The following is a 115,343-nucleotide window of genomic DNA, read 5'->3' on the forward strand; positions in this document are numbered from 1 at the left end:
CGTATGCAGCCTCAAGGTGATATTTTACTGGTGTGGCTTGATAATGTTCCGTTTGCTCAACTACTGCTTTGGTTAGAGAGCTTAGCGAATAATGAAGGGTTACAAGTGCAAGCCATTGACTTATCTCAGGGAGATAGCTCTGGTGAAGTACGAGTGCGTCGTTTGCAGCTAGGTAAACAGTAAAAGATTAGCTTTAAGACCGTTACTGATAAACCAAGCGTAGCAATCCAAAAAAATAAGCAACCAAAAATAAGCAACCAAAAATAAGCAACCAAGAATGAGAAACCAAGAATGAGAAACCAAGAATGAGAAATAAGATTGCCATGGGGATTATTTTTTTAATCGCTTATATTGGCTTTTTAATCGCAACATTACCGACCAGCGTTGTGCTGAAATACGTGACCTTACCTAAAAATGTTACGAATAGCGTTTACCTGTCAGGAGTGAGCGGCAGTGTGTGGCACACCCGTATTAACCAAGTAAAGATTAATGGTGCGCCCATTGATAAGGTTGAAGCACAGGTCAGTTTCTGGTCATTATTAAGCTTAACGCCTAAACTCGCCATTACTTTTGGTGACCCATTTAAAGCAGGTCCTGAAGGCAAGTTTGACTTAGCGCTTTCCTCAGAAAAAGCCGCTCTAACAAATCTTAACTTGCTAGTAAGTGCTAACGAAGTAGCACAGCAGTTACCACTGCCTTTACCTATGCTAGCGCAAGGTGATGTTGAATTAACCGTATCTGCAGCAGAAATTGACCTCACTAAAAACAACCAATGTATTAGTGCAACAGGTAATGGTGCATGGTCGAAAGCAGGCATAACCGCTTTAGATAAAACAGTGCCATTAGGTCAACTCAACGCAGACATTAGCTGCGCGAACGGCGTATTAACTTTGGTTATGTCGCCAAAAAATGATTTAGGCTTAACCTTTACCGCATCTGTTGGTCAAAATGGTAAAGCCTCTGGCAAAGGTTATTTAAAGCCGGGCCCTAAGTTTCCAAGCGCCCTTAATGACGCCTTACCTTTTTTAGGCACACCTGATAGCCGTGGTCGTTATCGTTTAGTTTTTTAGTTGGCTAATCACCCTACATACGCCTTAAAAAAGAACATTGCTAGACGAAGGTGAACGACATCATCGTAGGGCGAATTTATTCGCCTAATAAGAACAGGCGACTGAAGTCGCCCCTACATACGCCCTACATTCACCCTGCATACGACCTAACAAAAAACATTGTTAGACGAAGGTGACCAACATCACCGTAGAGGCGAATTTATTCGCCTAATAATAACAGGCGACTGAAGTCGCCCCTACATAGCCCCTACATACGCCCTACATTCACCCTACATATGCCTTAACAAAGAATATTATTAGGCGAAGGTGCTCGACATCACCGTAGGGGCGAATTTATTCGCCTAATAATAAGAACAGGCGACTGAAGTCGCCCCTACATACGCCCTACATTCACCCTGCATACGACCTAACAAAACATTGTTAGACGAAGGTGAACGACATCACCGTAGGGACGAATTTATTCGCCTAATAATTAGAACAGGCGACTGAAGTCGCCCCTACATTCACCTGCATACGACCTAACAAAAAACATTGTTAGGCGAAGGTGCTCGACATCATCGTAGGGGCGAATTTATTCGCCTAATAATTAGAACAGGCGACTGAAGTCGCCCCTACATACGCCCTAACAAAAAACATTGTTAGGCGAAGGTGATCGACATCACCGTAGAGGCGAATTTATTCGCCTAATAATAAGAGCAGGCGACTGAAGTCGCCCCTACATACGCCCTACATACGCCCTTCCTTCGTCATTCCGTAGGTCACTTAATACGGAATCTTGTGCGTGTGATTGTATGCCCCCTAGGCGCATTACTACGCTAAATGTAACAAAATATTCTTGTGTTATTTTCAAATATGCGTATATTTTGTTGCTTGAAATTTTAAGTAGCATTTATACCAATTAAACTTAAGTTTACATTCCTTTATAAATAAAGTTGATAAGTAAAGTTACATGTAAATTAAGTGCTATATAAGCATAAATTGGTAATTAAGCGACTTTAAAATTAATAATGAATTAATTTAAATAAAATGGCGAAAAAATAACATGTCCCGAAATCTATCACGGAAGATTGAAATGAGTAATCTTTCACTAAACAATTCACACTTTATCAGCTCAGCTTTATCGAACTCGCCAAAAAAGGACTTTAAAACAATACTAAGAAATAGTTCAATCATGTTGGCCTTGTCACTATTTTTAGCTGGTTGTAACGACAATAATTCAAATACAGATGATAATACTCCAGTAGATCCTGTTATCACCTTAGACACTGAACTTAGAGAAATCATTACTGCGCAAAAATTAACGGGTGATCCAAGTACTGACCGAGAACTACCTAGCATTGACGACCCACAAGCTCAATTAGGTATGAAATTATTTTATACTAAAAGCTTAGGTGGCGATTTAGATTCTGCTTGTGTTAGCTGCCATCATCCTATGTTAGGTGGTGGTGATGATCTTGCTTTACCTGTTGGTGTAGATGCCGAACAACCTGATTTATTAGGCCCAGGTCGTGTTCACAGTGTTACAGGTGAACATTATTACAGTGGTGCTGCAACTGTACCGAGAAACTCACCAACAACGTTCAACATTGCCCTTTGGGATAACTACATGTTTCATGATGGTCGTGTCGAAAGTTTAGGCAAAACGCCAAAAAAGAACGGTAACGATGGCTTAGGTATTCGCACCCCTGATGTTGCTTTTGGTACCAGTGATAGCTCAGCGGGTATCAATTTAGTTGCCGCACAAGCAAGGTTTCCTGTCACTTCAGACGAAGAAATGAAAAACTACACTAACTTTGAAGGTACAACTAACGCAGAAGTTCGCGATAATTTAGCTCAACGTATTGGTAATTACGGTAACCCATTAGGGGGCATGTTAGCAGTAAATGACTGGTTAGTAGAATTTCAACAAGGCTTTGATGCGCCTGATGGCACGGCAGAAGAATTAATTACCTACAATAACATTGCTCAAGCCATTGCTGAATATGAAAGATCACAAGTGTTTGTAGAAACACCTTGGAAGCAATATGTGCAAGGTGATAACGACGCAATTAGTGAGACAGCCAAACGTGGTGCAAAACTCTTTTTTAATAGCCAAGAAAATGGTGGTGCAAACTGTAGTTCATGTCACAGCGGCGACTTTTTCACTGACGAAGACTTTCATGTTATTGGTATGATCCAACTGGGTCGCGGTAAAGGCGATGGCGAGTCTGGTACTGAAGATTTTGGTCGCTATAGAGAAAGCCTTAACGAAGATGAAATGTTCGCATTTAGAACGCCTTCATTACTCAATGTTACTGCTACAGGTCCGTGGGGGCATTCTGGTGCATCAAAAACTCTTAGCCATGCTATTCGTACCCATTTAAATCCGCAACAAGCATTAGATGAATACGACTGGTCACAGTTAAATCCTGCAATTCATGCCACAGATAGTGTTATTTTCACTCAACGAGCTATTGATAAACTCGTTCAAAATCGCGCTGCAGGTATACCAAGTATTGAAGATATCTCACTCACGGATACTGAGGTTGCTGAATTAGTCGCCTTTATTGAAACATTAACGGATCCTTGTGTTGAAGACAGAGAATGTATGAGCCAATGGATTCTTGATGAGAATGATAATAACCCTGATGGTTTACGCTTAGATGCAATTGATCAAGATGGTAATTATTTATAAGTCATACAAAACACCCAATGCAAGAATTGATTATCATCACCGTAGGGGCGAATTTATTCGCCTAATAATAAGAGCAGGCGACTGAAGTCGCCCCTACATACGCTTTAACAAAGAACATTGTTAGGTCGTATGTAGGTGATCGACATCACCGTAGAGGCGAATTTATTCGCCTAATGATAGGAACAGGCGACTGAAGTCGCCCCTACGTACGCCCTACATTCACCCTACATACGACCTAACAAAAAACATTGTGAGCCGAAGGTGAACGACATCACCGTAGGGGCGAATTTATTCGCCTAATAATAGGAACAGGCGACTGAAGTCGCCCCTACATACGCCCTACATACGACCTAACAAAACATTGTTAGGCGAAGGTGATCGATATCACCGTAGGGGCGAATTTATTCGCCTAATAATGAGAACAGGCGACTGAAGTCGCCCCTACATACACCCTACATACGACCTAACAAAACATTGTGAGGCGAAGGTGATCAACATCACCGTAGGGGCGAATTTATTCGCCTAATAATAATAACAGGCGACTGAAGTCGCCCCTACATTCACCTGCATACGCCCTACATACGCCTCTAGCTTCGTCATTTTGTAGGTGGCTTAATACGGAGTCTTGTGCGTGTGGTTGCATAGTAGTTAATCAACTATTGAGCATAACGAATGGGATTCTGAATCAAGTTCAGGATGACGACGGTTGTTCAGGGTAACAATGGTTGTTTAGCGGGGATTCATGAGTATGGTCAATCCATACTCATGATAATTACAATATTATTAAATCAACACTTAAAGCTACTTACTTGAGTCAGGTTGCGATTTTTTAATATTTTGTGTTTTAAACGCTTTCAAATAATGCCCTGCTTTTTTATTACCTTTTTGATATGCCAGCGTCAATAGTTTTAAACTTTTATCTGAACTTTGTTCAGTTGCTATTCCTTGTTCAAACATCATCGCTAACATAATCATTGCATCGGTATTTCCACCGGTAACTGCTTCATCAAAATATTCAAACGCCTTTTCATAATTTTTATTGAGCAGTTCATATTTACCTAATTCATATTTTGCTAAAACACTGCCATGAGATGCGGCTTCATTAAACCAATGAAGCGCTTTTTCTTTATTATGTAAACTTTTATCTTTAGAGCTGTATAACAACGCTAAGTTAATTTGGGCATTAACAAAACCTTTATTTGCCGCTTTTTCGGCCCATTTAATCCCTTCTTCAATATTTTTCTCTACGCCTTTACCTTCAATATACATTACTGATAAATTAGTCAACCCGTAAGGATCGCCACCTTGACCTGAAAGCAAATAATACTCAAACGCTTTATTTAGATCTTTATTAAATATTTGACCAGTTTCATATAATCGGCCAATTTTATAATGCACGGCTGCACTATTACCTTCTGCTGCTTTGTTTAACCAGAACAAGCCTTTTTCTGTATTCTGTGGTACTCCGCCTTGTCCATAAAAGTAACTAAACCCTAAATTGTATTGCTGTGTTGGAATACCTTTCTCAGCTAACCTTGTCATTGTATCGAATGCTGTACTTTGTGAAAAAGCATTGAATGAGAACGAAAAAACCATAAGAAACGTAATAATACTTAATTGACGCATTGTATTTGTACCACGAGTAAGAAGTATAAAATTATTTGACGAGTACTTTAGCTAAAATACTCACATTTGTAAATTGGGATTCTGAATCAAGTTCAGAATGACGACGATTGTTTAGAATGACGACGGTTATCCACAATGACAGCGAATGTTCAGGGTGGCGGTAGTTGTTCAGAATGACGGATAGAGTCCGTCATTCTGTAAATGGGTTAATAGCAACGCTCGATATTAATCCATTCTAAAATCTAGTTAATTTTTTTAACCCAGGTCGTGAAGTCAAAAATAGGGGTTGTACAATTGACATTTTCTAACTGCCATTGCTGATGTTGATCATCAATTTGATCGATAATATTCCATCTAACTTGGCATTTAGGAAAATTAACTTCATCGTTACTGTCAGTAATGTCAATAATTACCGCATAGTCTTCTTTAGTATAGCTGCCAGTCGCTAAATTTTTGACTTGTAGCTCAGCTAAGGCTGCGTCGTAACATTGCGTTGTACAATTTTCAGTGACTAACGGTTTTGCTACTTTGCCTACCGTGATTTCACCGTCATCAAATTGCCATAAATAGCTGTCGTATAAATTACAACTTTCAACAACGTCTTCTTTTGCTAATTTCTTATCATGACAAAAAGACCAAGCGCCTTGTATGCCTGTACCTGACTTTTGTAATGCAGCTACTGTTTCACTATTGCCTTGTTGCGTAGCAGAGTCCATAGACGCGGTGTCGTTATTTTCACTACAGGCGCTAAGTAATACTGTGCTGACAACAGCCGAAAGTAATAATTTTTTCATCGTGTACCTCTTTGAAATTTTATAAATTAATATAATGAGAAAGTTAGCTAGTTTTATAAGAAAACTGAGTAGATAGATTATAAATAAAAAAGGAGCCCTAGGGCTCCTTTTTATTCACAATATTTGTAACTAATTAATATTTGGTATTTACCAAAATTATTGAGAGTTAACTACTGTGTAAGTTTCATTGTTTAAAAACTCATCAGTAATTTCACTATCAACCTGTGTTTGGAAAACAACTTGTGATGTACCAGCAATAATATTAGCTAGACCAGTACCTTCACCACCTTCAGCAGTTTCAATTAGAATAGTTTTGTAATCTGAGCTAAATGTAGCCGAGAATGTTAAACCAACATTTAAGAAATCAGCTTGACCAAGAGTTGCGTTAGCAGGGCCATCTAAATCTAATTGTAAAATAGCATTAGCTTCATCAAGTGTCATAGTTGGACCAGAGAAAGTACCACCAATAGCAACAGCGTCTAATGCGTTACCCATAGCTGTACCATCTAAGTCAATTGGGTGACTAAATGTAAAGCGTAAAGTTACAATACCATCATCATCACCAGCAGGTGTAGCATTAGCATCAGAGTAACCGATTGTTTGCTTAGTGATAGTAAAGATACCAACATCGTTGTATACCATGAAACGAGGCGCATCAACTAAGTAACGACCGAAACGATCATTAGTTGAATCAGCATCTGAATCTACTGTAAGAGCAGAATTTTCATCACGGTCAAATGTTGCCCAGCTGTTACCTTGTACATCTTCAATATCATCAAAGTTTAATGCTACGTGATTTTCTGCATCGTTATCACCGTTTGAATCAAACAAGAAGATATCATTACTACCGTTTTGGAATAAACCAGAGATAGAAGTTGCATCAACTGCTAACGTTAACTCATTACCAGCAGTATTTAAGCTATAAGCACCTGCCGCAGGGAAAGTAGCTGTAGAGCTTAGTGTTACAGAGTAATCAGTACCAACTGCTGTTAAATCTTTAAAGATTAATGTATCAGCATTAGCACCTGAACCTACAGGTACGATTGTTTCGTTGAAAGTCATAACAACGTTTGAACCATCCCAGTAAGCAGCTGTTACGAACGGAGGCATTGCATCTTGAATAACAACACGTGCTGCTGAGTTAGCATTAGCTAAGTTACCACGAGTATCAACAATTGAACCGTTAGTAAAGTCAATCGCTTCACCGTGATCGTTGTTAGCAAAGTCAACCATATCAGCAACAGTGAAGCGTGCTAAATCTTGACCTGATTTAGGAATAACAGTGTTACCAGCAGTATCAACAGTACCTACGATTAAGTTACCATCGATATCTGTAGTTAAACCATTTAATACACCCGTAAGTGTAAGGTCAACTGACGCTGATTCTAATGGAGAAGTAGTACCTACAGCGATAGTTTCTGAGAAAGCTACACCTAAGCTGTTACCACGTTCAGTCCAAGCAGAATAGCCTGGAGCAGAATATAATGGGTTATCATTAAGGCCATCTGCAATTTTTTCAGAGAATTCAAGTGCAGAGAATTCTTCATAACGTTCAGAAAGGTTAGAACTTGAAGTTGGCGATAAGTGACGTGGTTGGATGTAGATGATTGGGTCACCCTCATCACCAGTAATGCTACCTTCAGTTACTTCACCACCTGAACCAGCAGCACCAGTTCCTGCGCTAGCTGTTGTAGCTGAGTAATCAGCTTCAAGAGCCCATAATTCATAGTTTTCTTGTAAGATAGTTGTAGGAGCAACTTTATCTTCAACAGTTACAGTAAGTGTATCACCAGTCACACCAAATGAACCTGTTGGCGTAAGTAAGAATTCTGCACCGTGAACAGTTTGCGTAATTGGGAATTCAAAATCATTACCAGAGAACGTTGCTGTACCTGGAGTACCAGAACCAGAAACTACAGTAGCTGTAATACCACTTGCATTTTCTACTGAGCCAACGATTACCGCTGTATCATTAACGATAGAAGTAATAGAAGTAGAAGCGAAACGATTTAATAAACGCTCACCTGTATCTAAACCTGCAACAGCATTTTCTTGACCGTTTAAGTTAGAGATTACAGTAGAACCAGCATCACCGTCGTTATCCCAAAGAGGGCTAACAGCTAATAATGAAGAATCTAAAGTTTTAACTAGTTGTTCACCAGTAAGACCTTCTGGCGTTTCAGATGGTGGAACATAAGTACATAGACGTGTACGGATGTAACCAATTTTACCAGTTTGTTGAGAGAATACATCACTTGCGATACCAAATTCAGTACTACCACCGAAGTCAGCGCCTTCATCAATAATAAGGTTATCTGCAAGTGGATCAGCAGAAGTAGCCGAACCATCACCAGTAACAATTACGTTACCGCTAGTATCAGTGTATTGCCATTGTGGGAACCAAACTGAGAAACGTTGACCATCGTCTAATGCATCAGCAAGAACAACTGTTAACGACATACCGTCAGCAGCTAAAGTTACATTTGGTGTACCATCAGTATTAAGAGCAACATCTAATTCAATTTGTGCAGAAGCTGTACCGCTTGCTTTTGTAACAACAACGTCTGATGCGTCGAAGTTTGCAGCTGACATAGCTTCGTTAAAGTTAAGTGTGATACCTGTAGTACCATCAATACCTTTGCTTAATACAACATATTGATAATTATCAGCAGCTTCAATTGTATCAATTGAACCAGCTACACTTGCAATGTATGGTTCAACATCGTCGTTAGACGTGATCATACAAACATTCATATCGCCAAGGTTGTTTACGATACCTTCAGAAACAGTGCTAACGCCACCTAATTCAAATTCAGTAGGAGTACCAGTATTTGTTACTGAAGTATAACCTTCAACTGCTAGAGTTAAATCAGAGTCAGTAGGTAATGCATCAAAAGAGAAAGTACCATTTTCGCCAGTTACTGTAGTAAATGTTGGAACACCTAGGTCTACACTAGAATTACCGTTTGTACCTGTAGTAGTTACTGCAGTAAAGTCTAAAGCAACTTTAACGCCAGCTGGTAAAGCAGCACCTGTGTTACAGTCACGTAAAACACCAGTTACTTGAGCTGAGAACATTGGTAAGTTAGCTGTTTCTGCTTGTGCTAAGAAACCGTCAAACCAAGTGATTTGCTCACCGTTATTGGTAGAATCTTCAGTATTAGAACCGTTGTTACCAGAATCAATCTGGATATTATTAGTAGTTACACTTACTGTACCGCTAGCATAGCCGTCTGGGCCTGTAATTGTAACTGTGTAAGCTGAACCATTGCTTGTAGTATTATTAGAACCATCTACACCAGATAATGGAACACTAGTAAAGTGGTAGTAACCACTCGCATCAGTTGTTACTGTGCTACCAGCTAATGACACTGTAGCGCCCATTACTGGTAAACCGTTAGTATCTAGAACAGTACCTTGTACAGTACCTGTACCTTGTGCTTGCTCACTTGTGTTACCACCATTGTCTTCAACTACAGTTTCTGAAGTTGATGTATTTGCATCGCCGTCTGAATCGCCACATGCTGCTAAGCCTAAACTTAGTACAACAGCGAGTGCTACTTTTGTTTTATAAAATTGAGTTTTATTAACCATTATAGTGTTCCTATCACTTAAATATTACTTTAATACTTCATATGCCAACATATGAGTACATTTAAATCGTGTTTTCGGTTTACAACATTATCATGCTTTACGCACAAAAAGTATCTGCCATCATGTTTTTATTGGCAAATATTTTTTGTTGTAGAAACATGTTGTTCATAGTTTTAAACCTGAAACAATATCATGTTGGAATTCTGCTTCAAACTGAACTTTACGCAACAAATCACAAAATACGTAAAACAAAATATCACCTACAACCTACATGTTTCAAAAAGATAGTAACTTTATATTTTTTAATAATCAACACATAAAGTTAATTATTTCTTATATATAAGCGACAAATTTATTATAAATTGTAATTTGTTGTAATCTGGTGATCAGATCTGGCTATTGCTTGTTGTGCAAGCTTGCTATTTCAGCATTTGTCAACCGTCTATATTGACTAGAGCAACTACTGTACAAGCCTTTAGTATCAATAGCTGCACGTAATCCCCCCAAAAAACCTTAAGATGAAATCGATTGCACTCGTTGTAAACTAACGAGCTAATCACACGGTAATAGTGTGCTAAACAGTGTACGAGAAAAAAGTTCCACCTAAGATGTTACCTGTTGTTTCGTATGTTATTTTTTTGTTAAATTTTTGTTGGTTCCCACATAGTTTTCTATGACTTTATTCTTCAACTTTAACTTTGTTCTTTTATTACCTTACTGTTTATTGTGTGTAACATTATCGCTGTTTATTTGAACTTATGTACCTTATTCATTGGTTGATTGCACTCAGCAGCACTGGTTATTCTGGGCTGAGCTATACCTACTACACCTACTACTCCTACTATTCTCACTATAGCTACTATACCTAGCGACAGGGCGGCACTGATTTTTTTGGTGGGGTTGATGAGGAATGCTGAACTCTGCTTATTAATAGCAATGTAGTTGATAAAAAATTTTAAAATACCCCAGCTGATGAATTAACTATGATAAAAAAGAGTTGGTAAAACGGTTATATTCATATTAATGGTGATTTTAACGAATAAATTATGAAATTATAGCGTGTTACCTTACGCTATTTTAGCGTTACTTCATTAGTAGTGTGCTGAGTTTTTTTGTTTTGTCGCTTATTTTTGTAGTTTGTTTTTATCGCTTTAATTGTGCTTTTTATTGCCGCATTATATTGGTGCTTATATTGACGGCTTAACATTACTTTTTTTATTTACTCTTAATCATTAATGCTAAATCTAAAGACTTATATAAGTGCGATAAAAAGTGCGATAAAAAGTGCGATAAAAAATAATATAACAGTGCTTAGCTATAATTCTGCTAATACTCTTTAGCACTTATTAATTAAGTTTGCTTTAGCAGCCGAGCACTATGTTGGTAATTAGCCCGTTGGAATTTCTATTTTGGCACTTGGTAATAATTGTTGATACTTTTGTGCTAACGCTTGTTTCGCGTTTACGTCACCATGCACTATTTTTATATGCTGCGGTTTATGATGCATACGCTTAACAAAATTAACGAGGCCATTTTGATCGGCATGGGCGGAGTATCCACTAATAGTATGCACCATGGCATTAATTGTTACCCGGTTACCATCAATATAAACATAACCTTGTTTATTGGGCTGTGCGAGTGTTGGCCCGTATTGTTGAATACTGCGCCCCAAGGTTCCTTGTGCTTGATAGCCAACAAAAAGCACATCGGTAGTGCTGTCAGTTAAGAACTGCTTAAGGTAATTGACTATTCTGCCACCACTACACATACCACTCGCGGCTATAACAATAGCGGGTTTGGGGTTAGTGAAATTTCGCCCTTTGGCTAGATAAGCGATAGTGTCAAGGTGCTCTTGATGACTATTAACGGTATAAAGCTGTTCAAAGTTTAAAGGATGACGACCAGCCTTAAGTTTACGTTTCGCTTCCTTGTCCCATAAGGTTTTAAAGTTTCGATACTGTTCAGTAAATTTTGCCGCCATAGGTGAGTCGACAATAATATCGATGTTTTGCCACATTGTTGCCAGCTGATAGGCTTGAGCTGCTGGCTTTGTTTTTTGTTGAGATTTTTGTTGCTGGGAGCGTTGTTGCTCAAAGATGATTCCTTCAAGTTCGTACAATAACTCTTGTGTTCTACCAATGCTAAAGGCTGGAATAAGTACCACACCATTGTCGGCCACGGCTTTTTCTATAATATGTTGCAATTGTTGGCTACGCGCTTTTCTACCTTGATGGTTTTTATCACCGTAGGTTGATTCTATAATTAAGGTGTCTGCGCGGTAAGGACTTTTAGGTGCTGGTAATAAAGGTGCATATGGCGCACCTAAATCACCAGAGAATACAATGCGATGTTTATGGTTAGTCGCGGTTATTGTTGGTGTTGCTATTTCTACTTCTATATAAGCAGAGCCTAAAATGTGTCCTGCCATTTGAAATTTAACTTTAGCGGTTGTGCCTAATTTACTCGCGACAGCTTTATTAGTTAAGTCTATCGTTTGCCATTGTTTATAACCTACGGGGATAAGTTGTGTTTTTAACAACCTTAAGCAGGCATCAATAATTGATTTATTGCGAGTAACACCAACTTTTAAAGCATCTTCAATGACCATAGGTAATAATTGAGCAGTCGCTTTAGTGGCATATATTGGCCCACGAAAACCTGCCGCGAGTAAATAAGGTATTCGACCAACGTGATCAATATGGCAATGGGTAACAATGAGTGCCCGTACTGTGCTTATGTCAAAGTCGATAGCAAGTTGTGCGGCATTGTTCACCTCGCTATTGGATTCAAGGCTAAAGTCCGCATCTTTTTCTGTACCTTGAAATAAGCCACAGTCAATAAGGAGTGAGTTTTGTTTGTTGATATGCAGTTGGTGACATGAGCCAGTTACACCATTTACCGCACCGTGATGTTGAATGTTCATAAATAATCCTTTGCTTATGTTTTTCGAGTATAGCTGATCTTTAGCATATTTACCGTCTTGGACGGTTGTCATTCTGAATAACGGTCGCCTGTTTTTATTATTAGGCGAATAAATTCGCCCCTACGATGATGTTGTTCACCTTCGCCTTAACAATGTTTTTTGTTAAGGCTTATGTAGGGCGTATGTAGGGGCGACTTCAGTCGCCTGCTCTTATTATTAGGCGAATAAATTCGCCCCTACGGTGATGTTGATCACCTTCGTCTAACAATGTTTTTGGTTAAGGTGAATGTAGAGGCTTATGTAGGGGCGACTTCAGTCGCCTGCTCTTATTATTAGGCGAATAAATTCGCCCCTACAGTGATGTTGTTCACCTTCACCTAACAATGTTCTTTGTTAAGGCATATGTAGGGTGAATGTAGGGGCGACTTCAGTCGCCTGTTCTTATTAGGCGAATAAATTCGCCCCTACGATGATGTCGTTCACCTTCACCTTAACAATGTTTTTTGTTAAGACCTATGTAGGGTGAATGTAGCGGCTTATGTAGGGGCGACTTCAGTCGCCTGCTCTTATTATTAGGCGAATAAATTCGCCCCTACGGTGATGTCGATCACCTTCACCTTAACAATGTTTTTTGTTAAGGCGAATGTAGGGTGAATGTAGGGTGAATGTAGGGGCGACTTCAGTCGCCTACTCTTATTATTAGGCGAATAAATCCGCCTCTACGATGATGTCGTTCACCTTCACCTTAACAATGTTTTTTGTTAAGACGTATGTAGGGTGAATGTAGCGGCTTATGTAGGGCGTATGTAGGGGCGACTTCAGTCGCCTGCTCTTATTATTAGGCGAATAAATTATTCAATAAACTTATGCCATAGCGCGCTCACTTGTTCTTTTTCTGGTAATAAGGATTTATCAATAAGTAAGTTTTCATTGCGTAGCGTGGCGACATGACCTAGGTGTCTGAGCTGTTGATAATTACTGGTTAAGATATCTTGCTCACCACTGGTTAATATATCCAGTTTTGCTAGTAACTTAAAAATACCTAAATTGTCGCAACGCTCTGTTAGACTTTTATGTTCACAGCTGTGTGCTAAAACTAGATATTGTGCGATAAATTCAATGTCGACTAAACCGCCTGCACCTTGTTTAATATCAAGGTGAGTATCGGTCGATTTATCAAGGTGATTACGCATTTTTTCGCGCATCATTTTGACCTCTTCTTTTAACTTAACCTTATCTCTGCTTTTATTTAGTACCTCTTCACGTATTGTTTTAAAGGTATCAATAATCGCTTTATTACCATAAACAATACGAGCTCGCACCAGTGCTTGGTGCTCCCAGGTCCATGCTTCTTCTTGCTGATATTGACCAAAATTATTGATATGAATGACTAATATGCCCGCATTACCCGACGGACGTAAGCGCATATCTAATTCATATAGGATACCGCTGTTCATGCGGGTGTTAAAAATATGCATAATACGCTGAGCAAATTTGACATAAAACTGACTTGATGAAACGACTTTACTACCGCCTGCAAGCCCTGTGGTTTCTTCACCTTGAGGGCTGTTATGCACAAAGACTAAATCTAGATCTGATCCATAACTTAACTCTTTACCACCTGTTTTGCCGTAAGCGATAACACCAAAGCCTTTATTTTCACTATCAATGGTTGAGGTTGGTACACCAAAACGGTTCGCCACTTGCTGCCAAGCAATGTTTATAACTTCATTAATAATGGCTTCAGCTAAAGCGGTTAGATGATCGCTGACAGTGATCACATCTAAAACACCGGCAATATCAGCGGCGGCAATACGTAATTGTTGTGCTTGCTTGAAAAGACGTAGGCCGTCCATTTGCGCTTCAAGATCTTCTTCAGGAATACGCAACATACTTTCTCTTAACTCAACGCCGTAAGTCGATAACTGCGGCGGATTATGTAGTAACGTTGGGTCAATCAACTCATCTAATAAAATAGGGTATTTGGCAATATAGTCAGTTACCCAACTACTTGCTTGGCATAAGTGTATTAATTGTTTTAGAGCGCCTTCATTTTCAAATAACAATTCTAAATAGGCAGTGCGAGTTACTATTCTTTTAAATACGTGCAACACTCGTTCAAGTACAAATTCAGCTTGCTTGGCTTGTTTAATATGACATATCAATAAAGGAATAAGTTTGTCTAATACTTGTCGGCCTCGGCTGCCAATGCTGCGCTTACTGACATCATCTCTAAAGTCTGATAATAAACGCCAAATTGCTTCACTATTCCATATTACGCTATCTTGTGTGGTTTGCTCTTGTTCAACCCAAGCGATAGATTCTTCATCACTCCAACGACTATTCCAAAGTACACTCCAATGTTGATCTTCTGCTTGATGATTCGGACTTTCAACACCAATTAATTGCTCGAAGGTTTCGTGTACATCATTCATATGCCCTTGCAGCACATGCATAAAGTCTTCCCAAGTGTCGATTTTAAGAACAGTAAGTAGTCGTTGTTTGTCTACGTCATTCTCAGGTAGCGTTTGTGTTTGTTTGTCGGCTAAAGCTTGTAAAATATTTTCTACGCGACGTAAAAAGCAATAGGCATTTTGTAATATTCTTTTATTGTCTTCTTCTAGCTCACCAGCAATAACCAGTTGAGGTAAAACGGTGAGTAAATTGCGTTGCTGTAATTCTTCAACTCTGCCCCCTCGGATTAATTGAAATACTTGAACGATAAATTCAATTTCTCGAATACCGCCCGCACCGAGTTTAATATTATTTACTAATTGCTTGCGACGTACCTCTTGCGAGATCATACTTTTCATTTTGCGCAAACTGTCAATAACACTAAAATCGATATAACGACGATAAACAAAAGGCTTTAACATAGCCGTTAATTGCTGATGATAATCTTCTTCTGGCATTGTTGAGCTTGCTAAATTAGGAATAACCCTTGCCTTTAACATGGCATAACGTTCCCAGTCTCGGCCTTGCTCTTGATAGTAATCTTCCATGGCATTGAATGTTAATACCAGTGGACCACTATCGCCAAAAGGTCTTAATCGCATATCAACTCGATAGACGAAACCGTCTGCCGTTTGTTGATGAAGTGAAGTGATAAGTTTTTGCGCTAAACGAGTAAAAAACTGTTGATTGTCTAAGCTACGGCGGCAGCCTTTGGTTTCACCGCTATAAGGGTAAACAAATATTAAGTCGATGTCAGACGAGAAGTTCAGCTCTTTCCCACCCAGTTTACCCATACCATAAACAAGTAGCGGTTGTGGCTGACCGTCATTACTGGTTGGTACACCCCACTTTTCCTGACAAAACTCAGTTAACCAATGCAAACTTGTTTGAATAAGGGCATCTGCCAGTAACGACAATCTTTCTAACGATTTTTCAAGATCAATGTTCAATACCAAGTCTGCAATGGCAATATTAACCATGTGCTGCAAACGAAAGTTTCTTAAAATTTTATGTAGTTGCTCTTCACTTTTACAGTCAATTAGTAAATCTTGTAATAAAGTTTCGTACGCTGGAGTGGAAGTAAGATAAACACTTTTACTTACAAATAAGTCTAATACTAATTCAGGTGCTTGTAATGCACTTGCTAATACAAAATCACTTAAAGTAATTGCGATTTTAAAGTGTTCAAGCTGCTGCTGTGTTAGTATTTGATAACTTTCAGCGTGCTGCTGGCTAAACTGCTGCCAACTTTTATGTTGCTGCTGTTCAAGTAACTTATTATCATTAAGTTGAGACAATGTGAGAAGTGACAAAAGCGTTCCTTTTTATTTTGCTAATACCAAGTTGATACAAGATAAACATTAAGACAATAGACATAATATGTCGTTAGTGCTATTAATACGACATTAACTTAAGAATAACATAGCACTTTATGGAGATGATGGCAGTAATGCAAAAGCTAAAATACTCTTTTCCTCAGCAGTTTTTTAAAAATATGTGTACTAAAACTATATTTATAGTCACTATTTTATTCTTGTCTGCTTGTGGAGATCCAATTAAAGAACAAGCTTTACAACAATTGCCGATTACCGAGCAACGTGTGGCGCAATTGGGTGATGCCCTAAAAAATGGCCAGGTACGTAATGCTGTTTTAATTCAACAATATGCAGAAAAAGTATTGGCGATAAAACCAAACTTATCGGCATTAATTAATGAATTTAAAAAAGATGCCACGGTACAAGGGCCAATGTACTTATCCTTGCTTGATCGGATAAATACAGCAAAAAACACCCCACAAATGTTTGCGTCAAGCCAAGCACTTTATGATGAATTACTTAATATTTATCAAGCGGCCGACCCAACATTATTTTCTGAAGCATTAAGTGATCCGCTCAATGTGTTAGCTGATATGTCTGATGGACAATTACCACGTGTTAATTCGTTATCAAAAGCACAAAGTCAAAGCGCCAATAATGCACAAGATTTTGGTACCGGTGAGCAACTTATTGGTAACCCAAGTTATGGTAGCTGGCAAACGGGCAGTAATGGTATGTCGTTTTGGGCATGGTATGGTATGTACTCGATGATGGGCGACTTACTTGGCCGTCGTACTTATTATAATGATTGGGGTAGAAGCCGTAATTACAGCTATTACAATGATTATGGAAGAACGCGTTATAGCTCACCTAGCCAGTTAAATAATCAAACTAAACTTGATGAGCGTACTAAAAAATCATTTGCGAGTAGAGGACAAAAATTTACGAGTCCGTATAGTAAAAACCGTACCGGCTCTTCGAGCTTATCAAGTAAAAGTAAAACCGCACAAACTAGCGCTAATCGCTTTCGCAGTAATACTGCTAAAAAAAGCAGCTTTGCCAGTAAAAGTAGCTATTCAAATAAAAGCAAAAGCTCAAGTTTTAGAAATTCAAAGACCAACACTTCACGCAGTTTTCGACGTGGTAAGTAACCAGTAATAGGAACGAAATATATTATGAATACATTAATTGAGCTTGTTGGTGTAAATCAAGAACTCCTCATTTATTTAGCTATCGATATTACCATTGCCATTGCGCTTTTAGGTGCTATGCGCTTTTTATTAGGATTAACCAGCCAGGTTAATACAACTGAAGAATTAGCCCATAAAGATAACTTTGCTTTTGGTGTGAGTGTCGCTGGTAGTATTTTAGCCCTAGGTATTGTGTTAACTGGCGCAATTACTGGCGAAAATGCTCCTAGTTATTTAATGGAAATAGTCGGTATGCTCGCCTACGGTACATACGGTTTGGTATTAATTAAAGTGGGCCGTATTGTGCAAGACAAAATTGCCTTACAGCATTTAAATAAAACTGAGTTGATAAAAGAGCAAAACCTTAGCATAGGTATTATTGATGCGGCAGGTGCTATTGCTACCGCAATTATTATTCGCTCGGTGTTGTTGTGGGTTGACGGTTTAAGCCTAGCCACTTTTATTGCTATTACTAGTGGTTTTATTGTTGCACAAGCGGTGCTGGTATTAGTAACGCGTATTCGTGAAGGTAAGTATGCTAAAAACAATCAAGAAGATTGCTTACAAGAAGCGTTAAGTGAAGGTCAATTAGCACTTGCGATACGCTACAGTGGCCAAGTAATTAGTACGGCACTTGCGGTAACAGCTGCAAGCCATTTTCTTATTTATAGCCCAGATACCTTAGTGGTAAACCTACTTGGCTGGTTAGTATTCGGGCTTATTATGACGGTACTAGTATCTTTGTTAACTTCGCTCGCAAAACGCATTGTCTTGTGGGGTATTAATTTAGTAGAAGAAGTGGATCAACAACATAATATTGGTGTTGCTAGTATTGAAATGGCGACCAGTATTTCTATTGCGTTAATATTAACGGCGTTAATGGCTTAATGCGTTATATCTACTAACTTATGAATGCTAAAAAACGTTTAACAATTAGTTAGTTAACACGTTAAGTAGCGAGTATTTAAATCACAAATACTCGCTACTTTTTCGTTGTGAACCACCTTTTCTATTTTTACTGAATTTGATTATATGCTTTCAAAAGACTCACGCCTGCTTGACGATATACTATTAATTTTAACCATGGCTATTCTTGCTGGTTGTGGCTTAATTTATGAGTACCTTCTTTCTCACTACGCTGGCAGAGTGCTTGGTGTTATGGAAAGTACTATTTATACCATGATTGGCTTAATGATAGTGTCGATGGGGTTAGGCGCCTTTGCTGCTCGTAAAGTGCGTTGCGCCTTTAATGGTTTTGTATATTTAGAATTAATTATTGCCTTACTTGGCTCAAGCGCTATTTTATTTATTGGCGGATTAATCGCTATTACCCAAACATTACCGCATATTATTGCTGATATGTTCGCCCTGCCACCAGATATGTTGCCCCAAGGTGGGCTTTTTAACACATTAAGCTTTCTTGCTATTAAGAGCCCTTATTTTTTTGGGGTTGTTGTTGGTTTTTTTATTGGCATGGAAATTCCATTAATTGCCCGCATACGCGAACAAATTCATGGTCAACACCTTGCTAATAATCTAGGTACTATTTATGGCGCTGATTATATAGGTGCTGGTTTAGGTGCTGCTATTTGGGTTCTATTTCTCTTGAGTATTGATATAAGTAAAGCTGCTGCTTTAACTGCTAGCTTAAACTTAATTGCAGGTGCATTCTTTATTATGCGCTATTGGCGACACTTACATTGGCCAAAAATGTTTGTTGTAGGCCATATTTGTTTAGCTGTGCTTATTGTTGTTATGTTTAATTATGGCAATCAATGGCTCAACCAAATGAATAGTTTGCTCTATTTAGATAAAGTAGTGCATGTTCAAAAAACCAATTACCAACAGCTTACTTTTACTGAACGAGAAATGGGGTTAAACACTACCGATTCAGCGTTAGGTAATACACAAAGTAGTATTATTAATTTTTATATTAATGGTCGTTTGCAGTTTTCTTCTATTGATGAGCATATATACCACGACTATTTAGTTGCGCCTGTTTTAGCGGGATCAGCACGTCATGATAATATTTTAATTATTGGTGGTGGTGATGGTTTGGCGCTACGCGATGTGCTGAAGTATTCACCTAAAAATGTCACCTTGATTGATTTAGATAGTGAACTAATTGATATTTTTCAGAATCCCAAAGATCACTTAAATGCAAACTTAGCACGGAAAATAGCTCATTTGAATGAAAATAGTTTGCAAGATGAGCGCGTGACTGTTTTACGCAGTGATGCCTTTCTGACTATTAATACCTTACTTAAATCTGGCCAAATATTTGATGCGATTATTGTGGATTTACCTGATCCTAGCCACCCAGATTTAAATAAGCTGTATACAGTTAATTTTTATGCTCGATTAAAACAATTACTTTCCGGAGATGGAATAATCGCCATCCAGTCGACAAGTCCCTACCATGCTAAAGAGTCTTTTATTTCTATAGGTAAAACCTTAAAAGCCGCCGATTATAATCATGTACAACAATACCATGATAATGTGCCAAGTTTTGGCGAATGGGGCTGGACTATTGCAACTAAAATGGGGGCAAGTCCTTTAGCACGACTAAATAAGTTAGATAAGCTACCAGTTGAACATACTTGGCTTAATTTAGATATATTAAAAGCCGCCTTTGTTTTTCCTAATGACTTCTATAAAAACGAAGAAAATATTGCTATAAACACTTTAGGTAGCCACACCTTATATCAACTTCATCAAAAAGCTTGGACAAATCAACAAGGTATTCAATGATAGGCGGTGTTTATAGTGTTATGAACAATCGCTAGGTAAGTGCTTAGTTCAATGCTGTGTTAAGTTTTTGTACAGCCTTTACCAAATAATAATGGTAAAAAGATATAAATAGTAAACAAAACAACTTGACATAATATGTCAAAGTGATAAATTAAACCTCGTTGACATAATATGTCAGCCGCAAGAAAATAAATTGAGGATAGGAAATACATGAATATTCATACTATAGCCGATCATTTAAATGGTTTAGGCGACAACTCAGAAACTGGAATGAACTTTGATTGTCAGCCAATTTCAGGTGAAGTCGATGTACTACAAATTACTATTTTAGGTAGAGAAGAGTTACCTATTTTTGTTTCTGTAACTGATGATCAAGTATTATGCATTAGCTACCTTTGGGGCGTTGATGAAGTAAAACCTGATAGCATTCCAGCAATGCATGAGAGTATGTTAGAAATGAACATTCCTATGCCATTGTCATCTTTTTCAAAAATTGGTGATAAATATGTGGTTTTTGGCGCGCTTTCTATCGGCTCAAGTTTTAACGATATAGAACACGAATTGGCGGTATTAAGTAATAACGCTGTTGAAGTTATTGATGATATGAGTGACTACTTACTTTAATCAACTAATGACGTTGATATTAACATTGTAGAGTTACCTTATTTAGGAGAGAAAAAATGAGTATATTTAAAAAAATTATGACCGCAATTCGTGGTGGCGCTTCTGAAGCTGGTGAAGCAATTATTGATGCGAATGCAACCCGTATTTTTGAACAAGAAATTCGTGATGCTGAAAATCATTTAACCAAAGCAAAACGTGATTTAACTGGCGTTATGGCTGAACAAATGGCAGCACAACGTGAAGTAACGCGTTTAGAAAAAGAAATTACCGAGCATGAAGGTTATGTTGCTCAAGCACTAGAAAAAGGTGATGAAACATTAGCATTAGCCGTTGCTGAAAAAATATCAACCTTAGAAAGTGATTTAACAGCACAACAACAAGCACATGATAGCTTTGCGGGTAATGCTGAAAGATTAAAAGAATTGGTGAAGAAAAGTGAGCGTCAAGTAAGTGAGCACAAACGTCAATTGTCTATGGTAAAAACCACAGAAAGCGTGCAAAAAGCAACGTCTGCCATTACTGATAACTTTTCGTCAAGTAATTCTAAACTGTTAAGTGCTAAAGATTCTTTAGAGCGTATTAAAGCTAAACAGCAGAAATTTGATGATAAAATGAAAGCTGCTGAAGTACTTGAATCAGAAGATTCTGACACATCATTAGCTGCACAACTTAAAGCTGCAGGTATTGGTTCACAAAATAGCAGTGCTAATTCAGTATTAGATCGTATTAAAGCGAAGCAAAAATAGTAATAAACAATACGTTTATAACAGCGAGTAACGATTGAATGCGTTACTCGCTGTTTTGTTATTGTGGCTATAAATACTAAAAACAATTTGAGTAAATTGTTAAGGTCATTATTTAACAAGTAATGACTTAACTGGTAATGATTTAAAAAGTAGTTCTTTAAAAGTAATAATTGAGAAGGTAATATTTGATGAGTTTTTTAAAAAAAATATTCAATAAAGACAAACCCGTACAACGTAAACTGACTCACGTAGATCAATTATTAGTTGGTGATATTATTGTTTTAACGGATAGTTTTGCGTTACCCGAAACCTTACGTAATCAACAACTACAAGTAACAGCCGTAAACAGTTACGAATATGAAAATAATATTCAAACAGAATGGACCTTACAAGGCAACGATGAGCTACTATTGTTTCTATCTTTAGATGTTGATGATGCGACTGAATTAAAGTTCGCCCTTAAGATTTTACCTGAAGATGTTGAAACATTATTTGATTTAGACGAATTTTCTGAAATTTTTGATGAGCCAGGTGAAGCTTTTTTAACGAAAAAAGCAGATAATAGTTTAACAAGCAACTGGAGCAGCGAGCAGTACCAACAAAGTACCTTCGCCAAAGTTGGTTATTTTCATCGTAAAGATCATCGCAGCGAAAACATTAGTGAATATGAAGGTAAAGATAGCGGTGAGCAATTTGAGTTTTATGCGCTTTACAATGAAGACCAAAGTAAAGGTGTTGATGTTGAAGTTTGGCAAGATGGTGATACTGATGTTTTTCTCACTATTTATCGCCCTTTAACTGACATTATAGATATGTACCCTGCCAGTTAATACGATAGTAATTGATGTAAGTAGAGACTCTTATGACAAATAAAATGCCGGAAAAGTGGCAATCATCAATAAAGGCAATAAAAGCAGTTCAAGTCGCTTTTGACATGGATGAGAAAATACAATTGTCCATTAGGAAGCAAGCGCTTGATGCTGGTTTAAGCCCGTCTGATCAAATTCGTGATATTTTAGGACTTTCTATTAATAAACGCCCTAAGCGCCCTCGCCTTACGGTTAGTTTAGCGCCTGAAGATTATCAAGTATTAGCTGAGAAATACAACCTAAAAGCTGAGCAACAACTAGAGATAAAAAGAAAGTTGATGGATGAGCTGATTCAGCATGTAAAGTTAAGTGAAAATCAATAAGTTCACCCTACATACGCCCTAAAAAAACATTGTTAGGCGAAGGTGATCAACATTACCGTAGGGGCGAATTTATTCGCCTAATAAGAACAGGCGACTGAAGTCGCCCCTACATGCGCCCTACATACGCCTCTACATTCACCCTACATACGTCCTAACAAAAAACATTGTTAGACGAAGGTGATCGACATCACCGTAGGGGCGAATTTATTCGCCTAATAAAAATAGGCGACTGAAGTCGCCTCTACATGCGCCCTGCATACGCCTCTACATTCACCCTACATATGCCTTAACAAAGAACATTGTTAGATGAAGGTGATCAACATTACCGTAGGGGCGAATTTATTCGCCTAATAATAAGAGCAGACGACACTCGGGGTCATGACCGGTGTTCAAAAGGACGATCTATGCTTTGACTGACATCAATTATTTTTGATAGAGATAGTGTTTATGAAGGTAAAACCTAATATTACTTAGGTTTCTTTATTTTATCATAGTATAAAGCGTAACCACGTGCAGCCTTGCTTACATCAGAAGGGTGCATTGACACAATATTTAACAATTGTTTTGCTAAGGTAAATAACGCTTCTTTATCACCTTTCACTAATTCAATTTCAATCTCGTTAATTACGACACTTGGCTGTGCCGGCGTGGTAGAAATATCGCCACTGTCTAACGCTAATTCAATAATATTATCACCTTGATAAATAAGCCAAGTATGTCGTGAGAAATTAGTGGAAAATAATACCTGTAAACTCTGTTGTAATGCCATTACATCGACATTTTCAGGCCAAATATGAGATGGAAACAATGCTAAATTTACTATTCTACTTTCTATATCAACGTTATACTCTGGTCGTTGATGCAGGCCATCTTTAACTATGCCTGCCGTTTTAATAGTTTGTTCATGTTTGTCGCCTCTAGTTCGAATTCTCAAACCAAAGTCCATTTTTCTCAAGTCTAAATTATCATTATCAAAGTAGTCATTGATAAGTTGGTTTTGATTTTTTTCAAAAGTAATGTTTTTAGTATTTAGCATAGTGGTTATAGCAGTAACAATTTCGCTATTATCGTTATACTTACTTGATAGTTGATATTTTAATTCTATTTCTGTTGTCATTTTCTCAAACTTTTATTTTGCCCATTCCATTATAGAGTACACTTTGTTTATCAAGAGGCCAAAGGATTCTTAATCTTAACTTGATATAAATACGCCAAACACATAATATCTCCTTTTCAATGATTTACTTTTACTAATTGGCTGATCCATGAATTCTCCTATATTACATTTAAAAAAACTAATTAAGCACAACACCCTTGGTTTTATCGTGCTTTTTTTTGCTGCTTTCTCTGCTCATGCAGAAAATCAGCAAGGTTATATTATTGATGACTTAAGCATTTTTATGCATGCAGGCCCTGGTACTAATTATCGTATTTTAGGTTCAATAAATGCAGGGGCTGAACTAAAAACAACCGGTAATACTTCGAACGATTATAGTGAAATAATTGATAACAAAGATAGAGTGACTTGGGTTGAAACTAAGTATATTACTCGCCAACCAGGGTTAAGCTTTGTTGTTGCAGATATAAAAGAAAAGCTAGCAAATGGTAATGACTATACTGCTCAACTTGACGGTGAAGTTAATGAATTAAAGAGTAATATTAATTTAATTAACGAAGAGAAAAACCAGTTACAAACAGAGCTTAAGCAGGTAAAGCAAGCACTAGAACAAACGCAAAATAAATTAAAAGGTCAAGACACAGCCATTAAAAAAGAATGGTTTTTTAATGGGGCTATTGTTTTAGGCTTAGGCTTAATTTTAGGACTTATTTTACCTAAACTATTTACGCGTCGCAGAGCTTCAATGGATAACTGGGGTTAACACCTTATTTATATAGATCTAGCCGCTAAAATTTATGCGATAAAGGCTAGATCTGTATAAAAGTAACCATTACTCATAATATTACTGATAACAGAGACTGCTCTGTTACTGGATAATGATCACCTATTAAGAATCGAACTCGTTAATGAAAACAACCAAGACTTTCGCACCGAACTGGTATAACACTTATGCCATACATTTTTTCCGCTTAATACTGAAGCATATATTACCCGCTTCTTGGTTTCGCTCGGCTTTACCTAAAGTCAATGAGCGTAACGCCGTTGATGGTTTTTTCAAATTAGAAATAGTGAGCCATTGTTGGGGCTATTCTAATATGCTTGCTTATCAGCTAAGTTCTTTTATTAACTATCCGCCCAAAAAATGTGCGCTAACCGTAACTGTTTTTTATGCTAAAGAAGATACTAAATGCCAAGCGGTGTTAGACTTTTTTAGCCAAAAAAAGGTGGAAAACGTCACATGGAATTTTCAAGCGCTGCCCAAAGAGAAGTTGTTTAGACGTGCCATCGGCCGAAACATGGTCGCGCGCTCTACTGATGCTGATTGGTTATGGTTCACTGACTGCGATATTATTTTTCATGAAAATTGTTTAGATTCGTTAGCTGAACAACTACAAGGTAAGCAAGAAGCCTTGTACTACCCAAGACAAGAATGTACTACTGAAATGCTTGCACAGGATGATCCTATGTTACGCAAAGACAGTGAGCCGCAGCTAGTAAATATTGATACCGCAGGTTTTAGCTTACACTCACGTGATAAAGCAAAAGGCGCTTTCCAAATAGTACATGGCGATGTAGCGCGTGCTATTGGTTATTGTGACGGTTTATCAATTTATCAAACCCTTTCTGAGCATTGGTGTAAATGTTATGAAGATAGAGAGTTTCGCTGGTTACTTGGCTCAGAAGGTGTTCCGCTTGAGGTAGATGGCGTTTATCAAATAAGACATGTTTATAAAGGTAGATACAAAGAAAATACTTTTCGCTCAAAACTGAGAAGTAAAATTAGACGTATACAAGAGTAAACCTACGTAACTTTGCTTACGATAGACATACACCTAAGCTAAGAGATAGTTAAGCTTAGACAAAGAGCAATTGAGAGTTTCAATAATCGTTATGACTAATTATTTTTTTATATCATCACCTTTACATTTTTTCATTGCGACTAATTTAGCGATTTCGCATCAAGGTGATAACAATATTGCTATCTTCATTAGTAAAAATGAAGAAACCGCACAGCAGTATTCAAAAGCGACTCGACATTGCACTGACATTTTCCAACAAACCTATGAACTATCTGTTGACGATGAGCAAGCTAAGTTTTCTAAAAGAAAAGTACGCTTTGCTCAGTTAAAAGCGTTAATCTCGTCAACAATACCTGATCGGATATTTACTGGTAGCGATAGAAGAATGGAGTTTCAATTTGCTATGCATCAAGCAAGCAAGGTAAATGCTGAGGTGGAAGGCATTTATATTGATGATGGTACGGTAAGCTACCTTGGGCATAAATCTATCAATAGCATAGTACATCAATATATAGATCCAACACTAAAAAAACTCATTTATGGTTTATGGTGGAAAAACCCCTTAACCACAGGTAGTTCAAGTTGGATTTCAAAAGCTTATTTGGCCGTACCTGAAGAAGCTCACCCGTTATTAAAAACGAAAGAACTTATTGCACTTGATCAAGAGATTTTTTCAAGCCAGGCTTTCCTTGATGTTAATGCGTTTTTAATTCAAAAATACGACACCTTAAATACTATCAATTTTAGTAATGTAAAAGCGGTTTTATGTTTACCCAACGAATCTTTTTATTTAAAAAATCCGCAATTTTTACAGCAAATCAAAAACACTATTCTTAAACATTTTCAGCCTCAGAATATTGCTATAAAAGCACATCCTAAAAGTAAAGATATGGCGTTATTAACACAAATGTTTCCAGAGAGCATTGCGCTACCAAATACCTTAGGAATGGAACTTCTTTTACCTAAGCTGTCTAACGACACATCGATTATTGGTGATGTATCAACAGCACTGTTAACCGCAAAATGGCTTAAGCCCAAGGTAACGGTACAAGCATTTGAAGTAAATAGTGATATGTCAAAACAACTGAAAAATCTATTTCATAGTTTGGGTATAACGTTTCTGTCGCTTGAGCCTGTTTAACGCTTTTTTATTAAAGAAGCTTTTACTAAAAAGTTTTCACTAAAAATTCCAAAGGAATTAGTAAATGTTTAAAATTTTAGATTGTACCTTACGTGATGGCGGATACTATAATCATTGGGATTTTTCACCTGATGTTGTACAAGCTTATATTCTTGCGATGGTCGCAGCCAAAATCGATTATGTTGAGTTAGGTTTAAGAAACTTTGCCCAACCGGGTTTCCTTGGCGCTTTTGCTTATACCTCTGAGGATTTCCTTAATCGTTTAGATTTACCTGAAGGCCCAACTTATGGCGTAATGATAGACGCTAAAACTATTTTAAATGCTAACCTATCAGTTGAAGATGCTGTTGATGCCTTATTTGTTGATCGTGCTAAAAGTAAAGTGGACTTAGTTCGTATTGCTGCACATTTTCATGAAGTAGAACACTCAGAGCCTATTGTTAAAGCGCTTAAAGATAAAGGCTATATTGTTGGCTATAACTTAATGCAAGCGGGTGGTAAGCCTTCTTCATTGATCGCTGAAAAAGCAAAAATAGCACAAAGCTGGGCGGGTTTAGATGTTTTATATTTTGCCGACTCTCTAGGTAATATGGATGGCAACGAAGTTAAACGTATCGTATCAGCCTTAAGAGAACATTGGCAAGGTGAGCTAGGTATTCATACCCATAATAATATGGCAAAAGCGCTTGATAACTGCTTAACTGCACGTAGTGTTGGTGTTAAGTGGTTAGACAGTACCATTACAGGTATGGGTCGTGGTGCTGGTAATGCACAAACAGAAAACTTATTAGCCGTAGTTTCTCAAGAAGAAAATAATTATGTTGCAGCCCCCGTTTATGAGTTAGCCATTCGTCATTTTGAAAAAATGCAAAAAAAATGTGGCTGGGGCAGTAATTTATTGTACTTTTTAGGTGCTCAAAATAACTTACACCCAACTTATATTCAAAACCTATTGTCTGATAGCCACTTTGGTACTGATGAAGTTATTGGCGCGATTGAGTATTTAAGCCAACAAGAAAATAAATCTTCTTATGTGAGTGATGTCTATCGCTCTGCTCTATCTTTCTCTGGCGAGAAAAAGCCAGTCAGTGGTACATCCGTTTTATGTAATATAGCGGCCAACAGAGAAGTATTAATTATTGCCAATGGCCCTGGTTTACATAAATATTTACCTGATGTCATTGCTTATATTCAGAAGAAAAATCCTATTGTAATCGCGATTAACGTCATTACTGAATTAAGTGATTTTGTTGATTATTATTGTTTATCTCACAACAACAAATTTCTTTCTGAGTCAGCAAGCTATAATACGCTAGTAAAGCCGGTAATTTTACCAAAACATAGATTTAGTAATGAAGAGCTAGCACTGTTTTCACCAAGTTGCCCATTAATGGATTATGGCCTAGCAGTACAAACAGGTGAGTTTTATACAGAAGAAACAAGCTGTGTGATTCCTTTTGATATAACCGTTGCTTATGCCTTCTCGGTTGCTGAAAACATGAAAGCCAATAACGTAACACTCGTTGGTTTTAATGGTTATGATAGTAATGATACACGTCAATTAGAAATGCTTGAAACGCTCAATTTAATGCAAAACTTCCAAATTAGTCATCATTTATTAGCACTAACACCAACAACTTACCCTATTACTCAAGGATCAATTTATGCGTCTGTTTAGTGATTACGATCTACTTATCTTTGATTGTGATGGGGTAATACTTGATTCGAATACTTTAAAAATTGACGCGATGAGAAGTGCGTTAACTGAATTTGATATCACTACAGATGAAGTAAACCGCTGCGCGCTATTTTTTGCCGAAAACTTTGGTAAGTCTAGGTTCTATCATGTTGATTATTTTGTAAAAGAACTACTCAATATCAGTGCTTCAATGGCTGAGCAATTTAAAGCTGATTTATTAGCCTCTTATTCAAGAAAGTGTAAAAGCTTATATTTACTGGCTGACAGCACCCCATTCATCAATGACATCTTTGTTAAAAGCAGCGCAATAAGATATGTTGCAAGTGGCTCAGAGCAACAAGAGCTAAGAGATGTTTTTCAACAACGGGCATTAGATCATCATTTTATAGAAATACTCGGTTCACCTGAAAAAAAGGTTAATCATGTTACTCAGGTTTTAGCTAATCACCCAACATCAACAGCAGTAATGATAGGCGATGCAGTATCTGATCTTGAAGCAGCAAAAGATAATAATATCGATTTTATATTTTACAGCCCATTATCAAACGTTGAAGAGAAAATGCGCGCTTTATGCTTAAAATATAATTATCGAATAATTAACTCCTTTGAAGAGGTTTTAAAAGAACTATGAATACACAAAACTTTGCCGTTGTTATTCCTGCAAGATTTCAATCTTCTCGCTTTCCAGGAAAACCATTAATCGATCTTTGTGGAAAACCTATGATTCAGCATGTTTGGGAGCGTTGTTGTGAAGCAGTAGGCACCGAAAAAGTCTATGTTGCAACCGATAGTGATGATATTGAACAAGTAGTAACACGCTTTGGTGGCGCGGTAATAAGAACAAGCAGTGACTGTTTAACTGGCACGGACAGACTTGCCGAAGCAAACCAAACCCTTGATTGTGATTTTATTATCAATGTACAAGGAGATGAGCCGTTAATAAGTCCTGACGATATTAATACCGTAGTTAGTGCTTATTTAGCCGGTGATGGTGCTGTTGTTAATGCTATGTGCGAAATTACTGATGAACGTGAATTTAATTCTACCACTGTGCCTAAAGTAGTTTGCGATCAATCAGGCAAACTTTTGTATATGAGCCGTGCAGGTATTCCATTAACAAAAAATGGTGAATTCAAATTTGCGCATAAACAAGTGTGCATTTACGCTTTCTCTAAGGCGCATCTTAAATTCTTTTTAGCCAATCAGAAAAAAACACCATTAGAGTTAGTTGAAGATATTGAAATATTAAGGTTTCTAGAATCTAACTACAGCGTACAAATGATAAAAGTTGATAGTGGCTCTATGGCTATTGATGTTCCTGAAGATGTTGAACGTGTTGTTCAAGCCTTACAACGCTTGGGCTAACTGCATAAATTTAAGCAAACTCGTTTTATGGTGCTAATCGTAAACAAGCCAATAATACAGTAAATTCATCTGTACTAAAGTGTCATTAAAGCTCACTTATATCCTTTGTTATAGCGCTTTGTTATAGCGCTATACAATTAAATCATTGACACTAATTAGGTAAATGCGTTATTAATAGCATATTGAATAGTTTTTACTTAAAAGAGAATACTTATTAGCTTTTTTTACATTTTTAAACAAATACCAATAATGAATGCTAATAACGAAAAAGAAATGATTAAATTAATTAAGCACAATACAATTAACCTCCTCCTCCTCGCACTCAAAGTGCGCGGCTAGGTTTTATTGCTTATTAATTAACATTTTCAGAGATTACTCAATAAGAGGTTACTCTAAAAATAAAAACAGATAATAAATAATTAAAACCCGCGCTAACTAACGCGGGTTTTTTTACGTCTATGCGTTGGTTAGTTTTTTAATAATATTAGCAAACAGTATTAGTAACAATATTAGGCATACAAGGATACAAACATGAGCAATATCACATCAACCTCACCAGGTTCAGCTACAAATAATTCGTCCTCAACAGATAATGTGATTATTTTTGACACCACGTTACGTGATGGTGAACAAGCACTAAATGCCAGTTTGTCTGTGCATGAAAAATTACAAATTGCATTATCGCTTGAACGTTTAGGAGTAGATATTATGGAAGTAGGTTTTCCTGTTTCTTCTCCTGGCGACTTTGAATCAGTTCAACAAATAGCACGTACAATTAAAAATGCCCGTGTTTGTGGATTAGCCCGTGCAGTAGAAGCCGATATCGACGCGTGCGCACAATCATTAAAAGTAGCAGAACAATTCCGTATCCATACATTTATTTCTACATCAGATGTTCATGTACAACAAAAATTGAAGAAAGAGTTTGCTGACGTTCAAGCTATGGCAGTACATGCAGTGAAATATGCACGTAAATTTACTGATGATGTTGAGTTTTCTTGTGAGGATGCTGGCCGTACACCTATTGATAATTTATGCCGTATGGTCGAAGCCGCAATTACCGCAGGTGCGACAACAGTAAATATTCCTGATACTGTCGGCTACACGCTACCTTTTGAGTTTCAAGGGATTATTACCAACCTATTTAACCGCGTACCAAATATTGATAAAGCAATTATTTCAGTGCATTGCCATAACGATTTAGGTTTAGCGGTGGCTAATTCAATGGCAGCAGTGCAAGCAGGAGCTCGTCAAATTGAATGTACTATTAATGGTATTGGGGAACGTGCAGGTAACTGTTCTTTAGAAGAAGTGGCGATGATCATGCAAACACGCCAAGCCTTGTTAGGCGTACATACTAATATTAACCATCAAGAAATTGCTCGTACTTCAAAATTAGTAAGCACTGTTTGTAATATGCCAGTGCAATTAAACAAAGCAATTGTTGGCGGCAACGCCTTCAGTCATTCGTCAGGTATTCACCAAGATGGAATGTTAAAAGCCAGCAATACCTATGAAATAATGACGCCTGAAAGTGTCGGTATTGCAAAAACAAAATTAAACTTAACCTCGCGTAGCGGTCGTCATGTTATTAAGCACCGCATGGAAAGTTTAGGTTATAAAGAGTCGGACTATGAAATTGAAGAGCTTTATGCAGATTTCTTAGCGTTAGCGGATAAAAAAGGCCAAGTTTTCGATGACGATTTAGAAGCGTTAGTATTTAAATTACAACAAAAAGATTTGAAAGACTTTTTCAGGCTAGAACGAATCAATGTACAATGTGGCGATGGTGATTTTGCGACCGCCAGCATTAAACTAATCTCAGGTGAAGCGTCTGTTGAAGGTGAAGCAAATAACAGTAAAGTACACGCCGCTACAGGTAACGGGCCGGTAGATGCGCTTTATCAAGCAATTAAACAAAGTGTTGATATTGAATTTGAAGTGAGTGATTACACAATTTCAAATAAAGGCTCAGGTGAAGATGGCTTAGGACAAGCAGATTTAGTGATTACTTGGCAAGGGCGAAACTTTCATGGCTATGGTTTAGAAACTGATGTTATTGAAGCCTCAGGCCAAGCATTGATTCATGCACTAAATAGTATTCACCGTGCTATAACAATTGCTGATTTAAAGTCAGCTAAAAAGTAAACACAAAAACACTGTCGCAGGCGTTAAAGTAATTTAGCGTCTGCCAGATGCATAAAATTTCAGAATACATTTACTATTTAAGCTGTTTTTATTAAATATGCATCATCTAAGCGCAATTTTAAACCGTAATTCAAAAATTTAAAGAGAAATACAAATGTCTAATATAGCAATTTTAGCCGGTGACGGTATCGGCCCAGAAGTCATGGTTGAAGCTAAGAAAGTATTAACGACCATCGCAAAGAAATTTGATTTAGAAATAAATACTAAAGATTATGATATTGGCGGCGCAGCCATTGATAATCACGGTAATGCCCTCCCCGATTCAACAATGAAAGGTTGTGAAGCTAGTGATGCTATATTATTTGGTAGTGTTGGTGGCCCTAAATGGGCAAACTTGCCGCCAACTGAACAACCAGAGCGTTGTGCTCTATTAGGGCTTCGTGGTCATTTCGATTTATTTTGTAATATGCGCCCAGCAACTCTACAGCCAGCTTTATCGGCACTATCTACTTTACGTAGCGATATTTCTTCTCAAGGTTTTGATGTATTAATTATTCGTGAATTAACGGGTGATATTTATTTTGGTGAGCCAAAAGGACGCAAAGGTGAAGGAGAAGATGAAACAGGTTTTGATTCGATGTTTTATTCGCGTCGTGAAATAAAACGTATTGCTCATCTTGCTTTTCAGGCTGCAAAAAAACGCAATAATAAAGTAACGTCAGTAGATAAAGCCAATGTACTTGCCACGAGCCAATTATGGCGTCAAGTCGTTGAAGAAGTTGCTGTAGAATACCCAGAAGTTGAATTAGAGCATCTTTATGTCGATAACGCCGCAATGCAGTTAGTACGTGATCCAAACCAATTTGACGTAATGCTTTGTCCTAATTTATTTGGTGATATTTTATCTGATATATGCGCGATGATTACTGGCTCTATGGGCTTATTACCTTCTGCAAGCTTAAATGAAAAAAGCTTTGGTATGTATGAGCCAGCTGGCGGCAGCGCACCCGATATTGCAGGTATGGGTATCGCTAACCCTATTGCACAAATTTTATCAGCAGCCTTAATGCTACGTTATAGCTTAAATGAAGAAAAAGCAGCAAAAGCCATTGAAGATGCTGTAGGCAGTGCGTTAGATAACGGCATACTTACTGCCGACTTATTACCTGCAGAGAAACGAGAAAAAGCAAAATCGACCAGTGAAGTGGGTGATTATATTTGCCAACAAATTATTGCCCAAAAATCTATTTAAGAAGAAGAGAGCGCTTAAAATGACTACGTCTACCCCGAAAACTATGTATGAAAAATTATGGCAAAGCCACTTAGTTCAAGAAACTAAGGGTGAGACACCATTACTTTATGTTGATCGTCATTTAATTCATGAAGTAACGTCTCCACAAGCCTTTGCAAATTTGCGTTTTCATAACCGCCCAGTACGTCATCCTGAACGTACTATTGCGACCATGGATCACAATATTTCAACACGTTCTATTAAAATTGATGCGGCGGGTGAAGGCGCGGCGAATCAATTACGTGCATTAGAAAAAAACTGTAAAGAATTTGGTATCGAATTGTTCGGTATGGGCCATAAAAATCAAGGTATCGCCCATGTTATGGGACCGGAATTAGGATTAACCTTACCTGGTACTATCATTGTTTGTGGTGACTCTCATACGGCAACACATGGTGCTTTTGGTGCACTTGCTTTTGGTATTGGTACTTCTGAAGTAGAGCACGTTTTTGCGACTCAAACATTGCGTCAAAATAAAGCAAAAACCATGAAAGTTGAAGTTAAAGGTAATGTTGGTGCTGGTATCAGTGCAAAAGATATTATCTTAGCCATTATTGGTAAAACAGGTAGTGCTGGAGCAACTGGTTATGTTGTTGAATACTGTGGTGAAGCAATTGAAGCGCTTAGTATGGAAGAGCGTATGACAGTGTGTAACATGAGTATAGAATTTGGCGCAAAAGCAGGTTTAATTGCTCCCGATCAAACAACATTTGATTATGTGAAGGGTAAGGAATACGCCCCTAAAGGTGAAGTATTTGAGCAAGCGGTTATTGATTGGACCAATTTGAAGTCTGATGAAGGTGCTGAGTTTGACGCGGTAGTAACATTAGATGCAAAAGATATTAAAGCACAAGTAACTTGGGGCACAAACCCAGGACAAGTGGTTAGTGTTGATGGTGCAGTGCCTTCACCTGATGATTTCAGTGATCCTGTTGAAAAAGAGTCTTGCATCAATGCCCTTAAGTACATGAACTTAACTGCTGGCACTAAGATGGTAGATATTCAAGTAAATAAAGTATTTATTGGCTCTTGTACGAATTCACGTATTGAAGATTTACGTGCAGCAGCAGACATTGTACAGCGCTATGAAGGACAACAAGTGGTTGATAGTGTTGATGCGATTATTGTGCCTGGCTCATACCGCGTAAAAGAGCTTGCTGAGCAAGAAGGTTTAGACAAAATATTTATCGACGCTGGTTTTGAGTGGCGTTTACCTGGTTGTTCAATGTGTTTAGGCATGAATGACGATGTATTAGAAGCGGGTGATCGTTGTGCGTCAACAAGTAACCGTAATTTTGAAGGTCGTCAAGGCCGTGGTAGCCGTACTCACTTAGTGAGCCCTGAAATGGCAGCTGCTGCAGCCATCACTGGTCACTTTGTTGATTTAAATGCGTAACTGCCAACAAGCTTATTGAGGATTAGAAAATGGAAAAATTTAACACACACACAGGCTTGGTTGCACCACTAGATGTTGCCAATGTAGATACAGACCAAATTATACCAAAGCAATTTTTACAAAAAACTGAACGTATCGGTTTTGGTGTGCACTTATTTCACGATAGCCGCTATCTTGATCATGCTGGTACACAAGAGAATCCTGACTTTGTAATTAACAAACCAGAATATAAAGGCGCTAGCATTTTATTAGCCGGTGAAAACTTTGGTTGTGGTTCAAGTCGTGAACACGCGCCTTGGGCTCTACAAGAGTTTGGATTTAAAGTGCTTATTTCATCAAGTTTTGCTGATATTTTTTATGGTAATTGTATTAATATTGGGATTTTACCGATACAACTAACAGAAGAAGAGGTGGAGCAGCTATTTAAGCTATCTACAGAGTCAGTATTAACGATTACAGTAGACTTACCGAACAACACGGTTACTTGCGGTGATTTAGTCTTTAAATTCAGCTTAAGTGAATTTCAACAATACAGTTTAGAAAATGGTGTTGATAGCGTTGGTTGGACATTAAATAAATTAGATGCCATTAAAGCGTTTGAAGATAAAATGCCGGCTTGGCAGTAAGCTTCAAATTAGTAGGCAGTAATTTAGATGCTGCTTAGTTACTGCCTACATCAATAACTAATACCAGTTTCATTAATTAAGTGAACAAATTTATACGTAGAAAAAATTGCCAAATACAAGGCATTTATTTCAATAACTAGTTGTTCTAATTATTAAATAAATAACGATGTAGTTGGTGATTTTAGCAAGTAAAAATGATCACATAGTTAGTGAGATTGGTATAATTAGCATCGACAACTTTCTTTTCAATAACGGTAAATAAACTTCATAGGATTCCGTATTAAGCCATTTACGGAATGACGCATTATTTGTCATATTGAGCTTCAAAGTTGTTATCCTGAACTTGATTGATGATCTTAATAACGATGGATAAAACTTAATTTTACCAATTAGTCAGCGCGGGTAAACTAAACTTTTCACCACGATAAGTTAGAATAACTTGTTGAGGTAAAATTTTATCAATAATAACGCCATTAGCAATGTTGTCACCTTCATAGCGATCTCGACCATTAACGTTAACCCAACCTTCCCCATCAGACGCATAAATATGTTGTTCAAAACGTAAGCTTGGCACGCCTTCTTGTACCCATGCAGGCATTTCTGTTAATGACTTTATTTCACTGTTAGTAGGTTGCTCTTGTTTTTTCGCTAATGCGGTTGCCGGGTCTTCATCAGTATTACTTTCCGTTTCCTCTATCGCCGCTTGAAAACGAGCTAATAGATCATCTGACACACCATCAACCGCTTCTATTTGATAGTTATTTTCTTCTGCTTCAGCTTTTGTTGTAGGCTTTAATGCTGGTGGCTTTGATGCAGGTTTTAGAGCGCTTTTTGCAACTGGCTCATTAATTGACTGACTAGCTGTTTTTGTTGTAATAACCGCTTCTTTTTCTGTTGTTTTTTGTGGCTCTATAACGTGCTCAACTTGATTTTGTTGTACCGTTTTTTGTGCGGACGCTTTTCTAGGAACATCGCCACTAACAATAATCTGTTCAACTTCATTATCTTGAGCTGGCTCGGCCTTTTCAGTGACAGTTTTGGTTGTCCCTTCTACGGCTTCTTCCAAAGACTCCACTGCTTTAGGTAAAGCGTTATTACTTAATTGTTGTGAAGACTCTTCTTGAAGTAATACCGGTACATCAGTCGATGTAGTGATAGTATTTTGTGATTGCCCTAACCAAAAGCCAGCAACTAATACTAAAATTAATGCACTAGCCGCTGATGCTATTTGAATGTTTTTATTCTGCCACCACGGTGTTTGTTCAAAGTCATCACCTAGTGCATGACTAGCCGCTTTTAAAACAATTTTTTTATTAACAACAGCATTATTACTGTTATAAGCTTCCATTAATGAACTATGGCAAAGCAAGTTAATAAGTCTTGGTATTCCTTGAGATAATTTATGAATTGTTGCAATAGCTCCTTTATCAAAAAGTGCTCTATGACAATCAGCTACCGATAATCTATGCTTAATATAAGCCGCTAATTCTTGAGTGTTTAGGGGTAATAAATGATATCTAGCGGTAATACGCTGCGCTAATTGACGTAAGTCTCGGCGCTTTAATAACTGCTGTAATTCAGGCTGACCAATTAAGATAACCTGTAATAACTTTTTAGTATTTGTTTCTAAGTTGGTTAACAGACGAAGTTGTTCTAATACTTGCGCCTCAAGATGCTGAGCTTCATCAATAATCAATATAGTATTAATATTAGCATCGTGGTTTTTTACTAACTTTTCAGAAATTTTATCTGTTAACGTTTTTAAAGTAGCGCCCGTTTTACGGTAACGAATTTTCAGCTGGTCACAAATCGTTGCTAATAGTTCTTGGCTTGATAAGGTCGGATTTAAAATAAAAGCTAACTGCGTATCTTTAGGTAAATCATCCATCAAACAACGACTTACTGTAGTTTTTCCAGTACCAACCTCTCCTGTAAGTAACACAAAACCGCCGTTATCGCTTGCTCCTACGCCACCTAAACCATGACTTAAATGTGTCAGCGCCTCACGATGCCTATCACTCATAAATAAGTATTTAGGGTTTGGTGCAATAGAAAAAGGTAATTCACTTAATGAAAAGAAGTTTCTGTACATAAAACGTTGCTGCTACTTAAGAAGGTAATGATTAAAGGTGATAGCGAAAGTTTAATAACCTAAGCTCAGGTTAAGTATACTACTAAAGCTTATTATACTACTAAAACAGAATCTACTGATAAAGCCCGAATATAATGACAAAGCTTAATATACTAGCAAAATTACTCTTTTAACGGGGTGATGTCTACGAATATTATGGTAAACTTTATTTATCATCTATAGGAGGTATTCTTTGACCACGCATAACAACACTATTCCAAATATACCAGAGCTTGATATTTATCTTGTGGGTGGTGCAGTTCGCGATCAATTGTTAAACAGGCCCATTAAAGATTACGACTATTTAGTCGTTGGTGCTACGGTAGAACAAATGTTATCACTTGGTTTTCATCAAGTGGGTAAAGACTTCCCGGTATTTTTACACCCAAAAACTAAAGAAGAATACGCTCTGGCACGTACCGAACGTAAACAAGGGCAAGGTTATACCGGCTTTGCTTGTTATGCTGAGCCTGACGTCACAATAGAACAAGATTTATTACGCCGAGATTTAACCGTCAATGCCATGGCGAGAAATGCTTGTGGTGATATTGTTGATCCTTATAACGGACAACATGATCTGAAAAATAGAATATTACGCCATGTTAGCGAAGCCTTTATTGAAGATCCTTTAAGAGTACTTCGTGTCGCTCGTTTTGCTGCTCGATATCATGAGTTTGGTTTTACCGTTGCAGACGAAACAATGCGTTTGATGCAGAAAATCAGCGAAAGTGGTGAGCTAACAAGCTTACCTGCTGAACGCGTTTGGCAAGAGATGCAGCGTAGCTTGGCCGAAGATCACCCCGAAGTATTTTTTAATGTTTTACGTGACTGTAAAGCACTCAGCGTATTATGGCCTGATCTTGATAAACTATGGGGAATACCTAATCCTGCTAAATGGCACCCTGAAATTTGCAGTGGTATTCATACCATGATGGTATTACAGCAAGCGGTTTTACTAACAAAAAACAATGAGAATAAAACGGCTATTCGTTTTGCTGCTTTATGCCATGATTTAGGTAAAGGGGTCACCGTTAGCGAGCTGTGGCCAAGTCATAAAGGCCATGAAAAGTCAGGACTTCCTTTAGTAGAAGATATCGCCAATAAACTTAGAGTCCCCACCTATTACAAACAACTAGCTTTGAAAGTATGTGAGCATCATTTGCATTGCCATAAAGCTTTTCAGTTGAAAGCCAGCACCTTATTAAAAATATTTGATCAACTAGATGTTTGGCGAAAACCCAAAGAGTTTGATGATTTTATAATTGCTTGTAAAAGCGACTTTTTAGGACGCCTTAACTTTGAAGATCGCTCCTACCCGCAAGCAGAATATTTAAAAGAGACTATGTTATCGGCACTACAGGTCAATGCGAAAACCTTTGTTGAGCAAGGATTAAAGGGGATTGCAATAAAAGAAGCAATGGCAAACGCTCGCTTAACCGCAATAAAAGCAGTAAAAAATAAATATTCACTAGATTAATTACTCAATCATGGGTTCGAAAATACTTTCTAAGCCATTTAGCTTTATTTCATAAATAAAAGCTAATTGTTCGCCAATTTTGCCTTCAGGAAAACCTTTTGAGTGAAACCAAACTAAGTAGGGTTCAGGTAAATGTAATAATTTTCTACCGGCATATTTACCAAAAGGCATTTTCATATTCACCGTGGCAATAATTTGTTCGTTAGTTAAACTCATCGTTTTTCGCTAAATTGGTCTTTTAAAATAATAATGGGCACGTTTTTAATAAGATAAACTAAATAACTGCTGAAATTTATTTAGCCTTTTAATGCTCTTAAAATATTTAGTTTTTCGGTATTACTTTGAATACTATCCATTTCTACACTTTGATTTTCTACTAAATTTACCCCTTTAGTCGCTTCAAGCATTGAGCTTTCTGAAGAAGAAACAAGTTGAGACATAATAGCCGACATATTGCTGGTTTTTTCTTGTTGTATATTCGTTTGATGATTAAAGAAATCAATACTTTCTGAAATAGCATCAACCGCTTCTTCTACCGATTTTACCGCTCCAGAGGTCTGCTTTACATTAGTAGTTGTATGGGTTGCAAGTTTACGTACCTCATCGGCAACAACAGAAAAACCTCTACCTGACTCACCAGCTCTAGCCGCTTCAATAGCCGCGTTAAGCGCAAGTAAATTTGTTTGATCTGCAATACCGCTAATGGCACTAATCACATTAACAATTTCAACGGTTGAAGCATTTAATGTTGCGACTTTAGCAACTAATTCATCACGCTTTCCTTGCTGACTATTCGTTTCCTCAATAAGCTCATTAAGTGCTTTAGCAATGCGCTCTTGTTCTGCATGACTCTGTTGTGATTTTTCAGCTAATGAAGTAAGACTATTCATTGATGATTCTACGATAGGTTGATACTTTTCTAATGAAACGATTAGCTCAGCCTGAATACTATTAAAAAATCGTTCTTGTTGTAACTGTGTTTCAAGATAATATGCTCGGTAATTTGCCATTCTAAGTGGAAATGAGCTTATAGAACCATGTAAAGGCGCATCTTTATCGCTTTTATATATAAGTAATATTACTGCTGTGTTATTTTGGTGTTGTCCTAACGTTTCTCCGAAACTACTGTAACCAGCAACATTGTTGACAGCTGAATAATCAATCATATTTAATTGTTCTGATGAGTTTTGTATTCTCCGAAGAATACAGTCTGTGATGATCATCGTTTCCGCTTTACCACCAATTTCATCAAGTAATTGTTTGAATTGAGTGTTTGTATGGCGAGAAATGTCTTTAACTTTAACTAAGTGTATCGTTTCACCAAAACTCATATCTGAGAAAAAACTAATCGTGTTTGACCTTAAATCAATGCCACTTACAGAACGAATAATTAACTCATCATTCATTTGCACGGCAAAAGCATTTTCAACTAAACGTTGCTCTAAATTAGCTGGTGAAACATTTAACCTTCGACAGAGAAATTCAACAACAGTTTCAATATCGCCTCGCTCATTAATAACAGTACTTAGTGTACGAGTTGCATTGTTTGATTCAGCAACAGAAAAAGAAACATCAGTTAAATCAAAATTATGGGATTTAAAAATTGCATGACGATATTGTGGTTTCAATTTAACAAAAGCGATAACAGCTTGTTTTTCACTCATTTTTCCATTGTAGCCAATGGCGGCACTTTTAAAATCTAACTTGCCACCGCTCGATCCACCGATAAAGTCACATGCAAGCTGATTACTGGATGAATATAAAGCTTCCAAAAATTGATTTTCCATTGCAGCTAAACCTGCAAACCACGTTAATGCAAAGGTATTACTGTGTTCTATTTGAAAACTAGGTTTCATTGCATTAATACTCTTTGTCATCGTATTAGTGTGTTGTATAAGGCTTTTATGGTCAGTATGTGCTGGTATATCAATAGTTTGAACCGAAATTTCGTCGATAATTTGATCACTAAAAATATGAAAAACGATATCTGGATCTTCCGCAGTATGATAAACACCTTTTTCTTGCTTTTTATTACTTAAACAACCCGCTGTCATTACCGTAATAATATTACTGGAATACCTAGAAAGAACATTTTGTATTTGTGATGCTATATTTTGTGAGCTAGAGATGTTTGGAGGTAAATATGCAATAACTAAAGGGTACAATTGGCCAGAAACCATATATTCAGGTAACGTGTTTAATTGATTCTCTTTTAATAGAAAAACATTATTACTATGTAGTTCTATAATTTTATTAGATTTTTTAAATGAAAACATCTACAACTTATTCCTTTTAGTTAATACAACTATTTATAACCTAGCGATTTCATTATACATTAGCATTTAAGTCATAATATAAAGGTTATTATTTTTAACATATAAAAACCACTTATAAATGAATTGTTGTGACTTGATAGGTGTTAATAATATATTAAGCTTCACTTACATTTTATGCTGATAAGTTTAACCGAATAACTTTCTAGCAGCATACTTATCAAAAGACATGTTATTTTAACCGTGACAACAATTGGTTCGTTAGTTAAACGCATCGTTTTTCACTAAATTGGCAACGTCCAAATAATACTAATAGAAGTATTTCTAAAAAAGTGTACTATAAATCACCAAAATAATATAAAGATCATATAAAGAAAGGGGTTCAAATATGCACATCAATAGAGATTTGATTAATAACCTGATTATATGTGTAATGATCTTTAGTGCCAATATCCAAGCAAAAGAATTAACGATTCTTACTGAACATTTAGCTCCTTTTCAAATAGTTGATAAAAACGAAATCAGCGGAATATCAACAGAAATAGTAGAAGCGACATTAAAAAATTCATCCTTTGATTACAATATTGAAGCTTATCCTTGGTCGCTTTCTTACAATAGAGCGCTGCATGAAGAGGATACTTGTATTTATTCAATAGGCCGTATTCCTGAACGTGAGCTTTTATTTAACTGGGTAGGACAAATAATTAGCAGTACAGTGTCGATGTATTCACTTGCCTCAAGTACGATCAAAATATCGACCTTAAATGATGCCAAAAAATATAAAACAGCCGTGATACGAGATGATGTAACGCACCACTTTCTTTTATCAAAAGGCTTTATTGAAAATAAAAACCTGTATGTGATGGATAACTATGATTCTTTATTACAGTTACTTGAGAAGCCTAGCCGTAATATTGATTTAGTTGTCCTTAATGATGATCTTATCTTACATCGGGTAAAAAGCACGGAAGCCGCATCAAAATATAAAAGCGTTTATAGTGTGCAAGATTTTACTTTAGATTTTCATTTTGCCTGTAGTATAACGACAGAGCAACATGTTGTAGCTGAGCTAAAAAAAATAATGAAAAAGTTAGAGCAAGAAGGAATATTGCCTGCTATTAGAAAAAAATGGACGCCAATTATGTTTAATACTCTGGATTAAGTACGAAAGATAAAATTAATTCAACTAATCTCCTAATCGTTTATACCATTACTCCCTCTTCTATCAAAATAGTTATGTTCACATTGTCTTCAATTTGCCATCTAGGTGACATAAAAATGTCATTAAATAAATCTACACTTAGCGCAATAACTTAACTATCTAAATAACCTGAGCGCAGGTTAAAGAAGGAAATTCGATGTCTATTATGAGAAAACGAAATGCTGATCATAAAAGCTATATTCCTAATAATGCACGTGATAACCAATACATATTAGCTGAATTCACAATCACAGATGAACTAATTCAACAATTTTCAAAATCGCCTTATCAAGCTAGTGTTCAGCAAGAAAACTTTTATGCCTTTTACCAAGCATTAGCGAAAATATTATTTGATTTGTCTGATTTGTTTGAAGTAGAAAACTGTCAATTTATTGCTAATGATAAAATAGCACGCGTTAGGTTTGGCCAAGAAATGCATCAATGGCAAACAAATCAACAAATTCTATTTTACTATAATCCTGAAAATCATCATTTACAAAAAACTTTTTTTGATGCGAATAAGCGTGCTAAAAAAATATCATTACTGTTTCTCACTTCAGGTACAAAAATTAGAGAGAATTCAGCACTTTTCCATACAAAAATATCTCAATTAGTTCGCGCGTATGCCAACGAAATTTCTTTAGATGAAAGTGAGATTCGCTTACGTGATCATCAACATATAACTTATGACTTATTTGCACAAAGTAAGCCAAATAATATAGATAATTCATTAACAACACGAGCACACAAACTGCGCCCTATTAGTCAGCGTTATGCAGGTCAAGATGTTGAATTACCTAAATATCACTCAGCAATGACATATGCTATTGTTAACATTCCAATTTCTAATAGATTACTCAATATGGTTGACATTGATCCGACATCAAGTGACCCATACAACCCTTTATATACTTATTTAACAGATACCTTTACACAAGCTTCAATGCAATTTAATTTAAATAATGGCGCTTTAATTGCCAATGGCTTAGTACCTATTGTACGTTACAGTATTCATGATATTGTCTCTCGCATTGGGGAGTTACAGATGTTAGGTTACAATCCTGAGCAAAATCCTTGTGGAATAGTAAGTAAGTGGGATGCGAGTGAACTGGTTGACAATGTGCAACTGATCTTTGTTGCCACAGATAAAAACAAAACTGAACATGGTTTTGCCCGCTTTTTAAATCAAATAGAAAAAGCGTTAAAACTGATGGCTACAGGATTAAAGATGGAGCCAAATAAAGATGAAGTTGTTATCAGGTTTCATCAACATATCGCTTATAATTTTTAATTTTACACTAAAATTTAACCTTACCTTATTAACTTTTTACAATATCACCCTGAGGTTTTTTTTGAAGTTTACGCTGTAAAGTACGTCTATGCATAGATAGCTGACGAGCGGTGGCTGAAATATTACCGTTATTTGCTTTTAATACTTGTTGAATATATTGCCACTGTGCTTGCTCTGCTGATAGTGTTTCACCTTCTAATTCAATATCTGTTGAAATACTTGGTGCTTTACTTTCATTTAGAGCCGCTAATAAAGTTTGTGTGTCTAAAGGCTTAGATAAATAGTCATCTGCCCCTAACTTGATCGCATCAACAGCAGTAGCAATGCTGGCAAAACCGGTAAGTAAGATAATACGGCTTTGAGGCCTAACCTTTCTTAATGGCGCAATAATGCCTAATGTGGTTTCTTGCGCTAATTTCATATCAAGTAATATATAATCTGGCGCATGTCGGCGGCATGCGAGTAGGGCCTCAGAGTTACTGTCTACATGTGAGCAATTAAAACCATGTTTGGTTAATCGCCGCATAACCGTGTTAGCAAATATAGTATCATCTTCTACCAGTAGCAATTCTTTAGTCATGTTAATCCATTTCTCTGTCTAGTCTGTATTAGTTTGTATGATGCCCAATAAATAACACTTATTTTAAGTTCCGTAAAAGCTTTAGCTAATTATTGCACCGGTAAAGTCAAGGTAACTAAAGCGCCTCCTTGATGGTGATTGGTTAATAACAACTTACCACCAAGTCGCTCAAGCGTAGCATGACTTAAAAAAACGGCCATCCCCAAACCTTGTTCACTACTTACCGGCTTCATACCTAATTCTTCTAATTTTTCCAATGTAAATCCAGGCCCATTATCCCTAATAATAAATTGCCAACAGCCCTTTTTTACTTGACTCGTTAAGGTTATTTCTTGGTTAGAATTTGCTTTAGTTGCTTGTATTGCATTATTAATTAAATTAAGTATTGCTGGTAATAGTGTTGCATCAGCCATAATAGTAACATCGACTTGATGTTCTTTTAGTAGCCTAACATCAATATCAGGGTAATTTACGCGTAAATTTTCTAATATCTCATTGAGTAAATTATCGACGGTACTCACCGTCCTCGTTTGCTCTTTAATAGAAAGTACCATCGAACGGAATGCATCTAAACTAACACTACAACGTTTTAACTGACTTTGCATATCGACAATAATACTATTATCAGTAAAGTCTTCCTCAAGTTCATCTACCAATAATTGTATGGTTGCAATAGGCGTTGCTAATTGGTGAGTTACTTGGGCTGAAGCAACCCCAAGAGAAGTTACTTGCTCTTGCTTTAATAAGTCTTCTCGATAAGCGGCAATCGCTAATTCTCGTTGGTTAATGCTACGTGCCATTTTTCCGACCACAAGTGCAACAACTAATGTAGAAAACAAAAAGTTTATCCCCATCGCAATAAAGTGCCCTTCCATATTGCCATGCATAACACTCATCGGTAAAAACCATAATAAAATGCTATAAGAGCCAATCGCCAAAAAGGCAACTAAAGTGAGTAAGGTGGGTGGTAGTGTTACAGCAGCAATGGCAATGGGTATTAATAATAACGACACAAAAGCATTCGTTGCACCACCGCTAAAAAATAATAACAGCGACATAAATACGATGTCAGAGCAAATTTGTATTAATAAAGCCAGTTGACTAACTTGCAATTTTTTTTGATAAAACACAAAACTAATAAAAGTATAAATTAACTCTAGTGCAATAACGCCAAATAAAGGAGCCCATGGCAGTTGATAATTTAAAACTAGGTTAACAAAAAGTATTAACAATAATTGAATAACAATGGCGACACTACGTAAAGCAAGTACCATTTGCATAGGGTTGCCTGACTTTAAGGTTGTTGAAAAACTAGCGATTTTAAAAAATGGAAACATAAATGACTAACAATATTAGGTTAGCAAAGCGGTACTTAGCTTAATAAGCCTTCGCTAAGCTCACTCTGTAAATAAATATGTATATCATATTATCTTTATTTTTGAGTTATGTAATGAGCAAAATCAAAAAACAGTACAATAATTTGGTAATAAGTTATCTGTTTTAAAATCATTTAAAATAGCAGAGGAGCCCACCGCCACTTAAATTTAAATTCAATTTAAGTGGCAGTTAACAGAGAGTGAGGACAGTGATAGACAACACTATATAACCTGATTAATCAGCCTAACTGATATTAACTAGCTCTTGAGGGAAATTATTGTCAGTTCCCTTAAACTCGTCTAGTTTTTGCCTTCTGCAAATAAATAAACTATTACCGGTTTGCTTTTTAGCTTCTGATTTAGCTTTAGAAGCTAAATCAGCTATTTGGTGGTAAGAGTTGTAACAAGTAGGATCAGGTTGGATTACGCCAATAGCTAAGCTCACTAAAGGATGAAAGATGTTATTCCCTCGACGATCTAAAGCATTATACCCCTGTTGATCTTGATGTTCTTTGGTAATAAATGACAAACTTTGTTTAGCAAAATCACCTAATATTTTTTGACAAACCAATTCAACATCATTACTTTTAAACATAATAATAAAATCATCGCCACCGATATGACCAACAAAACAATGTTTATTATTTGTGTTAATCATTATGCAATTCGCCAATGTTTTCAGTAATAAATCCCCTTTAGCATAGCCATAAATATCATTAAACGGCTTAAAATGATTTAAATCCAAATAGGCTAAATTAAACGGTTTTTTCTTATTTAGCATGTAATCTATTTCTTTTTCTATTACCACATTACCAGGTAAACCGGTTAATGGATTCGCGTATCTCGCTTGTTCTAACTTTGATTCAGTGATACTTCTTAATAAATCTCGCGGTGAAACAACACCAATATACTTTCCATGTTCAGTAATAATAGAGGGTTGGGTAAATTCTGAGTTTGCTCTGGCGGTTAATAACGCACTAACTTGCTCTAAAGGCATAGAATGCTCAATAATCATTGGCGTATTAGACATAATGTCACGAGCAGACTTTTTAGAAAACAGCGCTCTGCCATAAATATCAGAGTATGACTCCATCAATTGATTACGAAAAATCATTCCTAGCGGTTTATCATCATGTAAAACAGGGATAGCATGAACATTAAGGTTTTGAGTGAACAGCTCATAAACATAATTAACATTTTGGTTATAATCAACCGTTGTGGTTGCTGTAACAAGCGAAGCAATAGTTTCAACATTCGATTGCAACTCGATAGAAGAGCTAATATCAAGGACTGGAAAACACCTTATTGGGTTTTCGCTCGGTTTAGCTAAGAAAAAGCCTTGACTATAAACCATACCAAGCTCACGCAGTAACTCAAACTCTTCTTTAGTTTCAATACCTTCAGCAATTATATGAGCGTTAGATATTCGCCCTAATTCAAATAACGTTTTTAAAAACTCTCGCTTCATCACGTCTTGATCACAACGATCAATAAAGTATCGATCTATTTTAACAATGTCAGGGCGTAAGTAACTCCACTGCTTTAAACCTGAATACCCGACACCGACATCATCTATGGCAATATCAAAACCGAATTTTCTATATTTATTCAGTGCCTTAAGCAAAATATCATTATTGGGAAACGGTGACTTTTCACTGATTTCGATAACCACTTGCTGTGGTGATAATCCAGCCTGCTCAACCAATTTGATCGTTTCACCGTGAGGGTGATCTTTATTAAGCATGACATTCAAACAAATATTAATAAACAACTTACCTGCTAACTTCAGCTCAACAAAACGTGTAATTGCACTTGCTCGACATAGCAGTTCAAGTTCAGACAATAAGTTATCTTCTTGTGCCTGTAAGAATAATGCCTCAGGTGAATAAAAATCAGTATTTTTAGGTCCACGCGATAACGCCTCATAACCAACAATTATTTCATTTTCAACATCAAATATTGGCTGAAAAACAGTCGTAATAAGCTTATTAGATACAATGGATTGAATGGTTGCTTGCATGGATTTATCTCATAATTGGTGACAAAAGCCTATCCTTAGACATCAGTATTAATAATATTAAAAAGGTTAAGGTTATTGATTAATAATGAAATTGGGTTAATGCTTGTTTTAATTCTAAACTTAAATTTTCAGCTAACTTGGCATTATCTAAGACATTATTAGTATTTGAACGGCTCTTATCTGATAAAGAAAAAACGCGATCCATTCTATTTTTCACCTCTGCAACCGCTTGTAATTGTTCACTTTGGTTTTGAGCAATAATTTCATTTTTACTAATTATTTCACTAAATGAATGTGTAATAATTTGTAGATTAGATTCTGTGTTTTTGATCGTTTGCGCACCTTGATTAGCAAAATCTTCATTTTTTCTCATTTGCTCAGCTGCATCATCCGTGGCTTTTCTGATATTCGCAATAACGCTTTCTATTTCCCCTGTTGATTCTTGAGTACGTAATGCAAGCGAGCGAACTTCATCAGCAACAACGGCAAAACCTCGCCCTTGCTCTCCAGCACGAGCAGCTTCAATAGCCGCATTTAGCGCTAATAAGTTAGTTTGATCAGCAACAGCTTTTATCACCGTTAATACAGAGTTTATTTGCTGCCCATGCTCCCTTAAATCATTCATCTGTTGAGTAGAGTGTCCAATAGCTTCTGCAAGTTGTTTGATTTGCTGTGACGATTGCACAACAACTTTAAAATTATCTGCAGCATGTTTATCGGCATCTTTACTAACAGTAATTGTATTCTCGGTATGCCCCTGAGTAATTTCAACAGCTTTGGTCATTTGGGTAATAGCAGCGTTAGCATTAGATAACTCATTCTGTGTACTTGTCACTTGCCCTTGTGCTGCCTGACAAGCAATAATAGTTTTTTCAGTTGCTGCATCTAATGTTGTACCTATATTCGCTAAAGTACCGACAAAACCAACAATTCTATCCATCATAAGGTTAAAGCTCTGCCCTATTTCACCTAACTCATCTTGGTTATTTAAATCGACCCTTAAGGATAAATTAGACTCTTTTTCAACATTAATTATCGTGCGGTGTAAGTGTTTGAGAGGAGTTCTAATCGAGTGGAAAATTGACCAGCCCATTAATAAAATTAAAACAGAAACGATACTTACGGTGAGCAAAATTATCTGGTTCGTTTGTGTGGTTAACTTACTACTCACTAAACTGTCTTCATGAGCTAATTGTTTTTGTAATAAAACTAATTGATCTAATTTTGTTAAGAAGGGCTCTAAGGAACTATAGAGTTTTAAATCGACATAATTCCCCATGCCATACGAAGAGCCCTCCTCAATTAACTCAGCTATAATGGCTATTGCATTCAGGCTTTTATCATAAAGTGGCTGAATCTCTGGAATTAGTTCACTTTCTTTACTCGATAAATTACCATTTTTATACGCTTGCCACTGCTGAACAATAATAGCTTTCCCTGCGGCGACTTTTGTTTTGGCATCTTGCCATAACTCCATCCCGCTTCGAGACTTATGAGTAGTATCAATAATATTAGAAGTAAAGGTTCTAATAATTAAATTAAGTCGTTGAGTTTGGCTTAATCGTTCTTCAAGTATTTGTTGAGCTTGTAGATGACGATCTGTTGATACCTTAATACAAGCAAATATAATAATGCTAAATATAAGTAAAGGCACCAAAGATAAAATAATAAGTTTACTGCTAACGCGACTTAGTTTTTTCATTTAAGAGTTTGACATTAAAAGAGTAGACTATAATTAATTGCAGAATAACAAGACAGTATGACGGTAATGTTACTTAAGTATTACAGATATATTTCATCGGGGATGTTGTTATACCTTAAAAGGTCTTACGCTAATGACAGTTTAACTACACAATTTATTGTTGTAATATGTGCGACTAAATGAATATATTAATATTTCAATTAACCTCTAATTTAAACGGTAAATTAATTGAAAGATTAATTCGCAAATAATAGTGAATAGAAACCCTATGACAAAAATGACAACAACTGATGTTAATAACACTCAAAGTGATAACACCAACCAACTTGCTACCCTAGCAGGAGGATGCTTTTGGTGTATTGAAGGGGCTTTCACGCAAGTTAAAGGTATATTTTCAGCCACATCAGGGTACATGGGTGGGCAAACAGTTTCACCAACCTATGAAGAAATATGTACAGGTGAAACTGGGCATGCTGAAGTAGTACAACTTAGTTTTGATCCTGCTGTAATTACTTACCAAGAAATACTGGAAATATTTTTTACCTTACATGATCCGACACAATTAAATCGACAAGGTAACGATATAGGGACTCAATACCGTTCGGCGATTTTTTATCATGATGACTCTCAGAAAAAAATAGCTGAAACAATCATTAAAGAAATGACAGAAGCAACAATGTTTGAGCAAGACATTGTCACACAAGTGTGTGCTACAGAAGTATTTTATTCTGGTGAAGAGTATCATCAAGATTACGTTAACAATAATCCTGAGAATCAATATTGCCAAGCAGTAGTATCACCTAAATTAGCAAAATTTAGGCAAACATTTGTTAGTAAATTAAAATAGCTAAAAATATAAAGTTTATAAACACTTTGGCTTAAAGAAGTATTTAGCCGCTCTAAATCCCCATAACGAGCATAAAATACTTCTTTTGGCTCTGCTGATAAAGCCCAGTAGGTAGCCGCTCCTATTTAGCTGCTTTTGACAAGTAAGCTTCTAGTTGCCATATCAAATAATGAACTATTCAAACACCTTTGAATATCACTCGTTCCATTATTTTACCAACCCGCTCTCTTAATCTCTTAAAGCGAAAAACACTTGCGCTGTTACGCTAGTTAGCTTTATTTAAATACTGTCCTTAAGCCCAAAAACTAAAATAGTTACTGTAAAGTGCGACTGAATAATTACTGAAAGCGCATTGATAAATCGACAGCTTGTACGTGCTTAGTTAGTGCGCCACTAGAAATAAAATCAACACCAGCTTTAGTGTATTCTTGTAAAATTTCTATCGTCATATTACCCGATACTTCTAATTTAGCTTTACCACGTGTCGCACTAACCGCTTCTTCAATCATGGTAGGGGTAAAATTATCTAACATAATAATATCAGCCCCTGCCCTTAGTGCTTGTTGAAGTTCATCCATTGACTCTACTTCCACTTCAACGGTTTTATCACTGTGATTTTGTTTTGCTGTAGCAACAGCTTGTGCAATACCACCGCAAGCAGCAATGTGATTTTCTTTAATTAGAAAAGCATCGAACAAGCCTATTCGGTGATTTACACCGCCACCAGATAGTACAGCGTATTTTTGTGCGCTGCGTAAACCAGGTAATGTTTTACGAGTATCTAAAAGTTTAGTATTTGAGCCTGCTAATTCTTGCACATATTGGCTTGTTAAGGTTGCTGTACCTGATAAGGTTTGCAGAAAGTTAAGTGCTGTACGCTCTCCCGTTAACAAAGTACGAGCATTACCTTCAAGTTGAAATAAGGTTGTGTTTGCTTTAACTTTTTCTCCGTCACTAACAAACCAAGTAATTTTAGTTTTTGCTAACTCGGGCTGTGACTTATCTAATTGTGAAAATACTTCATTAACCCAAGAAATACCACAAACAATACAGTCTTCACGAGTAATAACAGTTGCTACTGCTTGTTCATTTGCAGGAATTAACATCGCGGTAATATCTTGTTCTACTTTAGGGTGTTGTCCATCAACAACACCTAAATCTTCTTTCAGTGCCCAACTAACAGTTGCGGTGATATCTTGTTTTAATTTGCTTATCTCGGCAGAAAGGGCTGTAGTAAGTTGTTCAGAAGTATGCATTTTTTATTCCTGTTAGCGGTATTCACGTAAAGTGAGTTGTTTGCCTTTTTGGCTAAACTCTACTTCTTTTAAAGCACTCATGCCCAGCAAAATGGCATCACTTTTCATTGCAGGGTTGATATGCGCGGCAACATTATATAGGAAAATATTACCAATGCTAAGTTGATCTATTTGGGTTTTATAAACAGTTACCGTACCATTTGCGGTTCTAACAGGGTAACTACCAAAGCTTTCTAGCTGTAATTCATCAGCGATATGGGCAGGAATTGACACTTGCGTTGCTCCAGTATCAAGTAAAAAAGTTACCGGGGATTCATTAATACTCCCCAATGTAACATAGTGTCCTTGCTTATTTTGCTGTAAAACAACTTCTGCCTGCCCTGAACTATTTAAGCTAACTTGTGGCTGACTATTTGGATTATATTGTTTATCAAGCACACCTTGAAAAAAATACATTAATAATGCAATCGCAATAATCCATGCAAGCCAAACAAATAACTTAGCAATTTTGTTTGTTGAGTCATCTTCAGTCATAATAAAGAAATTCTCACATAAGCGTTAAAATAAAAGTTATTGTATGTCGTTAAGCAAGCAGAAAAAAGTGATAAAGCGTAATAATTTGCAACCGAACTACACCATAGAAAATGGTTGGTTATCAGAGCAGTCTCAACAAAGATCGCCTTTTTTCACGCCTAGATGCCAAAGTGTGCCTGTTTCTTTATTAGTTGTTCACAATATCTCATTACCTGCGGGTGAATTTGGTAATAATTATATAACAGATCTCTTTCTTGGAAGAATAGATGCCAATGCCCATCCGAGCTTTGCTGACATAGCTGAATTACAAGTATCTGCCCATTGCTTAATTAAGCGTGATGGCAGTATTATTCAGTATGTATCTTTTAATGATAAAGCATGGCATGCGGGCGTATCTAATTTTAATGGCATAGAAAAGTGTAATGACTTTTCTATCGGTATTGAACTTGAAGGTACAGATGATATTCCTTATGAAGAAGCACAATACCAAGCATTAGCGGCACTAACAGCAATGATACAAAAAAATTATCCGCTTGTTAGTAATGAAAATATTACTGGACATTGTGATATTGCTAAAGGTAGAAAAACAGATCCTGGGCCAGCATTTAATTGGCCCTATTTTCATCAGTGTTTACAAAGCAACAAAGTTAACGAATAATTCTTTTAATTTATCGCGACAAAAAATACAACTATGCTTTAAATTATAGAGTTTTATTAAAAGGAAAAGTACCGTATTGGCATTAATCAATACATACAATTAATTGATCCTTATGACAAATGGATTCTATTTATTAATAAATAAGGTTACACATGAGTTTACTAAGTTTACTAATCGCCTTAATGGCTGAAAAAACCCTTTCTTCATCCATATGGCGCTTCGATTTTTACTATCAAAAATATATCAGTTTTTTCCAAACTAACGGTGTTTTATCAAACATCAAAGCAACAAATATTCGTTACACTCTATTTTTGCTAGTGCCTGTCGCTATAATTTATGGCATTTTAGCCATAGTAGATAATGGGTTATTACATTTAATTATTTCAACCCTAGTGCTTATTGTCACCTTAGGTTGCTCTAAGACAAGAAACAGTTACAAACAATATTTACTTGCTGCCTTTAAAGGTGACGATACCACTTCGAGTTTACACCATCAGCAGTTACTGGAAGATAAAAACCTACCTGCCGTTGGCTTTGGACAAGCACTTATTTGGTTAAATTACCGTTACTATATTGCCATTATGCTTTTTTTCATTGTTTTTGGGGCGGCAGGAGCGGTGTTTTATCGTTTATTAACGACAGTAATAGAGCAAGAAAATGGTTGTACCTTAAATAAAACCAGTGAAAATGAAACAGCTGAAGTTAAGGATAGCGAACAAACACTTGTTGAAGAAACTATAGATTCATCACTTGAAAGTTCTCACGATGAGAGCATTAACGATAAAACGACATTAAGCTGTAATAATTATCACAAAATTTTGTTCTACATTGATTGGTTACCGGTACGCATTACCTCATTCGGTTATATGTTCGTTGGACATTTTTCTAAAGCGTTTCCAATGTGGTTAGAAAGTTTATTTGATACAAAAAAACTTACTCATGAAGTTCTTATTGATGTAGCACAAAAATCGGAAGATATTATGCTTGAAGATGGAGACTGCACAGCAGAGCCTTGCTTACTAGTTCGCCTAGCAAAAAGAAACCTTTTGTTAATGTTAGCACTTATTGCCGTACTCACATTAATAGGAATTGTTAATTAGTTACTACTGTAATAACAATAATTTAAGCAAACTCAGTTTCAGAGAAAATATTTTTTTAAAATGTTATTCTCTGAAACTACTTTACTGCACCTCTTGTTAATCGCTACTTTTTTACGCCTTCAAATTGGTATTACCAATAATTTCAGAACTAAAATAAAACAATTGTTTTAAGTTTTTACTCTATTTTTTATTCTTCATTTCATCGTGATCTTTCTTGCTTTACAAGCAAAACTCAACTAAATTACATTGCTAACTACGAGCATCTTTGTTATTTTACTAACATAAAAACAAATGGTAATACCAATTTACCAAGGGATATTTATTAGGATTTAACACTTAATGCAACAGCCATTAAAACAAAAAAAGCTATCTGACATTATTTTAGTGCAATTAGAGAACATGATTTTAGAAGGTGGTTTACTGCCAGGCGAGAAACTATTACCTGAACGTGAGCTAGCTAAAAAATTTGATGTTTCTCGCCCCTCACTTCGTGAGGCAGTACAAAAGTTAGAAGCTAAAGGATTAGTTACACGTAAACAAGGCGGCGGCACTTTCGTATCGAAAGCGATTATGAAGTCTTTTTCTGACCCATTATTTGATTTGATGGCAGAAAACAATGAATCACAATTTGATTTATTAGAATTTCGCCATGGTATCGAAGGCATGGCTTCTTATTATGCTGCAATGCGTGGAACAAGTGCCGATTTTGAGAATATACAAGCCAAACATGACAATATAGGCAATTGTCAATTAGAGAACGACTATAGTATAGAAGCTAATGCCGTTTATGAATTTTATGTTGCTATATGTACTGCGTCACATAATGCTGTGATATTACATACTGCTAGAAGTATGTCAGCACTATTGATAGATAACATAGAACGAAATTTAACAATGTTAGCAAAACGTCCTGATATCTTTAGCAAGATAACAGATTATAGAAGAAATTTGCTTGACGCTATTACGAGTGGACAGCCCAAAAAAGCTTGGGGTGCAAGTCATCGTCACCTTGCTTTTATTGAAGAAGTACTGTTAAAGCTAACGCACGAACACAGCCGTATGGAACGTTCCATGAGACGAATGTAAAAACTGATTTAAAAGCTAATGTATATAAATGCGTAGATAACCTATGCCAAATATGTAAAAAATTATTAAATAAACCAATAATATTGGAGACAATACAATATGTCAGATCTACCAAACATTGATATCGATTCATTAGAAACCCAAGAGTGGTTAGAATCGATGGAATCAGTATTAGAAAATGAAGGGCCAGAGCGCGCACACTTTTTACTTGAAGCCTTAATTGAGCGCGCCCGTCGCGGTGGTACACATTTACCTTTTGAAGCAACAACTGCTTATGTAAATACTATCCCGCCAGGACAAGAGCCTCATATGCCTGCGGATCAAACGATAGAGTCGCGTATTCGTGCTGCCATTCGTTGGAATGCGTTAGTATTAGTATTACGTGCCTCTAAAAAAGATTTAGAGCTTGGTGGCCATATTGGTAGTTTTGCTTCTTCTTCTACACTTTATGATGTTGGTTTTAACCACTTCTTCAAAGCTGCTTCAGAAAAAGATGGTGGCGACTTTATTTTTGCTCAAGGTCATATTTCTCCAGGTATCTACTCTCGTGCTTTTATGGAAGGCCGTTTAACTGAAGAGCAAATGAACAACTTCCGTCAAGAATGTGATGGCAAAGGTTTATCTTCATACCCTCATCCTCATTTAATGAAAGATTTTTGGCAGTTCCCAACAGTTTCTATGGGTTTAGGTCCATTACAAGCGATTTACACTGCACGCTTCTTAAAATATCTAACCGATCGTGGTATTAAAGATTGTTCTGGTCAACGTGTATACTGTTTCTTAGGTGATGGTGAAACAGATGAGCCAGAATCATTAGGTGCTATTGGTTTAGCTTCTCGTGAAGGTTTAGATAACTTAACATTTGTTATTAACTGTAACTTACAGCGCTTAGATGGTCCTGTACGTGGTAATGGAAAAATCATTCAAGAACTTGAAGGTACATTCCGTGGCGCTGGCTGGGAAGTAGTTAAAGTTATTTGGGGTAGCTACTGGGATCCGTTACTTGCACGTGATACATCAGGTAAGTTATTACAATTAATGAATGAAACTGTTGATGGTGAATATCAGAACTGTAAAGCGAAAGGCGGTAAATATACGCGCGAAAAATTCTTTAACAAATACCCAGAAACAGAAGCGATGGTTGCTAACATGTCTGATAAAGACATTTGGCGTTTAAACCGTGGTGGTCATGATCCAGTTAAAGTTTATGCCGCTTATGAAAAAGCAATGAACACTAAAGGCCGTCCAACCGTTATCTTAGCGAAAACAGTTAAAGGTTTTGGTTTAGGTGCTTCAGGCGAAGCGTTAAACATTGCCCATAACGTTAAGAAAATGGATGTTGAATCAATTAAGCATTACCGTGATCGTTTTAACATTCCGGTAAGTGATGACGAAATCGCTGATTTACCTTTCTACCGATTCCCTGAAGACAGCGAAGAATATAAGTACATGAAAGCGCGCCGTGAAGCACTAGGTGGTTCATTACCAGCACGTCGTGAACAAGCGGAAGAGCAACTTGAAATCCCGGCACTTAAAATATTTGAACCAATATTAAAAGGCTCAGGCGATCGTCAAGTGTCATCAACAATGACATTTGTACGTGTACTTAACAGCTTATTAAAAGATAAGAAGATAGGTAAACGTGTTGTACCAATTATTCCTGATGAAGCACGTACTTTCGGTATGGAAGGTTTATTCCGTCAAGTAGGTATTTATGCAAGTGAAGGTCAAAAATATGTCCCTCAAGATGCTGATCAAGTAGCTTACTACCGTGAAGATAAAAAAGGTCAAGTACTACAAGAAGGTATTAACGAATTAGGTGCTATGGCTTCTTGGGTTGCTTCAGGTACATCTTACTCAACATGTAATGCGACCACTATTCCATTCTACATTTACTATTCGATGTTTGGTTTCCAACGTGTTGGTGATTTAGCATGGGCCGCTGGTGATAGCCAAGCACGTGGTTTCTTATTAGGTGCAACGGCTGGTAGAACAACACTTAACGGTGAAGGTCTTCAACATCAAGATGGTCATTCACACGTGCAAGCAGGTTTAATTCCTAACTGTGTAACTTACGATCCAACATACGGTTATGAAATTGCAGTTATCGTGCGTGAAGGTTTACGTCGTATGTATGAAGAAAATGAAAATATCTTCTTCTACTTAACATTAATGAATGAAAACTATCAACACCCAGCAATGCCTGAAAGTAAAACTGTTGAAGAAGAAATCATTAAAGGTATTTATCAACTAGAACAAGTTGCTCCTGCTAAAGGTAAAGCCATTGCTAATGTTCAATTATTAGGTTCAGGTACTATTTTAGAAAAAGTACGTGAAGCTGCGCAAATTCTTGCTAATGATTACAACATATCAAGCGATGTTTACTCAGTAACTTCATTTAATGAATTAGGCCGAGATGGTCAAGACGTAACACGCTGGAATATGCTTCACCCTGAAAGCAAGCCACGTGTGCCATACATTACCCAAGTAATTACCAAAGAAGCTGGTCCAGCAATTTCTGCAACTGATTATATTAAAAACTATTCAGACCAAGTACGTGCATACATTGATACAGAATACCGTTGTTTAGGTACTGATGGTTTTGGTCGTAGTGATAGTCGTGCAAATTTACGTACGCATTTTGAAGTAAGTGCTGCATATGTTGTTGTTGCTTCATTATTTGAATTAGCAAACCGTGGTGATATTGAAAGCTCAGTTGTTTCAGAGGCGATTAAACGCTTTGATATAAACACTGAAAAACTTAACCCACTTTACGCATAATTAGTGACTAGAGAGGAAAATATAATGTCTATTGAAAAAATTCTAGTCCCTGATGTAGGTGGCGATGAAGTTGAAATTATCGAAATTTGTTTTGCTGTTGGCGACAAAATTGAAGCTGATGAAGGTATTATTACCGTTGAAACTGATAAAGCTTCTATGGATATCCCAGCTCCATTTGCAGGTAAGCTTGTTAGCTTAACTGTAAACGTTGGTGACAAAATTAAAGAAGGCGATATCATTGCCGAAATGGAAAGTGCTGAATCAGAAGGCACTGAAGCTGAAAGTGAGCCTGCTCCTGCTGCTGAAGAAGCATCAGCTCCTGAAGCGCCGGCTCAAGAGCCAGCTGCTGAAGAAGCCCCTGTAGCAGCTGCCACTTCATCAGCTGCATCAGAAATTATTGATATCGCTGTACCTGATATAGGTGAAGATGGCGAAGTTGATGTCATTGATGTACTAGTTAGTGTAGGTGATGTTGTTGAAGCGGAAGACGGCTTAATCACTGTTGAAACTGACAAAGCAACGATGGATGTACCTTCTACTCATGCAGGTACAGTTAAAGAAGTTTACATTTCAAATGGTGATAAAGTTAAACAAGGTTCACTTGTTATTAAACTTGAAACTGCTGGTGGCTCATCAGTTGAAGCACCTGTAGCTGAAGCACCTGTTGCTGAAGTTAGTGCTCCTAAAGAAGCACCAGCGAAAGTTTCGCCAACAACGGCTCCAGCTAGCTCACCTGTACCGCATCACCCACAGTCAGGCGTAGTAAATAAAGGAACGATTTATACCTCACCTTCTATTCGACGTATTGCCCGTGAATTTGGTGTCGATTTAACCTTGGTTAAAGGCACAGGTAATAAAGGCCGTATATTAAAAGAAGATGTTCAGTCTTATGTAAAATATGAACTTTCTCGTCCAAAAGCAAATGCAGGTAGTTCTGTAGCAGCGGGTGAAGGTGGACTACAAGTTGTTAGTGCTAAGGCTATTGATTTCTCAAAATTTGGTGAGATTGAAACGAAAGCATTAACACGTATTCAAAAAATATCTGGACCATTCTTACATCGTAACTGGGTTACTATTCCTCATGTTACTCAGTTTGATGAAGCTGATATTACCAATGTTGAAGCTTTCCGTAAGGAGCAAAACGTTGTTTGTGAAAAACAAAAGCTTGGCTTTAAAATTACACCTCTTGTGTTTATTTTAAAAGCGGCAGCAGACGCTTTACGTGCCTATCCAACATTTAACTCAAGCTTAAGTGAAGATGGCGAAAGCTTAATCCTTAAGAAGTACATCCACATTGGTGTCGCTGTAGATACACCAAACGGACTAGTAGTTCCCGTTGTACGAGATGTTGATAAGAAAGGTATTTACGAATTGTCTCGTGAGCTTTTAGAAATTAGTGTTAAAGCACGCGAAGGCAAACTCAAAGCGGCTGATATGCAAGGTGGTTGTTTTACTATTTCTAGTCTCGGTGGTATTGGTGGTACTGCATTTACACCAATCGTTAATGCGCCTGAAGTTGCTATTTTAGGTGTATCAAAATCAGAAATGAAACCGAAATGGAATGGTAAAGAGTTTGAACCTAAGCTGATGTTACCATTATCGATGTCTTATGATCATCGTGTAATTGATGGTGCACTTGCCGCTCGATTTACCGTACATTTAGCTAGTGTGATGTCTGACATTCGTAAATTAATACTTTAGTCAGAATTTTCTTAATTAATATTGGCGAAATTCACCAGATAAGCGTAGAATTTCGCTATTAATGCCAATATTATTAACTTGGTATAATATATTTACACAAATTAAAACTTTCATAGTTTATTGAGGATTGTATGAGTAACGAGATAAAAACTCAGGTTGTTATTTTAGGTGGTGGCCCCGGTGGTTATTCTGCTGCTTTTCGCGCTGCAGATTTAGGTTTAGATGTTGTATTAGTTGAGAGCCGCTCAACGTTAGGTGGCGTATGTTTGAATGTAGGCTGTATTCCTTCTAAAGCATTATTACATGTTGCTAAAGTTATTGATGATGCTGCTGCAATGGCTTCTCATGGTGTAACATTTGGTAAGCCAGAAATTAACTTAGACAAAATTCGTAGCTGGAAAGAAGATGTTATCGGCCAACTTACGGGTGGTTTAGGCGGAATGTCAAAAGCGCGTAAAGTTAATACTGTTACAGGTTTTGGTAAATTCACATCAGATAAAACAATTGAAGTTGAAGGTGCTGACGGTAAAACGACCATTACTTTCGATAATGCTATTATCGCTTGTGGCTCTTCAGTTATCGATTTACCGTTTATTCCTAATGATGACCCACGTGTTATTGACTCTACTGGTGCTCTTGAACTTGAAGATGTTCCTGGTGAGATGTTAGTACTAGGTGGTGGTATTATTGGCTTAGAAATGGGCACTGTGTATTCAGCACTTGGCTCTAATGTAAGTGTGGTTGAGTTTGCTGATCAATTAGTACCTGCCGCTGATAAAGACATTGTTAAAATTTACACAAACTACAACAAAAACAAGTTCAACATCATGTTGTCTACTAAAGTTGTTGCAGTTGAAGCTAAAGACGATGGCTTATACGTAACTTTTGAAGGTAAGAATGCTCCTGAAGGCCAAGTTCGTTACGATAAGATCTTAGTTGCTGTAGGTCGTAAACCAAATGGTCAACTAGTTGGCGCAGATAAAGCAGGTGTAAATGTTGATGAGCGTGGTTTTATCAATGTTTCTAAAGAACTTCGTACAAATGTTCCACATATCTTTGCTATTGGTGATGTTGTAGGACAACCTATGCTTGCTCATAAAGCCGTACATGAAGCGCATTGTGCTGCTGAAGTAATATCAGGTAAAAAACATGAGTTTGATCCTCGTTGTATTCCTTCAATTGCTTATACTGATCCTGAAATGGCATGGGTTGGTGTTACTGAACGTGAAGCAAAAGAGCAAGGTTTAAATATTGAAGTTGCCAACTTCCCATGGGCCGCTTCTGGTCGTGCTATCGCTTCAGCACGTACTGAAGGTAAAACTAAGATGATTTTCGAAAAAGAAACTGGTCGTGTTTTAGGTGGTGCTATCGTTGGTATCAATGCAGGCGAAATGCTTGGTGAAATTTGTTTAGCCGTAGAAATGGGCGCTGATGCAGAAGATGTTGGTTTAACAATTCATGCTCACCCAACGTTAAATGAATCTATTGGCTTAGCTGCTGAAATCTTTGAAGGTTCAATCACTGATTTACCAAATGCTAAAGCTGTTAAAAAGAAAAAGTAATTAATCTATAAAAAGTAGACTTTTCAATTTAAAAACCAGCAATTATGCTGGTTTTTTACTTTATAACTCAGAAAAAACATATACTTTATTTCCCTGTTTTCTGACATAACTTTTGATACGTCAGCATAGCCGTAACCCTGTAACTCACTAAATACGAAATTCCAACGAATTAATAACAAATAAACGGAGACTCTGAATCAAGCCCAAGATGATAGGAGTACCTTCAAGATACAAAGAGTACGTTGAGGATAATACGCTAAAAAAATCACTATTACCAAAAGGTAATAGTGAGTTCATATAAAGTCTACGCTCTGTTACTGATAACAGCGCCTATTCACCCAAGGTCGCAATCATATTTTATAACTTGTAGGTATATAAATTCTAATGACGAAGCTAAGTAATAACATCCATCCCCCCACCAAACACTACCATCTCCAGAATCATTTCCATCAGAAATAGAGGCGCTAAAGGTACACCAACAACATTCACAACAATCTCGTCTGATAATTTACCATCGCTTACCACAATACTAAAATGGTCACTGCTATTATAATCTTTGATTTTTCGGCGCTTCCCTTGATATAGCAGTTGATACAAAAGTATTTAAAGATACAGTAGTGAGCTATGATGTCTTTACAGTTAAAAGGAGGCACAATTTATATAAACTTAAAGCGCTTACAAAAAATAACTTAAAAATAAAGCTCTTTATTTTAAAGCGCCTTTAAAGCTGTTTTTATTTAATATCAAGAACAATATTTCATTAAATATCTAATAAATTTATCATCTGGTGAAAGAAAACTCCTCCATAACCTATCTTATGATTAGTTATTTATTTTTAAGGAAGGTTAAAATGTTTCTAGTTAAAAAGTCTGTTCCACTAATTACTTTTATTTTGTTATTTTTTAGTATTTCGGTTTTTGCATCAGGTGATGCTGTAAATACAGGGCATTTTAATAGTATTGCTATTAAAGGGTATGACACTGTTGCCTATTTTACTCAAAACAAGGCAGTTAAAGGTGATAAAAGTTTTCGAGTAAAATGGCATGATGCGTATTGGCATTTTTCAAGTCAAGAGAATAAGGAACTGTTTGAAGCAGATCCAGATAAATACGCCCCACAATATGGCGGCTGGTGTGCTGTAGCTATGTCAGATGAAGGCAATACGTCACCGATAGATCCAGAAGCGTTTGACATTTATGAAGGTAAGTTGTATTTAAACTATGATAAAACCGTCCAAGGTTTTTGGCTTGAAGATAAAATCAACTTTATTAACAAAGCTGATCATTTTTATCCAATAAAAACTAATGTTAACAACCTAATAAAACAAAGAATTGAAAAAAACAATAAACTTTAGTCTTATCAAAAGTTATTGAAAAATATTATCGTTAAGTTAGGTGAACCACAACGCTGATTTCTAAAATTCAAGTAAAAATAGTACGAAATTAATACCGTTAATCACCTATCTTATAAGTAGTTATTCATTTGTAAGGAAGATAAAGATGTATTTAGTTAAACGATCTATTCAAGCGGTTATGATGATGATCATTTTTTTCAGTTTTTCAGCTTTCGCCGTTGATGATGCGGTTAATACTGGACGCTTTAATAGTATTGCTATTGATGGTTACGATACCGTTGCTTATTTTACACAAAATAAAGCTGTAGAAGGTGATAAAGCCTTTAAAGTAAAATGGCGTAATGCTTACTGGTATTTTAACAGTAAAGAAAACAAAGCATTATTTGAATCTGAACCAGAGAAATATGCTCCACAATACGGTGGCTGGTGTGCTTACGCTATGGCTGATGAAGGAAGTACAGCTAGAATTGATCCTGAGGCTTTTCATATTTATGAAAATAAACTTTATTTAAACTACAATAAAAGCATTAATAAAAAATGGCTGAAAGATAAGTTAACTATGATTAAAGATGCTGATTATTATTACCCTTTAGAAACAGATGTAAATAGTTTTATTAAAAAGTAATAAGCTCACAAACAATAAACAAGTAGCCATTAATTCACATGGATATAATGGCTTTATTGCTAATTGCTTCACAGGCAGTTTTCTCAACTATAATTCACGCATAATTTTCTCTCGTTAAACATCTAGGAGCTCACTCTCAGTGTTAATTATCCTAAGGTCATAGTTTTTTTTAAAAGCCGCTGTTTGCCCTGCTTTACAAATTCCCTTGCTATATATTCACTAAACTAGCGAGACTCTTTTTACTATTATCGTTCTGTTTTATAATGTAATGACTCCCAAACACAATGAGAATCCTCTTGAAATTTATTACCTTGAACAAATCAATTTTAACTACCTCAGCATTGACAGCAACATTATTACTAAATGCTTGTGCTCTTACTGAACCAGCAAAGAACACTACATCTACTTTAAATGAAAGCGCAAGTAAAACGGTAAGTTTTGCTCCTAGAGCAGAAGATCAATACCTAAGCCAAGCACAAGCATTCAAACGTTCAGAACGTGTTTCTAATGTTAACTACAAACTTAACTTTAACCTAACGGGTGAAGAAAGCTTCTCTGCTAGTTCGACCATTAATTTTGATTTATCGAACAATAGCACCCCACTAACTGTCGATTTAAATGAAGCAAAAATTAGCAATTTAGTCATTAACGGTAAAGCAATGTCGAGTGAAAAATTACTCGAGAGCTATAACAATTGGTTTATTACCTTGCCAGCTAAAACCCTAAAGAAAGGACAAAATACAGTTACGGTCGAATTTACACGTAAACACAGTACCAATGGTGAAGGCTTACACCGCTTTAAAGATCCAGTAGACGGTAAGGTTTACCTTTATTCTCATTTTGAGCCTGCGGCCGCTCAACAAATGTTTGCCTTATTTGATCAGCCTGATTTGAAGGCGACTTTTGAATTAACCGTTTCTGCTCCAAACGATTGGACTGTTTTTTCAGCGACAAGAGAAGCGACAACAACACAACAAGGCGACATTACCCTTTGGCATTTCCCGAAGAGCCTAACGTTAAGTCCTTATAATTTTTCAATGCACGCTGGTCCGTATACCATGTGGCAAGATAATAGTGGTAAATACCCACTACGTTTATTTGCTCGCCAGTCTGTTGCTAAACAAATAACACCAAAGCATTGGTTTACCTACACCAAACAAGGTTTCGACTTCTTCGATAACTATTTTGGGATCAACTATCCCTTCAAAAAGTACGATCAAGTACTAGTGCCTGATTTTTTATACGGTGCAATGGAAAATTCAGCAGCAGTAACCTTTGCTGAAAAATCGTTTTTAACCAATGGTGAAATGAGCCAAAGCCGCCGAGAGCGACTAGCTAACGTGATAATGCATGAAATGGCACATCAATGGTTTGGTAATTTAGCCACGATGAAGTGGTGGAATGGCTTATGGTTAAATGAAAGTTTTGCTGCGTTTATGGCAACACTTGCGACAAGCGAAGCAACCGAGTTTGATAATGCATGGCGTACTTTCTACGCTGGAGGTAAACAAAGTGCTTATCGCGCTGATCAACAAGTAACTACTCACCCTATTGAAGTGCCAGTACCGTCGACTGCCAATGCTTTTGACAATATTGATGCTATTACCTATTCAAAAGGTGCTTCGGTATTAAATCAATTACGTTATTTACTAGGAGAAAAAACATTTCAACAAGGTATTCATAATTATTTAAAAGATAACGCTTATCAAAATGCTGTATTAGAGGATTTTCTCGATAGTTTAGCCAAAGCAAGTGGTAAAAACTTAACTCAATGGCAGCAGGACTGGCTATACCAAGCTGGCGTAAATACCATTGAAGCAAAATACCAGTGTGAACAAGGTAAAATATCTTCTTTTGAATTAATACAAACAGCAGATAAAAGTCAGCCAACATTACGCGAACAAAAGGTTCAGTTAGCGCTATTTAAAACAACGAACCCGGGTTTTAATTTAACAAAAAAAATATCGGTGATTTATCAAGGTAAAACAACTCATGTAAATGAATTAATTGGTGTTTCATGCCCCGATCTAATTTATCCTAATTATCAAGACTGGGCATTTGTAAAAGTTAATTTAGATAAACGCTCATTTGAAACAACTAAGCTTTATTTAGCTCAAATTATAGATCCTCTGTTGCGTTCAATGCTATGGCAAAGTTTATGGGATAGTGTTCGTGATGGTAAATTACCATTGAATGACTATCTAACAGTTGCACTGACCAATGCACCATTTGAACAAGATTACACCACGCTAGGGCAAGTATTAGGGCAAATATCCGCAGCGAAAGCTTACCTAAATAAAGGCTTAGGCAGTCAACACGATTATGTAAAAAATATCGCGTTAGAACTAGAAGATATCACTTGGCAAAGTACATTAGCTAACAGCGACGATAAAAACATGCAACGTCGTTGGTTTAGCAGCTATATAAATTTTGCTCACTCGAAAAATGCATTAGATAATTTATATAAATTATTAACGGGGCAATACTCACTAGAAAACTTAACCATCAATCAAGATATCCGTTGGAACATTATTGCGCAATTAAGCCGTTATCAATATAGTAAAGCTGATCAGTTGATTGCTAATGAGTTAACATTAGATAGCTCAGATACTGGTGAAAAATCTGCTTTGTATGCACGTGTTATTGCGCCAAATAGTCAAGTTAAAACTGACTGGCTAACTAAGATTCAACAAGAAGATAGTAAAATTGCTTTTTCTAAATTACGCACTGCTATGTCAGCACTTTATCCTAGTGAACAAAATAGCTTTAACGAACAAACTGCAGAACAACGTATTGGATCATTACGTAATATAGATGAAAAGAATGGCCCTGTTTTCATGCGTAGTTATAATCAGTTAATTCCCACAACGTGTAGCGAAGCTAGCGTTGCTCGTTTAAATAAAGCGGTAACTGAATTAACCAACCTGTCTTCAGGCACTAAAAGAAGTTTATTGATTAAACAGCAAGAAGATAAACGTTGTTTAATGATAAAAGATGCCATAAAGCTTTAAGCCAATTGTGTATTAATGCATTGCGCGTTAACCCAAGATTACGTTAACGCGCTATACTAAGAGAGTGAACATTTAGCTTGTTTACTCTATTAGTCCCTATTTTATAAGTTGTCTGGAGTATATATTCATGAAAAAAACGACGTCGATAATACTCTACATGCTTATTTTTAATAGTATTATTGCCTGCACCAGTTTAACAAGCGAGGCATATCAAAATGCTCCTCAATGGGACTTTGATCATCAAGTTCAATTTATACAAACTGAATTAGCCGTAAATCGTTACCAACTTGAGATAATTCAAAATAATAAAGTAAAGTTTCAACAACTATCTGCACTTTTATTACGGAAAAGTTACTTAATCTGTGGTCGATATGACTATACGTTGACCATTATTAAAGGGATTGAAAGCTTTGACCATAAACGAGCTTCACCTAATTTAATTAGATCAAATTTAATTGCAACACTTGAGTGTCCACTCTCAACTCATTAGCCTTACCTATCTGAATATTATTTTTACTGTACGCTAGCTTGATAATTATTCTATTTTAGCTCATCAAAAGGCAAGTAAAACTCGTGTCAATCGCGATCCTATTACAAGTAAATTTAAGAATGAAGCCCGGAAAATGGCAACTAGAGAAACATCTATTAAGCAACTCTACAGTTATTTAGTAAATATTATCTAACTCAGTGGAGCTGATATAAGCGCTGTAGACGATACAAGTTTGATACTTAATCTACCTTGATAATAAACGCTATAAAATTATTTAAAGCTATATAAATTGAAAACAAAAAAAAGGCTATTTAACCTATATAAGTTAAATAGCCTTCATAATTCATTTCACTTTTTTATGAAATATAAAACTAGCCTAGCTAGGGTCAACCACTTGAACTGGTACCGCTGGTACGTATTTAGTGCTCATTTCTTGCGTAGGAGGAGCAAAGCGAGTTAAATCGATACCTTCAACAGCTGCTTTATATTCTTCGATTGTAGGGAAGCGACCCAATACAGATGAAAGAACAACTAAAGGTGTTGAACCAAGTAATGATTCACCTTTCTTCTCTGCAGTATCAGCTACAACACGACCTTGGAATAAGCGAGTTGATGTTGCTAAAACTGTATCACCTGGTTCAGCTTTCTCTTGGTTACCCATACATAAGTTACAACCTGGACGTTCAAGATACATGATGTTTTCGTACTTAGTACGTGCAGCACCTTTAGGGTTTGCATCATCAAATTCGAAACCAGAGTACTTACGTAAAATATCCCAATCGCCTTCGGCTTTAAGTTCATCAACAATATTGTAAGTTGGTGGAGCTACAACTAATGGTGCTTTAAACTCTACTTTGCCATTTTGCTTCTCAATGTTACGCAACATTTGAGCGATGATTTGCATATCGCCTTTGTGAACCATACAAGAACCAACAAATGCTAAGTCAACAGGCTTACCGTTGTAGTATGAAACCGGACGAATAACATCATGAGTATAACGCTTAGACGCATCTTCGTTGTTTACATCAGGGTCAGCAACCATTGGTTGATCGATAACATCTAAATCAATAACAACTTCTGCGTAGTATTTAGCATTATCATCAGGTGCTAATGCTGGACTTGTACCTGATTTAACTTCTTCAATACGTTTGTCAGCTAATGCGATTAAGCCTTTCAATGTACCAGCTTCGTTTTCCATACCTTTATCAATCATGATTTGGATACGGCTCTTAGCAAGCTCAATTGATTGGATTAACGTTTCATCGTTTGAAATACAGATTGAAGCCTTCGCTTTCATTTCTGCAGACCAATCGGTAAATGTGAATGCTTGGTCAGCTAATAAAGTACCAATATGTACTTCGATTATGCGACCTTGGAATACGTTCTCACCACCAAATTGTTTAAGCATTTGTGCTTGCGTTGCATGTACAACATCACGGAAGTCCATGTGACCTTGCATAGCGCCTTTAAATGTTACTTTTACTGACTCTGGAATTGGCATCGCCGATTCACCGGTAGCAAGAGCAACAGCAACAGTACCTGAGTCGGCACCAAATGCTACGCCTTTAGACATACGCGTATGAGAGTCACCACCAATGATGATAGCGCGATCATCAACGGTAATATCATTCAATACTTTATGAATTACGTCAGTCATTGCGTGGTAAACACCTTTAGGGTCACGCGCGGTAATTAGACCAAACTTGTTCATAAAGCTCATTAGTTTAGGAATGTTTGCTTTAGCTTTGCTGTCCCATACTGAGGCAGTATGACAACCAGACTGATAAGCACCGTCAACTAACGGAGAAATAGTAGAAGCAGCCATCGCTTCTAGCTCTTGGCATGTCATAGGACCAGTAGTATCTTGCGAACCGACAATGTTTACTCTAACGCGAACATCTGAACCGGCGTGAAGATCTGTTTTAGAAAGAACACCAACAGCATTTCTGTTGAATATTTTTTCTACGGCAGTAAGGCCTTGGCCTTCATGTGAAATTTCTTTAGAAGCAGCATAAACAAGTTTAGTTGGTATGCCTAAAGCTTCAGATGCAAAAGTTTGTAATTTCTTACCAAATACAACAGCGTAAGAACCACCTGCTTTCATGAATTCCACTTTTTGTGGTGTGAAAGCTGAAGAGATATCTACTAACTCTTTATCACCGTTTAATAATTTCTTGGCTTTAGTATCAATTGTTAATACAGTACCTGTAGCAACCGAGTATGCTTCTTCTAAAACAGCATCGCCATTTTCGTCAACAACCGTATTACCATTTGCATCTACTTTCTTAACCCAGTTTTTAAGATCAAGACCAATACCACCAGTAACATCAACGGTAGTTAAGAAAATTGGAGAAATACCATTTGTTCCAGCAACTACAGGGGCAATGTTAATAAATGGCACATATGGACTTGCTTGTTCACCAGCCCAAAGTGCAACGTTATTCACACCAGACATACGTGAAGAACCAACACCCATAGTACCTTTCTCAGCAATAAGCATTACTTTGGCATTAGGATGCTTAGCTTGTAAAGCTTGAATTTCTTCTTGAGCTTCTGGCGTGATCATACATTTACCGTGTAACTCACGGTCTGCACGTGAATGTGCTTGGTTACCAGGAGAAAGTAAGTCAGTTGAGATATCACCTTCACCAGCAATATATGTTACTACTTCAATTTTTTCTGCGATATCAGGTAATTTTGTAAAGAATTCAGCGTTAGCGTAACTTTCTAGAATATCTTTAGCAACTGTGTTGCCTGCTTTATATGCAGCTTCAAGACGAGCTGTATCAGCATCGTATAAGAATACTTGTGTTTTTAATACTTCTGTAGCTGGCGTTGATAATGCAACATCATCACTTAATGCTAGGTCAAGTAGTACACCAATAGATGCGCCACCTTTCATGTGTGATAATAATTCGTAAGCAAATTCAGGTGTAATTTCTGGTACGATTTCTTCACCTAAGATAATTTTTTTCAAAAATGCAGCTTTTTCACCCGCAGCACTTGTTGTGCCCGGTAACGTGTTATAGATGAAGAAGTTAAGAGAGTCAGCGCGGTACTCATTTCCTTCATCTTTAATTTGTTCAATAATTTCAGCTAATAACTCAGCACCATCAATTGGTTTAGGCGCTAATCCTAGTTCCTTTTTACGACTTTCAATTTCTGCTATATATTCTAAGTACAGGCTCATTTGATACACTCTCTAGCTATGGGACGCTAATAACATTGTTATCAGCAAGATAAATATTTTGACTATTTTAGCATGTTTCTAACTCACTACTAATCACTTGGTTAAATAAGGATTATTCATGTAAGTTATAGGAGTTAGAAGTATTAGTTATAGTAGTTCTATTGTATTACCTACTACACGGCAATACACCTTTATAAGGATATCATAAATACTAAAGTACCCCATCGTCTATGTAAATCATCTACTTAAGCTAGTTATTTCAATATACCCCTAGAAAACTTATCAAACTAGGTATCAATATTATGCGTAATACTTTCTTCTACTGAACAGAAGATTTCCGACAATATTAAAAATAAAAAACAATACACTAGTATTATAGTCGTATAACAAAAAACCAAATACAACATAAAGCATTGATACTTAAGAACTATAAGCAAAATGAATTTCTATAATAACGTTACTGACTATTCATAAAAAAGAAAAAGTGTCGACAATATTGTATTATTAACACGAATTTTAATCTTAGATACTTAACAACTTGTCCTAAATTGGCTTTAAAGCAACTAAGTCATTCCTAAAGTGAGTAGTGTCTCCAATAAGAAGGTGGATATCATGCTTCAAGAATATCGTAATCATGTAGCAGAACGTGCTGCTGAAGGTTTAGTGCCTAAAGCCTTAAACGCTAAACAAACAGCGGCATTAATTGAGTTAATTAAAAGCCCACCAGCGGGTGAAGAAGACTTGTTAATTAATTTATTAACGAATCGTGTCCCAGCGGGAGTAGATGATGCAGCTTATATTAAAGCAGGATTTTTAGCCGCAATAACTAAAGGAGAAGTAAATTCACCTATTTTAACACCTGAAAAAGCTACAGAATTATTAGGCACCATGTTAGGCGGTTATAATATTCAACCAATGATTGATTTATTAGAATCAGAAACCTTATCAGCTTTGGCAGCAAACGGCTTATCACATACTTTATTAATGTTTGATGCTTTTCATGATGTACAAGAAAAAGCCGCTGCAGGTAATACTGCTGCTAAGCAAGTGATGGAATCTTGGGCAAATGCAGAGTGGTTTACTTCCAAAAAAGCTGTGGCTAAAAAAATTACAGTGAAAGTATTCAAGGTTACCGGTGAAACAAATACCGACGACTTGTCGCCGGCACCGGATGCTTGGTCTCGCCCTGATATCCCACTACACGCAAAAGCCATGCTTAAAATTGCGCGTGAAGGAATAACACCTGATGAAGAGGGTGTTATTGGCCCAATTACTCAACTGGAAGCACTACAACAAGACGGTATTCCATTAGCCTATGTTGGTGATGTTGTTGGTACAGGCTCTTCACGTAAATCAGCAACAAACTCTGTATTATGGTTTATGGGAGATGATATCCCCTATATTCCCAATAAACGTAGTGGTGGTGTATGCCTAGGCGGTAAAATAGCCCCTATTTTTTATAATACCATGGAAGACTCAGGCGCTTTACCTATTGAATTAGATGTTCAAAGAATGAATATGGGAGATATTATTGATATTTATCCATATGAAGGGGTTGTAAAAAATGCTGCTGGGGAAGTTATTTCAGAATTCGAACTGAGTCCAGTATTATTTGACGAAGTTCGTGCTGGTGGTCGTATTCCATTAATAATAGGTCGTGGCTTAACGGGCCGTGCTCGAGAAGCATTGGGCCTTGAAGCAACAAACTTATTTGCTACGCCTATTGCACCAGAAGCGTCAGCTAAGGGTTTTACCCTAGCCCAAAAAATGGTTGGTAAAGCTTGTAATGTAGCAGGTGTTCGCGCAGGCCAATACTGTGAGCCGAAAATGACCACTGTTGGCTCGCAAGATACCACTGGGCCAATGACACGTGATGAACTCAAAGACTTAGCTTGTTTAGGCTTTTCGGCTGATTTAACAATGCAATCTTTTTGTCACACTTCAGCTTATCCTAAACCTGTAGATGTGATGACTCATCATACATTACCCGACTTTATGATGAACCGTGGCGGCGTATCACTTCGCCCAGGCGATGGAATTATTCATTCATGGTTAAATAGAATGTTATTACCTGACACCGTTGGTACTGGCGGTGATTCACATACACGATTCCCGTTAGGAATTTCCTTCCCTGCTGGCTCTGGATTGGTTGCTTTTGCCGCCGCAACCGGCGTTATGCCACTTGATATGCCAGAATCAGTCTTAGTACGCTTTACTGGTGAAATGCAGCCTGGAATTACCTTACGTGATTTGGTACATGCGATCCCTTACTACGGCATTAAAAATGGTTTATTAACGGTTGAAAAAGCAGGCAAAGTTAATGAATTTTCTGGACGCATATTAGAAATTGAAGGATTGAAAGGTTTAACTATTGAGCAAATGTTTGAATTATCTGACGCTTCTGCGGAGCGATCAGCTGCAGGCTGTGCCATCAAAGTTGAAGAAGATGCTGTTGCTGAATATTTGAAATCCAATATTGTTATGCTTAAATGGATGATCAGTGAAGGCTATGGTGATGTTCGTACCATCACTCGTCGAATAACAGCGATGGAAGAATGGTTAGCAACCCCTTCACTGATGGAAGCGGATGCAGACGCTGAGTATGCTCATATTCTTGAAATCGATCTAACTGAGATTAAAGAGCCTATTGTTTGTTGCCCTAACGATCCTGATGATGCAAAATTATTGTCAGACGTTCAAGGAACACATATCGATGAAGTATTTATCGGTTCATGTATGACTAACATTGGTCACTTTCGAGCTGCCGGCAAGCTAATTGATAAATTTAACGGTACACTACCAACACGCTTATGGGTTGCTCCTCCAACGAAGATGGATAGAGATCAATTAACAGCAGAAGGTTACTATAATATTTATGGTAGATCGGGGGCACGAATAGAAACGCCAGGTTGTTCATTGTGTATGGGTAACCAAGCCCGTGTTAAAGAGAAATCAACAGTATTGTCTACCTCTACGCGTAATTTCCCTAATCGTCTAGGTAATGGTGCAAATGTGTATTTAACCTCTGCTGAATTAGCCGGAGTTGGTGCTATTTTAGGTAAATTACCTACGCCAGCTGAGTATATGGAGTATGCCTTACAAATTGACGCAACGGCTGCAGACACTTATCGTTATTTAAACTTCCATAAAATGGACCAATATACCAAGAAAGCCGATACCGTTATATTAAAAGTTGACGCTTAATTAGCAATTGCAATTGTACTATTAAAAGTAAGCGCCCATTGGTCACTCACCTCAATGGGCGTTTTAAGTTATATCACCTTAATCCTACTAATTCCCTTTGCTATCATTTCACTTTAAGCAGCGTGCAACTGCAATAAACCAAACTTACAGTTAAACTAACACCAAACACAAGAGAAAATAGACTTGTCTATTCACCTCCTGTTAGAATATGCCACCCAAATATCAGCGACATAATATTTTGGGTCAATCTTTCAATCTATAGCACTGGATTTACGTTCCAGCTAGTTCAATGGAGTACATATGAGTTCATCAGATAAAGCGTTTTCGAGCCCTGTTACCGTAAAAAAAACCTCATCCACAATTACTATTTGTGCATTATACAAATTCGTTCGTTTAGACGCATTTGAAGCGTTACGCGAACCATTATCACAAAAAATGACCAGTGTTGATGTTAAAGGCACCTTGTTATTAGCCGCAGAAGGCATTAATGGCACAATTGCAGGACCACAAGCTGGTATTGATACAGTATTAGCTTTCCTTGGTGAACAGCCAGGTTTAGATAATATCTCTCATAAAGAATCTTACAGTGAGGAAAACCCTTTTCATCGTACAAAAGTAAAGTTGAAAAAAGAAATTGTCACTATGGGGGTTGAAGGAATAGACCCAAACCAAGTAGTAGGTACTTACGTTAAACCAAAAGATTGGAATGCATTAATTTCTGATCCAGAAGTTTTATTGGTAGATACCCGTAATGATTACGAAGTAGAAATTGGCACGTTTAAAGGCGCAGTTAACCCAAACACTGAAACCTTCCGGGAATTTCCTGAATACGTCGAAAAAAACCTTGATAAAAATAAGCATAAGAAAGTAGCCATGTACTGTACTGGTGGTATTCGTTGTGAAAAGTCGACAGCTTATTTAAAAGAACAAGGCTTTGAAGAGGTATATCATCTTGAAGGCGGTATTTTAAAGTACCTTGAAGAAGTACCTAGCACTGAAACAATGTGGGAAGGTGAGTGTTTTGTATTTGACGGTCGTGTTGCTGTTAATCATAATTTAGAGCAAGGTCAATATGATCAATGTTTTGCCTGTCGTTTTCCGTTAACAGAAGATGAAAAACAAAGTAAGCATTATGTAAAGGGTGTAAGCTGTCACCGTTGTTATGATAAAGTAACGGACGAACAACGCAATCGTTATGCGGAACGTCAACGTCAAATATCATTAGCCGAAGCCCGTGGTGAAAGCCATATCGGTGGTGATATACAAGCTATAATTGAAGAGCGTCGTCAAGCAAAAACAAATAAAAAACAAGCACAATCTAAGAAATAAAATAAGACATACGCTCATCAGTAATAGAAGAATCTAGCCTCATCCTTTGAGGCTTTTAGTTTGAATAGCTCTCCTCTTCTAAATATTCAAAAAAACCTTACTTGGATAATGACTCTAACTTCTTTTCAAGTTCTTCTAGTTTTTTGTAAATAGCAAGATTTTGTACATATATATCTGCATTTTGTTTTCTTAATTCTCTGTTTTTAATACTCGTATCGGCAAAGCCAAGTAGTTTGTTAGCAAAGATAGCACCTACTCCACCCAATATACCCACACCTAAAACAAACATAATGAAAACTGCGGCTCGTCCAATAAAAGTTATTGGATACACATCCCCAAAGCCAATCGTGGTAGAAGACATTAACATCAACCAAAATGCATCAGCATAGGTTTTTACTGGCGAGCCAACAACACTTGTTTCAGCTAAAAATGCAACATATCCCAAGCTAATATTTAACAGACAGAAAACAATAAAGGAAAGAGAGCCTATTACTCCATAGTTATAATTTTTAATACCAAACTCGTCCACTTTATACAGTTGGCTTTTTTCCATAGCACTTTGCAATACAATCATAATTCACTCTATTTTTTTCGTTGGCTTGCTGTTTTCATTAGAATATTATTTATTGTGCCATTGGCAATTAATTTTTGTAATTCTTTTGATAAAGGCTCTTCATAGTCTTTAATCTTTGAATGTTTGGAGATAGCAATATAAGCGTTTAGCGCGACATCATATTGATAATCTGCTAGCGCAAACTTTTCTTGAATATCTGCTAAAAATGAAAATGCTAAAATAGAATTCTCGCGGTCAATAAACGCATCAATCCTGCCATGTAAGAGCATTTGAATTAACTGCTTATGAGAGGTTAATTCAACTTTGGTTATCGAGTTACTTTTATCGAAAGCATCAAAATAACGAGCGCCTCTAAGGGTACCGACAATTAATTTATTGAGATCATCAAAACTTGTTATGCTAATCTCTCTAGAAGCTAAGGTGAAAAAACGCAGCGGTTCATGTTGCGTCATATAAGCTGGATGAAGGAAAATTAAGTCGACCTCTCGCTCGGGTAGCTTCTTAACAGATAAAATCATATCAGCTTCTCCTTGCTGAACCATACTCAAACAACGAGCAAAAGGACAATGAATAAAAGTCGGTTTCAAGTTAATCGACTCGGCCAATAGAGTCGATATTTCTATACTTGTACCAACAAATTCATTATCAACAACTTCTGAAAAAGGAAGCCCTTGCACAGTTGCTATTTTGATTTCTTTTTTATCTGCTAACGCCCAGGCGCTATAAAACAATAAAAATACAAGTAATCGAGGAAGGCATTTCATAATTATTCTAAAGCAATAAAGAGACTCGTATTTATGATTATAACCTATACATTAAATAAGACACCTTAAATAGTTTATAGCCTCGATTGCTTTGAATATAGCGCTGTAATACTCTTATAGCTATTCTATGACTTATTTATATCAAAGGAATACTATGCCTTTTATTAATCTAATTTTTATCATATTGAGTTTTATTACGTTTTTTAGTACCAATGTGCTAGCAAAAGATATTCCTATCTATCGTTGGGTTGATGAAAACAATGTTATTCATTTTAGCCAAAGCCAACCTAAAGATGATAATTACACTGAACTAACGACCAACTCCTCTTATCAAGCAAAAGAAATAGCACCAAAGCATAATCAGCAAAACGCCACAATGAATGAGCAATTAAGCCAATTTGAAAAAAAGAAAGAAGAAGTCTTGGCTAACAACAAGAAAATAGCCGAGCAAAATTGCCAATCAGCACGGCTCAATGAAAAGATGCTCACTTCACTAGGCACAGTAATGATAGTCGACACTAATGGCAAAAATAAAACGTTGTCTGATAAAGACAAGAAAGCACAACTTGCACTAAGTAAAGAAAATATAAGCTTGTACTGTAAGCCCGATAGCATACAAGAATAGGTAGCCTTAACTAGGGTAAAATGCGTAAGCGTTAAATCTTCCCTGGTTAAAAACACATTGAGCCTGTAACCAAAGAGATTACAGGCTCAATACTTTAGTGAAATTAAGCGCTCCTAATTATTTCTAATAAACAATATTTAACTAAGAGTGCTCTATACTAGCTCTTAAGATAAAGACTAGGCTTTAAGAAAAAGCTAACTCTCCTTCTTCCACCGTAACATTTATTGTTGAACCGTGCGCAAAGTCTCCTGCTAATAAGCGCTGCGCTAACGGGTTTTCAATCCCCTGCTGAATAGCACGCTTTAATGGTCTAGCACCAAAAATGGGATCAAAGCCAACTTCAGCAATTAAAGCTAATGCTTCACTACTAACAGATAAGCTTAATTCTTGTTCTGCTAGTCGATCTGATAATGATTGAATTTGAATGCCAGCAATTTTCTCTATTTGGCTTGCTCCTAAGGTGTGGAACACAACCGATTCATCAATTCGATTAATAAATTCAGGTTTAAAATGGTGGCTAACTTCATTCATTACTTGCGCTTTCATTTGCTGATATTGGTTGTCATTATCAAATGTTTGAATTATGTCTGAGCCGATATTTGAGGTCATAATGATAACGGTATTTTTAAAATCAACAGTTCGACCTTGACCATCAGTTAAGCGACCATCATCAAGCACTTGTAATAATATATTAAAAACATCAGGATGCGCTTTCTCAACTTCATCTAATAGAATAACCGAATAAGGTTTACGGCGAACAGCTTCTGTTAAATAACCCCCCTCTTCATAACCAACATATCCTGGAGGTGCGCCAACTAACCGCGCAACTGAATGTTTCTCCATAAACTCTGACATATCAATACGAATAAGTGACTCTTCAGTATCAAATAAAAAGTAAGCGAGTGCTTTTGTTAACTCTGTTTTACCTACACCTGTAGGCCCCAAGAATAAAAAGGATCCTATTGGTTGATTTGGATCGGCTAAGCCAGCACGCGAACGTCTGATCGCATTCGATACTGAAGCTACCGCTTCACCTTGTCCAATAACACGTTGGTGTAATTCTTCTTCCATGTTGAGTAATTTATCACGCTCTTGCTCTAACATTTTAGCAATAGGAATGCCCGTAGCACGGCTAAGTACTTCAGCAATTTCAACTTCAGTCACCTTATTAGCTAATAAGCTCATTTCTTGCATTTCAGCTTGGCTAGCTAAATCAAGTTGCTTCTCGAGCTCAGGTAACTTGCCATATTGTAATTCAGACATACGATTAAGATCACCTGCCCGCCTTGCCGCTTCTAGCTCAATACGAGCTTGCTCTAAATCTTCTTTGATCGTTTGTGTACCATACAACGCTGCTTTTTCTGTCGTCCAAACCTCGTCTAGTTCATCGTATTCTGTCTGTTTTTCATTTATTTGTTCCGAGATATCCGCTAAACGCTTCACGGTTGCATCATCAGAATCTTTTTCTAATGCTTTTTGCTCTAACTTAAGTTGAATTAACTTGCGCTCAAGTCGATCTAAATCTTCAGGCTTAGAATCCATTTGCAAACGAATACTTGAAGCTGCTTCATCAATTAAATCAATCGCTTTATCAGGTAACTGTCTATCACTAATATAACGATGAGATAATGTAGCCGCCGCAACAATAGCAGGATCGGTAATATTAACGCTATGATGAAGTTCATATCGCTCTTTTAAGCCGCGTAGAATAGCAATAGTATCTTCAACAGTAGGCTCTTCTACCAACACTTTTTGAAAACGACGTTCTAATGCCGCATCTTTTTCAATATATTTACGGTATTCATCTAACGTTGTTGCCCCAACACAATGTAAATCACCTCGAGCAAGCGCAGGTTTTAACATATTGCCGGCATCCATCGCCCCATCTGTTTTCCCAGCGCCGACCATGGTATGTAATTCATCAATAAATAAGATGATCTTACCTTCTTCTTGAGACAACTCATTTAATACAGCTTTTAAACGTTCTTCAAATTCACCACGATATTTAGCGCCAGCAATCAAAGCGCCCATATCTAAAGAAAGAACACGTTTATTTTTTAATCCTTCAGGTACTTCATGATCAACAATACGTTGTGCTAAACCTTCAACAATAGCAGTTTTACCCACACCTGGTTGGCCAATTAAAACAGGGTTATTTTTAGTTCTACGCTGTAATACTTGCAAAGTACGACGGATTTCATCATCACGGCCAATAACAGGATCTAATTTTCCTTGCTCAGCACGTTCAGTTAAATCAACCGTATATTTTTGTAATGCTTGACGAACATCTTCAGCATTTTGATCATCAACTTTTTGACCGCCTCGTACGTGTTCAATCGCCGCTTTAATACGTTGTTCATTAGCCCCTAGCTCTTTTAAAATAGAACCTAATGTGCTTTTATCTTCAAGTGCTGCAAGTAAAAACATTTCAGAAGATATATATTTATCTGACATTTTCTGCGCATATTTATCGCATAAATTTAACACCTTACCTGATGCAGAAGAAAGCTGAACATCGCCATCAGAGCCTTCTATTTGTGCTAAAGATTGCAGTGCTTGTTCTATTTTATTTCTTAGCGTATGAACATCTATTCCCGCACTTTTTAATAGCGGAATAACAGAGTTACCATTTTGATTTAACAACGCCATCATTAAATGAATGGGTTCAATGAATTGATGATCTCGACCTAATGCAAGCGACTGTGCATCCGCAATAGATTCTTGGAATGATTGTGTAAAACGATCTAAACGCATAAATATTCTCCTGCCATATTACTGGACTTATGAATTAATTAAACCTGATGTAATTACTTATAACATTAGGTCTAGTGTGGTCTTTTTCAATAGAGGATAAGCATTAGTTTGATCTAGAACAAATAATTGCTCAGACATAATCTAAATAAAACGGCTTGGCATTAACGACTAATAGTATAAACACCATGAGTAGTGAAGCGAGGTCTTTATAATAGGCAAATCAGTGTTGCCATTCTTCCAGTTACGCTATCTTTACGATAAGAGTAATATTTATCCGTATTTGTATAAGTACATTCTGGTAGTGTACTTATGGCGTTAATACCTAGGGCATTTAATTGTATTTCGGCAATTTTATGTAAATCTGCTAAATATTTACCTGTTGAGGTTGCAATAAAGGCACAGTTAAAAGAATCACATTGCTCAACAAATTGAGCTTTTACTTCACTACCCACTTCAAAAGCATTTTTCGAAATACAAGGCCCAAGCCATGCATAAATATCTTCGGTTGGTGTGTTCATTTTGGTAATTGTGTTTTGAATGATATTCGCAGACAAAGGACGCCAACCACCATGAATGGCGGCAATTTCATTGCCTGACTTAGATGCTAATAAAATAGGAAGGCAATCTGCAGTCATAATTGCTAAACAAACATTCTTTTCTTGAGTAATAGCAGCATCAGCGGTAAGTGACTCTGCAGATATTGTCGATATTTCGACAACCTCATTACCATGAACTTGATTAAGCCATTGAATTTGAGTGTTTACAGGTAACAAAGATTGTAGGTAACGACGATTATCTTTTACCCGTTCAGGACAATCTCCAACATGTAAACCAAGATTAAAAGCTTGATAAGGCAGTGATGAACCTTTAAGCGTATTACTAGGTAAAAGCCGTGTTGTCTGTACTGAAAAAACGTTATCAATTAAAGCTGCTTGGCCAATACTTTCATCGTTCGATGAGGGTATTGGCCATTGAACAAGCTCAATAGCTGAACTTGTTCTAATATTATTTGCTTTATAAGTAATCGTCGACGGCATTAAGTTTAGTGTCTTCTTGTAGTAATTCAACTAACTCAACAAAATCGTCAGGTAAATCAGCATGCCAAGTCATTAATTCACCCGTTATAGGATGATATAATGAAAGCATAGCTGCATGTAATGCTTGACGTTTAAAAGTACGTAACTTTGCTAATAATTCAGGTGTTGCATTTTTAGGTGGACGCGGTCGACCTCCGTAGGTTGGATCACCAACCAATGGATGCGTTATATGTGACATATGAACACGAATTTGATGCGTTCGCCCTGTTTCAAGACGTAAACGTAAGCGTGTATGCAAACGATATTTTTCCATTACACGATAATGCGTAACTGACGGACGGCCAGAAAATGTAACGGCCATATGCGTGCGTTTAGTTGCATGACGGCCTATTGGCTCATCAACAAGGCCACCAGCAGTCATTAAACCATTAGCAACAGCTTCATATTCACGTGTAATTTCTCGTAATTGTAATGCTTCAACTAGGTTTGTTTGTGCCGCTATTGTTTTCGCAACCACCATCAAACCAGTGGTATCTTTATCCAAACGATGAACAATACCAGCACGTGGTACAACTTCAATAGCTGGAAAATGATGTAACAAAGCATTTAAGACAGTGCCATCAGGATTACCAGCACCTGGATGAACCACTAAACCTGCAGGTTTATTAATCACTAAAATGTCGTCATCTTCATAAACAATATCAAGATCAATTTTTTGTGCAGCGAAACGTTGCTCAGCTTCTACTTCTGCATTGATAGCAATACTCTCGCCACCATACATTTTTTCTCGCGCTCGGGGTAATACTTCACCATTAACCATCACTTTACCGGCTAAAATCCAATCTTTTAGCCTTGAACGTGAATAATCAGGAAACATTATGGCCAAAGTTTGGTCTAATCGTTTACCTAAACACGAATCAGGAACGGTATCTTGATGTTGAATTATTTCAGACATTAAACTCTCTTTAAATTTTTAACGTTGTGCAACTTATGATTGCTAGGTTAGAATGTTAATACGCAAGTATGCACTAGGTATAATAGTTTCATTTTACCCTTTTTATGATAACCATGCTACATGGCTGTCAAAGGTTTCATACTTATTTAATTTTAAACAAAGGCGTAATTGCAAATTCCATGGAAAAATTGACCAAAAAAATAGTATTTATCACGCTAGCACTCGCTTTAGCAGGTTGCTCATCTTCTGGTATCGAAAATGACATTGATAAAGTGCCAGACAAATCAGCGCAAGCTTTATTTGTCGATGCTCGAACAGCACTGGATAATGGTTTGTATCAAAAATCAATCCAAATCCTTAGTGCAATTGACTCTCGCTTTCCTTTTGGACCAATATCACATCAAGTTCAATTAGATTTAATTTATGCTTACTATAAAGTAGGCGACGCTGCTCAAGGTATTGCACTTACTGATCGATTTTTACGCCTAAATCCAGACAACCCGAATACAGATTATGTTTATTACATGCGTGCATTAATAAACTTATCAACAGAAGATAATTTGTTTCAAAATTTGGCAGGCATAGATCGTTCAGATAGAGATCCGACAGCAGCTCGTGAAGCTTTTGATGACTTCAAACGTATAATTACTCATTATCCTGATAGTAAATATGCCGCTGATTCTCAAAAAAGAATGATTGAAATTAAATCAAGGTTAGCTAAATATGAACTTGCGATTGCTAGATTTTACTTAGAACGAGAAGCTTATGCTTCAGCAGCAAACAGAGGTCGCTATATTGTTGAGTACTTTTCACCAAGTCCTGAGTTAGAGCCTGCATTAGAGATAATGATTGAATGTTACGATAAGTTAGGTCTAGATGATTTGAAAACTAATGCATTACAAGTATTAGCCGCTAATTATCCTAATAACTCAATGATTAGATAAACGCTACTAATTATCAAAAAAATACGAGTATCAAACACTATCGGCACTAAAGCTGATGAGTTCGATACTCGTAACTAGTAAACAATTAAATAAAACTATTAGAATTAACGATTACAAGGCTAATAACTAAATAGCTTCTTGGTTTTCTTCACCCGTTCTAATACGGATAACACGCGTTACATCGGTAATGAATATTTTACCATCACCAATTTTTCCTGTTTGCGCTGTTTCTAAAATAACATTTACGCAGCGTTCAAGATCTTCTTTTGCAATCACTATTTCTAATTTTACTTTAGGTAAAAAATCAACCATATACTCTGCACCGCGATAAAGCTCCGTATGCCCTTTTTGCCTACCAAAACCTTTCACTTCAGAGACTGTCATACCGGTAATACCTATCTCACCTAGCGCTTCTCTTACATCGTCTAACTTGAATGGCTTAATGATTGCTTCAATTTTTTTCATTATTTCTCTCTGTATAATGGATTTCCATATGACTTTCTGTAATATTACAACGCGTTTATTAGCAAATCACGCTTTTATTTTGCTAAACTGTTATTTAACACTAACTCTACTAAGTTATTCATCAATCAAGGATAATAAATTAAATAGAATTAGTATAATCAAGCTAATACTCTTACTTAAAGCAGGATAGTCCATGGATCAGCAAACCATAATAGATGAAATGAAAGTTTTACCTAAAATAGACGCTCACTTTGAAGTTCGTCGACGTATTGATTTTATAAAATCTACCTTAAAAAATTCAGGTTTAAAAACATTAGTACTGGGTATTAGTGGCGGAGTAGACTCTTCTACCTGTGGTCGTTTGGCGCAACTTGCCGTTTCTGAATTAAACGCAGAACAGAATAAAGATATCGCTGATCAGTTTCAATTTATTGCTGTAAGACTCCCTTATAATGTACAAGCAGATGAAGATGATGCACAAACAGCATTGAACTTTATCCAACCTAGTCATTGCTTAACCACCAATGTATTTGATGGTGTTAATGGAATACATCAAGAAGTTGTTTCTGCTCTGAATAATGCACAGCTATTAACTGCGTCAGAAAATCAGGTAGACTTCTCAAAAGGTAATGTAAAGGCACGAATCCGCATGGTATCTCAATACCATATCGCTGGAATTTTAGGTGCATTAGTATTAGGCACCGACCATAGTGCCGAAAATATTACGGGATTTTTTACTAAGTGGGGCGATGGTGCTTGCGATTTAGCTCCTTTATTTGGCCTTTCAAAACGCCAAGTAAGAATAATAGCCAAGCATTTAGGTGCACCTGATATTTTAGTTGAAAAGGCTCCGACAGCAGATTTAGAAGATTTAGATCCAGGAAAAACCGATGAAGATGCTTTAGGTATCAGCTATGATGAACTTGATGACTTTCTTGAGGGCAAGAATGTATCATCAGATATACAAGAACACATTATTAATATTTATAAAAAAACACAACATAAGCGCCAACCTATCCCAACCATTTATAGCTAGTACTTGTCACTGGAAAAATCCATTTTTTATAACTATACCTATATTATAGGGAAGTTATTAAAAATGGATTTTTTTATGCTCAATCATAAGCCTTTTATTAACCTCAATTTATATATGAAAGGAGTTACGCTACTAGAATTAATCATCTCCGTGTCTATTACGGCAATTCTGGCGATCATAGTTATTCCAAACTTCAATGATTTCATTGTTAAAATGCGTGTTGACAATGAAATTTCTAAACTCCATCGCATGCTGATTATGGCAAGAAATACAGCGATTAACAGTGGACAAAATACAATACTTTGCCCATTAAATACAACTTCTCAATGTAGCGAACACTGGGGTAATGAGCTCAGCATTTTTATTGACAGCAATAATAATAAAACATTTGATCCTGATGAAAAAATACTACAAATAAAAGAAGGGATTACAGTAGGAGATCAGCTTGTTTATGGCATAGGTAGAACAATGATCACATTTAAATCAACGGGGCAACTTAGTGGTCTTGCAAATGGTACGTTTCGATATTGTCCTAAGGATTATAAAGAACATTCAAGAGGTATTATTGTAGCTCGTTCAGGTAGAGTTTATCAATCAAGCGATCTTGATAATGATGGTGTTGATGAGAATAGAGGCAACACAGAAATTAGCTGTGAATAACTCTTTATTCCCTAAAAGGCGTTTACTAGCGAGTTAAGTAATAAAATGGTATAAATGTTATCAAGCTCAAATAGTCGTTAGTGAAATACCATGCATAACATTAAAAGCACCTTATCAATTCCCACTTCTACCCGCCGCCATAAAAAAGGGTTCACCTTAATTGAACTAATGATTTCGATTGCGATTGTTGCAATATTATCAACGGTAGCTTTACCTAGTATGGGTGACTTTTTGGTAAAAATGCGTGTTGACAATGAAATAAGTGAAGTACAACGACTATTACTCACTGCTAGAAATATGGCAATAAACACAGGAAAAAATACCACAATATGCCCCCTAACCTCTGGTGCTTGTACTAATAACTGGGGGAGTGAAATCAGTATTTTCACAAATGATGATAACAGTTTAGCAACAAATAATAACTTTGCTGCGCCTGATGAACTAATAAAAGTTAAAAGCGAAATTAAGGCTGGTGATAAACTTCAATATACTGAAAATAGTATTATTTATACACCTGATGGCCGATTATTAACAAGCTCAACTAATTTTAAATATTGCCCAAAAGATAAAGCAGATCTATCTAGAGGGATTAGTGTCTCATTGTCAGGTCGAAGCTATAAAAGTTCAGATACTGACAACGACGGCAAAGATGAAGACAGCTCAGGTAATGATATTGTTTGTACTTAGCCTCTAAGGACGCAGCACTAATGTCTCAAAGCTAATGCCTATAGCTAACACTGAATCCTAGTCAATCAATGTCAGTATTGAAAGAATATATTTATACTATTCACATTCATCTAAGCATATTGTTATCCATTGCTCTAGCAATTGGACTACTAAACTCATCTTTCGCTAAAATACACTGTTTAACTCTGTAAATAGTTCCTTTTTTCTTACTCGACTGACCACCGATAATATTAGCTTTATGACCAATAATAACGTCCGGTAGAGCAGCTAACGATGATGGTTCTATTTTCCAAAGGCTAATCGTTTCAGAGCCCCCAGCAAGCTCTACATAACATTTCACTTCTACCCGCATAGCAGTGGCTTCTTGCTCTTCAGCTTGTGCACTCATCACATTAACTAAACTAACAATGCCACTGACCAAAACGAAGACGATTAACTTTGAAGCTTTCATCTTGTTACTCCCAACACTCTTTAGGCGTTTTGGCACCTAAATAGTCAACTTTCAATGTTGTACAATCGGTATCTTTTACTTGGCTCTTTTTTGCAACAGCCTGTAAGGTGAAAGTAGTCGCTGTTGCGCCAGCAACAACACTAATTAAATAGTTGCCCGACTCCGTTGTATATTCATCAGTACTCATTCCTAAACCTTTCATATTGCTGGCATAAGATCTAGTATCAACAAAGACTTGTTCTTGTAAATTGGCTAAGCGCATTAGCTCACGTTGCCCTTCAGACCGATTAGAGCGAAGCACAAAATCAGTATAAGAAGGGTAAGCAACACTCGCTAGGATTCCAATAATAGCCACGGTAATCAGTAGCTCAATTAAGGTAAAGCCTAATGTCTTAGTACTCATTTTTTTCTGCATATTCTTTAGGCTTGGCTGTACCATGTTTATTGATCCTCTGTAATATAAAGATAAGTTCGCATTGTTTGTAAATTGAAACCTATATCAACAATTCGTCTTCCAACAATTAAATTTCCTGTTGTTCCCGCGGTTGCATCATCAGGGTCATTAGGAATCACAATTAATGTCGGAGCCCCCAAAAACTGTTCACTAATAAAACTTATTCTATCTTCTCTATTTTTAGAATCTTTCTCAGCCCACTTGAACTTTGAAATCCCCAAAGCAAGATCTACCCCATACAACCAACTTTGACCACTAGGAAGCTCACAATCTATTTGTTCATCGGCTAAATTAGGTGGAGAGAACGTTGTAAAATAAACGGTATTATTGATTACAATTGCACTTGCTGTACTTTTTTCACCAGAGAGTTCTAAATCAAAGTACCAACCTGACTTATTACTTACGGCTACCGATAATGCTTGTCTACCAGTATCACTAACAGTCTCAAAAGGGTTATCAGTAAAGTCATAAAGGTCATCTATGGCTATTACATCAGGTATTGATGTCCCACTATCACCAAAGTTCTGAGTGATAATGTTTTTATCTTTAATCATAAAGAAAACATCACTGGTATCAGTTCCTAATGGATTAGATTTGTCACCGCTACCAAGTAAAATAGCATCGTAAGGTATTTCTTGATGAACAGTAACGGTAGAAGTACTTTGATCTTCAGCTTTAACCTCTGATTCTATTGTTTCAGTAATGAAAGTACGAACTATGGCTGGTTCATTAAAAAATCGCCTATCCATTGAGTTAGTATCACCACCTAAGGTGGCTAATTCAAACACCGAAATATCAGTTACGCTATTACTTGGCATATCAACTCGCCAAACACTGCCTCCGGTATCACCTACATACAATCTATCAACCAAACCATCACCATCACTATCTAACGTAGCAATACTGGAAGGAATGCTATCTTCACCAGTAAATTCTGTGGTTGCATTATCTTCAGCCATGCTCCATTTCAAGTTACCTGTTTCAGCATCTACCATATAAACTGCACGCCCAACATTATCTTCGCTGCCCACCCCGCTATTATCTTTTGATGGGTCATAGCCACCACCAAAAAACAGCACTGGTTTAGCGGTATCACCACTAAGGTTTAACTTAGAGTAGCCTAACTTAGCTTGCGACCATGTTTGCCCTAACTCTGTAAAACCGGTTGTGCCACCTTCGATACGCCACATTAACCGAGGTGAACTAGGATTACTTATATCAATAGCGTAATAAGAAGAACCTCCTCGGCGTAAGCCAAAGAAGATCCATACTCTATCTCCCGATTCAATAATCCCATCACCGTCTTTATCGTCAATATAGGAAGTAATCTTCCCATCGACACCGTAAACTTTATCATCACTAGTTGAATTATTGCGCAAGGTTTTAATATTAGGAAAAAACTCTTTGGGCATAAAGGCCCATGTTTCATCGACGTTATCGCCATTATCCTCAAACATGTGCAAAGCACCTGAGTTAGTCCCAATAAGTATATGTATTTTGTTACCGTAGTTGATAACTAAAGGATTCGAATGAAGCGGATCACCAAAAACATCACTACGCATATCGGTTTTATCGCCATCTTTGTCCTCATCATCAACATCGATACCTAAATTCCAATTGAAATAATCATCAGACTCTAAAACATCAACACCAAGAAAATCTGCATAATCCTGCTCTGTGCCAAAATGGCTTAACTTATTGGTAGCGGTTAGTTCCACTAGCGCATTGGAAACACCAATATCACTATAGACTAATCGATCAGTTTTATTACGTAACATCTCTGCTACGCCCCCCTCATCTACTTGAGCTCCATCTCTACTGTCTGACCAATAACTTGTCACGTTAGAAGAAAAGTGCCCTGTCGAGTCGTCAATAGCTACATTGCCACTTTTACCTACTTGTATTCCCCCTTCAACCTTATATTTTTTCAGATTTCCTTGCCATCTTGGCCCTCTATCAGGTTGAAACATCGCATAATAAACGGAGTCTAGTGTTTCGGTACGATCAAAGTTATTCGCGGCAACTGAAGCTGATGTTAAGCTGTTATTGCTCGGCTCTAAATTAGCTAATACATTAGTTAATGCAGCAGTTAAACTCGCAGTATCCTGTGCCGGAAAATATTTTCCCCCACCGAGATTGGCTGTTTCTCTTAAAAGAGGTTCAGCCGCTTCCGCGCCTTGGCTAAAACCTATGGTGTATGTGGTTACAGTTTGTTTACCATCAACAGTTGCATTGACATCATTATTATTCATCCAACCTGCAAGAGCAGCTAGATAATTACCATCAAAGTCCGACATGGGATAACTATCAGCAGTACCTAGTGCTTTCACTTCATCATTTGCTGCAGTATCAAGTGTTGGTGCTCCATCGGTAATAAGAATAACGTAGGCTTTATCACTACAAGAAGTAAAAGGAGATTTATAAATTTTACTGCTTGTTTCTATAGTAGTATCCCGAGGGGGGGTGTTCGCAGTATAAGAAGAACGATTACTATCGTTATCACCATAATAAACACTTTTACCGCCAAAATAACGTGATGCTTCATATAAAGTCTCACACAAAGGCGTATTATTTTCTGGGTCAAGTTGATTGTTGATGATATCGAGTAAAGTTGTTCGACTTGAAACAGTAGAAGTTTGGATGCCGAAAACTATACGTCCACCATCTCGGGAGTTTTCTCTTGTTGCATTATGATTAAAAACTTGTAAGCCAAAATCAACATTCGGAGAAGAGTTAATCAAGTTGGTAACACTTTCTTGCGCTATTGCAATACGCTCTTTTCTACTTGTTGCTATCTCATCACTATGGTACCAGCGTAAATAATTATCGCTATACAAGGTTACTAGCGAGCCAGACCATTCAATATTGCTATCACCAACATTTGCTGTATAAAAGATAGGATTAGTTGAATCACCTTCACCATCAATAGGAAAACCTGACGGTAATGCTGTTGTCGCACTACCTCTTAAGTAATTCTTATTGTTATTATTTATCGCTTCTACATCATCTTCACAATCAGTAATAACAATGCCAGTACCGTCAGTCTCATTTAGCTCACTCCAACGACCTGAGTTCCCTTGAAACTGATACTCTCTAACGTGGCCAGTATAATAACCATATTCATCAATAATATCTTGCGCCACTTTACAATTACTAATGCTCAGAGGAAATTTTCGTTTTTCATTACTATCATCTGCTATTGGCATATCGTCAATATCAGTTTGACCTTTACTATAGTAAATGTAACTACCTGATATTTTTGTATAACCACTAACAGCAGGGTAATTTATATTCGGATCGTACGAGTTTTTTACCAATTCACGCGTGCTCATACTGCCTGAATTATCAAAAATAATTAGAACTTGAGGTCGTTTTTTCGTTTCTTTGACGCTATCACTAATATAAAGCTCTATATCTTCACTAAAAGAAAAATTAGTAATTAAAAGTAAGAGTACTGCCACTATAAATTTTTTCATCTTTCTTCCTTAAGCAATAAGAAATACACCATCTTTAAAACGGTAACTGCATCTATCTTAAAAGCTGTTGCGCTATGCCTGAGTTAACGTTAACTACACTAGTATTATTACGGCCATATTTCCTATTTACTTGAACCTTTAGCATGTTACAAGTAAACACTTGCGTTGAAGAAGCTAATTTAGAGTTAGGACAATCAGCTTCAAGCATATATTTGTTATTGGTAATATCAAGCTCTGGAGGATCAAACTTTTCTGAATCCCATAATGTTGGCATTTCTGCTTCTATCTGTTTTACTTTTTGTACATTGTCATCTTCATCTTTAAAGGTAGCAAGAGACGCGGCAAATTCATTTGTTGACCCCGGCGATACTTGATTAAAAATAATTTCATCTATCGCGCTGATTGCTTCCTGAACAGCAACAACTTTTTCTTCACTAGCACCTGACATTTTCATATCAGTTGTCGTATTTTGCATTAAGGCAGCAGCGACTGCTGTTAATGCAACAAGAAAAACTAAAGAGACAATTAACACCACACCTTGTTGCTTTCTCGCGTTTCCATATTTATTTATTCTATCTATATTATGCATATAAATGACCTACTTAAATTATTTTTGTTGTCACTATAGGTTAATTCAGTTGTGGAAAATTACCATATATCCATACCAGCGTTATACAAAGTTACTGTTGAGCTAAAAAGCAAGCGACGATAATTATCATTAACGGTATAAGTAAGGTTACCTAATTTATAAGTATTTGTATTAGTATATTTTTTATCTTCTAGAATACTACGTGCCAAAACATATACTTTAACTGATATTATGCGACTTGTGGCATTATTCCATAGTTCGTCCGTCATACTCGTTGCTGGAATGTAAGCATTAACAATACCATATCCTGGATCTGTCGGATCGGTTTCCATATCGACTCCATATTCAAAACGAACTAGTTCAATACCATCAATAATAGGAGCAAAAGACAGAGTATTTGCTAATCTCCCTTGCATTAACACAGGTATAGTATTACTACCGTGGGTTTCTTCTCTAACATAATAAATATGATGTTGATATTCCCAAACTTGAGAGCCTTCTATATTAGGAACAATACCAGCCGAAAAGATAACACCAGTATTCATATTACTTACAAAATAATAATTACCCGCAGGTGCTACATCCCCAGCAGTTAACGCTAATGGTGTCGATACAACACGTTTAAGCTGTAATATATCAGAGCCTATTTTGGCATCCTCTCGGCATCCCGATAATATTTTTGCACTCGTTGCCGTTTCTCCCCAAAGCGTTCTAAAGTGCCCGACAGCTAAAGGAAATGTACCATTATTTATACCTCCTCCTACACACTCTCCTACGGGAGCCGCTAACGTAGAGCTAATACGAGAAAGATCAACAGAGCCGATATAATCCCCCCAAAAATCTTGCCTCAATAAATCATCAGTTAACACACTAATTGCAAAGCGGCCATTTTCTTGTAACTCACCATAACTTGATGTTTCACTCGTTGTGGTTCTCATTCCAACAAATACACTTAAAACGCCCGCAAAAATAACTAAACCAATAATTAAAGCAACAAACACTTCAACCAAACTAAAACCAGACTGATATTTCCTTCCTAGTTTAGCCATTTGATTTACGCTAAGACCTTGTTTGTTTTTTTTGATTTTCATTTACTAGTGTCTCAACTTTAAACTTATTTGTTATTAACAATTATTATAGCTAGCTATATGATAAAAGCATCTACCACGACTTGACGACGAGCACTATCATTTGCACTACCACACGCTTCAGCATTGGCAGAATCTATAGTTTCAATTTTACCTTGCCATGTGATCACAACTTTAACGGAGTTTCCTACCACAGTGATGCAACCAATTCCTCCAACTAATCCACCAACCTTATTCGTAGCCTTGAGCGCATTAGCCCCCATTAATGCTTGCTCCCAACCAAAAAGATCATGAGTAACCATTTCCGCTGGACTGCATAACGAGGCAGGCGAATTACACGTTGGTGAAGAGGTGATTTTACCAGAGCCGTAAGGGCTATTGGCGGCATATAACGATAAAGCACTACTATTATTGCCTCTAATTCTTTCAATAATATCTTGTGCTAAGCTAGAGGCTAATGAACGCTGCATAGCATCAAAGCTTGATTTCTTAGCTGTCGCTTGCATAGCAACGGCCCCGAGAATACCGGTAACCATAATAACTAAGGCAACTAAAACTTCGATAAAAGTCATACCTTTATTCTTACTTTTTTTACTATAACGATATTTATCATTGATTCGTTGTGGCATCGACTTTCTCTTTATATGTTAGCTTCATATTGTCGGGTATAAAAAGTATATGACAGCAAAACTGTAATAAAACAGATTTGAAAAAAGTGCTTTTCAGTTGGGGGGATGTGAAAAAGTTCTTTTAGTAAAATATATTTTTAACTTTGTTAACCTTCTATTTTATAGAAGTATTATTAAAGTAATTACTTTTAAAAGACAGTACTTAACTCTAAGGTTATACAATTTTTTAAGATAAAAACAGTTAATCTTAGTTTTTAATAGCTAAAGGGGATTTAGATATTCAATTTTGTTAAAAAATTTTTACTATGAACAACACTAACCCTTATACTTTTATTATTTATATAAGCTTATTAACAATACATAAATAATATATCTTGTATATTATAGTGGTTGCTATATTCAAATTAACTTAAATATAGCAACCGCATTACAATGGTTAAATTATAATCAAACCAAGATTAACGTAATTCTACAGGTACTGCAAATACAATATTCTCTTTACGCCCAGGAAATTCTTTAACTTCATGACCACCCAAGCTTTTTAGTGCATCAATAACTTGTGTAACGAGTATAGCTGGTGCAGAAGCGCCGGCAGTAACACCGATAGAATTAACGCCATCGAGCCATGATGTTGCAATATCATCCGCAGTATCGATTAAATAAGACGTCGTTCCCATTTTCTCAGAAACTTCTCTTAAACGATTGGAGTTAGAGCTGTTTTTAGCACCCACGACTAATAGTAAGTCAACTTGATCTGCAATAGCACGCACCGCATCTTGGCGGTTTTGTGTTGCATAACAAATATCATCCTTACGCGGCCCTTCAATCAGTGGAAATCTTTCTCTTAATGCATCAATTACAGCTGAAGTATCATCTACTGATAAAGTGGTTTGGCTACAGTAGTATAACTTTTCAGGATTTTTTACTTCGAGTTTTAATACATCTTCTGTCGATTCAACAAGGTATATGCCTGCAGTTTCGCTATCATATTGTCCCATAGTCCCCTCAACTTCAGGGTGACCTTGATGACCAATCAGTACACACTCAATATTTTTTCTACTTACACGTGATACTTCCATATGCACTTTAGTGACTAATGGACAAGTGGCATCAAACACTTTTAAGTCACGTGATTTAGCCTCTTTACGAACAGCCTTTGAAACACCGTGAGCACTAAAAATAACAGTGTTATCATCAGGGACTTCATGAATTTCATCAATAAAAATAGCCCCTCGATTTTTAAGACCATCAACGACAAATTTATTATGTACAACCTCGTGGCGAACATAAATAGGTGCACCAAATAAATCTAACGCTCGATCAACAATGCTAATAGCACGGTCTACGCCGGCACAAAAGCCACGGGGATTTGCTAAAATAATTTTCATACAATTCTCTGTCCGTTGGAATACCAACTTATTATAGTATTTCAACCAAATCAATAACAAAGGTGACTGGCTGACCAGCTAATGGATGATTAAAATCGATAGTAACTGAGCTGCCATTAACTTCTTTAATCATGCCTGGTAATTCACCACCGGGCTGAGAAAAAGTAATGATATTACCAACTTTCGCAGGTACTTCAGCAGAAAACTTATCAATATCCATATAATGAATATTATCAGGATTCGTTTCACCAAAAGCATCAACAGCTTCAAGCGTAAATTCTTTACTACTGCCTACTGACATGCCTAATAATTGTGCTTCAAAAGCCGCAGAAATACTCTGGTCTCCCATAATAATTTTAGCCGGCTTATTGTTTACTTTTGTGCTATCAGCAGCTGAACCATCACTCAATTTCATCGTGATATGTACTAAAATACTAGAGTCAGCTTGAATTATTTTTTCAATTGTCATTATTTATCTTCTATTAAGTCTTTGTCGGAGAATATTTCAAGCTATGCTGAATCTTCATTTTTTGTAAAAAATGAGTCAAGAATCATTAACGCTGCGCCAATAAATATCATAGAATCGGCAAAGTTAAAAGCGGGAAAATGATACCCTGACCAATGAAAATCTAAAAAGTCGATAACATAACCAAACAGAGCTCTATCGATAAGGTTTCCTACAGCACCACTTAACATTAACGCGAAAGCGATACTTAAAATAGTGTGTGATTTAGGAGTTTTAGCAAGCCAGATTATAAATACTAAACTAGCAATAGCGGCAATAACCGTAAAAAACCACCGTTGCCAACCGCCCTGATTTGCCAAAAAGCTAAAAGCTGCACCAGGGTTGTGAACATAGGTCAGGTTGAAAAATGGTAATATATTTACTGATTCATAAAGATTAAATGAGCCTACTACTAATTGTTTAGACACTTGATCTAATACTAAACAAAGTAGCGTTAGCCAAAGCCAACGCAAACCTGAATTGTTGAAAGCGGAAATAATATTATGCATATTTTCTAACTTCACCTGCGCCATCAACATTAGTCACACAACGCTGACAAAGTTCAGGATGAGCATCATTTACACCAACATCTTCAGTAACATGCCAACAACGATCACATTTACTGCCTTCAGCTGCTGCTACCGATAACCATAAACCTTCAACGTCAGTTGAATTAGCGCCTTCAGGTACCTGACTAGCATCGGTGACGACATCAACATTAACTTTTGAGGTAATTAACACAAAACGTAACTCTTCACCAAGCTTAGTAAGCTTTTCAGCTAAATCAGCCGTCGCATATAACGTTACTTGTGCTTCTAATGCTTTACCTACAATTTTCTCTTTACGGGCCAGCTCTAATGCGCGATTAACTTCTGAACGAACAAGTAATAATTCACTCCAAAAATCGTTTCCTAACGCCATATCTGTTGGCATAGTTTCTAAACCGTCAAACCAAACACCTGTAAAAACGAATTCATCACGTTTACCACTAACTGGCGTTGGTAGTGCTTGCCAAATTTCTTGTGCGGTAAACGATAAAATAGGTGCCATCCAAGCTGTCATAGCTTCAGCAATTAAATACATTGCTGTTTGACATGAGCGACGTGCATTTGAATCAGCTTTAGCTGTATATTGTCTATCTTTGATGATGTCTAAGTAGAACCCGCCCAACTCATTAGTACAAAAGTTCATAATTTTGTGCGCAACTATATGAAATTCATATTCATTGTATGCATTAATAATTTCTGTCTGTAAATGAGCAGCTTTATCTACAACCCAGCGATCTAACGCAACCATATCTTCAAAAGCCACAGAATGCTGTGCTGGTTCAAAACCATTTAAGTTAGACAATAGAAAACGTGATGTATTACGAATACGACGATATGCGTCCGCTTGACGTTTGAATATTTCATCGCCCGCAGTAATCTCTTGCGTGTAATTTACTGATGCTGTCCATAAACGTAAAATATCTGCACCTAATGTATTAGTAATCTCTTTTGGTGTAATGACATTTCCTAACGACTTAGACATTTTATGACCGTTAGCATCAACTACAAATCCGTGTGTAAGTACTTGTTTATACGGAGCCTTTCCATTCATTGCTACTGAAGAAATCATTGATGACATAAACCAACCACGATGTTGGTCAGAGCCTTCAAGGTATAAATCAGCAATACCGTCAAACTCTTCACGAGCATTAACGACAGAGAAATGAGTAGTGCCTGAGTCAAACCATACATCTAAGGTGTCTGGTACTTTGATGTATTCTTGAGCGTCATTACCAATAAGCTCTTCAGCTTCTAAGTCAAACCATGCTTGAATACCTTTTTCTTCCACACGTTTTGCAACGGTTTCAATTAATTCAATACTACGAGGATGTAACGCGCCGGTATCTTGATGAATAAATAATGCCATCGGCACACCCCACGTACGTTGACGCGAAATACACCAATCTGGACGACCTTCAACCATAGACTCAATACGACGTTGACCCCAATCAGGAATCCATTGTGTTTTTTCAATTTCTTTAAGTGAATCTTGACGTAAACCTTTTTTATCCATGCTGATAAACCATTGTGGTGTTGCACGGAAAATTAGTGGTGTTTTGTGACGCCAGCAATGTGGATAAGAATGCTCTAACGCATGGTGATGCACTAATGTGCCATGTTCTTTCAACGTTTCAACAACATTCGCATTCGCTTTAAATACATGCTGCCCAGCAAATAATGGCGTATCTTCTAAGTAAACACCGTTTGCTCCTACAGGATTTGCCACTTCTAAGTTGTACAGCTTGCCAACAACAAAATCTTCTACACCATGACCTGGTGCCGTATGCACACAACCGGTACCTGAATCAGTAGTAACATGTTCACCTAAAACAACAGGAACAGTAAAATCATAAAATGGATGTTTAAGTTGCACTAACTCTAGTTCAGCACCTTTACAGAAACCCAACGCATGATATTTATCAATACCAAAACGCTCCATACAAGCATTTACAAGGTCTGAAGCTAAAATAAAGCGCTCTTTTCCTTGCTCAGTTTCACATTGTACTAAAGTATATTCAACATCAGTATGCACAGCAACCGCACGGTTAGCCGGTAAGGTCCAAGGTGTTGTTGTCCAGATAACAACCGAAATAGTGCCTTCGCCTTGCTCTGATGATTCATCAGTTTGCTTAAATTTATCAGCAATACTTTGATCTACCGCGGTAAATTTCACATCAATTGCTGGTGATTGTTTATCTTTATATTCTACTTCGGCTTCTGCCAGAGATGATCCACAATCCGTACACCAATGCACTGGTTTAAAGCCTTGATGTAAATGTCCATTTTCAGCAATTTTGCCTAATGAGCGAATAATATTCGCTTCAGTGTCAAAGTCCATTGTACGATAAGGTTTGTCCCAATCAGCAAACACACCCAAGCGTTTAAAATCTTCGCGTTGAGCACTCACCTGTTTAGCAGCATATTCACGACATTTTTCACGAAAGACACTAGCAGAAACTTTATGACCAGGTTTACCTACTTTTTTCTCAACCATCAGTTCAATTGGTAAACCATGGCAATCCCAACCAGGCACATAAGGTGCATTGAAATCAGATAATGTTTTTGATTTAACAATAATATCTTTAAGAATTTTGTTTACGGAGTGACCAATATGAATATCACCATTGGCATACGGAGGGCCATCATGCAAAATGAATGATTTCTTACCTTTTTTTGCTGCACGAATTTTTCCGTACAAGTCTTTCTCAGCCCACTCTTTGAGCATATTAGGTTCACGGTTTGCCATATTGCCTTTCATTGCAAAAGTCGTTGCAGGCAAATTCAAGGTTTGTTTGTAATCACTCATTTAAATCATTATCCGATTATTAATTTTTTAAATTGTCAGGCACATATGCCTAACCTACATTATTTATTTTTCAAACACATCTTTCGCTTGTTCACTATCTAACTTAATTTGCGCTGTTAACGCAGCTAAGTTTTCAAACTTCATCACTTGACGAAGTTTTTTTATAATTATTACTTCAATGCACTGACCATAAATGTCATCGCTAAAATCAAAAATATGTACTTCTAACTGTTCTCGAATACCATTAACCGTCGGTCTAGCACCAATATTAGCGACACCATTAAAAAGACCACCAAGAGTTTTGATCTTTACCGCAAAAACACCAGTTAGAGGCGAATTATGCCTTTTTAGTAAAACATTTGCTGTAGGAAAACCTAATTGTCTGCCACGTTTATCACCGTGAAAGACTTTACCTATAATTGAATATGGTCTCCCCAGCATATTTTCAACGTTAGCAAGGTCATCTTTATCTAATGCAGCTCTAATCGCTGTACTGCTAACTCGGCAGTTTTCCATTTTACAACTAGCGGTGTCTGTGACTTCAAAACCAAATTTTTTGCCCGCCTGCGCCAACATTGAAAAATCACCAATACGATCTTTACCAAAGTGGAAGTCATCACCGACAATTAAATGTTTTATGCCTAATTTTTCAACCAATAAGTGCTCAATAAACTGCTCTGCACTTTGGTTAGCAAATTTCATAGTAAAGTTAACACAAATAAGGCGTTGTACACCTAATTTTGATAATAATGAATATTTATCTCTTAATCGGCACAACCTTGCTGGCGCTTTATCTTGAGCAAACACTTCTTGAGGCTGTGGTTCAAATACCAAAACAGCCGCAACACAGTTAAGGGCTTTAGCTCTAGCAACTAATGCTGAAATAACGCGTTGGTGACCTTTATGAACACCATCAAAATTACCTATAGTTAATACACAACCATGATCACTTGGTTGAATATTATGTATACCGCGAACTAACTGCATTATTCTTGACTTCACCTTTAAGGAACAAAAAAAAACAGTACCAATTAATACCTATATAAAGATTAAAACACAAAGCAATGCTCCGTTATAGGCATGATAAAACATAGAATGTAATAACAGGCCTGAAGTCTTAAATAAAAACCTTTATATCGACTGTTTATAAAAATAAATCGCCGAATTATATATTAAAGTGTGATAATAATCAGTAGCTAGCCTGCTTTATTTTTACACTTTTATGTTACGTATAATTTAACTTCAAGTTAACTTTCTACTTTAAAGTCTTTAAAACGAACACCTAACACAAAAATCATAATAAAGTAGCTTAAACAACCAACACTGATACAAAGCACTAGTTGTGTAACTTGTTCAAAAAAGGTCATATTAAGCCACACCTCAAAATCATTTGATAACTGATGAACAACTAACGCCATAACACTTGCTGCGAAAATTAATTTCCCCATAAATATTTTAGTGCTTTTTGCTAAATGATAAATTTTAGCTTGCTTCAAACCTCGGTACAACATCCAAGCATTGAGTGTTGCAGACAAGGTTGTTGCGATAGCCAAACCAACAAAACCAAAAAATGGCGCTAGCATCAGGTTAAAAGCCATATTGGCTACCATCGCTTTTATTCCTATTTTTACCGGTGTTTTAGTATCTTGCCTAGCATAATATCCAGGCGCTAATACTTTAATAAACATAAAACTCAATAAACCAGAAAGGTAGGCAAATAAAGCCATAGAAACTTGTAAAACATCTGCTTGACTAAATTCGCCTCGCATGAAAAGCACCATAATTATCGGTTGTGCCAATACCATTAAACCAGCCAAAGCAGGCCAGCCAAAAAAGCTTATTACCTTAATTCCCCAGTCTAACGTAGCACTAAACTGCTTAGGGTCATTATTGCTATGAAGTTTTGATAAGCTTGGCAATACAACCGTGGCAATACCAATGCCAAACAAACCTAATGGAAATTCTAATAATCTATCAGCATAATATAACCAACTAATAGAGCCGGTTATCAAAAAACTAGCAATTAACGTATCAAGTAATAAATTAATTTGCGTAACAGAAACGCCAAATAATGCCGGAACAATCAGCTTTCTAATTTTAGTAACACCTTTGCTATGCCATGACCAACAAGGCTTTACTAAAACGCCTGCTTTATACAAAAAAGGAATTTGAAATAAAAATTGAATTAAGCCTCCAATAAATACTCCCCAAGCTAGTGCATAAGCGGGACTGTCTGTATATTCAGCACCATATATTGCCATTAAAATAATAACAATATTGAGTAAAACCGGTGTAAATGCTGCAACAGCAAACTTACCCATAGTATTTAAAACAGCGCCAGCAAGTGCAGTAAAACTAATAAACCATAAATAAGGGAATGTTACTTTTAATAAACTGGCTGCTAATTCAAATTTCTCACCGCCGACACTCTCTGGTCCACTATTTAACCATTCAATAAACCAACCGCCACCAAATAAAACAACAAATAAAGGAGAAGCTAACATACCGAACAAGGTCACTAAGGTAATTATCACGCCTAAAGTACCCGAAACTTGTGCTATTAAGCGTCGTGTTTCATCAAGAGAAACTTCGGCATTCATCAGGGCGTTATTGGTATTCTGTCGCAGTGAATTTTTTTCATCTTGAGAGTGATATTCACTTAAGACAGGAACAAAAGCTTGTGCAAAAGCACCCTCTGCAAAAAGACGCCTAAAAAAGTTAGGTATTTTATTGGCGAATAAAAAAACATCCGCCATCGCTCCTGCTCCCATTAAGTTAGCAATAACAACATCTCGAACTAGACCTAGAACACGTGAAACCAAGGTCATAAAACTGACAATAGCCCCTGATTTAATTAACTTTTTACTCAAAAACAAAACCCTTATAATACATAACAAACGCCCACTTTTATTGTTCGGTTAAGCAGTAAAAATAACGTGCAACCTAAACAACAAAATAAGTAACTAAAAATAATTACTATTATGTGATGATTTTACCCATTTAAACAATGTATACTTAGCATTGTTCACAACATATTTGGTTAACTGCTTGTTTAATTTTTAACGGGTAACAAAACCAACAATATTCTTTGTAATTGCACTTTTACTATTTTTTAAAAAAATTATTGATTATTTTATTAAGTAGGCAATTAAACATTTGACAATCAGCTAAAAAACAGGCATATTTCGTCGCCTTAAATTTAAGCTTATATATTACATACTTTAGGAGTCACCTTGGCTAACTCAAAGCAAGCTAAGAAGCGCGCAGTACAATCTGAAAAGCGCCGTCAAAATAATGCAAGTCGTCGTTCAATGATGCGTACTTTACTTAAAAAAGTAAACACAGCTATTGAATCTGGTGACAAAGAAGTAGCAACGAAAGAACTAGCTGCTGCAACACCAATTTTAGATCGTTATGCATCTAAAGGTCTTATTCATAAAAACAAAGCAGCTCGTAGTAAGAGCCGTTTGAATGCTGCAGTTAAAGCTTTATAATATTTTATAAGTAATGCGCATTATTTTATGAAAAATTATTACCTTAGAATTGATTTAGTAGATCATTTATAAGGTAAACGTAAAAAACCGACTTTTTTGTCGGTTTTTTTATGCCAAAAATCCATATACTCCCTAACTTTACACACTAATTGTATTTAATTTCGCTGTTCTCTTGCACTTTGAGTCTATTTTTTTTAGTCTCTTTGCCAACTAAGATGCTAACTCACCATTGAGAACGATAATGACTTTGCTAAAAAAATCACACTTAACAACAAAATTCACCAAAATTGCTGCGATAGTGATAGTGACTCTTACATCACTAAGCGCTTGTAATAGTGAATCGAATACATCTAACACTGTAGTAAATGAAACAGCTCCGCAATTATTGCCTGGATTTGAAGATCGTTTAGATATTTACAAAGAAGTCACACTTTCTGCTGATTTAAGTCACCTATCTGATAACCAAAAAAAAATGTTAGCTTTATTAATTGATGCTTCTAAAATTATGGATGATCTATTTTGGCAACAAGCTTTTTCACAAGATAAAAATGCCTTTCTTGCTTCAATTAAGAATGAAAAAGTTCGTCGTTTCGCCGAAATAAATTACGGTCCTTGGGATAGATTAGATGGAGATAAGGTTTTTTTAACACAAAATGATGCTAAAGCTGAGGGTGCAGAGTTTTACCCAAAAAATATGACTAAAGCCGAATTTGAAAAAGCAACGTTAGCTAAAAAAGATGGCTTATATTCTATTATTGATCGTGATGATAGCGGAAATTTACTTACAGTGGCTTACTCAGAAATGTATAGTGATGAGATTATTCGTGCAGCAGCAATTTTAGAAAAAGCTGCCACTTTAGCTGATGATAAAGAGTTTGCAAATTATCTTACAATGCGAGCAGAGGCGCTGAGAACTGATGAATATCAGGCTTCAGACTTTGCTTGGATGGATATGAAAAACAACCCGATAGATGTTGTTATTGGGCCAATCGAAACTTACGAAGACCAATTATACGGTTACCGTGCGGCATTTGAATCATATGTATTAATTAAAGATTTAACATGGAGCGAAAAGCTCGCTAAATATGCACAATATTTACCTGAACTACAAAAAGAGTTACCCGTATCAAATGAGTTTAAAGCCGAAGTACCTGGCTCTGATGCTGATTTAAATGCTTACGATGTAATATATTATGCTGGCCATTCAAACGCTGGTAGCAAAACCATCGCAATTAATTTACCTAATGACGAACAAGTTCAGCTGAAAAAAGGAACTCGTCGTTTACAGCTTAAAAATGCGATGCGTGCTAAGTTTGATACTATTATGCTCCCAATCGCTGACACCTTAATTGTACCTGAGCAACGTAAAAACGTTACTTTCACAGGCTTCTTTGCTAACACCATGTTTCATGAAGTTGCTCATGGTTTAGGTATCAAAAATACCATCAACGACAAAGGTACTGTACGCCAATCATTAAAAGAACATGCTAGTGCATTAGAAGAAGGTAAAGCAGATATTTTAGGCTTATACATGATACGCCAGCTGTTAGATAAAGGCGTTATTACCGAAGGTAAGCTTGAAGAGTACTACACAACCTTTATGGCTGGCATATTTCGCTCAGTTCGCTTTGGCGCAAGTTCAGCACACGGCAAGGCAAACATGGTTCGCTTTAACTACTTCCAAGAGCAAGGCGCTTTCAGTCGTAATGAACAAGGGTTATATAGCGTGAACATAGATAAAATGAGCGATGCGATTAACTCTTTATCTGAGCTTATTTTAACTTTGCAAGGCACAGGTGATTACAAAGGTGTTGAACAATTAGTTGCGACTAAGGGGGTTATTAGTGAAACATTAGCGGCCGATTTAGCTCGCTTAGAAAGTGCTAAAATCCCTGTTGATATAGTCTTTAAACAAGGTAAAAAAGTACTGGGTTTATAGTAATTTTCTTTAGTTAACAGTATAAATGTTGGCCTAATATTAACACCTAAAAATATTAGGCCAGCACCATTCAATAATTTATAGGTAAATACCTAATGGCTGTACTTTTGCAGTTTTACCTAAGGTAATAATTTGAATACTAGTTTTTTCTTTAACCATTCACTAAAGATCCATTATTTAATACATAGACTTTTTTAGCCATATTGATCGTTTCTTCTCTGTGAGCGATCATAATTCGAGTCACAGATAAATGCTGAATTTGTTCACTAATTTTAGCTTCATTCTCTTTATCTAAATGGCTTGTTGCTTCATCCATAAATAAAACACACGGCGATTGATAAAGCGCACGGGCGAGTAATAAACGTTGAATTTGACCACCTGACAAATTAGCTCCCATATCACCAACTAAAGAATTATAACCCATAGTCATTTTATTAATATCTTCATGAATAGCTGCTAAGTGGCCACATTGCTCTATTTTTGAGTAATCAGGCTGCGGATCAAAAAAACTAATATTATCAGCAATAGACCCTGCCAATAACGTATCATCTTGCATAACTGCCGCTATTTTTTTACGATAATTTTTAAGACCTAGCTGAGTAATATCTTTGCCATCAAGGTAAACTTTACCCGACGTAGGTTGCAATAAGCCTAGCATAATCTTCATTAACGTGGTTTTACCGGCGCCTGATGGCCCTGTAATAGCAACAGAATCATTCGCGTTAAGTGTTAGGTTTATATTATTTAATATTGGCGCTTGATCATCACTATAGCTGAAACAGATGTTTTCTAGTGTTAACTCCCCTTTCGGCTCTTGACCTTCACTATTTGAAAAAGTAGCTCCACCTTCTCGATTAGTCTCTTGCTCTGTTAACGCAATATCAGCAATACGATCAAGGTGTAAACGCATCATTTTAAATTGAATAATTTGCTCGATAAGATTAGCAAATCGTTGTGTTAATTGACCTTTATAAGCAATAAAGGCTAAGAGCATCCCCACTGACAAGCTATTCGCCATTACCATAAGAGCAGCAAAATAGATTACCAATACATTCTCCAAACCGAATAAAAGCTTATTAAACGACTCAAAACTAATATTTAACCGACCTAAACGGATTTCACTATTAATCACTTCTGCATAACGGTTTTGCCAAACACCTTGCCGTTGTGACTCATTACCAAACAACTTAATGGTTTGCATGCCACGAATATTCTCTAAAAAGTTTGATTGCTCCTTTGCTGAATTTTGAATCATCTCTTCTGTCGCTAGATGTAATGGCCGATATAACGCTAAACGCACTATGGTATATAATGCTATTGCAGCAAGAACTACTGCAGTCAGTTTCAATGAATAAAGTGCCATCATGATCAGTACGGTGATAGCCATCACACCATCGACAAGTGTTTCAACAAAACCTGTGGTAATACGCTCACGAATTTGAGCTAATGAACCAAAACGAGACACTATGTCACCAATATGACGTGACTCAAAATAATTCATTGGTAAACATAGCAAATGCCTAAGCAAATTTACGCCCATTTGCATATTAAGTAAGCTAGAAAGTCGTAATATTAACCAACTTCTCACTGCATTAGTCACGACTGAAATAACAGTAATTAACGCAAAGCCAATAGCCAATACAGTCAGTAATGGTTCATCAAAGCTTATTAATACTTCATCAACCACCCATTGCATATAATAAGGCGTCATTAATGCAAACAGCTGCAGCACAAGCGATAAAGCGATCAACTTAACAAGCCCTGCTTTTAAGCCAGACATTGAACTCCACAATTGCGTGAATTTCATTTGTGCTTGCTCTTCTTTCACTTCAAAATTACTGGTTGGCGTAAGCTCTAAACAAATACCAGTAAAGTGTTTGCTAAATTCTTCAAGATTTAATGTACGTTTTCCAACGGCTGGATCATTAATAGAAAATATGGCTGATTGCCCTTTGCCTGAGAGCTTGGTCAGCACTACAAAATGGTTTAAATCCCAATGTAAAATACAAGGCATTACCAGTTTGTGCACTTCATCGATAGGGCATTGTAAGGCTCGACTAGCTAATTCTAAGCTATCGCCTAACTCAATAAGTTGTTGAAGGTTCATGCCCTTTAAATTAGCAGAAAAGCGCTTTCGCATCGCTGACATATCAAGTTTATGACCATGAAAGTTAGCAATCATAGACATTGAAGCTAAGCCACATTCAGCTATTTCAGATTGGAGAATTAAAGGAATGGCTTTCCTTCGTTCAAAATTAACTATTTCAATATTCATTGAGTATAAAAAACGCCTTATTGCTGTGAAAGGATTGATGAATTAACTTATTTAAATAAATCTGCCTTACAAACTATGATAAAAAATCAAAAATAAGCGCTGTAAAGTTCATCACTATATGCCCCAAAATGCTATACCATAAATTCCCAGTTAACTGCCTAATTCCTCCTAGTAGACACGAAGAAATAAAGATTAAACATAACACCTCTATATTTTCATATTGGTTATGAATTAATGTAAAAAATATGCTTGTAATAACAATAATGAGAGCTGGATTCAGAGAAACATGTTTTAACTTATAGAAAAGAAAGCCCCTAAAAACAATTTCCTCAAAAATAGGACCTATAATTCCAACAACAAAAAAAAGTAATACCACTTTCATTACACTATCGATTTGAGCCATGAAATCTATAATAAAAACAGGCGTTTCAATAATACCTAAGTAAAATAGAGAACATTCTAATACTGAGTATGTGAAGACTACTAATAAAATAGGGATCAGTTTTATAAAGACTAAAGGCTTTAAAGCCAATCGGCTATATATACTTTTTTGGTTGTTTGGCGGAAGAGCATATTTAAGAGAGAGTAAAAGTAAGACAATAGAAACAATTGATATTGAAGCATTAAAACCTAAATTTGTATCTAATTCTTCGAAAGTGGATATATCATCTAAAAAAAGACCAAAGAAACCAGATAAGAAAATGATCAAACCTGAAATAAAAGGTAACCCCAAAACTAAAAATAAAAACCATAATAAAGTATCCAGCAATGAGGATGTTTTATTATTATCCTTTTGAATAGCCATAATTTTATAAGTCCTGATATAGCATGTAATTTAAGCAATTGAATAAAGTATTCAATTGCTTAATAGTTAATTGTAATTACGAATTAACCATGAAATTGCCCCATATATCTATCAGGCCCTGGACGCGTTGCAATTCTACCAGCCCATTTCAATGCGAATCCCCAAAGACCACCACCATTTACTTGTTTAATTTCATTTACGTTTAATTCACGCATAATGTTATACTCCATATATCCAGCATGTAATTGCTGGGTTGTTAAATGCTAATTCATTTATATGAACTAGCGATTAATAGGCTGATTTTAGTTGTTCTTGCTAAAGTTTTACTAAAGTCAGCCACTCTATTTTCCAGCGAGGCTATTCAGATTAAACACCCTCGGCAGAAAAATTCTTTTCAATTTCCTTCTAAACCATTTAACTAACTCGACCTTTCAAGCTATAGATAGGTTCAAGTAACCATTCAATTAAGGTGCGTTGTTCTAGCATAATATCTGCTTCAAACAACATACCGCTTTTTAAATCAAACGCTTTCCCGAATGCTTGCATTTGTTGTTGATTCAATTTAGCCCGTAAACGATAAACCGGTTCTTGCAGTGATACAGGTAATTGCACTTCATTAGGGGATATTAATGTTTGATCAATACGCGTAATTTCACTATTGATAAAACCAAAGCGTTGATAAGGAAAAGCATCAAAACGTAAACGGGTATTATTACCCACTCGAATAAAGCCAGCTGAACGTGTAGGCAATAACAACTCAGCAACCAGCTCAGAACCTTCCGGCAATATATGCAGCAAAGGTGTAGATTGTGCTTTGCTTTGTGACAGTGTTTCACCTTCAACAACTTGAATACCCGTGATGACACCATTATTACTCGCCGTGATAGTGTATTTATAATTGCTGGCGACTTGAGCAAGTTGGCGTTGTAGGTCTGCTTGTTGGCGCTTTAAGCTATTTATACGTAAAGTAAATTGCTGAGGAATATTTTTAATATTAAAAGCAACTTGATTGAGTTGATTTTGATGTTGAAGTAATAAACGCGCTATATTTTGTTTTTCTTGCTTTGCTTCAAGCAGTGCTTGATGTTGACTATCTTTTTCTAAGTTAGATAGGTAACCTTTTTTATTCAATTGATTAAAATTAACTTGTTGTTCATTCAACAATATTAACTTTCTTCAGACAATGTTAATTGTTTTTCAAGAGATTTTTTTTCATTATTTAACGCTATTCTTTGATCTTTTAAATTAGATAACTCTTGTACTTTTAAACTTTGATGTTGTGATATTTCATCACTTAATAAGTTTTCTTGGGCATTTAATTGCTCGGCAAGTTGTATACTTAAATCAACACCCTTACCATTGTTTTGCTGAACTATGATAGTAGCAAGTGATTGTCCTTTAACAACCTTATCCCCCTCCTTTACCCAAAGTTTGTCTATGGTGCCACTTTGATTAGCAAAGCTTTTAATGACGCCTTTGCTAGGCATTAAAAAACCACGAACGGTTTCTTTACGAGAATATTCAGCATTAAACAGAAAGGTAATAATAGCAATAACTACAGAAGCTATAAGGGTTACAGTTAGCTTAATTGATAATGGTTGAGCTAAAGTAATAGCGCCGGTTAAACGCGTACTTTGGTGGGTAATAGCTTCCTTTCTAAATAACGACATATCAACTCCTTTCAATACATAGTTAAATAAAATGTAGTCAAAAGAGATATTTTCGTCAAGTTAGAAATGAGAAATTAATTTAGTCTTATATTAATTTAATAACACAGAGATTTTACCGTAATAATACTTAACGATAATTATTGAAGTATTTATTCATTTTGATTTGAAATTATTACTTTAATCATTGATAAATTTCTTTCAGACTTCCCCCATATTACATACTTAATATAATATGGGGAAACACCTAAACTAGTTTAAGTAATGTTAGTAATTTAACAACTTGATTTATGTACCTATATGTTTTTCTAAGAAAGAAAGTATTTTCTTATTTGCTTCCAAAATATTAGCTTCATTATAAAAACCATGACCTTCTTTATCTTTTACTAACCACTCATAAGGGTGTTTATGTTCATCAAGCGCTTTTTTTAATTTTTCTGCATGCTCAATAGGTGCTCTTTGATCATCTTCACCGTGAATAATCAGTACCGGCGCTTTTAATTTATCTACGTGGTATACAGGCGAGTTCTCACGTTGTTGCTCTACATCAGTACCTAATGTTGTATCTAAGAATGCTCCGCCCCATTTAAGCGACGTTATATCCCCTTCTTTGTATAACATTGGTAAGTCATATACACCGGCATAACCTATAGCACACTTAAATAACTCAGGCGTTCTAACTGCACTTTGTAAAGCACTGTAGCCACCAAAGCTTGTACCAAAAATACAAACTCTATTTTTATCCGTAATACCTTCTTGAACCGCATAATTGAGTGCTAGTAAAATATCATCTTGAATTTTGGTTCCCCAATTTGTGTAACCAGCTTCCATAAAGGCTTTACCATAGCCTTCAGAACCCCGAAAATTAACTTGTACAACAACATACCCTGCATTAGCTAACATCTGTACCTGTGGGTCATATCCCCAATAATCTCTCGCATGTGGGCCGCCATGAGGAAGAACAACGGTAGGTAGGTTTTTGGTTTTATTTTTAGGTAAGGTTAAGAAGCCATTTAACGTTAGTCCGTCAGGCGTTTTTATTCTGAAAGGCTCTACCGGTGACATTTCTTCAGGTTTAATCCAAGAAGCACTCTTAAATAAATGCTTTGCTGCCATCGTTTTAGTATTGAAGGAATAAAAAGAGCCAGGGTTTCTATCACTATTAACTTTAACGATAATAGTATTACCATCTCTTGTTTTACTTGTGATAGCAATCTTACTTCCTTTAAAAGCACCATATAATGCTTTATGTATTTTCGCTTCCTCGTTATCATCATCTAGGTAAATATAACTCGGATAATCTTCATCTAAACGTAAACCAAAGACACTATTCACATTCGATTGAATGACATGGGTGGGATCAACAAGCTTACTTTTATAAAGCAACTTTGCTTCTTTTGTTGCAAGGTTATATTTATATAATCCTTTTGCTTCACCATTTTCAGCTTTTAATGCATAAACACTTTCATTATCTGGTGAAAAAGAAATCGGTGTAAATTCACCGTTAAAATCTTCACCAAACGCTTGCCATTCACTATCTCTATCTTTTGAATAAAAAAGCTTAACGTTGTAGTCATTATCAACCCCAGCAACGAAGCGTGGTTGACCATCATTATCAACAAGGAATTTACTATAAGGAATAGGGGCAGTTTTCAGGCGGTTTTCTTTACCTGAATATACATTTAACTTAACAACCTGAGGAAGCACATCAGATTTACGTGATAGAAGTTGCTTTGAAATTAAGACACTTTTATCATCCTCCTTCAAAATATCAATTAGAAAACCTGCATGACCTGATAAAACAATACCGGCTTTTGAGCGGTAACCAAAAATCATTTTCCCTTTTCGACCGTCATAATTAATCGCGTAGAGTTCACCTAAGTTAATAGGCTCTTCTAACGAACCACGTAACTGCTCTAGTTGGATGATTACACGTTCATTGTTGACCCAGTAATAATCAGCAGCTTGATTTTTTCCTCCAGAATTAAGTATATATGTTACTTCGTACGTTTTAGCATCTAAAAAGACCAAGCTTTTATCACCATCAACATTAACTGATGCGGCTAAATACTTACCATCTGGGGATATTTTCATATCATAATATTCTAAATGGCGAGAAAAGTTTTCTAATGTAGCGGCGCGAGTCTGAGTCGTATATATATAGCACCCTATAAGTAGAGTAATAATGATGTAGCTCGAAAGTTTATTTAATTTTTTAATGTATATATTAGCCATAATATTTTGTGTTTCACTCCCTAAGTTGACTATTCCAAATCAAAACGATTAGTCCAGATTTCTTAAATCAATTATCTTTATTAAACCCATCATAAGAAAAAGTTATGTAAAATAAAAGCTTATATAACTTAAAACATCAAAAAAATTAACTTTAGATGAGATAATTAACACGGTTAACGGCTGAGTTTTAGCGAAATGCCAATAAAGAAAAGAATTAAGCCAGTCAACAGACTGGCTTATTTTGATGGGAGTAATAACTTAAACGTTATTTAACACTAACGCGAGCAAATTTGCGTTTACCAACTTGATAGATCGCATTACTACCGCTTACGATCACTAAATTTCTATCGGTAATTTTTTCACCATCGATTTTAGCAGCACCTTGCTTGATCATACGATAAGCATCAGAAGTACTGCCAACTAAGTTAGCCTCTTTTAATAAGTTAGCTATAGCGATTTCACCACCTTCAACAACTAATTCAAGCTCTGGTATTTCATCTGGCATTGCACCTTTTTGGAAACGGTTAATAAATTCGTGATGAGCCGCTTCTGCTGCTGCTTCATCATGGAAACGTGCTATTAATTCTTTTGCCAAATCAATTTTAACATCACGTGGGTTTTTACCTTGCTCGATTTCAGTTTTATAGCCTTCAATTTCAGCTAAAGGCTTAAAGCTCAATAGCTCATAATAACGCCACATAAGTACATCTGAAATTGACATGATTTTACCAAACATATCTGATGGACTATCAGTAATACCAATGTAATTCCCTAATGACTTAGACATTTTTTGCACGCCGTCTAAGCCTTCAAGTAAAGGCATCATTAATACAGTTTGTGGACGTTGCCCTTCAGACTTCTGTAATTCACGCCCCATCAACAAGTTAAACTTTTGATCTGTGCCGCCTAACTCAACATCAGCTTCAAGTGCTACTGAATCCCAGCCCTGCACAAGTGGATACATAAATTCATGTATGGCAATCGCCTGGCCATTGGCATAACGCTTTTTAAAATCATCACGCTCCATCATGCGAGCAACCGTTTGACGGGAAGCTAACTGCAACATACCTGCAGCGCCTAATTTTTCCATCCAAGTAGAGTTAAATGCCACAGTGGTTTTAGCTGGGTCTAATATTTTAAACACTTGCTCTTTATAAGTTTCAGCGTTGGCGAGTACATCTTCTTTAGTAAGTGGTTTACGGGTAACATTTTTACCCGTTGGGTCACCTATCATACCGGTAAAATCACCAATCAGAAAAATAACATCATGACCTAGCTGTTGAAATTGGCGTAATTTATTGATTAAAACAGTGTGACCTAAATGTAGGTCTGGGGCTGTAGGGTCAAATCCTGCTTTAATTTTTAACGGCTTACCTGTTTTAAGTTTTGCGAGTAACTCTTCTTCTACTAATATTTCTTCTGAACCGCGCTTCAATTCTGCAAACGCTTGACTTACATCCGTCATTTTTAGCTCCATTGGCTAGCTATATATTTATTTCAATGGCTGAATTCTACTCATTTTATCTGCTACATAACAGTATAAAAATCGATGTAGCCATTTTTTGTAACAACTTTTATAAAAATTTTTCTGAAAACTTTGCTAAAAACTTTGATATAGTGCGAGACGATACTAATTTGATTTAATTTCCCCCGTTCCAATAAAATCAAATTGTTATGAATTAGCGACAATTGTCGTATTTTTATTACCAATATAAAGTAAACACTTATCTCCGTGAATAAACAACAAATAATACAACGACAATTAAAAACACTTCATAAAGTTTTTCTTAGCTTACTGACAAATTTTAAACAATTACCCAAAAAACATCGTGCAATAATTATTAGTATATCAATATTAACTTTGTTCATAATATTGCTGCCAAGTAAGCATGAATTAACCAACAAAACAAATAAGCAAAGCCTTGAGGTTGGTAAGCGTTACCAAGTAGCAATTCCTGAAAAATCTTCAGCTGAACAACCACTTTCCACACCGGTTGAGATAGAAATCCCTACCGCTGTACCATCACCAGAAAACCAACTAACCGATGAAAATGACCTAACCACAACAGTAAATTCAGAACAACAAAGTGACATGTCTTGGCAAACCGTGAAAGTTCGTAGCGGAGATTCATTAGCAAGAATATTTAAACGCTTAGGGTTTAGTGCGCAAGATACTTATGCTGTTAGTAGTGCTAAAGGGAAAGACAGTAAACTACTACTCAAAATGAACGTCGGCGATACGCTGCGCATTGCCACCAATAATGAACAAAAAATAACAGCGCTTGAATATCCGTTATCAAAAACAGATACTTTGTATATCAATCTTGTCGGTGATAGCTATCAATCACATAAAGAAAGTAAACCTGTTGATATTACACAAGATTATGCACACGGAACGATTAATTCAAATTTTTGGAATGCAGGAACAGCTGCCGGCTTAAGTGATCGACAAATTATTGAACTTGCTAATATTTTTGGTTGGGATATAGATTTTGCTTTAGATATACGTGCAGGCGATAGTTTTCATGTAATTTATGAGAAAAAATATGTTGAAGGCGAATACATTGGTACAGGAAATATTTTAGCTGCCGAATTTATTAACCAAAAAGACCCATTTCAAGCAGTAAGATTTACTGATGGTGAATATTATACTCCTGGTGGCAAAAGTATGCGTAAGGCTTTCTTAAGAGCTCCCGTAAACTTTAAGTATATTAGTTCTAGTTTTGCACCTAAACGCTTTCACCCAGTACAAAAGCGTTGGAAAGCGCATAGAGGAGTTGATTATGCAGCGAAAACAGGTACTCCAGTAGTAGCAGCAGGCAATGGTAAGGTTACGCATTCAACTTATAACAAATACAATGGTAATTATGTGTTTATCCAGCATGGTAATGGCATAGTAACTAAGTATTTACATTTTTCAAAACGAGCGGTTAAAAAAGGTCAACGTGTAAAACAGGGGCAAGTTATTGGTTATGTAGGCGCAACAGGGTTGGCTGCAGGACCCCACTTACATTATGAGTTTTTACTTAATGGTGTACACCGTAATCCTAGAACAGTAAAACTGCCTGATTCAAAACCAATCGCTAAAGAATTTAAAGCTGAATTTACCACAATTTCGAAACAACGTTTAAAAGAGCTGGACGATTCAAAACGTATCGTTTTGGCTGTAAGTATTGCCGAGGAGCAAACACCTAAAAATGAAGATTAATACAAAATTAAGTACTTCAAACGCGCCTACCTACTATATTGGTTTAATGTCAGGCACAAGTGCTGACGGCATTGATTTGGCTTTAGTTTCCTTCGATCAGAATAACCTACTTAAACATCACGCTAGTTACTATCAAGCATATAGTAATGAAACAGCAGAAAAAATTCAGTCGCTTTATAATCCTACTAATAATGAAATTGATCGTGCCTTTGCATTAGATGTTGAGTTAGCAAAACTCTTTGCCGCTGCAGTTAACAACTTTTTAATACAGCAACAATTGAATTATTCCGACATTATTGCCATTGGTAACCATGGTCAAACTATTCGTCACAGGCCACTGATAACCCACCCATTTACTTTACAAATTGGCTGCAATCAAACATTAGCAACCTTGACGAATATTCGTGTCATTGGGCAGTTTCGCCGCAAAGATATGGCATTAGGAGGACAAGGAGCTCCGTTAGTACCGGCTTTTCATCAAACCATTTTTAGTGAGCGTCAGAGCAGTGATAATGGTGCTGATGTTTTTGTTGTTAATATAGGCGGTATAGCCAATCTTACTTTTTTACCTGCAACTGATAAGCAAGAAGTTTGTGGTTATGATTCAGGCCCAGGTAATGCATTGATGGATGACTGGTTTAGCTTACATAACCCTCACAGTAAAACGAAATATGACGAGAATGGTAATTGGGCAAGAAAAGGTCAAATTAATGCTGAATTGCTAACACTGTTTTTATCTGACAATTACTTTCAACTTCCTCATCCCAAAAGTACTGGTCGAGAATATTTCCATTTATCATGGCTAAAGCGCCAGCTAACTAACTTCACTCACATTAGCAATGAAGATGTGCAAGCAACGCTTACCGCGTTAACAGCGATAACTATTGTTGACGCAATTAAGCAGCACAGTCCTAATAATGAAGCTAGCACTAAAATATACCTTTGTGGCGGCGGTGCTCATAATAAAATTTTAAAAGATACCATAGATAAACAACTGGCTCTACAATATAAAAATTACAAACTTCTTCTTACTAATCAAAAAGATATAGATGGAGATCAATTAGAGGCAATAGCTTTTGCCTGGCTGGCCTTTGCTTATGACAAAAAGTTATTAAGCAGTATGTCAACGGTAACGGGGGCTAGCAAATGTTGCACCCTTGGTAATGAGTATTTACCCTAGAATGCACTAGTAAAGATTAATATTATCTCTATAATGAATCCTGAACAGTATAAAAAACAACCAAGTTGAATTTGTTTTAAAACAAGCGACACATTAAAAATATTGGTTAAAAAATGAACTAACCATTCATAGCGTCGTCTAAATATCAGTGTTAACATTAGGAGGTAGGAAGGTCATGGAATTTAATGAGATACATATAGGTATGAAATGCGGTAGTCGAAAGGGTAGCGGCACTGTCACTTGGATAGATGGCTCAACCCGAACAATCTACATGGCGGATACTTACAATAACAATAATTTTGAAGTGGAGTTTGAAGAACTTATCGAAGATCCACAAGCACATAATAAAGGTGATACCTTTTATTAGATTGTGCTAATTAGAATTAGCACAGTGATCGTCAGTGCAAATTTAGTGTAAACTTGAATATTCAAAACTAAAGCCCATGAAATTTTGTATTTTATGGGCTTTCTTTTATCAGTTAAGTAATAACTCACTATATTTCGGTAGACTAACCGGTAATACTCCTAATGCTTTTTGCTTACCTAACATAATAGCAATACTCGTCTGATAACCGGGGCTGTATGCTATATCATTACTGTTGTTATAAATTCTATCGTCAAATGTCACTAGAATTGAGTCTGCTAGCTTAGTATAAGGGGTTAATAAGTAAGGCGACCCTTTAGCAATCAACATACTCGCTACTTTTCGTTGCTTAGCTTGTTGTAACTGGTAAGCAAGTAACTGCTCATAACTCACATTACCTTGTTTATTAGCAACATACGCTTGAGTTAATACATCTTCTGCGCCACCAATATCAACTGCGCTCGCTATCTTAGTATCAACTGTTGCAATAATAAGATCGGCTTTAGCTAATTTATCACCTTGATGTATTTGTGATTGTGCATCACGCTCTGCGACCACTGTTGCGCTAATTTGTGGTGCTAATTGATTTAAGCTTTGCCAATGAAAAATGATCGCTGCTTTTAAAGCGCGAAACTCTTGCCAAGTCAGTACAAACAAATGAATACGTGAAATACGCTCAACATCCACTGGGAACTTGTCTTGATTTTCAATCAGTGACACCACAGCGTTATCTGCTAAGGCTTGTTCAAGCAATAAATGTTGTTCTTGTGCTATATACTGCTCTGCTAACGTAACTCTCTTATCTAGAGACATTTCTGGTAGCGCTATATATTTTCGTTTATAGCTATTTATTCTCTGAACAGACTGTTTAACTTCCGCTATTGAAAATTCATCTTTATTAATTTTTTGTTGTAATGCTTCAGCAACAGCCTTAACAAATAGCTTAAATTTATCAATATCTTCAACTTTTCTTATTTTAAACGGCATTACGGCTAAATCAGCGCCTGCAACGAAGGTTTCGACCACGGCGGTCACTTCATTAAAATAATGCGCAATACCTGCCATATCTAGTGCATCTGTCGCAATAATACCGTTATATCCCATGTTATTTCTTAACAAATCAGTCAGTATTTTTCGAGACATTGTTGCTGGTCGAATAATTTTTTCGCCTTTAAGGTTGGCAATCGTTGAATTATCTAATGCTGGGTATTGTATATGTGCAGTCATGATCATCGCAGGATCACTGTGTTTAATTGCCCACTCAAATGGCGTTAAATCTTTACTTTCTATCGTCGCTAAATCATGTTCAACAAGAGGTAATCCTAAATGACTATCAATATGAGTATCACCGTGGCCAGGAAAATGTTTGAGCGTTGCCATGATCCCCTGATTTTGTAAGCCATTAACAACTGCTGCGCCTAAT

89 protein-coding genes (1 of these 89 running past the window's edge) are annotated in these 115,343 nt (G+C 36.6%); 46 read left to right on the forward strand and 43 right to left on the reverse strand.

The genetic code is table 11. From position 1 onward, the window contains the following. From gspM to Q4496_RS03220, 3 genes are all read left to right on the forward strand, one after another. On the forward strand, positions 1–183 hold a 183-nt coding region (gene gspM / locus Q4496_RS03210), incomplete at its 5' end, for a type II secretion system protein GspM (protein WP_303555921.1). Between the two features lie 122 nt (positions 184–305). After that, positions 306–1,070, forward strand: coding sequence for a type II secretion system protein N (locus tag Q4496_RS03215; RefSeq protein WP_303609919.1), 765 nt, complete (start codon positions 306–308; stop codon positions 1,068–1,070). 1,072 nt (positions 1,071–2,142) lie between these two features. Beyond that, a complete protein-coding gene (locus tag Q4496_RS03220; protein WP_303609920.1) occupies positions 2,143–3,744 on the forward strand; it encodes a cytochrome-c peroxidase in 1,602 nt (533 codons plus the stop codon). Positions 3,745–4,545: 801 nt separating this feature from the next. On the opposite strand, the gene Q4496_RS03225 is transcribed toward Q4496_RS03220, so the two are convergent. The 5 genes from Q4496_RS03225 to glnE all read right to left on the reverse strand — a co-directional run bounded on the left by Q4496_RS03225 (position 4,546) and on the right by glnE (position 16,448). Continuing rightward, a complete protein-coding gene (locus Q4496_RS03225; RefSeq protein WP_303609921.1) occupies positions 4,546–5,370 on the reverse strand; it encodes a tetratricopeptide repeat protein in 825 nt (274 codons plus the stop codon). Positions 5,371–5,612: 242 nt separating this feature from the next. After that, positions 5,613–6,164: a hypothetical protein gene (locus Q4496_RS03230; protein WP_303609922.1), complete on the reverse strand. Its 552-nt coding sequence runs from the start codon at positions 6,162–6,164 to the stop codon at positions 5,613–5,615. A 156-nt stretch (positions 6,165–6,320) separates the two neighbouring features. Beyond that, on the reverse strand, positions 6,321–9,758 hold the full coding sequence (locus tag Q4496_RS03235) for a carboxypeptidase-like regulatory domain-containing protein (protein ID WP_303609923.1): 3,438 nt from the start codon (positions 9,756–9,758) through the stop codon (positions 6,321–6,323). 1,387 nt (positions 9,759–11,145) lie between these two features. After that, positions 11,146–12,681, reverse strand: coding sequence for an MBL fold metallo-hydrolase RNA specificity domain-containing protein (locus tag Q4496_RS03240; protein WP_303609924.1), 1,536 nt, complete (start codon positions 12,679–12,681; stop codon positions 11,146–11,148). Positions 12,682–13,532: 851 nt separating this feature from the next. Beyond that, the gene (glnE, locus tag Q4496_RS03245; RefSeq protein ID WP_303609925.1) at positions 13,533–16,448 is read right to left on the reverse strand and encodes a bifunctional [glutamate--ammonia ligase]-adenylyl-L-tyrosine phosphorylase/[glutamate--ammonia-ligase] adenylyltransferase; all 2,916 of its coding nucleotides are present in this window, start codon (positions 16,446–16,448) and stop codon (positions 13,533–13,535) included. Between the two features lie 137 nt (positions 16,449–16,585). On the opposite strand from glnE, the gene Q4496_RS03250 reads away from it, so the two are divergent. The 7 genes from Q4496_RS03250 (at position 16,586) to Q4496_RS03280 (ending at position 22,954) form a co-directional block, all read left to right on the forward strand. Continuing rightward, positions 16,586–17,602 carry a hypothetical protein gene (locus Q4496_RS03250; protein WP_252727532.1) on the forward strand — a complete coding sequence of 339 codons (1,017 nt, stop codon included), beginning with the start codon at positions 16,586–16,588 and terminating at the stop codon, positions 17,600–17,602. Between the two features lie 24 nt (positions 17,603–17,626). Beyond that, positions 17,627–18,529 (forward strand): DUF350 domain-containing protein, encoded by a 903-nt coding sequence (locus Q4496_RS03255; protein WP_215973473.1) that lies wholly within the window; start codon positions 17,627–17,629, stop codon positions 18,527–18,529. Between the two features lie 144 nt (positions 18,530–18,673). After that, positions 18,674–20,392: a polyamine aminopropyltransferase gene (locus Q4496_RS03260; RefSeq protein ID WP_303609926.1), complete on the forward strand. Its 1,719-nt coding sequence runs from the start codon at positions 18,674–18,676 to the stop codon at positions 20,390–20,392. Between the two features lie 210 nt (positions 20,393–20,602). After that, positions 20,603–21,016, forward strand: coding sequence for a YjfI family protein (locus Q4496_RS03265; RefSeq protein ID WP_159821374.1), 414 nt, complete (start codon positions 20,603–20,605; stop codon positions 21,014–21,016). 56 nt (positions 21,017–21,072) lie between these two features. Then, the gene (locus Q4496_RS03270) at positions 21,073–21,762 is read left to right on the forward strand and encodes a PspA/IM30 family protein (RefSeq protein WP_215973471.1); all 690 of its coding nucleotides are present in this window, start codon (positions 21,073–21,075) and stop codon (positions 21,760–21,762) included. 188 nt (positions 21,763–21,950) lie between these two features. Next, positions 21,951–22,592 carry a hypothetical protein gene (locus Q4496_RS03275; RefSeq protein WP_215973470.1) on the forward strand — a complete coding sequence of 214 codons (642 nt, stop codon included), beginning with the start codon at positions 21,951–21,953 and terminating at the stop codon, positions 22,590–22,592. A 32-nt stretch (positions 22,593–22,624) separates the two neighbouring features. Beyond that, positions 22,625–22,954, forward strand: coding sequence for a hypothetical protein (locus tag Q4496_RS03280; protein WP_303603106.1), 330 nt, complete (start codon positions 22,625–22,627; stop codon positions 22,952–22,954). A gap of 466 nt (positions 22,955–23,420) precedes the next feature. Here the strand turns inward: Q4496_RS03280 and Q4496_RS03285 are convergent, their stop codons facing one another. After that, positions 23,421–24,071 carry an inorganic triphosphatase gene (locus tag Q4496_RS03285; RefSeq protein WP_215973468.1) on the reverse strand — a complete coding sequence of 217 codons (651 nt, stop codon included), beginning with the start codon at positions 24,069–24,071 and terminating at the stop codon, positions 23,421–23,423. Between the two features lie 148 nt (positions 24,072–24,219). Here Q4496_RS03285 and Q4496_RS03290 point away from each other — a divergent pair, with 148 nt between their 5' ends. From Q4496_RS03290 to leuD, 10 genes are all read left to right on the forward strand, one after another. After that, positions 24,220–24,834 (forward strand): TIGR04211 family SH3 domain-containing protein, encoded by a 615-nt coding sequence (locus Q4496_RS03290; protein WP_215973467.1) that lies wholly within the window; start codon positions 24,220–24,222, stop codon positions 24,832–24,834. A 145-nt stretch (positions 24,835–24,979) separates the two neighbouring features. Next, positions 24,980–25,873 carry a glycosyltransferase family 2 protein gene (locus Q4496_RS03295; protein WP_303603033.1) on the forward strand — a complete coding sequence of 298 codons (894 nt, stop codon included), beginning with the start codon at positions 24,980–24,982 and terminating at the stop codon, positions 25,871–25,873. Positions 25,874–25,964: 91 nt separating this feature from the next. Next, a complete protein-coding gene (locus Q4496_RS03300) occupies positions 25,965–27,014 on the forward strand; it encodes a polysialyltransferase family glycosyltransferase (RefSeq protein ID WP_215973465.1) in 1,050 nt (349 codons plus the stop codon). A gap of 64 nt (positions 27,015–27,078) precedes the next feature. Further along, entirely contained in the window at positions 27,079–28,692 is a 1,614-nt protein-coding gene (locus Q4496_RS03305; RefSeq protein ID WP_303609927.1) for an aldolase catalytic domain-containing protein, read from the forward strand. Beyond that, positions 28,679–29,344, forward strand: a complete 666-nt coding sequence (locus tag Q4496_RS03310; protein ID WP_303609928.1) for an HAD family hydrolase — start codon at positions 28,679–28,681, stop codon at positions 29,342–29,344. Before Q4496_RS03305 ends, Q4496_RS03310 begins: the two co-directional genes overlap by 14 nt. After that, positions 29,341–30,078 (forward strand): 3-deoxy-manno-octulosonate cytidylyltransferase, encoded by a 738-nt coding sequence (gene kdsB / locus Q4496_RS03315; RefSeq protein ID WP_303603037.1) that lies wholly within the window; start codon positions 29,341–29,343, stop codon positions 30,076–30,078. The genes Q4496_RS03310 and kdsB overlap by 4 nt, the downstream gene beginning before the upstream one ends. A gap of 531 nt (positions 30,079–30,609) precedes the next feature. After that, the gene (gene leuA / locus Q4496_RS03320; RefSeq protein ID WP_215973461.1) at positions 30,610–32,226 is read left to right on the forward strand and encodes a 2-isopropylmalate synthase; all 1,617 of its coding nucleotides are present in this window, start codon (positions 30,610–30,612) and stop codon (positions 32,224–32,226) included. A 154-nt stretch (positions 32,227–32,380) separates the two neighbouring features. Continuing rightward, a complete protein-coding gene (gene leuB, locus Q4496_RS03325; protein ID WP_215973460.1) occupies positions 32,381–33,478 on the forward strand; it encodes a 3-isopropylmalate dehydrogenase in 1,098 nt (365 codons plus the stop codon). 19 nt (positions 33,479–33,497) lie between these two features. Continuing rightward, positions 33,498–34,913, forward strand: a complete 1,416-nt coding sequence (gene leuC / locus Q4496_RS03330; RefSeq protein WP_215973459.1) for a 3-isopropylmalate dehydratase large subunit — start codon at positions 33,498–33,500, stop codon at positions 34,911–34,913. 29 nt (positions 34,914–34,942) lie between these two features. Next, positions 34,943–35,539 carry a 3-isopropylmalate dehydratase small subunit gene (gene leuD / locus Q4496_RS03335; RefSeq protein WP_215973458.1) on the forward strand — a complete coding sequence of 199 codons (597 nt, stop codon included), beginning with the start codon at positions 34,943–34,945 and terminating at the stop codon, positions 35,537–35,539. 382 nt (positions 35,540–35,921) lie between these two features. Here leuD and Q4496_RS03340 read toward each other — a convergent pair whose 3' ends face one another. Beyond that, complete coding sequence (locus Q4496_RS03340) at positions 35,922–37,631, reverse strand: AAA family ATPase (protein WP_215973457.1); 1,710 nt, start codon at positions 37,629–37,631, stop codon at positions 35,922–35,924. Between the two features lie 232 nt (positions 37,632–37,863). On the opposite strand from Q4496_RS03340, the gene Q4496_RS03345 reads away from it, so the two are divergent. Then, the gene (locus Q4496_RS03345) at positions 37,864–39,147 is read left to right on the forward strand and encodes a multifunctional CCA addition/repair protein (RefSeq protein ID WP_303609929.1); all 1,284 of its coding nucleotides are present in this window, start codon (positions 37,864–37,866) and stop codon (positions 39,145–39,147) included. Here the strand turns inward: Q4496_RS03345 and Q4496_RS03350 are convergent, their stop codons facing one another. Further along, positions 39,148–39,363 (reverse strand): DUF3820 family protein, encoded by a 216-nt coding sequence (locus tag Q4496_RS03350; RefSeq protein WP_215973456.1) that lies wholly within the window; start codon positions 39,361–39,363, stop codon positions 39,148–39,150. It lies immediately after the preceding gene. Positions 39,364–39,443: 80 nt separating this feature from the next. Beyond that, on the reverse strand, positions 39,444–41,423 hold the full coding sequence (locus Q4496_RS03355) for a methyl-accepting chemotaxis protein (protein WP_215973455.1): 1,980 nt from the start codon (positions 41,421–41,423) through the stop codon (positions 39,444–39,446). A 385-nt stretch (positions 41,424–41,808) separates the two neighbouring features. Here Q4496_RS03355 and Q4496_RS03360 point away from each other — a divergent pair, with 385 nt between their 5' ends. After that, complete coding sequence (locus tag Q4496_RS03360) at positions 41,809–42,582, forward strand: ABC transporter substrate-binding protein (protein ID WP_303609930.1); 774 nt, start codon at positions 41,809–41,811, stop codon at positions 42,580–42,582. Between the two features lie 196 nt (positions 42,583–42,778). Beyond that, positions 42,779–43,912: a DUF3083 family protein gene (locus Q4496_RS03365; RefSeq protein WP_303609931.1), complete on the forward strand. Its 1,134-nt coding sequence runs from the start codon at positions 42,779–42,781 to the stop codon at positions 43,910–43,912. Positions 43,913–43,940: 28 nt separating this feature from the next. Here the strand turns inward: Q4496_RS03365 and Q4496_RS03370 are convergent, their stop codons facing one another. The 4 genes from Q4496_RS03370 to Q4496_RS03385 all read right to left on the reverse strand — a co-directional run bounded on the left by Q4496_RS03370 (position 43,941) and on the right by Q4496_RS03385 (position 49,590). Continuing rightward, the gene (locus tag Q4496_RS03370) at positions 43,941–44,492 is read right to left on the reverse strand and encodes a response regulator transcription factor (RefSeq protein WP_303609932.1); all 552 of its coding nucleotides are present in this window, start codon (positions 44,490–44,492) and stop codon (positions 43,941–43,943) included. Between the two features lie 89 nt (positions 44,493–44,581). Beyond that, on the reverse strand, positions 44,582–45,829 hold the full coding sequence (locus Q4496_RS03375) for a HAMP domain-containing sensor histidine kinase (RefSeq protein WP_303609933.1): 1,248 nt from the start codon (positions 45,827–45,829) through the stop codon (positions 44,582–44,584). 283 nt (positions 45,830–46,112) lie between these two features. After that, complete coding sequence (locus tag Q4496_RS03380) at positions 46,113–47,888, reverse strand: GGDEF domain-containing protein (protein WP_303609934.1); 1,776 nt, start codon at positions 47,886–47,888, stop codon at positions 46,113–46,115. A 79-nt stretch (positions 47,889–47,967) separates the two neighbouring features. Next, entirely contained in the window at positions 47,968–49,590 is a 1,623-nt protein-coding gene (locus tag Q4496_RS03385) for a methyl-accepting chemotaxis protein (RefSeq protein ID WP_303609935.1), read from the reverse strand. A 277-nt stretch (positions 49,591–49,867) separates the two neighbouring features. Between Q4496_RS03385 and msrA the strand changes: the two genes are divergently transcribed. Continuing rightward, the gene (gene msrA / locus Q4496_RS03390) at positions 49,868–50,437 is read left to right on the forward strand and encodes a peptide-methionine (S)-S-oxide reductase MsrA (protein WP_215973484.1); all 570 of its coding nucleotides are present in this window, start codon (positions 49,868–49,870) and stop codon (positions 50,435–50,437) included. A 338-nt stretch (positions 50,438–50,775) separates the two neighbouring features. Here the strand turns inward: msrA and nadC are convergent, their stop codons facing one another. Both nadC and Q4496_RS03400 read right to left on the reverse strand, forming a co-directional pair. Next, positions 50,776–51,693, reverse strand: coding sequence for a carboxylating nicotinate-nucleotide diphosphorylase (nadC, locus tag Q4496_RS03395; RefSeq protein WP_215973448.1), 918 nt, complete (start codon positions 51,691–51,693; stop codon positions 50,776–50,778). Positions 51,694–51,705: 12 nt separating this feature from the next. Further along, positions 51,706–52,227 carry a TIGR02281 family clan AA aspartic protease gene (locus tag Q4496_RS03400; RefSeq protein WP_215973447.1) on the reverse strand — a complete coding sequence of 174 codons (522 nt, stop codon included), beginning with the start codon at positions 52,225–52,227 and terminating at the stop codon, positions 51,706–51,708. A 43-nt stretch (positions 52,228–52,270) separates the two neighbouring features. On the opposite strand from Q4496_RS03400, the gene ampD reads away from it, so the two are divergent. The 6 genes from ampD (at position 52,271) to lpdA (ending at position 61,115) form a co-directional block, all read left to right on the forward strand. Further along, positions 52,271–52,885, forward strand: coding sequence for a 1,6-anhydro-N-acetylmuramyl-L-alanine amidase AmpD (gene ampD / locus Q4496_RS03405; protein ID WP_215973446.1), 615 nt, complete (start codon positions 52,271–52,273; stop codon positions 52,883–52,885). A gap of 152 nt (positions 52,886–53,037) precedes the next feature. Next, positions 53,038–53,985, forward strand: coding sequence for a beta-lactamase regulator AmpE (gene ampE, locus Q4496_RS03410; RefSeq protein ID WP_215973445.1), 948 nt, complete (start codon positions 53,038–53,040; stop codon positions 53,983–53,985). Between the two features lie 339 nt (positions 53,986–54,324). Beyond that, complete coding sequence (gene pdhR / locus Q4496_RS03415) at positions 54,325–55,071, forward strand: pyruvate dehydrogenase complex transcriptional repressor PdhR (RefSeq protein ID WP_215973444.1); 747 nt, start codon at positions 54,325–54,327, stop codon at positions 55,069–55,071. Positions 55,072–55,170: 99 nt separating this feature from the next. Continuing rightward, complete coding sequence (gene aceE, locus Q4496_RS03420; RefSeq protein ID WP_303609936.1) at positions 55,171–57,852, forward strand: pyruvate dehydrogenase (acetyl-transferring), homodimeric type; 2,682 nt, start codon at positions 55,171–55,173, stop codon at positions 57,850–57,852. A gap of 24 nt (positions 57,853–57,876) precedes the next feature. After that, complete coding sequence (gene aceF / locus Q4496_RS03425) at positions 57,877–59,553, forward strand: dihydrolipoyllysine-residue acetyltransferase (protein ID WP_303609937.1); 1,677 nt, start codon at positions 57,877–57,879, stop codon at positions 59,551–59,553. 131 nt (positions 59,554–59,684) lie between these two features. Beyond that, positions 59,685–61,115 (forward strand): dihydrolipoyl dehydrogenase, encoded by a 1,431-nt coding sequence (gene lpdA, locus Q4496_RS03430; RefSeq protein WP_215973442.1) that lies wholly within the window; start codon positions 59,685–59,687, stop codon positions 61,113–61,115. Between the two features lie 393 nt (positions 61,116–61,508). Here the strand turns inward: lpdA and Q4496_RS03435 are convergent, their stop codons facing one another. Continuing rightward, positions 61,509–61,712, reverse strand: coding sequence for a hypothetical protein (locus tag Q4496_RS03435; protein ID WP_303609938.1), 204 nt, complete (start codon positions 61,710–61,712; stop codon positions 61,509–61,511). Positions 61,713–61,965: 253 nt separating this feature from the next. Between Q4496_RS03435 and Q4496_RS03440 the strand changes: the two genes are divergently transcribed. The 4 genes from Q4496_RS03440 (at position 61,966) to Q4496_RS03455 (ending at position 66,595) form a co-directional block, all read left to right on the forward strand. Beyond that, positions 61,966–62,469, forward strand: coding sequence for a YHS domain-containing (seleno)protein (locus Q4496_RS03440; protein WP_215973441.1), 504 nt, complete (start codon positions 61,966–61,968; stop codon positions 62,467–62,469). A gap of 145 nt (positions 62,470–62,614) precedes the next feature. Next, a complete protein-coding gene (locus Q4496_RS03445; protein WP_368411052.1) occupies positions 62,615–63,094 on the forward strand; it encodes a YHS domain-containing (seleno)protein in 480 nt (159 codons plus the stop codon). A gap of 296 nt (positions 63,095–63,390) precedes the next feature. Next, positions 63,391–66,105: an aminopeptidase N gene (gene pepN, locus Q4496_RS03450; RefSeq protein WP_303609939.1), complete on the forward strand. Its 2,715-nt coding sequence runs from the start codon at positions 63,391–63,393 to the stop codon at positions 66,103–66,105. 127 nt (positions 66,106–66,232) lie between these two features. Continuing rightward, the gene (locus Q4496_RS03455) at positions 66,233–66,595 is read left to right on the forward strand and encodes a hypothetical protein (RefSeq protein WP_215973439.1); all 363 of its coding nucleotides are present in this window, start codon (positions 66,233–66,235) and stop codon (positions 66,593–66,595) included. Between the two features lie 376 nt (positions 66,596–66,971). Here Q4496_RS03455 and Q4496_RS03460 read toward each other — a convergent pair whose 3' ends face one another. Beyond that, on the reverse strand, positions 66,972–69,785 hold the full coding sequence (locus Q4496_RS03460; RefSeq protein ID WP_215973438.1) for a bifunctional aconitate hydratase 2/2-methylisocitrate dehydratase: 2,814 nt from the start codon (positions 69,783–69,785) through the stop codon (positions 66,972–66,974). Positions 69,786–70,397: 612 nt separating this feature from the next. Between Q4496_RS03460 and acnB the strand changes: the two genes are divergently transcribed. Both acnB and Q4496_RS03470 read left to right on the forward strand, forming a co-directional pair. Continuing rightward, positions 70,398–72,989 carry a bifunctional aconitate hydratase 2/2-methylisocitrate dehydratase gene (gene acnB / locus Q4496_RS03465; RefSeq protein WP_303609940.1) on the forward strand — a complete coding sequence of 864 codons (2,592 nt, stop codon included), beginning with the start codon at positions 70,398–70,400 and terminating at the stop codon, positions 72,987–72,989. 300 nt (positions 72,990–73,289) lie between these two features. Further along, the gene (locus Q4496_RS03470; RefSeq protein ID WP_303609941.1) at positions 73,290–74,318 is read left to right on the forward strand and encodes a rhodanese-related sulfurtransferase; all 1,029 of its coding nucleotides are present in this window, start codon (positions 73,290–73,292) and stop codon (positions 74,316–74,318) included. A 97-nt stretch (positions 74,319–74,415) separates the two neighbouring features. Here the strand turns inward: Q4496_RS03470 and Q4496_RS03475 are convergent, their stop codons facing one another. After that, the gene (locus Q4496_RS03475) at positions 74,416–74,892 is read right to left on the reverse strand and encodes an ion channel (protein WP_215973436.1); all 477 of its coding nucleotides are present in this window, start codon (positions 74,890–74,892) and stop codon (positions 74,416–74,418) included. 8 nt (positions 74,893–74,900) lie between these two features. Beyond that, positions 74,901–75,656 (reverse strand): ABC transporter substrate-binding protein, encoded by a 756-nt coding sequence (locus tag Q4496_RS03480; protein ID WP_303609942.1) that lies wholly within the window; start codon positions 75,654–75,656, stop codon positions 74,901–74,903. Positions 75,657–75,810: 154 nt separating this feature from the next. Between Q4496_RS03480 and Q4496_RS03485 the strand changes: the two genes are divergently transcribed. Then, positions 75,811–76,281 (forward strand): DUF4124 domain-containing protein, encoded by a 471-nt coding sequence (locus Q4496_RS03485; RefSeq protein ID WP_303609943.1) that lies wholly within the window; start codon positions 75,811–75,813, stop codon positions 76,279–76,281. Between the two features lie 183 nt (positions 76,282–76,464). Here Q4496_RS03485 and clpB read toward each other — a convergent pair whose 3' ends face one another. The 3 genes from clpB to rluD form a co-directional block, all read right to left on the reverse strand. Continuing rightward, positions 76,465–79,035 carry an ATP-dependent chaperone ClpB gene (gene clpB / locus Q4496_RS03490; protein ID WP_215973433.1) on the reverse strand — a complete coding sequence of 857 codons (2,571 nt, stop codon included), beginning with the start codon at positions 79,033–79,035 and terminating at the stop codon, positions 76,465–76,467. Positions 79,036–79,241: 206 nt separating this feature from the next. Continuing rightward, complete coding sequence (pgeF, locus tag Q4496_RS03495) at positions 79,242–80,072, reverse strand: peptidoglycan editing factor PgeF (RefSeq protein ID WP_215973432.1); 831 nt, start codon at positions 80,070–80,072, stop codon at positions 79,242–79,244. Continuing rightward, positions 80,050–81,027, reverse strand: coding sequence for a 23S rRNA pseudouridine(1911/1915/1917) synthase RluD (rluD, locus tag Q4496_RS03500; protein WP_215973431.1), 978 nt, complete (start codon positions 81,025–81,027; stop codon positions 80,050–80,052). The genes pgeF and rluD overlap by 23 nt, the downstream gene beginning before the upstream one ends. A gap of 179 nt (positions 81,028–81,206) precedes the next feature. Here rluD and Q4496_RS03505 point away from each other — a divergent pair, with 179 nt between their 5' ends. Beyond that, on the forward strand, positions 81,207–81,971 hold the full coding sequence (locus tag Q4496_RS03505; RefSeq protein ID WP_303609944.1) for an outer membrane protein assembly factor BamD: 765 nt from the start codon (positions 81,207–81,209) through the stop codon (positions 81,969–81,971). A gap of 126 nt (positions 81,972–82,097) precedes the next feature. On the opposite strand, the gene glnB is transcribed toward Q4496_RS03505, so the two are convergent. Next, positions 82,098–82,436, reverse strand: a complete 339-nt coding sequence (glnB, locus tag Q4496_RS03510) for a nitrogen regulatory protein P-II (protein ID WP_215973429.1) — start codon at positions 82,434–82,436, stop codon at positions 82,098–82,100. 193 nt (positions 82,437–82,629) lie between these two features. Between glnB and nadE the strand changes: the two genes are divergently transcribed. From nadE to Q4496_RS03525, 3 genes are all read left to right on the forward strand, one after another. Further along, complete coding sequence (gene nadE, locus Q4496_RS03515) at positions 82,630–83,472, forward strand: ammonia-dependent NAD(+) synthetase (protein ID WP_215973428.1); 843 nt, start codon at positions 82,630–82,632, stop codon at positions 83,470–83,472. A 63-nt stretch (positions 83,473–83,535) separates the two neighbouring features. Continuing rightward, complete coding sequence (locus Q4496_RS03520) at positions 83,536–84,132, forward strand: GspH/FimT family pseudopilin (RefSeq protein ID WP_303609945.1); 597 nt, start codon at positions 83,536–83,538, stop codon at positions 84,130–84,132. Positions 84,133–84,222: 90 nt separating this feature from the next. After that, the gene (locus Q4496_RS03525; RefSeq protein ID WP_215973426.1) at positions 84,223–84,819 is read left to right on the forward strand and encodes a GspH/FimT family pseudopilin; all 597 of its coding nucleotides are present in this window, start codon (positions 84,223–84,225) and stop codon (positions 84,817–84,819) included. Between the two features lie 106 nt (positions 84,820–84,925). Here Q4496_RS03525 and Q4496_RS03530 read toward each other — a convergent pair whose 3' ends face one another. From Q4496_RS03530 to murJ, 12 genes are all read right to left on the reverse strand, one after another. Then, positions 84,926–85,270: a hypothetical protein gene (locus Q4496_RS03530; RefSeq protein WP_215973425.1), complete on the reverse strand. Its 345-nt coding sequence runs from the start codon at positions 85,268–85,270 to the stop codon at positions 84,926–84,928. Positions 85,271–85,274: 4 nt separating this feature from the next. After that, entirely contained in the window at positions 85,275–85,673 is a 399-nt protein-coding gene (locus Q4496_RS03535) for a type IV pilin protein (protein WP_215973424.1), read from the reverse strand. A gap of 38 nt (positions 85,674–85,711) precedes the next feature. Then, positions 85,712–89,200 (reverse strand): pilus assembly protein, encoded by a 3,489-nt coding sequence (locus Q4496_RS03540; RefSeq protein ID WP_303609946.1) that lies wholly within the window; start codon positions 89,198–89,200, stop codon positions 85,712–85,714. A 52-nt stretch (positions 89,201–89,252) separates the two neighbouring features. After that, entirely contained in the window at positions 89,253–89,789 is a 537-nt protein-coding gene (locus Q4496_RS03545; RefSeq protein ID WP_215973422.1) for a PilX N-terminal domain-containing pilus assembly protein, read from the reverse strand. Positions 89,790–89,848: 59 nt separating this feature from the next. Beyond that, positions 89,849–90,880: a PilW family protein gene (locus Q4496_RS03550; protein ID WP_303609947.1), complete on the reverse strand. Its 1,032-nt coding sequence runs from the start codon at positions 90,878–90,880 to the stop codon at positions 89,849–89,851. Positions 90,881–90,933: 53 nt separating this feature from the next. After that, the gene (gene pilV / locus Q4496_RS03555) at positions 90,934–91,506 is read right to left on the reverse strand and encodes a type IV pilus modification protein PilV (protein ID WP_303602123.1); all 573 of its coding nucleotides are present in this window, start codon (positions 91,504–91,506) and stop codon (positions 90,934–90,936) included. A gap of 458 nt (positions 91,507–91,964) precedes the next feature. Next, positions 91,965–92,894, reverse strand: coding sequence for a 4-hydroxy-3-methylbut-2-enyl diphosphate reductase (gene ispH, locus Q4496_RS03560; protein ID WP_215973420.1), 930 nt, complete (start codon positions 92,892–92,894; stop codon positions 91,965–91,967). 31 nt (positions 92,895–92,925) lie between these two features. Further along, complete coding sequence (fkpB, locus tag Q4496_RS03565) at positions 92,926–93,363, reverse strand: FKBP-type peptidyl-prolyl cis-trans isomerase (protein ID WP_215973419.1); 438 nt, start codon at positions 93,361–93,363, stop codon at positions 92,926–92,928. Between the two features lie 41 nt (positions 93,364–93,404). Then, positions 93,405–93,899, reverse strand: a complete 495-nt coding sequence (gene lspA / locus Q4496_RS03570; RefSeq protein WP_215973479.1) for a signal peptidase II — start codon at positions 93,897–93,899, stop codon at positions 93,405–93,407. A gap of 1 nt (position 93,900) precedes the next feature. Then, the gene (ileS, locus tag Q4496_RS03575; protein WP_303602122.1) at positions 93,901–96,753 is read right to left on the reverse strand and encodes an isoleucine--tRNA ligase; all 2,853 of its coding nucleotides are present in this window, start codon (positions 96,751–96,753) and stop codon (positions 93,901–93,903) included. 63 nt (positions 96,754–96,816) lie between these two features. After that, entirely contained in the window at positions 96,817–97,740 is a 924-nt protein-coding gene (gene ribF / locus Q4496_RS03580) for a bifunctional riboflavin kinase/FAD synthetase (RefSeq protein WP_303602121.1), read from the reverse strand. A gap of 260 nt (positions 97,741–98,000) precedes the next feature. Beyond that, positions 98,001–99,623 (reverse strand): murein biosynthesis integral membrane protein MurJ, encoded by a 1,623-nt coding sequence (gene murJ, locus Q4496_RS03585; protein WP_303609948.1) that lies wholly within the window; start codon positions 99,621–99,623, stop codon positions 98,001–98,003. A gap of 363 nt (positions 99,624–99,986) precedes the next feature. Between murJ and rpsT the strand changes: the two genes are divergently transcribed. Together rpsT and Q4496_RS03595 are read left to right on the forward strand one after the other, a co-directional pair. Next, the gene (gene rpsT, locus Q4496_RS03590; RefSeq protein ID WP_215973415.1) at positions 99,987–100,247 is read left to right on the forward strand and encodes a 30S ribosomal protein S20; all 261 of its coding nucleotides are present in this window, start codon (positions 99,987–99,989) and stop codon (positions 100,245–100,247) included. A 241-nt stretch (positions 100,248–100,488) separates the two neighbouring features. Beyond that, positions 100,489–102,186, forward strand: a complete 1,698-nt coding sequence (locus Q4496_RS03595) for a Zn-dependent hydrolase (protein WP_303609949.1) — start codon at positions 100,489–100,491, stop codon at positions 102,184–102,186. Between the two features lie 151 nt (positions 102,187–102,337). Here Q4496_RS03595 and Q4496_RS03600 read toward each other — a convergent pair whose 3' ends face one another. The 7 genes from Q4496_RS03600 to tyrS all read right to left on the reverse strand — a co-directional run bounded on the left by Q4496_RS03600 (position 102,338) and on the right by tyrS (position 110,633). Beyond that, the gene (locus Q4496_RS03600; RefSeq protein WP_368411051.1) at positions 102,338–104,461 is read right to left on the reverse strand and encodes a peptidase domain-containing ABC transporter; all 2,124 of its coding nucleotides are present in this window, start codon (positions 104,459–104,461) and stop codon (positions 102,338–102,340) included. Between the two features lie 73 nt (positions 104,462–104,534). Continuing rightward, the gene (locus tag Q4496_RS03605) at positions 104,535–105,266 is read right to left on the reverse strand and encodes a CPBP family intramembrane glutamic endopeptidase (RefSeq protein ID WP_303609950.1); all 732 of its coding nucleotides are present in this window, start codon (positions 105,264–105,266) and stop codon (positions 104,535–104,537) included. 83 nt (positions 105,267–105,349) lie between these two features. Beyond that, positions 105,350–105,481: a hypothetical protein gene (locus Q4496_RS03610; protein ID WP_303609951.1), complete on the reverse strand. Its 132-nt coding sequence runs from the start codon at positions 105,479–105,481 to the stop codon at positions 105,350–105,352. A gap of 199 nt (positions 105,482–105,680) precedes the next feature. Next, on the reverse strand, positions 105,681–106,430 hold the full coding sequence (locus tag Q4496_RS03615; protein WP_303609952.1) for an HlyD family efflux transporter periplasmic adaptor subunit: 750 nt from the start codon (positions 106,428–106,430) through the stop codon (positions 105,681–105,683). A gap of 2 nt (positions 106,431–106,432) precedes the next feature. After that, on the reverse strand, positions 106,433–106,936 hold the full coding sequence (locus tag Q4496_RS03620) for a hypothetical protein (RefSeq protein WP_303609953.1): 504 nt from the start codon (positions 106,934–106,936) through the stop codon (positions 106,433–106,435). A gap of 285 nt (positions 106,937–107,221) precedes the next feature. Further along, positions 107,222–109,027 carry a S9 family peptidase gene (locus tag Q4496_RS03625; RefSeq protein WP_252727389.1) on the reverse strand — a complete coding sequence of 602 codons (1,806 nt, stop codon included), beginning with the start codon at positions 109,025–109,027 and terminating at the stop codon, positions 107,222–107,224. 406 nt (positions 109,028–109,433) lie between these two features. Next, positions 109,434–110,633 carry a tyrosine--tRNA ligase gene (tyrS, locus tag Q4496_RS03630; RefSeq protein WP_215972141.1) on the reverse strand — a complete coding sequence of 400 codons (1,200 nt, stop codon included), beginning with the start codon at positions 110,631–110,633 and terminating at the stop codon, positions 109,434–109,436. Positions 110,634–110,900: 267 nt separating this feature from the next. Between tyrS and Q4496_RS03635 the strand changes: the two genes are divergently transcribed. From Q4496_RS03635 to Q4496_RS03645, 3 genes are all read left to right on the forward strand, one after another. Continuing rightward, on the forward strand, positions 110,901–112,376 hold the full coding sequence (locus tag Q4496_RS03635) for an OapA family protein (RefSeq protein WP_303495273.1): 1,476 nt from the start codon (positions 110,901–110,903) through the stop codon (positions 112,374–112,376). Continuing rightward, the gene (locus Q4496_RS03640) at positions 112,366–113,556 is read left to right on the forward strand and encodes an anhydro-N-acetylmuramic acid kinase (protein WP_303609954.1); all 1,191 of its coding nucleotides are present in this window, start codon (positions 112,366–112,368) and stop codon (positions 113,554–113,556) included. Before Q4496_RS03635 ends, Q4496_RS03640 begins: the two co-directional genes overlap by 11 nt. A 202-nt stretch (positions 113,557–113,758) precedes the next feature. Beyond that, a complete protein-coding gene (locus Q4496_RS03645; protein ID WP_252727390.1) occupies positions 113,759–113,923 on the forward strand; it encodes a hypothetical protein in 165 nt (54 codons plus the stop codon). A 108-nt stretch (positions 113,924–114,031) separates the two neighbouring features. On the opposite strand, the gene Q4496_RS03650 is transcribed toward Q4496_RS03645, so the two are convergent. Further along, a protein-coding gene (locus Q4496_RS03650) for a glycoside hydrolase family 3 protein (RefSeq protein WP_303609955.1) crosses the window boundary here: on the reverse strand, positions 114,032–115,343 show its 3' portion. The gene runs 677 nt beyond the window's last position; 1,312 of the gene's 1,989 nt are visible here — the last part of the coding sequence; its start codon lies beyond the right edge, outside the window; it ends in the stop codon at positions 114,032–114,034.

It is taken from the genome of Colwellia sp. 5_MG-2023 (assembly GCF_030547795.1).
GTDB lineage: Bacteria > Pseudomonadota > Gammaproteobacteria > Enterobacterales > Alteromonadaceae > Colwellia.

Excerpts from the sequence above, each read along its gene's own strand:
- Q4496_RS03550 (WP_303609947.1), bottom strand. The coding sequence starts at position 90,880 with ATGAAAATCAAAAAAAACAAACAAGGTCTTAGCGTAAATCAAATGGCT.
- Q4496_RS03275 (WP_215973470.1), top strand. The coding sequence starts at position 21,951 with ATGAGTTTTTTAAAAAAAATATTCAATAAAGACAAACCCGTACAACGT.
- Q4496_RS03280 (WP_303603106.1), top strand. The coding sequence starts at position 22,625 with ATGACAAATAAAATGCCGGAAAAGTGGCAATCATCAATAAAGGCAATA.
- Q4496_RS03595 (WP_303609949.1), top strand. The coding sequence starts at position 100,489 with ATGACTTTGCTAAAAAAATCACACTTAACAACAAAATTCACCAAAATT.
- aceE (WP_303609936.1), top strand. The coding sequence starts at position 55,171 with ATGTCAGATCTACCAAACATTGATATCGATTCATTAGAAACCCAAGAG.
- Q4496_RS03285 (WP_215973468.1), bottom strand. The coding sequence starts at position 24,071 with ATGACAACAGAAATAGAATTAAAATATCAACTATCAAGTAAGTATAAC.
- Q4496_RS03535 (WP_215973424.1), bottom strand. The coding sequence starts at position 85,673 with ATGAGTACTAAGACATTAGGCTTTACCTTAATTGAGCTACTGATTACC.
- leuD (WP_215973458.1), top strand. The coding sequence starts at position 34,943 with ATGGAAAAATTTAACACACACACAGGCTTGGTTGCACCACTAGATGTT.
- pdhR (WP_215973444.1), top strand. The coding sequence starts at position 54,325 with ATGCAACAGCCATTAAAACAAAAAAAGCTATCTGACATTATTTTAGTG.
- Q4496_RS03380 (WP_303609934.1), bottom strand. The coding sequence starts at position 47,888 with ATGCAAGCAACCATTCAATCCATTGTATCTAATAAGCTTATTACGACT.
- Q4496_RS03250 (WP_252727532.1), top strand. The coding sequence starts at position 16,586 with ATGCAAAAGCTAAAATACTCTTTTCCTCAGCAGTTTTTTAAAAATATG.
- clpB (WP_215973433.1), bottom strand. The coding sequence starts at position 79,035 with ATGCGTTTAGATCGTTTTACACAATCATTCCAAGAATCTATTGCGGAT.
- Q4496_RS03370 (WP_303609932.1), bottom strand. The coding sequence starts at position 44,492 with ATGACTAAAGAATTGCTACTGGTAGAAGATGATACTATATTTGCTAAC.
- Q4496_RS03460 (WP_215973438.1), bottom strand. The coding sequence starts at position 69,785 with ATGAGCCTGTACTTAGAATATATAGCAGAAATTGAAAGTCGTAAAAAG.
- Q4496_RS03400 (WP_215973447.1), bottom strand. The coding sequence starts at position 52,227 with ATGACTGAAGATGACTCAACAAACAAAATTGCTAAGTTATTTGTTTGG.
- Q4496_RS03300 (WP_215973465.1), top strand. The coding sequence starts at position 25,965 with ATGACTAATTATTTTTTTATATCATCACCTTTACATTTTTTCATTGCG.
- acnB (WP_303609940.1), top strand. The coding sequence starts at position 70,398 with ATGCTTCAAGAATATCGTAATCATGTAGCAGAACGTGCTGCTGAAGGT.
- Q4496_RS03290 (WP_215973467.1), top strand. The coding sequence starts at position 24,220 with ATGAATTCTCCTATATTACATTTAAAAAAACTAATTAAGCACAACACC.
- pgeF (WP_215973432.1), bottom strand. The coding sequence starts at position 80,072 with ATGCCGTCGACGATTACTTATAAAGCAAATAATATTAGAACAAGTTCA.
- Q4496_RS03225 (WP_303609921.1), bottom strand. The coding sequence starts at position 5,370 with ATGCGTCAATTAAGTATTATTACGTTTCTTATGGTTTTTTCGTTCTCA.
- Q4496_RS03350 (WP_215973456.1), bottom strand. The coding sequence starts at position 39,363 with ATGAGTTTAACTAACGAACAAATTATTGCCACGGTGAATATGAAAATG.
- leuA (WP_215973461.1), top strand. The coding sequence starts at position 30,610 with ATGAGCAATATCACATCAACCTCACCAGGTTCAGCTACAAATAATTCG.
- Q4496_RS03255 (WP_215973473.1), top strand. The coding sequence starts at position 17,627 with ATGAATACATTAATTGAGCTTGTTGGTGTAAATCAAGAACTCCTCATT.
- Q4496_RS03610 (WP_303609951.1), bottom strand. The coding sequence starts at position 105,481 with ATGCGTGAATTAAACGTAAATGAAATTAAACAAGTAAATGGTGGTGGT.
- Q4496_RS03365 (WP_303609931.1), top strand. The coding sequence starts at position 42,779 with ATGTCTATTATGAGAAAACGAAATGCTGATCATAAAAGCTATATTCCT.
- Q4496_RS03375 (WP_303609933.1), bottom strand. The coding sequence starts at position 45,829 with ATGTTTCCATTTTTTAAAATCGCTAGTTTTTCAACAACCTTAAAGTCA.
- ileS (WP_303602122.1), bottom strand. The coding sequence starts at position 96,753 with ATGAGTGATTACAAACAAACCTTGAATTTGCCTGCAACGACTTTTGCA.
- Q4496_RS03305 (WP_303609927.1), top strand. The coding sequence starts at position 27,079 with ATGTTTAAAATTTTAGATTGTACCTTACGTGATGGCGGATACTATAAT.
- Q4496_RS03295 (WP_303603033.1), top strand. The coding sequence starts at position 24,980 with ATGAAAACAACCAAGACTTTCGCACCGAACTGGTATAACACTTATGCC.
- ampE (WP_215973445.1), top strand. The coding sequence starts at position 53,038 with ATGAGTTTACTAAGTTTACTAATCGCCTTAATGGCTGAAAAAACCCTT.
- Q4496_RS03260 (WP_303609926.1), top strand. The coding sequence starts at position 18,674 with ATGCTTTCAAAAGACTCACGCCTGCTTGACGATATACTATTAATTTTA.
- ribF (WP_303602121.1), bottom strand. The coding sequence starts at position 97,740 with ATGCAGTTAGTTCGCGGTATACATAATATTCAACCAAGTGATCATGGT.
- Q4496_RS03645 (WP_252727390.1), top strand. The coding sequence starts at position 113,759 with ATGAAATGCGGTAGTCGAAAGGGTAGCGGCACTGTCACTTGGATAGAT.
- Q4496_RS03485 (WP_303609943.1), top strand. The coding sequence starts at position 75,811 with ATGCCTTTTATTAATCTAATTTTTATCATATTGAGTTTTATTACGTTT.
- Q4496_RS03525 (WP_215973426.1), top strand. The coding sequence starts at position 84,223 with ATGCATAACATTAAAAGCACCTTATCAATTCCCACTTCTACCCGCCGC.
- Q4496_RS03270 (WP_215973471.1), top strand. The coding sequence starts at position 21,073 with ATGAGTATATTTAAAAAAATTATGACCGCAATTCGTGGTGGCGCTTCT.
- nadE (WP_215973428.1), top strand. The coding sequence starts at position 82,630 with ATGGATCAGCAAACCATAATAGATGAAATGAAAGTTTTACCTAAAATA.
- Q4496_RS03265 (WP_159821374.1), top strand. The coding sequence starts at position 20,603 with ATGAATATTCATACTATAGCCGATCATTTAAATGGTTTAGGCGACAAC.
- Q4496_RS03215 (WP_303609919.1), top strand. The coding sequence starts at position 306 with ATGAGAAATAAGATTGCCATGGGGATTATTTTTTTAATCGCTTATATT.
- pilV (WP_303602123.1), bottom strand. The coding sequence starts at position 91,506 with ATGCCACAACGAATCAATGATAAATATCGTTATAGTAAAAAAAGTAAG.
- Q4496_RS03240 (WP_303609924.1), bottom strand. The coding sequence starts at position 12,681 with ATGAACATTCAACATCACGGTGCGGTAAATGGTGTAACTGGCTCATGT.
- leuB (WP_215973460.1), top strand. The coding sequence starts at position 32,381 with ATGTCTAATATAGCAATTTTAGCCGGTGACGGTATCGGCCCAGAAGTC.
- fkpB (WP_215973419.1), bottom strand. The coding sequence starts at position 93,363 with ATGACAATTGAAAAAATAATTCAAGCTGACTCTAGTATTTTAGTACAT.
- Q4496_RS03545 (WP_215973422.1), bottom strand. The coding sequence starts at position 89,789 with ATGCATAATATAGATAGAATAAATAAATATGGAAACGCGAGAAAGCAA.
- Q4496_RS03340 (WP_215973457.1), bottom strand. The coding sequence starts at position 37,631 with ATGTACAGAAACTTCTTTTCATTAAGTGAATTACCTTTTTCTATTGCA.
- Q4496_RS03475 (WP_215973436.1), bottom strand. The coding sequence starts at position 74,892 with ATGATTGTATTGCAAAGTGCTATGGAAAAAAGCCAACTGTATAAAGTG.
- Q4496_RS03355 (WP_215973455.1), bottom strand. The coding sequence starts at position 41,423 with ATGTTTTCATTTAAAAAATCTAATAAAATTATAGAACTACATAGTAAT.
- Q4496_RS03230 (WP_303609922.1), bottom strand. The coding sequence starts at position 6,164 with ATGAAAAAATTATTACTTTCGGCTGTTGTCAGCACAGTATTACTTAGC.
- Q4496_RS03640 (WP_303609954.1), top strand. The coding sequence starts at position 112,366 with ATGAAGATTAATACAAAATTAAGTACTTCAAACGCGCCTACCTACTAT.
- Q4496_RS03445 (WP_368411052.1), top strand. The coding sequence starts at position 62,615 with ATGTATTTAGTTAAACGATCTATTCAAGCGGTTATGATGATGATCATT.
- Q4496_RS03520 (WP_303609945.1), top strand. The coding sequence starts at position 83,536 with ATGGATTTTTTTATGCTCAATCATAAGCCTTTTATTAACCTCAATTTA.
- Q4496_RS03385 (WP_303609935.1), bottom strand. The coding sequence starts at position 49,590 with ATGAAAAAACTAAGTCGCGTTAGCAGTAAACTTATTATTTTATCTTTG.
- glnB (WP_215973429.1), bottom strand. The coding sequence starts at position 82,436 with ATGAAAAAAATTGAAGCAATCATTAAGCCATTCAAGTTAGACGATGTA.
- rluD (WP_215973431.1), bottom strand. The coding sequence starts at position 81,027 with ATGTCTGAAATAATTCAACATCAAGATACCGTTCCTGATTCGTGTTTA.
- Q4496_RS03480 (WP_303609942.1), bottom strand. The coding sequence starts at position 75,656 with ATGAAATGCCTTCCTCGATTACTTGTATTTTTATTGTTTTATAGCGCC.
- Q4496_RS03455 (WP_215973439.1), top strand. The coding sequence starts at position 66,233 with ATGAAAAAAACGACGTCGATAATACTCTACATGCTTATTTTTAATAGT.
- msrA (WP_215973484.1), top strand. The coding sequence starts at position 49,868 with ATGACAACAACTGATGTTAATAACACTCAAAGTGATAACACCAACCAA.
- Q4496_RS03540 (WP_303609946.1), bottom strand. The coding sequence starts at position 89,200 with ATGAAAAAATTTATAGTGGCAGTACTCTTACTTTTAATTACTAATTTT.
- Q4496_RS03235 (WP_303609923.1), bottom strand. The coding sequence starts at position 9,758 with ATGGTTAATAAAACTCAATTTTATAAAACAAAAGTAGCACTCGCTGTT.
- Q4496_RS03625 (WP_252727389.1), bottom strand. The coding sequence starts at position 109,027 with ATGAAAATATCCCCAGATGGTAAGTATTTAGCCGCATCAGTTAATGTT.
- Q4496_RS03605 (WP_303609950.1), bottom strand. The coding sequence starts at position 105,266 with ATGGCTATTCAAAAGGATAATAATAAAACATCCTCATTGCTGGATACT.
- Q4496_RS03620 (WP_303609953.1), bottom strand. The coding sequence starts at position 106,936 with ATGTCGTTATTTAGAAAGGAAGCTATTACCCACCAAAGTACGCGTTTA.
- Q4496_RS03470 (WP_303609941.1), top strand. The coding sequence starts at position 73,290 with ATGAGTTCATCAGATAAAGCGTTTTCGAGCCCTGTTACCGTAAAAAAA.
- leuC (WP_215973459.1), top strand. The coding sequence starts at position 33,498 with ATGACTACGTCTACCCCGAAAACTATGTATGAAAAATTATGGCAAAGC.
- kdsB (WP_303603037.1), top strand. The coding sequence starts at position 29,341 with ATGAATACACAAAACTTTGCCGTTGTTATTCCTGCAAGATTTCAATCT.
- nadC (WP_215973448.1), bottom strand. The coding sequence starts at position 51,693 with ATGCATACTTCTGAACAACTTACTACAGCCCTTTCTGCCGAGATAAGC.
- Q4496_RS03505 (WP_303609944.1), top strand. The coding sequence starts at position 81,207 with ATGGAAAAATTGACCAAAAAAATAGTATTTATCACGCTAGCACTCGCT.
- lpdA (WP_215973442.1), top strand. The coding sequence starts at position 59,685 with ATGAGTAACGAGATAAAAACTCAGGTTGTTATTTTAGGTGGTGGCCCC.
- ampD (WP_215973446.1), top strand. The coding sequence starts at position 52,271 with ATGTCGTTAAGCAAGCAGAAAAAAGTGATAAAGCGTAATAATTTGCAA.
- Q4496_RS03530 (WP_215973425.1), bottom strand. The coding sequence starts at position 85,270 with ATGAAAGCTTCAAAGTTAATCGTCTTCGTTTTGGTCAGTGGCATTGTT.
- Q4496_RS03440 (WP_215973441.1), top strand. The coding sequence starts at position 61,966 with ATGTTTCTAGTTAAAAAGTCTGTTCCACTAATTACTTTTATTTTGTTA.
- Q4496_RS03360 (WP_303609930.1), top strand. The coding sequence starts at position 41,809 with ATGCACATCAATAGAGATTTGATTAATAACCTGATTATATGTGTAATG.
- Q4496_RS03220 (WP_303609920.1), top strand. The coding sequence starts at position 2,143 with ATGAGTAATCTTTCACTAAACAATTCACACTTTATCAGCTCAGCTTTA.
- aceF (WP_303609937.1), top strand. The coding sequence starts at position 57,877 with ATGTCTATTGAAAAAATTCTAGTCCCTGATGTAGGTGGCGATGAAGTT.
- Q4496_RS03600 (WP_368411051.1), bottom strand. The coding sequence starts at position 104,461 with ATGAATATTGAAATAGTTAATTTTGAACGAAGGAAAGCCATTCCTTTA.
- ispH (WP_215973420.1), bottom strand. The coding sequence starts at position 92,894 with ATGAAAATTATTTTAGCAAATCCCCGTGGCTTTTGTGCCGGCGTAGAC.
- Q4496_RS03310 (WP_303609928.1), top strand. The coding sequence starts at position 28,679 with ATGCGTCTGTTTAGTGATTACGATCTACTTATCTTTGATTGTGATGGG.
- tyrS (WP_215972141.1), bottom strand. The coding sequence starts at position 110,633 with ATGACGGATGTAAGTCAAGCGTTTGCAGAATTGAAGCGCGGTTCAGAA.